A 115,343-nucleotide genomic window follows, 5' to 3' on the forward strand; every position below is an offset into this window, starting at 1 on the left:
AGAGTCCGATAGAATATCGAACTCTTTATTATCAAAAGATTATTTAATTTTGTCTAAACTTTTGGGTGCACTCTAAAGCTGGGATTTTTTTTATTTTGATTTTTGTTGCGGAAAGTTGTGAGAATTTAAGCTGGTAAATAAGATTATTTTCTTTAAACTTGTTCCGAAGTTAGGAGACTTCGGAGAGCTAGGGGATTGCTTTCGAGTTAGCTGGTTTTTGACCGTTTAATATTTGGACAAGGGTTGGTTAGCTCCGTATTTATATCCATCAAATCCATGTAAATTAATACCACCATTGTAGCTCAATAAATTGGCAATACTTATAAAAAACAAGTTAGTAGACTTTGGAGAGTAGATGAATTAAATCCATATCTAAATCTAAATAACGAATTTTCCAGATAATTTTGCTTCACAATCTGGATCATTCATAATAAATTCATCAAATGTTTTTCTTAGAATTCCATTATTATATTTTAAATAATCTTTGAAGGTCTCAAGTATATCTTCTTTGAAAGTATCAAATGTTTCCCCTCGTTTTTTACATTTCCTGTGGTATTCATTAACAATTCTTTGTTTCCAATCGTAGTTATCTCCAGAAATTTTAGTTTTGTATCTATACTCAATGTCATAAATTTCCATCCAACGTTCCTTTCTAGTCGAGTTTATGGTAGGTGTACAATCAATTTGTAAATTCCACTTATTCAAATCATCTAAGTTTGTATCTGGAGATATAATGCTTAAAATTATTTCATGATTATCTATGTTTGAATATGGATAAAATACTTCTTCTCTAATGATTGGATTGACTTTGATATTGTATGGTATGTCTTTTTGTCCTTTATTTGGGGCTTTATTACAATTTCCACAAGTTGGAACTAAATTGTAAAAATTTATACTGCAAAACGGATATTTCCCTTTAGAGATGTAATGGTCATAATCGTTTTTAGCTTTATCATTAATTGGAAGCAAACTTTCCATGCCACAAAATGGACAGACAGATGTTTTATTTAGATTTCGGAATGTATTAAAATGAGTTATCAAATCACCACACTTATCCTTTAACAATTTATATGCAGTTTTAGAAGTTAGCATATTATATAAGACACCTTCAGAATCATACAGTTCTTTGACTTCTTTTCTTATGCTTTCATGAAGATCTTCATATTTGTATGGCATTATCACATTATTACATATACCTTCCACATTATTATTATTTGTATATGCATCTTTTACTTTATTTTTATCTTGTGGAGTGGGTAATGCTATATAAGCATTGAACAGAGCTTCTAATTTAACATCTATTTGAGTTTTATAATTATCTATAATATCTTGAAAATCTGGATGAATTAAATAACCATGGGAATAAACTGTTTGAGTATCATCAAACATTCTTGTGAAGAAAAAATCTAAATAATTATGTAGATTTTCTATAGGGTGTGGCGATATGGATTTATAGAAATAAAGCATTACTTTTCTCTTTTTTCAAGTTGTTCTTTTATATTTCTAAGTTTACTGAATAAATCGAATTTTTCCACTGAATCACCAAAGTCTCTGTTTAATCGCTCAACTACATTTTTTAAATCCTTCATCGTCTGGATGTTCTCTACCATATCAATTAATTCTTTTTTAGCCATTTCTGAAATTCCTTCTGATTTCTCGAAAATTTCATCTAAAATGATTGAAACAGAAGTACCATATACTTGAAATTTTGGATTTGTAAATTGAATCAAACCGTTAACTTTTTCAAATTTATATACATCTTCACTAAATGAATCTGAAATGACAAAAGGGGAATGGGTTGTGAGTATCAATTCTTGATTTCTAACGGTTGCTATGTTACCTTTACTATCATAAGACTTGGCTGCTGCAAGATTTAATGTTTTTATAAATTTAGCTCTCCACTGTGGATTGAAATGGGTGTCTGGTTCATCCATTAAAAACAAACATCCTTCATCTTGCATCATCATGACAGTTCCAACTACCTCGTTGAACTGATGTTCTCCATCTGATAATGATTTATAATAAATATCCTTTTCAGATTTTCCTTCCTCAAAAATTTTACTTATTACTATTTTTTCAATTCTAAAAACTAACCTTGAGGGGTCAGGTTTAGACATTTCATCTGAAATGTTTAATGTTTTATTTGCATTTAGAATTTGTCTTCTTGTAATTGAGTTAACTAAATATAAATTGAAAATTTCTAGCTCATAAAATACCTTGAACAGGGAAAAAGCATTTTTAAAATAAAACTTAAAAGTATCTTTTATAGCTTCATCAATTGAAAAATCTAATAATAAGAGATTATATTTTCCCACTTTTTTTTCTTTCCAAAGCGTAGCACAACATTTTAATTTTTCTAAATTTTCAGCAATGTTTTCACTTACTGGTAAAACTTTTTTAAATAAATCATCTGTGTTTAGTGTAATTCGAAATGAAACTAGGTTTTCAATTTGAAGTACTTTTTTTAGAATGCTAACTTTAGTGTCCTCTCCCAACAACATGTTTGCAATGAAGATTGAAAAGTTTGCATTATAATCTAAAAAGAATAATCTATGGTTTTCTGCTAACTCATCTCCTTTTTCTATTTTACCTTTGTTTTCAAAGGCTTTAAAATAATGGTATTTTAATTTATAATAAGGATTGCTTATCAACTCATTTTGGCCTGAAGTGTACGCTATAATTTTTTTCGGGAGTAGTAAATGAGTATTTTCATCAACTCTTTCAAATGTTATAGCTCCATCAATACTAACAGAAAATTCTGGTTTGTAATCTATAGGTTTAATGATTCTTATGTGTTTATCGTAACTAACAGAACCTTCAATTTCACCTATTATAACTGATGAGCTCTTGTAGGGTAGAAAATATTCTATTTCAAACCCAAAATTTTTACTGTTTTTTTCTTCTTCGCTAACTGTATCTAAATGATATATTTCTAAGAAGTAGAAAATTTCTGAAAACAACTCTAAAAAGTTCGATTTACCACTTCCATTTAATCCTGCAAAAACTTTTGTGGATAGCCTATCCTCTCTAAATGAAACATTGAATTCATAGAGTTTGTTCGCTGCAAGACTTCTGAAATTATCACCTAAAATTTTTACACTTTTTATCTTCATTCGACTACTTTAAAATAAACACCTGAGCGTAATTGATCGCCTTTGTCTTTTATAACTTCATAATCTTCGTTACGAAGATTCAATTGAATATTTTCATTTACTGCGTCATAAAAAAACTGCTCTAATTTTATGAATTGATTTTTACCTTTTAAAGCAGAGAAAACAAATGATTTTATATCATCTGCTTCATTTAATTTTGGATTTGTTTTTAATTCTTCAGATGAATGATAATTAGAAAAAATAACTCGTTCACTTTCTAAAAAATTCATTAATATTTCACTGTTAAAATAATATTCTGAATATTCTTCTTTTATCCAATTGGCTACCATTTCAAAATTAACTTCTTCCCATGTAAGTTTTGTTTTAAACTTTTCTTTGGCTTCTTGATTGAGTTGACTTGTTATTGACTTAATCCCGTCAAAAGATTTCATTGCCTGTAATAAAGATTCTGGAATTTGATACGGTTTTAAATTTTGAAATGGACTAGCTATTTTATTGATAGATTCAATTTGCTCAAATAAAGCTTTTGGTATCATATTATTCGCTAAAGCAATGCTTTTTTGAATATCAGCGGTTTGTTTGATAAACTGTTGCATTGATTTGGATAACTTGGTTTCTAAACTAATGTCTAAAATACTTTCTGCTTCAATTTTCTTTTCAATTTCTTTTATCTGAGCACTTACATCTAGTTTACTTAAGTCTAACTCACCTTTAAACGCTTTTTGACTAAGTGAACCAAATAAGTTTTCTAACTCTTTTAAACTCTCTTTATGATGCTCTTTTACTTTTTCTGCTTTTTCTACTATTGTCGCAAATTTGTTTTGGAGTTTGATTGGAGGAACAATTATTGGAATCGAATTACAAATACTTTTGTTCATATATGCAACTGTTGTTTTAGAAGCATTTGCATACATAAATCGCTCTTCAAAACCTAGAGCAAACATTAAAAAAATATTATTTAATTCTCGGTAACATTGAAATGAATGCAACTGTTGGTTTATTATACATTCAACTTTATTGATAGATATAATATTTAGTTGACCTACACAGGTCATTATTACACTATTTGAGGGTATAATTTTACCTCTAACATTAGTTATTTCTTCAAGAGTTAAACCAATATTTTCTTTTGATTTGTTAAAAAAGGATTTGTTGTTTAAATCTTCTGTTCTAATCCATGGAATATTTCCAGTAAATGATTTTGGTTTATTTCTTCCAGGAACAATGCAATCAGTATAATTGTCAACACTTGTCTTTATCCATTTTTTTTCGTTTTTAAAAGGATCACCAAACATATCTAAAAAAGTACTTTTTAAAAAGTCATCTAAAAAAATGATACTTTCTTTACGTTGATTTATTAAGGCTTCTGTTTTGTTTAGTACTTCTGCTATGCGTATCTGCTCAACTAAGTTTTCTGGTAAAGGAATTTTAATTGAAGCTAAATCCTTTTGATTAATGGCTGTAAAAGTTGAACCAACTCCCATTTTAGAAATTCTCTTTTCATTGACTTTTAAATATTGATAAACATAGTCTCTTGAGATGTTTTTTTTAACTCTAATTGCACTCAAGCCTCTACCAATACATGCATCAATATTGTTTATGTTTACAGAACCTACAGGTGCCCTAACTGATATTAAAATATCATCAGGAACAGTTAATTTTGTTGTTTTTGTAGTCCAATTTCTAACAATAGGATTTGTTAAACCAAAATCTGCTTTACCTTGAAAAAAAGGCACGCCTTCCCCCTTTTTGTTATATTCTGAAGAAGGTGGAGATTGTCCTGCAATAATTTGAGCAATATTTCCTAAACTTTCTAATTTCATTATAATACACCTTTTAATTCCGCAATAGAATCATTAATTTTTTCTTCTAATTTTGACAACTTTTCCAAAATTATTTTAGGTTTATCATATTTGATTTCTTCATAAACTTCCTCTTTGTATTTACTTAAACTTAAATCATACCCATTATCAATGATTTCTTGTTTAGGCACAAAAAAATGTTGCTGAGTAATGTCAGTTTCCTTTTTAGAGTTTCTTTTTTTGTACTTATCAATAATAACATGTAGATCTTCAAAATCTCTTTCACCATTAGGTAAAAATTTTTCAGCCCTTTTGTCATCTAAACTTAAGCCATCACCTTGCATTTCGTAAAACCAAACATCTTTTGTTTCACCACCTTTTGTAAATAATAAGATAGCTGTAGTTACACCTGCATAGGGCTTGAAAACACCACTTGGCATTGTAATAACTGCTTTTAGCTCACATTTATCTATTAACAACTTTCTTGCTGTAACAAACGCATTTCCTGCTCCAAATAGAACACCTTGTGGTACAACTACTCCAGCTGTACCACCCATGCGAAGCATTTTGTATATTCGTTCTAAGAATAACAATTCACTTTTGGTAGATGAAACGGTAAAGCTTGGGTTTAAATCTCCTTTGTCCATACTACCAGCAAATGGTGGATTTGCCATTACTACATCGTAAAAATTATCTTCATTGTAATTTTTACTTAAAGTATCTTTGTAATCAATTTTAGGTTGCGTTATCCCATGCATCATTAAGTTCATTAACCCTATTCGAATCATGGTTGGGTCAATATCAAAGCCATAAAATGTTTCTTCGTTTAGAATTTTTTTAGCTTGTTCATCAACCAACTTATCAGCAAGCGTTCCTCTTTCAAAGCCATTATCGTCTTTTTGTTTGTATTCTTTACTTGTAAATTCAGTAATAATATACTTATAAGCGGCCAAAAGAAAACCTGCTGTACCACTTGCCGGATCTGCAATTTTATATCCTAATTTTGGTTCAACTAATTCTGTAATTAATTCAATAATATGCGTAGGTGTTCTAAATTGTCCGTTTTTACCAGAACTACGCAATGAATCTAAAAGATATTCATAGAAATCTCCTTGTGCATCAATAAAGCGATTTTCTTTTTCTAGTTCTTTATAAATATCATCGATGGTTTTAACCGCTTCCGTTAACATTCTTCCGCTAGGAATCAAAAAAGCAGCATTTGCCATGTGTTTTGTGAAAAACGAATTAGCATCATCTAATTGTTTTATAAAAGGAAATACTCTGCTTTGTATGTGTAACAACATGTCATCACTAGGCATAGTTTTAAAAAAACTCCAACGCAATGTTTCCTTTTCTATTGCATTTTTTTCGTCTTTTTCGTCTACACCGGGGGGAAAATATTTTCCTGAAAAAATGGATTTAAAATTTTCGCCCTTGTAATCAGCATCACTCATTTTCCTTTTATCCATTTCGTCTAGTTGCTTGATAAAAAGTAGATATGTGATTTGTTCTATAGCATTAAGTGGGTTTGATATACCACCAGCCCAAAACTTATCCCATAATATAGCTACTTTACTCTTCAATTTTTGTGTCAACATGATATTCTAATTATTTAAAGCATTCAACTAATGGTAAAAAGCACATAAGTTGTTTTTTTATTTTTTATATAATAATCTGGATCTTTTATTATCCGGTATTTTCTTGATAATCGATTTTAATATCCTCATGAGATTTGGTCTGAACTTTATCTATCCTAAATTTTTTATTTCTGACATTTTAATTCCTAATTCATGCAAAATTTTAATGAGTAAGAATAAATATTAATTTTCAATTAATCTGCTAAGATAGCTATTACATAAAAATAATAAAATAAGTAGAATTGAATTTTAAATTCTTGATGTGATTTTTAACAAGGGTAATAACTAAAATAGCCCAGATAACAAAAACAAAAAAGGAACTAAACTAAACAGAATAAGTACTCTAGCAATGTTAGAATAGTTTTTACAGGGCAATCAGTAAATAAAAGAAAGAAATTGTCTTAAAAGGTAAAATAACATTCTAAGAATCTCCTAAATGTAAAAAGTTTTCAAACAGAAGCCATAGAGAGGGGACTTTTGAGAGAACCTCTTCACTTTTTTATATTTTGGAATAATTCTTCTAAGGTAACTTCTTTTTTACGACAAATTTTAGCTATGGTCTTTACAGACATATTGTAATCGGTTTTCGATGTGCCTAATGCTATATTTTTGATTCTTCTTACAGTGCTTTCTTCTATATCACATTTAGACGCAAATTCTCTCTGTGATTTTGCCTTTGAAATCCAGTTGGAGTATACATACTTGCAAATAGCAACAATTACGTCTTTTTCCTCTTCCATTAGGGCAAATTAAAAGAAAGAGAGAAAAAAAAATGCGGTTTTCTGTGCGCAATAACAAATTATTATTATATTTGTAGAATAGGTTACAATAAATGTAGCTTTGCGATACTTCAAAGAATAATAGAAGCTATTGCTTAGAATCTTGTACTAGAAAACTGGTAATTTTTAAACACACAAGACGATAAGCGGGAAGCTCACGACCTAGGCGTGGGCTCTCTTATCTGTGTGTTGGGTATACCAGTACCTCTAGTTCAGATATTGTAGAGTCCCATGCCGTTTTTATTTCATGCTGTTCTGCTTTTCTACAATCATCTTTTTCTAAGCTGCTTCACTACATAAAGTATCATGATAGGATACAATGGAGTGTACAATCCATTGCGGCTTCAGGGCTTTCACGGGAACACAGATTTATTTCTATTCATCATTTATCATACAGCTCAGCGTACATCAGTAGGCTGGTAGTCTCATGCATTCTAAAAATACAAACAATGAAAAAGATAAAAACAGATTTTAATACCCGGTTTCGGGCAGGCAAGAAGTGCTCCGGGTTGCAGCTGATGGAAACTTTCTTTCAGTTCAATGAGCTGGATGTTTCCAAAGAATTGCTCAGCAATTTGATGAATTATGCGGTAAAGAGGAATAGTTGGATCAATGAAGATCCGGCGGTGACCTTTGAGTTTTACCATTCGATGAGGTCGTTGATCCGGGCAGGCTATCTCATCATGCTTAAGGAAAGGCAATGGACTGTCGATACCCGGCCGGAAAAGATTTCCCCGTGGGTTCTTGGCCTCCTTTCGGAGAAAGAATACCGGAACCCTCTGCTGGTTTTCAAAAAAGCATTCAGGGAATACACCCTCAAAGAATTTGATTATTTTATGTCCGGAATCGTCTATTTCTCCATGGGTGTCTATGAAAATCTACCCGAAAGGAATATCGTGATGCCCTACATCCATACGGTTAAAATGCTGGATGCCGCACACCTTATACTTCAAAGAAGGAGAGAAAAGAAGATGGCTGACACCCATTCAGAATAAAGAAGGTTGAAAAGGTTGAGCGTTTTTGCTATAGATGATTAATATAATGATGATGTGTTTTTTCTGACGCAAAGTTTTCATTTTTGAAACTGTTGTTTGTAAGGGAGCAAAGGACAGAATCAACTTCGTTGATTCGTCGAAGCGGATATATAAGCATACCGCTTTATCAGCGACAAAGTCGCATCCCTTTGCCTACTTACAATAAAGCGGAATCATTAATGAGCTTTGCGTTTATTTTTTTAATCAAAAAATAATTTCAAACATAATCTATTGATTATTATATGTTTTATAATCAATCTGGTTGATTGAGATATGAAGTAGCATTAACATTTTTATAAAAAACCTGTTTACACTTTTACAGGTTTGCAATTCTTCAAACACAATGAAATTCATACAATCTTTTATTTGGAACACTCTAGATCACTTAAGAAAGTTTAAAATAATACAGCATAAAAGTCCACTGAAGAAGAAAATCAAAGATTATGTGAACTTCTCACCGGTTTATTTGTAACTCAATTCTCCTAAAGTGTTCATAAAACTTTTGTGACTTTTGACTACGTCGAAATAACATTCATCGACTAACAGGAGATAATCTTCGATTTGTGGTTATAGCTTATTCAGCGACAAAGTCGCCCATCTTTGCTCCCTTATAATAAAACATTCGAATCACTACTCCTTTGCGTTTAAAAATCCATCCAATTCTAATTGAATACATAATTTTTTTTAACGCAAAGTTTTATTCTTATTACGTTTTGTTTTAAGTGAGCTAAGAGTGAATCGATTTCCAATCGATTTTGACGAAGCTTACATTTCAAAAGAAAATCAAAGATTTTCATAAAACTTAGGGGTACTTGATATACGGAAAGCTTGAAACTTAAAAATAGCTAAAGTGTTAAAAATATTTTATAAAGTGTAATTGGACACATCCAGGTATATAATGCCATAATTTTTTCTATATTTAGAAGTGTATTAGTATCCATGTTTACGAATGTTAAAAAAAATGGCTTGTGTTTGTATTTTGCACTCTAAAGCATGCCTGAAAATATAATAAAAAAAGACAATGCCAATAAACCCACTACCTCCGGACGGAGGCATGTTATATAAAGAAACAGATATGGCCCAGTTTTTCCCTGAGCCATTCAATGCAATAACTGCTGTATTTTTTTTAGCCATAGCCATTTTTTGGACCCTTAAAATGAAGGGTAATTTTAAAGAATATCCTTTTTTAACGTACTGCCTGGTTTTATTATACATTGGTGCCATAGGAGGAACTGTTTATCATTCATTCAGACAGTGGCCGGTATTTATTATGATGGATTGGCTGCCTATTATGTTATTGTGTCTGTCGGCTGGATTTTATTTTGTAACTCGGAGCACCAGGTGGTACTATGCTGTTGCAATGGTTCTGGGATATCTGATATTGATGTTTGGTTTAAGAAATTGGATTTTGCTAGATAACCCTTCTCTCTTTATCAATGTAAACTATGCAATCATGGCCTCTTTGGTAGTTTTCTCGGTAATAAGATATTTGATCTATACCCACTGGAAAGCCGGCAAATGGGTAGGCTTTGCGGTATTGTCGTTTGTTTTTGCATTGACCTTCCGTATCATTGATAAACAGGACTGGTTGAGTTTCGGAACCCACTTTCTATGGCATACGTTTGGGGCGATAGCCACATTTTGCATGTTTAATTATATCTATCTTACGCGGAATACAATTAGAAAAACATAAGAACCTGTATACATTTTATTTGAAAAAAATGTATATAGGATTATCGAACCGTTTGTTCCTTTTAAATTCGTCGATCTTTGGGTTTTTGATTAAAAGAATTTTCCACAAACTTCATGGATGTTTGTGAATGTTTTTTCTCTCGCTGATTTTGTAGATGATGCTGATTTTATAAAGAGACTAAACCTTATAGGTTTTAAAACTTATGCCTATTAAAAACCTATAAGGTTTGATCCGATAATTTCCAAAAAATCCCTGCTATGCAAATTCTCCCAACTTTGGGCTGGTAAATAAGATCATTTTCTTTACACTTACTCCAAAACAGGAGCCATTGGAAAACAGGGAGAATAAAAGCTTCTATACAATCTGGATATTTAATTTTCTAAAATCATTGAGATTAGAATCATTAGAATCCAAATCTGTAATTAAAGTATCCACTTCACCCATACCACATACTTTAAAAGATTCTGTTTGGGATAATTTATTTCGGCTCGCGAGTGCAATTATTTTTTTAGAAGACTGTACCATCATTTTTTTTGTTTCTCCGTCATTCGTAGAAATTGCGGATACTCCATAAACAGGATCTACAGCACAAGTTCCCATAATAAAAAGATCTGCGATATACTTGGAGACTTCATAGCAAGTAGTCAACCCGGATGTAACAGCAAGGTTCCTCTCATAATTCCCTCCCAAAAGTATCAGTTCAACATTTTTAAATTTTTCAATGATGGAAGTAATAGAGTAATTATTCGTAATAATTTTGATGTTAATATCCAAAGGCATAGAATTCACTACAGCCAAAATAGTGGTACCTCCATCCATAAAAACGGTCATTCCGTTCTTAATGAACTGCTGTGTTTTTAAAGCAATAATATCTTTTTCTTGAGTAAGGAAAGATTGTCTGTCCTGAAAAGTTAATGGATCTTTTTCTCTGAGAATGGCTCCGCCTCTGGCTTTTGATAATAAGCCATTGCGGTGCAGGGCATCAATATCTCTTCGTATCGTATCTTCAGAAACATGCAGCTGAACTGCCAAATCCTCGAATTTGACTTTTTTCTTGTTTTTTAATTCATTAAGAATGACTTCAAAACGTTCTTCTTTTAGCATAAATTATTTTCTGAATTTATAGATGATGGCTACAATAACAAACAACAAAGCTATGCTTTCAAAAGCAACAGTCAAAGAAAAATGATGGGCAATAAATCCTAAAAGTGCAGGTCCTGCCAATTGACCGGCATATCCCATGGTCGAAATAACCGGAATGGTAACCGTTGGAGATAATCCCGCAATTCGTCCGCCTTCACTGAAAAAAACAGGAACAATATTAGCAGCACCAATACCCAATAAGATAAATCCAAGCAGTGACAATGAGATCCAAGGGCTAAATAGTAAAACTAAAATTCCGAAAGAAGCGATTATACTTCCTCCAATAACAACAATTTTACCGTTTAATTTGCTGACTAAAGAATCTCCTGTCAATCTCATTACAGCCATAGCCACTGAAAATGCGGCATAACCAATTCCTGAAAATTCTGATTCGACTCCTTTATGATCTCTTAAAAGTATAGCGCTCCAATCCAGCATTGCTCCTTCGGAAAGAAAAACAATAAAGCACATAAAACCTAAAACGAGTACTGTTCCGTTAAGCCATTGGAAACGTTGAGTTACTGTTTTAGTTTCATCAACGTGAGAGAACTTCTGAATAATTTCCTTTTCTGAGCTGTCATTCAATAAGTTATTATATTGAAAAGCCAATAATAGAAGCAATAGAGCAGATATGGTAATCGCTGCATATATGGGATTAAGTCCAATTTTCATTAAGAAGCCTAAACCAATAGAACCCAATAATCCTCCAACACTAAATAACCCGTGTAAAGAGGACATAATGGATTTACCATAAGCATTTTGAACCTGAACTCCCTGAGAGTTCATCGCCACATCGATGGTACCAATACCACAGCCAAATGCAAATATCGCAGCCCCCATTAAGTATATATCATGAATAATAAGTAAGAAAGGGAGTATTGATGCTACCATAAGAACAGCCGTAAGAATTATTTTTCTGCTTCCAAACTTACTGATAAAGAATCCGGATAATGGCATCATAAACAATGCACCACCGCCTAATAAAAGAAGTAAAAGTCCTAATTCAGCTTCATTTAGTGAAAGTCTGTCTTTTGCTAAAGGGACCATTGGAGCCCAGCTGGAAATAGCAAGACCACAAACGAGGAATATAAATTGTGTTGCCAGTTTTGCTTTTAATATTTTGTTTTCTAGCATATGTAAATATTATTTTGCAATATTAAGCAAATTTGCATAAATTTGCAAATGTGTATTTAAAAGATGAGATAAATTAATTATAGACTTAAGAAAAAATTTACATTATGAAAATTGAACATTTAGCGATTTGGGTAGATGATTTGGAAAAGATGCGGGCGTTCTATCTGAAGTATTTTAATACCACAAGTAATGAAAAGTACATGAATGAAAAGAAAGGCTTTTCTTCCTATTTTCTTTCATTCGGTGAAGGTAAAGCCCGCCTGGAAATTATGAATAGAATTGATATCAATGAAGAATGTGGGAAAAGGGGCTTCAGTAAAGGGATTGCTCATTTTGCAATTTCGGTAGGGGGAAAAGAAGCTGTCAATGAATTGACTGAAAGGTTAAGAAATGATCATTACACAATTGAAAGCGAACCACGAACAACGGGTGATGGCTATTACGAAAGTGTAGTTTTAGATCCGGAAGGAAATTACGTTGAAATATCAGCTTAATCTTACCATATTCTTCATCAATGATCCCAACGTTAAAATAATGTGAAATTTACGATCAATAAGACTCTGGTAGATTATTGTTTGTATTTTTATTAAATAAAGGTTATCGTAATAGTAGTATGAATGCAGTAAAAAATCCCAATATAAAAGCGGTCTTTTTTGATATTGACGGCACATTAATGAGTTTAAAAACCAAAACCATTCCGGAATCAACTCAGAAAGCAATCAAAAATCTCAGGGAACAAGGAATTAAGGTGATTGTAGCCACAGGCCGATCAATCAATGATCTGGGCCATATTAAACATATCGAATTTGATGGCTTTCTTACATTTAATGGCGGTTACTGTATGACGATTGATGGCCAGGTTATGTTTAGACAAGCTATTCATCCTGAAGATATCAAAAATTTGATTCATTATTCGGAAAACTCAACGGTGAGTTTTTCATTAATGTATGAGGATAAAGTAAGAATCAGTCACCAAAGCTCGCAGGTCATTGAATTATATACTCACGTGAATCTTCCGGTGCCGCCTTTGTATGATAAAGAAACTCTTGATATAGAAAATGTTCTGCAGGTCAATGTTTTTATTGATCCTGAGGATGAAAGATCTTTTATGCAGGAAGTGATGCCCAACTCACTTTCATCGAGATGGACACCATTGTTTGCAGACGTCAATCCCGGTGGAATAAGCAAGCAGAAAGGGGTGGAGTTTTTCTGTGACCATTTTAATATTGATATATCTGAAACGATGGCCTTCGGAGATGGAGGAAATGACATTTCTATGCTAAAGTTTGTGAAAATTGGGGTGGCAATGGGTAATGCGGGAGACAACGTTAAAGAAGTTGCTGATTTTGTCACTGAGGAAGTTGATCATCATGGGGTAGAGGCGGCTTTAATACATTTTGGGCTATTGCGTTAAATTGGATTGCACTAAAATGGTTTTGGAATTATATTGAGCAGAAAAAATGATAGAGATCCGTAAAGGAAGAAACTCTATCAATAAAAAATGGCGCCTACTGTATTGAGTGGGCGCCGTTTAGCTTTTTGTGATGTCGGTGAAAGTATCTTCAACACTTTTGTATGTGATTGGGTTCGGTTGAGGCCCATTAAACAAGAAGTATAAAGCTTAATTTTTATCAGGTGATTTTATTGTAGATGAAGCTTCTTACTACGTAATAGTAAGCAGTAAAAACAATTGAAGTTGAGGTTGTTGATCTTTAGTTTGCTTTGATTGTCTTTTATCTTCACACAAATATTTTCCGAAGAATATAACAGAATATTTGGAGTAGCGCATTGCTTTTTCTTTTTAAGGTTGAAAGAAAGATGATTTACTTATATTTGCTCTGCAAAGTAAAATTAAATGTTCAAAAAAGTAAGCACTGTATTTATCCTTGGATTTTATACGGTTTTTTGTTCGGCCCAGCAGGTCCGTCCTTCAAAATCATCTGAAATTTACCGTGAACTCAAAACACTTAAACAGCTGCCTAAAGTTTTATACCTTGCGGCTCATCCTGATGATGAAAATACAGGATTACTTTCCTGGCTCATCAATGACCAAAATGTGGAAACGGGTTATTTGTCTTTAACCAGAGGAGATGGTGGTCAGAATTTATTAGGAACAGAGCAGGGTGCTGCATTGGGTTTAATCAGAACGCATGAGCTTTTAGAGGCAAGAAAGTTAGACGGCGCCCAGCAGTTTTTTACCCGGGCAATTGATTTCGGGTTCTCTAAAAATACGACTGATACCTTTAAGCAATGGGATGCAGACAGCATTACAGCGGATGTAGTCTGGGTTATCCGTCAATTCCGTCCGGATGTTATCATTTGTCGTTTTCCTCCTACTGCGGCAGCAGGGCACGGACAACATGCGGCTTCGGCGGTGGTGGCGGAAAAAGCTTTTAAGCTGGCAGGTGATAAAACAGCTTTCCCGGATCAGCTGAAATATGTCAATGTATGGCAGCCAAAACGCGTATTATGGAATACCTTCCGCTTTGGCGGGGTCAATACAACCGCTGAAAATCAACTGAAAGTTACCGTTGGACAATATGATGCGCAACTGGGAATGGGCTATGGAGAATTGGCAGGATTAAGCAGAAGTTTACATAAAAGCCAGGGTGCGGGAACACAGTCTGTGGCTGGCATCAGAACTGAATATTTTGCCCACGTTGCTGGTGAACCTGCAAAAACAACACTTTTTGATGGAGTCGTTACAACCTGGACCGCAAAAGGAAACACTGATATTGACCAATCATTAGATAAAATTATTTCCAATTTCAATTTCAATAATCCTGATCTCAGTTTACCTGCCTTGCTTGCTTTGCGAAAAAAGGTTGTGGCGCTAAAGGATGGAGACCTAAAAAAGGATAAAATTAAATCTCTTGACAATATCATTTTAAGCTGTGCCGGATTTATGGGCGAGGTAGTGACCAATCAGGCTGAAGCTGTTGCCGGGGATCATTACAATTTCAGATTAAATCTGATTTCAAGAGCTGCAAATCCTGTGGTTTTAGAAAATGTACAATGGTTAAGCCAGTCAGAAAGCTTCAATAGAAAACTATCAAAAGATTCTTTAATTACCATTCAGCATGACATTCAGATTCCTGCAGATGCTACACTTACAGAACCTTACTGGTTGGTAAAATCTCCCACAAATTCGGCAACGTTCTCTGTTCCGAATGATACTTTAATCGGTTTGCCTGAGGCAGAATCACCACTGAATGTCTTACTTGGTTTAAAAATAGGTTCGGAAAATTTTAAGGTTAAACTTCCTGTATCTTTCAAGAAATTAGATCCGGTACGTGGTGATGTGGTCGAAGCCCTGCGCATTGTTCCTGCATTGGAACTGAAATTTACGCAACCCCTTTATTGGGTCAAAGAAAATGAAGATTTACATTTGAGTTTAAATGTTAAGGCTAATTCTAACAAAAAGTACAATAACGGTGTTCTAAACCTAATGTATAACGGAGAACGATTAGGCAGTACCAATATAAGTTCGCTCAATGGAAAAGATACGACCATCGATTACGTTATTCCAAAAGCTAAGCTTGCTGCAATACATTCATCCCGCTTGCAACTGGATGCCAATTTTGTGGCAGATGGAGTCACTTATCATAAAAAACAAGTATTAATTCAGTACCCACATTTATCCTCCTTACAATATTTCTCGCCTGCAACGGTACCCGTAATGAAAGGTGATATTCAGGCGAAGGTTAAAAAAGTGGGGTATATAGAAGGAGCGGGCGATTTCATTCCTGAGTTCCTACGCATGGCAGGTATTCAGGTAGATGTTTTGAAAGACGAAGATTTTTATGGCAAATTAGATGAAACTGCCGGAAATGCCAGTCAAAACAAGCTATCGCAGTATGATGCCATCGTACTGGGTGTTCGTGCTAATAATACAGAGAAAAAGCTGGGCCGCTGGATGCCTTTTTTATGGTCTTATGTAAAATCCGGAGGTAATCTGGTGATGCAGTATAACACCAATCAGGATACCACCGTAGACCAATTGGGGATGTACAATTTCAGCATTGCCAATAAGCGGGTTACCGAAGAAAATGCTGCGGTGAAATTTTTAAATCCCAATCATAAATTACTGAACTTTCCGAACAAAATTACGGCGAATGATTTTAAGGGCTGGGTACAGGAGCGTGGCGCCTATTTCCCTGTTCAATGGGATGCCGCATATGAACCGCTTTTTGAAATGCACGATACAGGTGAAGAGCCTCTGCAGGGATCAACTTTATACGCCCAATACGGGAAGGGTAATTTTATTTATACACCGCTGGCATTTTTCAGACAGCTGCCTGCAGGAAATGTGGGGGCAGCGCGTTTATTTTTTAACTTTTTATCTGCACAGAAAAACTGATGAACAATAAACTTAAAAATTGGAATACCTGGTACATACTATTAGCAGCCGCATTAGTATTGCAGATCGCATTTTATTATTGGTTTACTAAATTCTGGGCATGAGTAATATAGATTGGACAGTTCTCATTTTTACACTTGTTGCAGTGGTGGTTTACGGCGTATTGATCGGCCGTGGGCAAAAAAGCAACGAATCCTACCTGAAAGCGGATAATAAAATGCCCTGGTACATTGTGCTGATAGGTATTATGGCCACACAGGCAAGTGCTATTACATTTTTGTCAGCACCGGGTCAGGCTTATACAGACGGCATGCGTTTCGTTCAGTATTACTTTGGTCTGCCTTTGGCGATGATTGTGATCTGTATCACTTTCATCCCGATTTTTCAGCGCTTAAATGTGTACACCGCCTATGAATATCTTGAAAACCGTTTTGATAAGAAAACAAGGGTACTCACTTCACTGCTTTTTCTTTTTTCCAGAGGTTTATCAACAGGAATCAGCATTTACGCTCCAAGCATCATCTTGTCAAGTGTTTTAAACTGGAATATTTATCTAACCAATGTTTTAACAGGCGGTATTCTGTTGATTTACACCTATGTTGGTGGAGCAAAAGCGATCGCTCATACCCAAAAATTACAGTTTCTCATTATTCTGGGAACCATGGCTTTTGCAGGTTATTTGCTTATTCAGAATATGCCGAATGGAATTGGTTTTAACGATGCATTGTACCTGGCAGGGAAATCCGGAAAGCTCAATGTAATCACTACAGAATTCGATTGGAAAGATAAATACAATATTTGGAGTGGATTAATTGGTGGTTTTTTTCTGGCACTTTCTTACTTCGGTACGGACCAGAGTCAGGTCGGGAGATATATTACTGCGAAGGACAATACCAATGCAAAAATGGGCTTGCTGCTAAACGGATTGGTGAAAATTCCGATGCAATTTGCTATCCTCCTGATTGGTGCTTTGCTTTTCGCTTTCTTTTCTCTAAAACCGGCTCCGATTTACTTTAACGAACGCTCTTATCAACATTTAAAGGAAACACAACCTGAACAGGCCGCGGTTTTTGAAAAAGAACACCAGAATTTACAAATAAAATTTAATGCAGAATCGAAAGAAATTCTAAAACTGAAAGAAACTCATTCTCCCCGGCTTAACAAAACAATTCAGGATTTTAAAAACACACAAACCCAGGTAAAAGCACTTCACGGCAGGGTAGAGGAAGCGATCAATAGTTCAAACTATAATGCTGAGAAAACGGATACCAATTATATTTTCCTGTATTTCGTAAAAAATACCCTGCCTGTAGGAATGATCGGGTTACTGTTTGCCGTCATTTTTCTGGCCAGCTGGGGTTCCATTTCTGCAGCGCTGAATTCCCTTGCCGCCTGCTCATTAAAAGATGTTCATTTGATATTTAAAAAAGAAATTCCTGATGATGCCACCGAATTGAAGTACAGCCGCCTGCACACTTTAGCCTGGGGAATCTTCTCAATCGGCGTTGCCATGTTTGCCACTCAAATGGGCTCCCTTATTGAAGCGGTTAACGTATTGGGTTCTCTTTTCTACGGCCCGATATTGGGGATTTTTCTTGTTGCATTTTACTATAAAAAAATCGACGGCGCGAATGTATTTATTGCTGCAATTTTATCAGAAATTACGGTTATTGCCGTTTATAAGTTTGATATTATTTCTTTCCTTTGGCTTAACGTAATCGGGGCAGCGGCAGTCATTATATTTTCGACAATCGGGTTATTGTTTTATAAGGAGAAAGCAGTAAATTCGTAAACGAATAAAGTAAACATACAAATAAAAATATTATGAAAACGATCATTAAATCTGCTGCCGTCCTTGTTGCGACAATGACAATCTCCATGAATGCTTTTGCACAGGATACTAAAAAACCTGCCAGCCCTCCGGCTACTGCAACGGGAAAAATTAAAGATGCCACCATTACCATTGCCTATAGCAGTCCTTCTGTAAAAGGGCGTACCATCTGGGGTGGTTTAGAAGCTTATAATAAAGTTTGGCGTGCGGGTGCCAATGAAGCAACTACTTTTGAAACGGATAAAAATATTACCGTTCAGGGTAAACCGCTGCCTGCAGGTAAATACAGCTTTTTCTTAATCCCTAAAGAAAGCGGAACCTGGACTGCGATTTTTAACAAAGAGCCAAAACAATGGGGTGCTTATAAATACGAAGAGTCTAAAGATGCTTTACGTGTTGATGTAAAAACAAAAGCTTTGCCAGCAACACAGGAAACTTTAGTGTATAAAATAAACAATAATGGATTCACAATGGATTGGGATAAAATCTCAGTTCCTGTAGAGATCAAATAAATTTGAATATCAGAAATTAAAATCCCGGTTAATCCGGGATTTTTTTGTTTAAAATTTTACTTCCCTATTTCTTTTTCAATTTTATCGATCATTTTTTCAGCATTACCCTTGGTTCCGCCAAGATTGATAGCTTTTTTATAACTCTCTAATGCTAAATCATATTGCTTATTTGTAAAATAGGCTTCTCCTAAACTATCGAAAAGATTAGCATCTTTAGGAAACTCTTTTGTCGCCAATTTAAATATTTCTATTGACCCATTATTTTTGCCAGTTCTTAATAATTCATACCCTAACTTATTAAGTTCTGCCGGGTTCTCAAAACTATATTCATTTTTAGATTTTTCTTTGAGTAAATAATAAGTCTCTATGCCTTTATTTACATCGTTGAGAGATTCTTTTCTTATCGCTTGCTCAATAGATTTTTTAGGAATTTCATACGCTTTCCCTAGCATCAGGTTGTGAATAATATATCCCAAATCCCAAACTCTATTGAGATTATTGGACACCAGAATTATTGTAATTTTATTTTTAAAATCGTTTAAAAAGATGGATTCAAATTTATACGAAACTCCGTTATGTCTTTGTAGGTCTTCTTTTTCAAAGTATCTGCCAAGTGATCCACCTTCCTCTTTTGCATATGGGTTATTCAATAAAGTTTGAAAGGATTTTTTGGATATTAAACGATTAGAATTCATTGCTTCAATCCATTTATAGAGATCATTGATATCTACCCAAAGCCAGCCGCTAATAAATTTCAATTCCGGGCATCGGACATTGTCCATATCATAACAAGAGGTTCTGTTTGTAGAGCCAAATGTTGGATCAAATACGGAATTGGTCATTTTCAAAGGTTTAACAATGTTTTTAATGACAAATTGCTGAAAAGACATTCCGGTTACTTTTTCAATAATTCTTCTTTGCAAAAAGACATTGCCATTATCATACCTGTAACTGGTTCCTGGTTCAAAGAGTAGACTCTCATTGCTTCTCAGAATATTCCAAGCGCCTTCATCATTGATAATCGTTAACCCTGATTCTATTCGAGGAATACCACTGGCATAATTAATCAGATGACGTATGGTTACTTTCTTCGACCATTTCGGTAATCCCAAATCAAATTTGGAAATCGGGTCATCAAGATTAAGAAGACCACGTTCAACTAAAATCATGATGGCAACAGCATTAAATTCCTTTGCAATAGAGCCAATGTTGAATATTGACTTGTTGTTTAAAGGAGTTTGTCTCGTTTCATCGGTAAAACCCAATGATTTTTGATAGATAATTTTATCATTTTTAGCAATAATGACATTTCCATTGAACAAACCTCTTTCGTAAGATTTTGTCATTAAGGAATCAATTTGATTGATTTCTGATTTTTGTTCCGTCGAATTTTGATGGATCTTCTTTGTTTCTTTGGGATTATTTAACCCCTGGGCAGAAAACGTATTGGTAAATAAAATAGTTAGTGTTAGTAAGAAAAATCGGTTCTTCATTTTAATTAATTTTTCGGAAATAGAATTTGATTGATTTTTGAAAGCATTTCTTTGGCATTATCATTATTAGGATTCAGTTCCAACGTTTTCTGATAATTTTTTTTAGAAGCATTATAATCTTTTTTAATAAAATAAATCTCTCCACGTGTATCATAAATATTGGATGAGTTTGGAAATTCTGAAACTGCATAATCAATAATTTTTAAAGCATCATCAGGTTTTCCTTCACCCAAAAACTTGTATGTTAATCTATTCAATTCATTTTCAAAACCATTAAAATTATAAGAATCGAATTTGTTTTTCTTCAGTTCTTTCAAATAAACAATTCCTTTTTCTATTGATTCTGCTTTCATTTTTTTATAAACTTCGAAGATAATTAATGGTTTAGGCAAATCAACTTTGATATTGTATAGAACTCCAAAGACATCATCGATAACTGCTTCCAATTGTCCGCCTCTTTTACCTGCTCTCGTGTTATCAAGCAGGATTACATATATTTTGTCCTCAGGAATTCTGGCAATATTACAGGAAAAGCCATTGATGCCGCCACTATGTGCCATTGTTGTAATATCTTTTCCCGAACCTAAAAAATTCTGATGTTTCTGAACAACCAAACCGTAAGCGTAATCACCTAAATTGGGCGTGAAATATATTTTTTTGTTCTCATCATTCAGTAAAGTGTTCGTGTATAAAGCATCATCCCATTTTCGCATATCATTGGCTGTGCTGTACATTCCGCCAGCAGAAAACACCGCAGTTTTGATAGTAATGTAATCTGTTTTTTGATAACCGTCGTAATCAAAATCATAGCCTTGAGCATAATTTGAAATGATTTCTTTTGGATCTTCAATTCCTGTATTTTTCATTGCAATGATATCAAATATCTTTTCCTTGAGAACCTTTTCATAAGATTTCTTAGTAATTTTCTCAATAATTAATCCTAATAGATAATAGCCCGTATTACAGTAATTCTGCTTTGTTCCTGGTTCAAATCCTAAATTATCCTTGAAATATTTGACAGCAAAATCTTTCCCAGACAAATTTTCGAAAACCATTTTAGTTTTAAAATCAGGGAAATCAGTGTAATTTGGCAAGCCAGAAGTATGCGTTAACAATTGATGAATGGTAATTTTACTTCCTGCCGTTTTGCTAAACCAAGGAAGATAATCACTTATTTTGTCATCCAGCTTGATTTTTCCTTCTTGTTTTAACTGCATAATCAGCATGGCAGTAAACTGTTTTGTTACGGAACCAATTCTGAATTTGGTATCAGAAGTTGCTTCTATATTCAAGCCCATATCGGCTTTTCCATAATTTTTTTGCAAGATAATTTCGCCATTTTGAACAACCAAAGCACTTCCGTTAAAAAGATTGTAGTGGTGATATTTACCAATAATCAAATCGATTTTTTTTGCTTTTTCTTTATTGGAATTGGATATGGTTTTTTGTGCAAAAGTATTCGGAGATAAAAGCACTAGAAATACAAACAGGAAATTTTTCATAATCGATTCTGATTTCATAATTTGATGCAAAGATGCTTTAAAATGCCTCAGCACGCGACCGACTAAAAAAAGTCGAACGCATTTCTTAGAAAAGAATGGATTAATTTGGATTTTTTCTAAAATCTGTTGGTGTTGTGCCTGTGTGTTTTTTAAAAGAAGTACTAAACGACGATTTGGAATTGAAACCAACCTGATAAAGAATTTCTAAAATAGTCAGTTCTTTTTGCAAAGGATTTTTCAATATTTCTTTAGCTTTTTCGATTCGATATTCATTAATGAAATCAAAAAAATGCTTATTCATATACAGATTGATCAAAGCCGATAAATCTTTGACGGGCATATTTAATTGTTCTGCCAAATCCTGAATCGTTAATGAAGAATCCAAATAAGGTTCATTTTTAATCATAAATTCTTTCAAAGCTAGGATTTGTTTATTTTTTTCATCATCAATGATAGGCGAAGATTTTTGTTTCGGAATTAGATCTACGATAGGTTTCAATTGAGAATTAACTCCTCTGAAAAATTCAGGATTATTTAATGCGACAAATAAATACCAACACGTACAAAAGAAAAAGGCAAATCCGTCAAGGGTTACAATCCATTGTCTGAATTCTCCCCAACCAAAGATAAAACTAACCAACCATCTTATAAGAACTAAAAAATGTAAAACATAATATAGAATTGTTATTTTGTAAAGTGCATTTAAGATAGAAATATTTGGATTTGTATAATTCTCAAGATAGACGGTTTTAGACTTTCTAATCACCAAAAATGAAGCAATAAAATAAACTTGAAATAGAAACTCGAAAAGAAAATAAAAAAAATTCATGATAGGCGTTTGATTCATCGTATTTATGAAACTCACTTTCGCAGCCCTATCTTCAAAATATATCCCAGACATCATATACAAATTGAAAGCAACAAACGGAATGGTATGCCATAAATGTTTCGGTTTTAATCGAAATTTGGAAAAACAAACGGACAATACATAGAGATAAAATGATGCGGGAACCAAATAGTTAATACTCCAACGAAAAGCCTCAAGGTTAATGAAATTAACAGGAAAATCACGCATCAAAAATTTAAAAGCATCTACAGCGTTTGTAAAAAGAAAAAAAGCAAGAAGCCAATTTGCAAGTCTGTGCTTGGTTTTTACAGTCAATAAAAACAACGCAAGAAAAAATACAAGAAAAATTCCAATAAAAGCGCTTATTTCTAAAAAGCTGTATTTGTCCATAGTTTTTTTAACATAGGTGCAATTTAATCTTTAAATAGGAAAATTTAAAGAGGTATATAGGGTTTTATCCTTTTACTTTACCAAATGTTAAAAATATTACGCTCAAATTATAAAAATAGTATTGTTGTAAATGTCAGTATTTCATTCTTTTAGATGATTTTGAAATAGTTGAAGAGGTAGAAAGGAAAGACAGAATATACAAAAAGAAACGCTGAAAAATTTCCCCAAATTTTGTACTTGATCCTTTTCGGGAAAATCCCTTTCAAAAAAATAAAACAGGTTTTACTCGCCCATGCATTTCATAGGATTAGTTAAATACTTCCTTCTGTAAAATAAGGTTCAAGCTTTTCAAATAGAGCTTTGGCCTTCTCGCAATTAGTAAGGAAGATAAATCCGGTCTTTTTCTCTCTGTTCATGATAAAATAAGCCGTAAAATCACCGTTGTCTCCACTATGCATATACCGCATTCCATATTTTGTTTTCTTCATACTTATACCAAGTCCCCAATAATCGGTGCTTTTCCAGTCGGGTACTTTTGTCTGTTCTTTAAACATTTCTTTAATCATATTCTTAGAAAGTCCTTTTTCATCCATTATACCAATCATAAAATTGGCATAGTCAAGTGCATTCGTCCTGAGCGATCCGGCTGCTCCAAAATCTTCCATTTTGTTTATTTCCTGTTTTTTATTGATCCCTTTCTCTTCTTTATACCCTGCGGCTCTGTGTTCTTTTATATAATCATTCCAATAATAATAAGCATGCCTCATTTTAAGTGGCTTGCATACTTCATTGTAAAATTCCTGATCAAGTTCTTTCGGGGTTTTATTCAGTAAATGACCAACAACAGCTACTAAATACTGGTAAGCTTCTCCTGAATAAGAAAATTTGGTTCCCGGAATAAATTTCAGATCCAAATTGCCTTGTCTCCAGTTAGGCATACCTGTAGTGTGTGAAAGCACCATTCTGGCTGTAATAAGCTTATATCTTTCATCGTACTCCAGATCTTTATTTCTCAGATAGGTGTATAGGGGAGTATCCAGATTTAGAATACCTTTATCCACTAATTTAAGTATAAAATAAGCGAAAACTGTCTTGCTGAGAGAAGCAGCTTCAAAAATGGTATTGGGTTTTACTTTTATTTTGTTCTCAATATCTGCATATCCATATTCGTTGCTGTACACAATTTTACCATTATCAATAAAGGCTATGGAAAGTCCAGGAATATTTAGACTATCAACCTGTCTTTGCAGGAATCTGTTCATAGATTCTTTATTAATTATTTTTCCGCTTATTGACCGTATTTGTCCATAACTATTGGATATGGATAAGATAACAATGAAAAGGAAACAATTTATTTTACGTTTCATAATGCATTATAGGTTTTGTGAATTGAAACAAAAGGCAGTAACAAGGACAGTGTTGAGCTAAATCTTCTAAATATCACTGGTTTTCAGTGGATTAAAATTAACAAATAATTTGATATTAAAAGATAGTTGATTCAAAATCAAAAAATCTCTCATATTTGATACCACGGAACATGGAAGTCCATTGATTGCCATTGCAACAATTCTATGGTACTACGATATGCATATGTAGACTCGATAAATCTACTTTCATAGGTAATTGAAGGGTGATCTGGGAATGGGAGGATGGTGGTAGAAACCTTCGACTTTCTAAATTCCAGGTTGTCATAAGTTCTTTTAAAGTAAAGATAGGGTCTTATAGTAAATGCGCTTTGGCTTTAACTATTTAAAAGTAGCACTTATCAAAAGATATATCCTTGTATAAGAAACAGAAACGGAATACTTTAGCCCGTAAAAGCTGGAGTGGAATTCAGGCTGATCTATCCTGAATGAGAAATATCGCGCATACTTAAAAATAAAGAACAGCATATTTGAATGCCATTGTAAGGCTTACATTAAAAGTTACAGGCCTTTCAAGAATTTAATTATATTTATATATATTTTTTATTATCAGATACTTGAGTTATATTTAAGACCTAAAAAATATAAAAACTTTTACCAATGATCGGTATCATTATCATCTTGTCCTTATCCTGGCTTTTGTTATGGTTAATTGAAAAAAGGCATCTTACTGTCCTGGGACTGGCAATAACAAAGAATAGGGGGAAAGATTTCTTCATAGGCCTCCTGATGGCTGGTTTTGTTTGCGCAGCTTATCATGTTATGAACGTTTATCTGGCCGATAATTTTTGGATTTACAATAAACACATGTCCGTTCATATGCTCTTTAATAGTATATGGTGGATCTTAAAATCAGTCCTATTTGAGGAATTTATTTTTCGAGGGGCGCTGCTTTATATTGCAATAAAAAGACTCGGTGCTAAGTGGGCCTGTATATTATCAGCTGTTGCATTTGGTGTCTATCATTGGTTTTCATACGGTTCTTTTGGAAATCCGTTTCAAATGCTTATCATTTTACTTATGACCGGTACCTTTGGATGGGTTCTTGCTTTTGCTTTTAAGAAGACAAAATCAATTTATTTACCAATAGCGATTCATCTGGGCTGGAATCTTGTAAATATCTTAGTATTTTCAAATGGACCTCTTGGCACACAATTAATGATGAAAGCTAATGCTAATCATCTGGAGGGGTTGATGTCTTTATTTACATTCCTATTCCAAATTTTTGCACTACCCCTACTGGCATACTGGTATATAAAAAGGTTTGCTAAAGAATAAATAACGATTATATCAATAAAAAAAGAGACAACTATTTGTTAGTTGTCTCTTTAAGCCAAGACCGGATTATCTTCAAACACTTATATCGATGATTGGGTTTGTTTAAGTCAAATAAAAGAAAGAATTGCAAGTTAGAAAACCAGTTCATTCGTAAGCTAATACATTTACCTGATCCCATCCCATACAGAACGTTCATCAGCCCTATCATTAACAGTAATTTGAGATTCAACATCAAAACGCATAGATACACGATGATCAGCACTATATCTATTCCAGCCTGGATTACCGTTGGTGGCAAAGTTTACCCATGCTTTGTGCACAGTATCAGCCAATTGCTGCGGGGGGTGATTACCCAACATTTCAGCAAAACCGGCGTTAGTGAGATTATCAAACACAAAGGCAAGCTCAAGACCGTGACAGGCCCCAAGTAAATCATTACATGCAGGAGAGTGCCATGAGAATTCATACACATGTACGTTGCCATGGTTCTCTGCTATTCGCAACGCAGGGATGCGGTAAAACCAATCTGTTATTATAGCACTTAGAACATCACCAGGCGAACTGTCTGAACGGTTTGCGCGGTAGGTTTGGATAGCCTCAGTAGATAGTCCATAGGCAGAAGCCAAAATGTCCAGAGCGGAGTCAGTAATTTTTGATATGATACCATCGGGAACAAGAAATAATCTGAATTCCTCGCTATTCGTACCAATTAGAATATCTACATCTTTACCCGCACCGCTGGTAATGCATTCTATGGGGGTCGCGGTTAATAAATGACCATCAATTACCGGTTCAAAGGGCATTAAGTTGCGCGCAGCTTCACCCCACAATTCTACTGAAGGATTTGCCATAATTTCGGATCCTAACTGCTCCTGTGCAGCAAAAACTTTTTCGGCACTAACCTGTCCGATTGCTTCACGTGTTGGTGCAACACCCAGTATTTCAGCAAGCCTTGTACCAATGAGCTTTGCGGATGAAGGGCTGATTACTGAGTGTCCAGCTCCTGATTCCGCAATCGCCCGTCGGAATAACCCCTCTGCTTCCTTCATTGCCAGCAGGGTACAAACGCTCATTCCGCCAGCAGACTCACCAAAAATTGTAACATTTTCAGGATCACCGCCAAAGTTGGCAATATTGTTCCGAACCCATTTGAGTGCAGCAATCTGGTCGAGTATACCAAGATTGGGTACCCCGTCACCAAACCATAAAAATCCGTCGATACCAATCCGATAGTTTATGGTAACCAAAACAACACCATCCCGTGCAAAATTACTGCCATCATATCCCGAAACAGCACCTGATCCAAGACTAAAAGCGCCACCATAAATAAAAACCATAACAGGCTTTTTTTCGGTGATACCTGCAGTCCAAATATTAAGATTCAAATAATCATCTCCTGGAATTACCATATTGGGCAACAATCCTGCAAATGGTCCGGATGTAGGGGTTTCTTGCGGCGGAGTAGCTCCATATTCCGTTGTATTCTTTACATCTGTCCATGGTACCGGAGGTACGGGTGGTTGAAAGCGGTTTGTGCCAACTGGTGGGGCGGCATATGGGATCCCTTTGAATACTAAAATATCTTGCTCTGTTTTAAGGCCGCTAACAGCTCCGTATTGGGTGTTAACCGTATGTACTGTTTCCATCATAATTATAAAAAGTTATTTAATATATTTTCCTGTTTAGGTTTCTTTTTTTCAGATATCAAATAGTCTTGAATTGGAATTTACTCTATAAGCCATTTCTGAAAATTAAGTAATTTTAATATAATAACTAGCATATTTTCAATCATTTATTGGTACATATTTATTTAGACTGACAAATTATCTATCAAAGAGTTACAATAATTTCTTTGTTTTTAAAGTTGGTAAATAGTGCTTGTCTCAAATTACTTAATACGTTGTTTCATTCTTAAGATTTCTCAACAAAGTTCCAAAGAAAGAATCGTTTAGGCAATGAACCTATGTTAAGTAATCTGTTTGCGTATGCGACTCAAACCCTGTGGTGTAATTCCTATATAGGAAGCAATATTTTAATGGAATGATTTTAAAATATCGGGCTACCTGTTTCTACAAAAGAAGGGTAGCTTTCTATTCCGCCTTGTTGTGTAATAATTTCGTTTTTGGCAAAAACTCTCCTGTCAAAATATGTTGCTATAAATTCCCATTCAGTTTCTTGTAATTTTAATATTCTTTCATAATATTCTCTTTATAATCCATTTGACTAAATTTAATTTAAGATGGAGATTATCATTATACAAATTCAATCTTTTAAAGTGGTTGATAATCAATGTCATAAATTTATGGTTCTAGTGGGTCAAGAAAGGTAGCTTTTCTGATTCTTAATTCTAAATAAGTTTAGCAATAATTGCCCAGATTACCATTGAATAGGGCTTGAACAGATTGTCCTTGGCATAAAGACAAAAATAGAAAATACCTTCTGATCAATGGAAAGCTTTGTAAACTTTTACCAGCAGGGTGATTTAAAAACAAAGAGAACGTTGGTGTGTTTGATATTTTCCCCAAAAGTTGAATGTGACGGAAAAAGTTTTTAAACACCTAAAATGAATATTGTTGTCCAATATATCTATCAATATAAAAGTGGAATAAGAAATAAAAAAACCGACAAAGAAGTGAAAAAACTTCAAATGTCGGTTTTGTGGCCAAGACAAGCGTATCTTCAAACACTTTTATCGATAATTTGGTTCGTCTGGTCTAAATTAAACTAGAACAGATCATTTACTTGTTGGCTAAACTTTTACAATATGATTTTACGTATTTGTGAAACCATCGGAGTTGGCATATTGGGGTATATTTTAAACTGAAACTTTAAGCTGTTCTAAAAAATAGGAAGGAGTGAAACCTGTTTCTTTCTTAAAGGCCGTTACAAAAACCTGTGGAGTGGTGTAGCCGCATTCTTCAGCAAGATAATTGATCTTATACTCCCGGTAGATAGGGTTTTCATACAGTTTTTTAGTGATATATCCGATCCGAAGCCCGTTAATATAGGTGGTGAAGTTTTTATCCCTATAGGTTTTTATAATTTCCGAAAGATACTTGGTATTGGTGTTAAAGTGATTCGCCATCCAAGTCAGGCTGATATCTTTTCTGAGGTATTTTTCAGAGAGTTCAAATTTTTCAAGTCTGGCAAGCAGTGCTTTGGCTGTTTCATCGGTAATGCTGACGGAGGTTTTGGCTTCTGTATGGTCCTCGGCTTTTAAAGATTTTGCCTGAAGTTCTTTCTGTTCATTGCTTATTTTAGCGATCAGTTCCTCATATTTTTTATGGGCGAGTTTATTTTTTCTTCTCCAATAAAAAACCACGGATACTAAAATTAGTAGAGAAATGGTTGAAATGATAATTATTTTTCTCGAAGAAATTTTTTCCTGAGTTTTTTTTGAATCTGATAATAAGATATTAGCGGAATAGCCTACATTATTTTTTTCTGTGATTCTTATACTATCCTTAAGAATAGTATATTTGTTCATGTAAAGCTTCGAGTTTTTTGTATTTCCCATTTCATTGTATGCACTGGCCAGAAACTCAAAAGATTCAACTCTGTTAGTAGGATCGGGAAATTTCTTTTCCAGATTCAGGGCCTGTCTTGCATATTCTATTGTCTTGGAATACTCTTTTTTTTCTAAATATAGCCAACTGAGCTGATTCAATAGCAATACTTTATTAGCATCAATCAAATTATATTTATTGACAATATCTAAACTACTGATAAGGTATTTTTCCGCTAACTGAATATTTCCGGGCTGATTAGCTTCCGCCAGATAGGTGATTCCTATCCGTACGTTGCTATAGGCAATGGAGCTATATTTATCTTCAATACTTATTTCCTCGTGGTTTTTAATATGGCTGGCAGCCTCAATACTTTTTTTTTCGTAGTAAATAACGGAGTCTTTGTAAGTTTTATTTTCTATTTTTTTATTGATAAAATAGAGATTCTGATTACTGTAAATGAGTGACAGTGTATAATTTTTTATATCCTGGTCCTTAATCTTTTTCGCAAATGCAGCGGCTGTTCTGAAATCTTTTAATCCTTCTTCGTTCAATCCCAAATATCCTAACGCTAAAGCATTTGAACGATAAAGGTTTGCCATGGTTCTGGATGCTGCTTCACCTGCATCAATTTTCTTGAGCTCTGTGGCAAGCTTAATAATTTCCTTGTTTTTTTGGTGGTTCTCATAGATCTCAATAATCCGACGTCCACTTATCAAAACCCCCAATTTATAGTCTATTTTTTCAGATTCAGATTTCAGCCTGAACAAGGCTTTTTCTTTTTCTGCCTCAGATATCTTAGTATCAAACCTTAATTCCTCCAATTTATTCAGAATATATTTTTGATTGATATTTGTATTGGTCTGTGCACTGAGATTAAAACTTATCAATAAGCAATACAGGAAAGAAAATAGAAATGTTTTCATGGAAATATAATTCTGAATTTATTGTTTTTACAAATTTAGAAAAGAAAATCCTTTAATAATTACACATACCAACATGGGAAGTTAAAATTTTTCTATAAAAACAAATTGTGACCTATGTATTGTATTGATTTTCAGTATTAATTCTTTGTAAAACTGCCTTCAATAGAGCCTCTGCTTTCCGAATTTCTTCTTAGCTTGATATTGTGCAACACCCTCCATCGGTTTAATATTGCCGGAAAACCTACTGATAAGAAATGTTTCGAATAGATTCTGAAAATACAATGATGTATGAGATCTTCTCTCTTAGGTAGGGAGAAGGTCTCTCTTCTAAAGAAATGATGAACAGATAACACAATTAAAAAATTCAATAGTATGAAAACACACAATGTAAATGGAAAAGTAGTATTAATTGCCGGAGGCGCTAAAAACCTTGGTGGTTTACTAAGCCGTAACCTGGCCGTAAAAGGAGCAAAACTGGTTATTCACTACAACAGTGAAAGTACAAAGTCTTATGCTGAAAGAACGATGGCAGATGTACAAGCTTTAGGAGCAGAAGCAATTCTGGTGCAGGCAGATCTTACAAAAGTAGGAAAGATCACAGAACTTTTTGATGCCGGTATTGAAAAGTTCGGAGGAATCGATATTGCGATTAATACCGTAGGGAAAGTCCTGAAAAAACCTTTTGTGGAGACTACCGAAGCAGAATATGACAGCATGAGTGAAATTAACTCCAAAGTAGCATATTTCTTTATTCAGGAAGCTGGTAAAAAGCTAAATAACAATGGCAAAATATGTACTATTGTTACCTCACTGCTGGCAGCCTATACAGGTTTATATTCCACATATGAAGGAATGAAAGCCCCCGTGGAGCATTTCACCAGAGCTGCCTCTAAAGAATTTGGTGAACGCGGTATTTCTGTGACAGCAGTTGCTCCGGGACCTATGGATACCCCTTTCTTCTATGGGCAGGAAAGTGATGATGCCGTTGCTTATCATAAATCTGCATCTGCACTTGGCGGCCTGACGGACATTAAAGATATTGCTCCACTAATAGAATTCCTGGTTTCGGACGGCTGGTGGATTACCGGACAAACCATCTTTGCCAATGGAGGATATACCACAAGATAGTTGTGATCTTTCAGAAAGAGATAAATTTCCTTTCCAAATGTACCGCCTTTCCGGAGTAATAATTTTATGACTGTTTCGAATATAAAATACATGAAACAGATCAGACTGTTGGAGTACAGCTGAAAAGCTGTACTCTGATTTTTAATAGTAAACTATTTTCGGAATTATTTATTACACACTTTGCTTTTGGTTTTAATAGGTCTGTTTTCAATGAGTTTTTAGATTCAAATGATGATGTTAGACATTCAATTTTGCAGGTTCGTGATATCAATTCTCCTGATCTGGATTTCGAATTACATCAAAAGGCTTTTATAGATGTGTTGGTTTTAATGGGCTGATTTACAATGGTGTTTGTTTGTAAAATAAAGAATGGTATACAAAAAATTCCGAATTCTTAGGGTCATAACCTTGTAGAGGTTTTCATGTAATGATAATATTGCATCAAATGCTGATGACTTAATCATCACAAAATTTTTAATGGAAAAGTTCCTGTCACCTCAAAAACAAATCAAAAACATAATGAAAAAAACACTACAAATTCTAATTGTGTTTGTTGCCTGTAATAGTAACGCGCAGGTAGCAATAGGAAAAACAAATGTTACCAATGCTTCAGTATCTGTTGAATTTTCCAATACGGAAAACAGAGGGTTTATTCTTCCTTATAATGAAAACAAAACCGGATTATCTGCTGAAGGAATTTTAATTTACGACACTGCAGATCATAAAGTAAAGTACCTGAAGGATGGTGGGCAATGGGTTAATCTAAGCGAAGATGATGGCACATCTGCAACAATCGGAACAGCAGATATTAGCATACAGGGAACAGGCAAAACAGAAAAGATCACTGCTAAAACAAGCATTGGAACTCCAACTTCTACAGAAGGAATCCTTGTTCTGGAAGCGGCAGATAAGGCGATGATCCTGCCAAAAGTAGCCAGTCCGCATCTTGCCATTACCAATCCGGCGCCAGGAATGATGGTCTATGATACTGTTAAAAAACATCTTGCAGTATACAACGGTAAAGCCTGGAGCTTCTGGAAACCATAATCAATACTCAACCTAAAAAAACTTCTAACCTCCTCATACGATGGAACCCTCATATTTCTATTTTCTGTTCTTTCTCAATACAATCGGAATGTAAAGCAGGCATCCATGCAGGTCTATTCCGATTTTTCAAAATTCTGATAAAGAGACACAAACACATAGTGTTGAAAACCTATTAAAAATTTATTAACAATGAAAAAAAAGACTATCTTTTTAGTCCTATTGCTCTTTCTGGGTAATATGATACTTTACGCACAATGCAGCGTAAATGCAGGAGGAAATGCCACGATATGTGGCACATCCTACACCTTGCAGGGAAGTTCATCGGGCAACACAGGCGGAACGCCGGTGTGGACTATTGTGTCCAAGCCTTCCGGCGCGCCAGACCCGGTAATTAGTAATGCAAACTCCCTGACACCTAACATTACCGGAATGACGTTCCCCGGAAATTACGTATTCCAGATCGCACAAAGCTGTAGTCCTTCCGGAACGGCAGCTTCTCAGGTAACCATTACTGCACCGGGAGACGCGTCTGCTTTTACGGCAGGACCGGATATTACCAATGTGAATGCAACCACGGGTTCCGTTACTCTGAATGGGGTTGTACCTAGTGGATATACCGCATCGTGGAGTGCCTATAATATTTACAGATGGGAACGCAGCAGTATAAAAACGAACCAAAATTCTCAGTTTAGCTCTACAACATCAGCAGCAACAACTTTTAGTCTTATCAATAAAGCCAATCATGATATTGACCCGGCTTATGTGGTAACACTCAGAATTACCTCTACCAATAATCCAAACTGTTGGTATGAGGATACGGCTATTGTACGATTTATTCCGAATCCGCAAATTCTGCCTACCGTGTCAACTTCCAGATGTATTTCCAGTGGTGCAAGTCATTACGTTGCACTTCAGAGTACATCCCCTAAGTTTTCTCATGCATATGCTCCCACGCCAGGGTCTTCAGGAAATTTTGGCACAACAATTACCATGAATGTTACCAGCCAGCCGGCAGGAGGAAATATTACCTATTCGGATATTCATGATGATAATATATATTTTACCGGTGTTAATGTAGTGGGGACCTATAAATTTACTTTAACTGTTACGAATACCAGTGGAACTTTTACAACACCGGAATTAACTTATACCTTTACCGGATTACAGTCTAATACGGTAAACTTCCTGATCTCTTCCAGACCGGAACAAATGATGATTTATAATAGTGGGAATTCCGGAGGAGAAGTTCAGTGTGGTTATGCGGGACAGCCTACACCCATTACATTTTACTATACCATTGATCCGGCCGATAATCCCGCTACAATCAATACAAGTGTCGCTTTATCAGGTATTATTCCACCGGGAGGAGCACCTGGTGTGGTAAACGGAGGAGCAGGTACAGCAACGAGGTCGGCTACTGTAACACCACCTGCAGGAGGCTGGCGTGTAGGAACATATAGATTTACAATAACAAGAAGTAATGCAGGTGCCTGTTCATCTACACAAACCTATTATATCCATATTTCGGACGGTGCCCGTTCTCATGTAACAGTACCTACTACTACAGTATGTTACCCGGGTTCAGGTATTGTAACAGCAACCATTCCATTACCTGCAGTGTATAAAGGTATTGTAAACACCAGTTATTTTCAGGATTTTGATGGACGTTACAGATTAACATTAGTTTCAAAACCTGCAGGTGCAGCTGATCCTGTATTCGAACCTTATGCTAATACATTATTTACCAATACATCCACTACGATTTCCAATCTTACTATGCAGGGTGAATATGTATTTAAAATAAAAGCAGATACCTATAATCCAAGTGTGGGTATGTTTTTAGATAAAGAATATGCCTGCTCAGGAACATCTTTAGAAGGAACATTCTCTGTATTTGTATCCGCTCAGGTGAGTGCCAATGCAGGATCTGCTCAGACTTTGATAGGAACTACCCAAACTACTTTCAATGCCAATAATCCGGGAGTCGCTGCGGGTGCATGGACGTTATTATCAAAGCCAGCCGGTGCTGCCGATCCGGTGATTGCAACACCGTCAGCATATAATACCAATGTTACAGGTTTTAATACTCCAGGTACTTATACATTCAGATGGGCTGTGACTACAGGTACCTGTATCAGTACAAGTGACTTAACAGTACAAGTGATAAATGCCGTGGCAGGGGGGGTAGATGGAGCTCAGTTCTGGGTAAAATCAGATGATGCGGGTACTATTGCCACAGCCTGGAAAGATCATTCCATAAATGCAAATGATATTCCTGCAGTCGGAACATGGACAATTTCTGCAGCAGATAGAAGTCATAATTTTAATCCGTACACCACAGGATATTCTGCTTCAAAATTCTTCTATAATTCTACTTCGGTGATGAATTCTACCAATGGAGAACTTCCCAACACCAATACATCTATTTTCTCTGCAGTAAGACCTACAGCTAACGGAACAGGACGTATTACAGGGATTGATGATGATGCAGCATATGCTTCAGAACCGGGAGTCTCTATTGCAAACGGAGATCCAAGACAGTATGAATATTTTAATACCACTACCTCAACGGATTTTTCAACCACATTCAATATTGGTATTTCAAATATTTTCTCTGCAATAGCTAATAACTCTGTTGCAAACGGGGGTACTTCAGCTTCCTCCGGCGGAGAAAAAATATTGGGTTTAAATGGTTTTTATGAAACAACCCCGTTTACTGGCATCAATAAATTCCAGATTTATGGGCGTAACTTAAGAATAGGCCATGCAGGATGGGATGCTCCGGGTGCATTCCCTGGCGATATTATGGAGGTTGTTTGGTATAAACGTACATTAACGGCGAATGAACAGTCAAGAGTAAACTCATATCTTGCGGTGAAGAACGGTGTTACTTTAAATGAAAATTACCTTTCTACCAATAGCAATGTAGTATGGGACAGAGCGGTTAATATAGGATATAACAATAATATCTTTGGTATTGCAAGAGATAATATTACTGTACTGCACCAGAAACAATCAGGAAGTGTCAATGACGGGCAAAAGCTTGTTATTTCTACCACAGGGTTTGCCGATAACAATATTGCGAATACTACAGGCCTAGCCAATGACCTTCAATATCTGATGACAGGAGATAACGGTCTTTTCCAAGGGTTACAAACACCGTTGTCTTATACAGCAGGTACCAATGGCGTGACCAATTATCGTTTTGAATCTATCTGGAAAGTACAGAATTCAGGAAACGTAGGAACCGTAACAGTTGCATGGCCTAAAGGAGTGAAGAACCTGTACCTGGTACAATCTTCGGATGCTGTTTTTGACGGAACAGATACTTTTACACCAATGACTACAGAAGTAAGCATAAATGGGGTAGTATATAACACAGCAAATGTTATGCTGGGTAATGGGCAATTCTTCACCTTTGCAGGTTTCGGAAATGCTCCTGGAGGAGTTGTTAATGGATTATCTTACTGGTACAGAGCTGATAAAAATGCAGTAAATGCCGGTGCAGCAACAGACGTAACCGGATGGACAGATGTATGGAATGGGACAACAGTAGCGCAACTGGGAACAAATACTTTACCGAAGTATGTATTGGGAGCACCTAATTACTTTAACTTCAATCCAGGAATTAATTTCACTGTAGGAACACAAACATTAGGAAATAATACGGTGCGTACCCTTACAAGTCTGGATTATGATGTATTTACCCTGACAAAAGAAGGGTTAGCTTCAGGCGGAGGAAATCCGAGATTATTCAGTGTCGGTATGGATAATACTACTTTAGGAGCTGCCAACTGGGACGGTTTTGGGATCTGGCCGGCTAGCACCAATCTCGAAAGAAGACCTTATGGTGCCGGAACACAGTATCCGGGAGTAAATCCTGCGTTTAATGCTGCTATTCCAAGTATTATGTATTTTAAAAATACGAATACCACGAGTGCAAAAGGATTAAATGGAGCAGCGATGAATACAGCCGTTAATTATGCTGCTATAAATGCACAATACGGAGGGCATATTTTCGGGAATACTGTTTTTTCAAGTAATGGTAGTGATAATGCCGGATTCATAGGGCATATCGGAGAAACTATCGTGTATGGAGCTGGAACCCTGACAACAGCGGAACGCAGAAAAGTAGATTCTTACCTTGCTATAAAGTATGGGATTACCTTAGGACAGGTAGATACAGACCATTATCTTGATACTGACGGAAATATGGTATGGAACGGAGGAACGAATGCAGCATACAATAATAATATTTTTGGAGTAACCAGAGATGATATTGAGATGTTGGAACAGAAAGTCTCAAAAAGTGTAAATGCAGGAACGATTCTTACCGTGGCAACGACCAATGATTTCATCAACCCAAACAATACTACAGCACGAACCAGCTTTGTTAATGATAAAACGTATTTCCTATTCGGAGATAATAATGTTACGACAACTGCGTTAAGCAGCATTACGATAAATGGCTATACAGGGGTGGCGCGTATCCCAAGAATCTGGCTGGCACAGCGTACCAATACCAGCGGAACCATGTACTTCGGGGCAGATCTTTCCTCTTACGGAGGAGGTTTTGGAAGTGGAGATCATGTAAAAATGATTATTGCGGATGATGCAGCGTTTACAACTAATGTAGTGTATGTTGACGGAACCTATGAAGTGGCCATCGGAAAATGGGTACACAGTTATAATTTTGACACAGAAAATGCAAAGAGGTACATTACCTATGCAGCAGTGAACGAGGTAGCTTGTACAACAGGCTGTAATGACAACACTTACCTTAATGCGGTAGATCCTAATACCATAGAGTATGATAACATCATAGCAGATGAAACGACTACAATCATAAAACAAAAAGACGGTTCATATTATATCTGGGGACCGAACACCTCACCAAATGTATCTACTGCAAACACTAACGTTGTATTAAACCTTCTTACACCAACGAAAATTGATCCGGGTACAACACTTCCGGCTGCGGGATCATCAGGAGCGGGGTTCAACTATACCGGGACACCGTTAAAAGCTGCATTAGCTAATGTGATGCTTTTATTGACAACCGATGGGCTTTATGTTTGGGGAAATAGTAGTATGGGTACCAGTGCCAGTACTTATAAAACTCCAAATAACTTTACATTTGGAAAACAGACGATTAATAATAAAGCAGATGGATTGCCTCCGGGAGTGAGTCCTACCAATGTAAAAATGATGATTGGCAATCAAGAAACAATAGCTATGGTAACCTGTAGTGGAGCAGCTTGGATTTACAACCCAGGTACAGTGGGTTCTGTTTATGGAGATAATATGGCAGTTAATACCGCTAATGGTTTAATATGGCATCGTGTCATGACTTCTGCAACCGAAACACTGGACAATGTTGTTGCAGTGCGCGGAATCAGGAGTACTAAGTTCGCTTTAACCTCTGATGGCAGACTTTATACCTGGGGTCTTAACACTTTTCATAATGATAATACTGCCGGGGTAACATCCAATTATGCAACAGAAATCAGTGTTCCCGCTGGAGTAACTCCAAAAATGATAGGGATGACCGAGGGAAATACTGAAGGACAGAGTTCTTACTATTTTTTGGCAACCAACGGCAAACTCTATGCTATGGGTAATAATACACAAAGGCAGTTGGGGGTTGGTGACAACGCCATAAGACTGAATTGGACAGAAGTGACCGCTACCTCAGGTAGTAATATCTTAGGAGGTAATATCGCCTGGATTTCACCGGCTGATAACGTGAATAATCTTCCCTCTATCAATGTATTGACCACCGATGGAAAACAATGGGGATGGGGACGCAGTTCACAAGGTCATTTAGGGGTTGTGGATCAGTTTGGTATTACTCCAACGTATATGCCTGGTAACGGTACTGGTGCAAACGAGCTTAATCCAAGTGATAAGGTGATCGCTATAAAAGATGGGGGCCAGCATGCTATCAACTTTAAAGAGAACTCTACGAAATTTGGTTTTATAGGTCTCAATTCGTATGGATCTAAGGGAGACGGTACGTCTGTTACGGGGACCCAGGATCTTAAATATACTTATATATCTACTCTTGATCTATGTGCAAAAGCAGGGGCATCTTTTTGCTATAAACCAGGTAGTATGACCGGTATTGCATTAGACACTAAGGTGGGAATAACTGCCATTGGCAGAGCCGGAGCCGGTTCTGATAACTGGCCGATGGTACGTAAAGGTGGCTGGATTGCATTGGAGGCGAAAACGAAAGGCTTCGTACCTAACAGGGTAGCATTTGATGCATCAGGAAATCCGGTAGGTATTCCGGCTGCTAATTTCGTGGAAGGAATGATGGTATATGATACCACAAACAAGTGTATGAAGATATATACTCTGAAAGAGGGAGATGCCTCTATGGCATGGCATTGTATATCCACACAGACCTGTCCGGACTAAATTGACAAAACAAAGAGGCTTTTCATAGAAGGCTTTATATATCACAACAGTCTTGTTGAGGCTTCTTAACAAGACTGTTTTTTAAATAATTTAAAAACATGATTACAAATTTCAGAAATATCCATATAGGGAGACTGATCCATTTTAGAGTTTCGGAAAATAAAATAGACCTGTCACGCATTTGTCGTTTTTTAAATTGTACAGAACAGGAAGTCAACGAAATGTATTTACAGGAGGATCTCCCCACCAATATTCTGATGCGGTGGAGTAAACTGCTAGAATATGATTTCTTCAGAATCTATTCTCAACATCTGATATTGTATGCACCTCCCTCTGCCGTAATCAGTGGAACAGAGGTGTCGAAATTGCCAAAATTCAGGAAGAATCTTTATACCCAGGAGATTATAACATTTATACTTGAACTGATCAAGGCGGGTGAGAAAACCAGACGGCAGGTCGTAGACGAATATGGAATACCCAATAGTACTTTAAACAAATGGGTTAATAAATACAATACATTCTAAGATCAGAAACTCCTGTATTGGGAACAACGAACTTAACTAACTTAACTGAAGATGAAAAAATACAGACAGCCAAACTATCATCGAATCTATTCTGACATCATTACGCGGAGCTTTCCCCATAAAAAGGAGGAATGTGAAAAATTATTAAGAAAAAAATACCTGTCTGTCATTGATATTTTAGAACTTAATAAAAGAATTTTCGGAACAAGAGGTAAAGAGGCCGAAAAACAGAATCCGAAACACCGTTCCTACAGCAAATCCGATATTGTTCAGATCCTGGATTATCAGAAGACGCATAAGATGAATAATTCACAGGTGGCCGAGCACTTTGGATTAAGCAAGAATTCAATAACCAAATGGAAGAAAATATTTTTGTAATGGGGTAAAATAGCCAATATCTTTCAGTGGTTGATACTGATAAGCACATTACTATTTAATGGGTACCAATAACAGAATTGAGTTGACAAAATAAAATTGTCAACTCAATTGCTTTATAATAAAGGATCAAATTCATCATTTTACACAGCTCTCACAGTACAGGAAAGTGATAGTCTGCAAGTAGGTATTACATGTTATTTAAGTTATACTTTAATGTCGTAAAATAAATGAAAAAACGATATAATTGAACATTTTCTCATCAATAAACGATGCTATAATTTACTGCGTAATTATACTCTTCTCCATTAATCTATACATATTCCTTTTAAAAGAATTATCAAAATTAAATGGATGTGTAATCTCTCCCATCCAATTTTATGATTTCTCCCCCTTTTTCTCTCAGTAATATATCTTGGTTAATGTCCATACATTGTAAATTAAATTTTAGATATTTTATTTTAATTTCCTGAAAATTTCCAGCATCGTTTCCGTGTCAAGGCTTTTCATATCAACCAATTTCAATGTTTTGACCATCTTTAAAGCTATCGTCTTGTAATGCTGAAAATGAGGTGTCTGCAAATGAGATTGATAAGCTTCTTTATCAGAATAAATTTCAATAATTCTTATCTGTGCTGCATTCTCTTTCTTATACATTGGGAAAATTGCAATGACACCCGGTTCAGTTTTCATTGATGCATACGTTTCTTCTTTCAAAATGGAATTGTATTCATTGAGATATTCCGGAAGGACATCTATTTCTGAGATCCGAACCACCATATCCTGTTTTATTACAGGAACTAATGTTTTTCCGATTATCTTTCTAACCGTATTGGCTTGCGTAATGCTTATATTGGCTTCAATTATTGTAGATAACTGCTCAAGCTGATCTTCTGTAATCCCTGTATTTTTTCCCATTGCAATATGAGATTGTAACTGACCTTCAACACCGGCAATTGATGCCAAAGCAGAGATGGTAACCAGTTCTCTTTGCTGATAATCCAATACATCATTGGCAAAAATATCTGCAAATAAATGTTCCTTTAAAAAGATATCTATACGCGGCGCAAACTCTCCAAAACCTGGCGCAGGTTTAGATTGTGTTGTTTTTGTCAACCCTTCCAATACTTTTCTGCCTTGCTCGTATTTGTCTTCAACATTATTTTCGAAGGTTATTTTATTGTCTTCTTTATCTGTAATACCTTTTGCTTTTCTTTCCTCTAGAACAGATTTAAAAATATTAATAGCATTTAGACTTCTCGGAAAACCGCAATATGCATATAATTGGACCAGTGCTTCTTTGATTTCGTTTACTGTGAGTCCGTTATCCAATCCTTTATTCAGTCCTGTTTTTAACTGTTCCAGATTTCCTGCTGCTGTTAAGGACGAAATTACTACTAGAGTTTGTTGCTGAAGAGACAAATTAATATCTGTCTTACTTTGTTGTGCATTCATTTTACTCGTACTTAATGTGAGAACAAAAAGTAATATCCATTGAAGAAACTTGCTTTTGCTCATCCTATTTGGCTATTTATTAGCATCGGTATATTGTTCGTCCGTTACCGGATCTAGCCAGACCGCATTGGTTTCACCTTCATAATTGGTAATGGCGATATGTACCATTTTGATGCCTGCCTTTGCACCATGCCAATGTTCCACATTTTCAGGAATATTGATGAGATCACCCTTTTTAATGGTTTGTGCAGGTTTATCTTTTTCCTGATAAAGACCTTCGCCTTCAGTTACGATTAAAACCTGGCCTTTCGGATGCGTATGCCAGTTGGTTCTTGCTCCAGGCTCAAAAGTCACACTGCCTAGAACAAAATCGTTATTTTTATCTTTTGCTAATAGTGTTTGCAGGTAAGCATCTCCTGTGAAATATCCGTTGGTCAATTTTTCACCTTTGGCAAAAAGCGATTCGTTATTTTCTGTTGTCATTTTTTGTTGATGTTTATTGTTATTACAAGCTGTCAATGAAAATATAACACCCATAGAAAGTAATATCTTTTTAAGATCATTAAAATTTCTCATCATGTTTTATTTTTCTATTTGTTTTTGTTCAGAAGCAGGATATCTGTCTCCAATAATCTGAATTTTAGCGATATTTGCTTCCAGTTCATTCCATTCGTTTTGAGAAAATGAAAAATCTGTTGTTCTCAGATTTTCTTCCAGATGGGATAATTTCGTAGTTCCTGGAATAGGAACAATCCAGGATGCTTTTTGCATCATCCAGGTTAATGCGGTCTGTGCTGCCGTCATTCCTCTGGTCCTTCCGAATTTATTAAGCTCCTCAACTATTTTAAGATTTTCTCTGATAGCTGCCGGCGTAAACCTTGGTAAAATATTACGGTTGTCATTCCCTGAATCAAAGGAAGTATATTCGTTGATGCTTCCTGTTAAAAATCCACGATTTAAAGGACTGTAGGGCACAAACCCAATTCCAAGCTCTTTACACACCGGAAATATCTCTTTCTCAGGTTCACGCCACATCATATGATATTCGCTCTGAATTGCAGTAACAGGCTGTACGGCATGTGCTTTACGAATCGTTGCTGCCCCAACTTCACAAAGCCCAAAACGTTTTACTTTTCCTTCCTGGATCAGATCTTTTACGGTCCCCGCAACATCTTCGATCGGGACATTCGGATCCAAACGATGCTGGTATAATAATTCTATCACATCAATTTTCAACCGTTTCAGAGAATTTTCGACCATTTCGCGGATTTTTTCAGGACGGCTATTAACACCTGTAACTTTATTTCCATCATAATTAAAACCAAATTTTGTGGTAATTGCGATCTTATCTTTAAATTGAGAAAATATCTCTCCGGCTAATTCTTCATTGGTAAACGGTCCATAAGTCTCCGCCGTGTCAAAAAGTGTGATCCCTCTTTCTACTGCCTGATGTCCCAATTTGATCATGGCTTTTTTATCAGGATGAATACCTCGATGGTAATTCATTCCCATTACGCCAAATCCAATTTCGGAGACCTGCATACTGTATTTTCCTGAACCTAAAGTTCTCAGACCATTAATGATAGGATTGTTTTCTGCTTCTTGTAGTGATCTGTTTTTTTCGGAATTTGACATTAATATTGAAGGCACGCATACAGCTGCTCCTAAAACTGCCGTACTTTTAATAAAATCCCTTCGATTATAAGGACTGACATTTTTAACATTTTGAGGTTCTGAATTCAGACTATTACTTTCCATATTTTTATTTTTTGGTGTGTTATTTTGATTTACTGAATACTGTAACCGCCGTCCACGACCAAAGTATGTCCTACAACAAGACTGGCCGCATCGCTGCACAGCCAAACGACCACATTGCCGATTTCTTCAGGTTTTCCCAAACGTTTTACCGGCACGGTTTCAAGCATAGCATCCAATGCTTCTTTTTGTCCGCCTTCGATCATTTTATCGGCCATCGGGGTGTGGATCAGTCCGGGACAAATTGTATTGATTCGAATGCCCTGTGAAGCATATTCCAAAGCCGCACTTTTTGTCAATCCGATAACGCCATGCTTTGCAGCATGGTAAGTACCTCTCTGTGCACCTCCTAAAATACCACCGATTGAAGAACAATTGACAATAGCACCGGTTCCCTGTTGACGCATCTGCTGGAGTTCATACTTCATACAACTCCAGACACCACGAAGATTGATCCCTGTCACCCTGTCAAAATCCTCTCTTGTCTGATCAGCTGTATCTGCTAAATCATTCTGAACTCCTGCATTATTAAATGCAGCATCCAGACGTCCAAAAGTAGCAACTGTCTTTTCTATCATTGTTTTTACCTGATCATCCTCAGAAACATCACAAACAATCGCAAGTGTTTGATACCCTTCATCTGCAAGTTGTTTTGCTGCTGTATTTACTAAGTTTTCATCCCAATCGGCCAAAACTACTGTTGCACCGGCTTCCGCGAAAATCCTGGCGGTTGCAAATCCTATGCCTTGAGCGGCTCCTGTAACCAGAGCTACCTTGCTCTTCATCAATTCCATTTTTTATTTTTAAATTATTGTATTACAAAGTTCGTCAGTCCATATCTTACCTACTTTATACATACTACTGTTTTATTTACCAGTTTTACGGATTTTGTATTTTATGTATCAATCAATGGATCAGGTTTATTAATTTTGTTTTAGAAATAATAAAATTATGGAACCGGCAGAACGTATTGATACCATAAAAGAATACAATAAATATCTTGGAGCTGATACTTTGCATCCATTGGTAAGTGTTGTCAGGTTTGATGATGTGGGTTCTATTATGCATTTCAGAAGACAGATCGGCGTTTACGCGGTTTTTCTTAAAGATATCAAATGTGGTGATATGATCTATGGTTGCCAGCCTTACGATTATGATGAAGGAACCCTTGTATTCGTTTCACCAGGACAGGTCTATGGAATAGACAGCAATGGAATTCCGATTAAGCCTTCCGGTTATGCATTGCTATTTCATCCGGATCTGATAAAAGGAACACAGTTGGGTAAAACAATTAAGGATTACACCTTTTTCTCCTATGAAGTCAATGAGGCCCTGCACCTGTCAAAAAAAGAACGAAAAACCATTGTGGACTGCGTAGAAAAAATAAAAGAAGAAATCGAACTCAATATCGACAATCACAGCAAGACTCTTATTGTTTCAAACATCGAACTGTTTCTGAATTACTGTATGCGTTATTATGACCGCCAGTTTATTACAAGAACAAATGCAAATAAAGATATTCTCAGCCGTTTTGAAAATCTATTAAATGAATATTTTCAATCTGAAAAAACACTGAATTTAGGTTTGCCAACCGTCGCCTACTGTGCAGAGGAATTGTTTCTTTCTCCCAATTATTTTGGAGACCTTATCAAAAAAGAAACAGGAAACACGGCTTTGGATTATATTCAGAACAGATTGATCGATGAGGCTAAGAATAGAATCTTTGATCAATCGAAAACAATCAATGATATTGCGGCCGAGTTGGGCTTTAAATATCAGCAGCATTTTACACGTTTATTCAAACAAAAAACGGGAATGGCTCCCAATGAATACAGGAATATTCATGTGTGAAATATTTAAAAATACCATTGTATTTGTATAATTAAATCCGTTGTTAAGTCGTAAACTTTAATTCATCCTGATCCTCGGCAATCCGATGTCACATTGCTGAGGATATGCCCCCCTGGAGGTTAGGCTTACATCTTCCCGAAAACTTCTTTCCATTTCCCGGGATTGATCCTGATCCATCGAATATCGGGGATCAGCAGCAAGCGGCATCTTCGTCATTTTCGTAATGGTTAACGTCGGGGAGCGATCATCTACCTCTTCAGTAACTCAAACAAATAAATGCCTGCTTTCTTTAAAAGCAGTTCCGTACATCAAATCCGGATATAAGATGGGTGTTTTTCCATTGGCAATGGTTAAGTTTTGGAATCTGTTGCTACTACTTTTTTATTCTTTTGTTTAATGATAATCCGACAAATCTTGGTGACATTATACTTTAATGAATTAAAAATCTGTAATTTAAGGAATGCTTGTTTATAATCGAAGTATTTTATTTAATCAGACTTTTAAATTCTAATTTGAGAGTGAACATTTTTTAATGCATATCGTTCCTAAAATGAATTTTATGCTAAACAACTAGTTATTATTAATATTATTCTGACGATGAATGGAGTTTAGGTCAATGAGAAGGAAACTTAAATAATATTAAAACGGCTACATTTAGTAGCAAAAACTTATAATAAGCCAGAAGAGAAAGAAACATCAGAACCTTAATGGGATTTCAAAACACGCTTTAATACCAATAAAATCTCTGATAGAGCACTTTTAGACTGTCTGTTTCAGACAGACCAAGAATTTTATATAAAAAAAATCAAACTATAAGACCAGGCTGTAAAAATTTGATATAGAGATTTTTATGTGTAAAAAAAGAGAGGCAACTATTAAATAGTTGTCTCTTTACAATACGAGCGTATCTTCAAACACTTTTATCGATGATTTGATTTGCTTAAAAGTTACTTTCAAAAAATTAGAATAACTAAAAGTGGTATAGTGCAAGTTCCTATGACTTTTATTGTCTTATTTATACTGTTTTTCTTATTTCCTATTTTGGTAGATAGTAAGTGTTTTTAAAATTTTTTTTAATTATAAATATGTTTTTTCAATACCGCTTTAGATTGGTACTAAAGTGTTTTTTTATTTACAAAACTTTTAGATTAAAAATATATTGAAGTTTATAAATATACTATTTATTGTTGATCTCACTTTCATGATTATATCTTTTTTAACCTTCTTTTTTGTTGTTTAAGTTGTTGTTTATTAGTGTTTTGTGTTTTTGTACTGTCTACTCTTTCTTTAGAGATAAATCTTTAAATCTCCATATTGTAATTCTTTAGTTTTAAAATAAAACAACATAAAGTATATTTATAAACTTTTATAAGTATATTTGTATACTAATATGTCGGTTATGAATTTTGATCTTATAAAAGCAGTTGTAGAACTTGTTCAGCAATTTATGGAGCAAAATGAAGGTAAGGCGCTATACAGTAACGATCTTCAGGGTTTCACGGAGTGGATCAATTCTTCCTGTAAAAATATTTCTGAATCAGCAGATCCATCTTGGATAGGTAAAGAATCGGGAAGAAGTTCTGATAGTATCATCAATACATTATTGATAAGAATGGGAAGGTATGCAAAAACTTACTCCAGATCAATTGGCAATTCAGTTTTTTCAAGCCAGGATGATTTTATTTATCTGATTGGTCTGAAAACGATGGGAGCAATGACAAAAATGGAATTGATAAGACATAATGTGCATGAAAAATCTTCAGGCATACTTATTATTAATCGATTAATTCGTCATGGTTGGGTTGAGCAGACAATCTCTGAAAAGGATAAACGTACGAAGCATATTCATATAACTGAGAAAGGGCTTGCTATATTGGAGGAAAATATGGATGAAATTCGTAAAGCCTCACATGTTGTAGTGGGGAATCTTGCTCACTCTGAACAAATGCTGCTCATTGCGATACTCTCTAAACTGGATGAATTTCATAATTCTTTTTACCATATGAATCTGGATACGAATGGTTTGCTGGATATTGCATATAAAAGGTTGAGCTGATGTTGTGTTAAACAGACTTGTTAAAACTATAAATAAGTAACAATGGATACTGGAAACTTAAGAAAGAGAATTGCTGTAATTGGTTCTGGATTTTCAGGGCTGTCTGCTGCTGCATATGCCGCCAAATCAGGAAATGAGGTGCATGTATTTGAAAAACATGATCAGCCGGGAGGGCGTGCAAGGCAATTTAAAACAGAGCAAGGGTATGTTTTTGATATGGGCCCCAGCTGGTACTGGATGCCTGATATTATCGAAGGCTTTTTCAGCGATTTTGACTGCAAAGTCTCTGATTTTTTTAAGCTTGTTTCTTTAGATCCTCAGTTTGAGATGGTCTTTTCAGAAGAAAAGATTTCAGTTCCTGAGAAAAATGATGAGATCCGTGAGTTATTTGAAAAAACAGAAAAGGGAGCGGGGAAGAAGTACGATACATTCATGCAGTCTGCCCAATTCAAGTATGAGGTAGGGATGAAAGACTTTGTAACAAAACCTTGTTATAACTGGTTGGAATTTGCTTCTTTAAAAATAGCAGGCAGTGCACTGAAGCTTGATCTTTTGAGCAATTTCAGGAAATATGTTTCAGGTTATTTTTCTGATCCTAAACTCAGGTCCCTGATGGAGTTCCCGGTTATATTCCTTGGTGCCTCACCCCAGAATATTCCCGCACTTTACAGTCTTATGAATTATGGGGGATATGTTTTGGGAACCCAATATCCGATGGGAGGTTTTTATCAGCTTGTTTTGGGCATGAAAGACGTTGCAGAAAAGCAGGGAGTAACGTTTCATTTCAATCATGAGGTACAGAAAATCAATACAGAAAATGGGAAAGTGATCTCAATAACAGCAAATGGTAAAGATTATGAATTTGATGCTGTGATTGCATCATCAGATTACCATCATACAGAAACATTAATTTCCAAATCACTTAGAAACTATAATGATGCCTATTGGAAAACGAGAACCTTTGCTCCTTCATGCCTGATTTATTACCTGGGAATCAAAGGAAAAATCTCTTATTTAAAACATCATACCCTATTTTTTGAAAACAATCTTGATGATCATATAGATTGCATTTATAAAAATAAAAAATGGCCTGCTAAACCGCTTTTTTATGCTTGCTGCCCTTCCAAAACTGATCCGGATATAGCTCCAGAAGGGTGTGAAAACCTTTTTTTACTGTTACCCCTCACACCGGGAATACACGATGAGGAGGCTATAAGAGAAAAATACCTGAAGGAAATGCTTGAAAGAATTGAAAAACATACAGGAGAAACCGATCTTATCTCCCGGATTGAATACAAGAGAAGCTATTGTGTAAGTGATTTTATTTCGGATTATAATGCTTATCAGGGGAATGCCTATGGACTATCCAACACTTTATCACAGACTGCTGTCCTGAAGCCTAAAATAAGGAATAAAAAGATTAGCAATCTTTTTTATACCGGCCAGTTAACTGTTCCGGGACCAGGAGTTCCTCCATCAGTTATTTCTGGAAAGATAGTAGCAGGAGAGGTTAATAAACTAAAAATAAAATAATATGAAAAAATTGTTTGATGAGTTGTCTTACCAGGTCAGCAAGTATACTACTCAAAAATACAGTACCAGTTTTTCATTAGGAATATTGGCTTTGAAGCCTTCTATAAGACCTGCTGTTTATGCTGTTTATGGGTATGTACGTCTTGCAGATGAAATTGTTGATAGCTTTCATGGGTATGATAAAGAGAAGCTTTTGAAAAGCCTAAAAAACGAAACTTATGAAGCGTTGAAGGACGGTATATCACTCAATCCCATTTTACATTCATTTCAGGAAACGGTGCGCCACTATGATATTCATATTCAATTGATCGATCAGTTTTTGCACAGCATGGAAATGGATCTGCACAAAATAGACTACAATTCCGATCTTTATAATCAGTATATCTATGGCTCTGCAGAAGTGGTAGGTCTTATGTGTCTGCAGATATTTACAGAAGGCGATAAACAGCAATTTGAAAAACTTACACCATTTGCCATGAAGCTGGGTTCTGCTTTTCAAAAAGTAAATTTTTTACGGGACCTGAAAGATGATTATCAGATTTTGGGTAGAACCTATTTTCCGTCTCTGAATATGTCTGTCTTCGATAATACTGTAAAAGCCCAGATTGAAAAAGAAATTGAAGAAGAATTTAAAGAAGCATTACAAGGAATTAAGAAGCTGCCAAGCTCTTCCATGTTCGGAGTATACTTGGCATACAGATACTATCTGCTGCTATTTGAAAAAATAAAGAAAACAAGTTCTCAGCATATTTTGCAGCAGAGAATCAGGATTGCCAATTCACAGAAGCTGTTGGTTGCATTCAAAAGCTATATAAGATACAAATCTGCTTATTTGTAATACCTGACTGTTTAAAAGGAATTTTTTAGAATTTTCATAGTAACAAAAAAATAAATGATGTACAGATTATATAGAGAACAACATTTGAAGTGCGATATTGAGACGGCATGGAAATTCTTTTCATCCCCTCATAATTTATCCGAAATAACCCCTGAAAAAATGAATTTTGTGGTTCTTTCAGAGATTAAGGATGAATCTATTTTTGAAGGAATGGAAATAGATTATACAGTTTCTCCTGTATTGGGAATTCCGATGAAGTGGAAAACCATTATCAGTCAGGTAGAAGACGGTAAAAGTTTTACGGACTTTCAGAAAAAAGGCCCTTATAAATATTGGAATCATTTTCATGAGTTTATTCCTGATGAGAATGGCATATTGATGAAAGATACTGTAGATTATGAACTCCCGTTTGGGGTTTTAGGAAGAATAGCCCATCGCTTGTTTGTTAAAGAAAAACTTAGAAATATTTTCGATTTCAGATACAGGGTGTTGAATGATCTTTTTAACCAAGAACATAATTAATATGAGTTTTCTGATTGTTTTGTGTGTTTTTATTTCCATGGAAGGCGCCACATGGCTTATCCACAAATATATTATGCATGGTTTTCTGTGGAGCCTGCACCGCGATCATCATGATCACAGCCATGACGGGAAGCTGGAGAGAAATGATCTGTTCTTTTTTATTTTTGCCAGCCCTGCTATTGCATTATTATATGCAGGGGTAAAGCAGGGATTCAGCGATCTGTTTTTTGTTGGCTTGGGAATAAGTCTTTATGGAATGGCTTATTTCTTTGTCCATGATATTTTTATTCATCAAAGAGCAAAGGTTTTTACAAAAACAAAGAACCCTTATTTGCTTGCCATCAGACGTGCCCATAAACAGCATCACAAACATTTAGGAAAAGAAGAAGGAGAGTGCTTTGGCTTTTTGTGGGTTCCTATGGTCTATTTTAAAATGTATTTCAATAAAAAATGATGCAATATACTTACATACTGATTAATTTTTTCACAGTCATTATTTGCTTTTTGGCTTCTTTTGACAGAAGAATACAGTTTAATAAACTTTTCGGAAAGTTCCTGTTGTCATCTACAATGGTAGCAATTCCTTTCATTGTGTGGGATATATGGTTCACCGGAAAAGGTGTATGGTGGTTTGATTACAGGTATACATTAGGGGTTAAAATTTCAGGGCTTCCTATAGAAGAGTGGCTGTTCTTTTACTGTATTCCATTCGCCTGTGTTTTTACTTACTATTGCCTTGAAAAATTTTTTAAGCTGGCATGGGCTGATCTCTTTAATAATCTCATTGTGTTTACATCTGTTATTGTTCTCTCTTTGGCAGGACTTCTTTACTATGAGAGAATTTATACTTTGCTGACAGTTATTGTAACGTTAATAACTCTTTGTTATCTGCATTTTATTGCTAAAAAAGAATGGATAGGAAAGGCAAGTTTTGTATATCTGATTTTGATGCCCGGATTTTTCGCAGTGAATGGAATACTGACGGGCTCTATAATTCCTTCACCAGTTGTTAACTACAATCCTGATGATTTTTTGGGTGTCAGAATGGGAACGATCCCCGTTGAAGATGCTGTTTATGGATACAGTCAGTTTTTACTCAATATTTATTTCTTTAAAAAAATAACTCAAAATGAAAAATAAAATAATTTTCATCTTATTCATGGGTTTCGGATTATTAAATATTCTGACCTCATGTTCTTCAATGCCTGAAAAAGCACAGCCAGTCGAGCAGTTTGATGTGAACAGGTATTTAGGGACATGGTATGAAATTGCAAGATTTGATTATCGTTTTGAAAAAGACCTTGATAATGCTATGGCTCAATACAGCCTTAATGTAGACGGAAGTGTAAAAGTAGTTAACAGCGGATATAATTTTAAAAAGAATAAATGGGTTTCTGTTAATGGTACTGCTAAATTTAGAGGGAGCAAGAATACAGCTGCATTGAAGGTCAGTTTTTTCGGACCCTTTTATGCTGGGTATAATGTTGTTGCACTGGAAGATTACCGATACGCCTTGGTTGCCGGGAAAAATTTAGATTACCTGTGGATTCTTTCCCGTGAAAAAAGCATACCTGAAAGTGTAAAACAGAACTTTATTATCAAAGCACGGGAAATAGGCTATGATACATCAAAGCTCATCTGGGTGAAACAGGATAAAGAAAGTCCGTTTGCCCAATAAATTATCAATAAATTTTAAATTAAACTTATGCTCAAAATACAAGCAAAATCAACAATCCCTACAGATTACGGATTATTTACGATGTATGCATTTTCAGAAAATGAAGAAAACTGGAGCCCTCATTTGGTTTTAGTAGCCGAGAATACTGATTGTAATAAGGTGGTCAATGTTCGTTTTCACTCGGAATGTATTACCGGAGAAGTCTTTCATTCAAAAAAATGTGAATGCGGACAGCAACTGGATGCTGCTATGGAATATATGTCTGAAAATGGGGGAGTTATTGTTTATCTCAGACAGGAAGGACGAAATATTGGAATCATCAATAAACTGAAGGCTTATGAACTTCAGGAAAAAGGTTTTGATACTGTTGAGGCTAATTTGAAACTGGGACTGCCAGCAGACGGAAGAAACTTTGATATAGCAGTTGAAATGCTGGATATTTTAAATATTAAGGAAATAAACCTGCTGACCAATAATCCGGAAAAAATCAAGTCTGTTGAGAGCAGCAACATCAATCTCAGCCGTAGAATTCCTTTAGAAATTGAACCCAATGGGATAAATGAAAGCTATCTTGTTAGAAAAAAGGACTATTTCGGTCATCTTTTAAAAAAGATATAATCTTTATCTGAAAGGTAATGTTTTTTTATCATGCGTTTAAATTGTGTCATCATGGAAAAAATACTGCTTACTGGTGCTACCGGATATATTGGTAAAAGAATGATTAATGTCATTGCGGCACAGGGATATAAAGTCGTATGCTGCTGTAGGGATATCGATCGTTTCACGGCAAATATGGATATTGATAATAAGCTTGTTGAGGTTATTGAAGTCGATTTTTTAAAACCGGAAACATTACAGAATATTCCTGAAGATATTGATGGAGCATATTATTTAATGCATTCCATGAGTACTGCCGAAAATTATGAAGATTCTGAAAAGAAATGTGCCCATAATTTTTCTGAATATATAGAAAAGACTCATTGCAAACACATAGTATATCTTTCTGGTCTGGTGAATGAAAAGCAACTTTCAAAACATTTAAGTTCGCGATATCAGGTTGAGAAAATTCTTATGGATTGTAAAGTTCCTGTTACTGTTCTCCGGGCAGGGATTATTATTGGCTCAGGAAGTGCTTCTTTTGAAATTATAAGAGACCTCGTTGAAAAATTGCCGGTGATGGTAGCTCCTAAGTGGCTTTATACGAAATGCCAGCCAATAGGAATTGCTAACGTTCTGGATTTTCTGATTTTCGTTTTGTTTAAAGAGAAGGCTTATCAGAAAGATTTTGATATCGGGTGTGATGATGTGCTTACTTACAAAGATATGCTCCTTAAGTTTGCTCATGCAAGAGGATTGAAAAGGACTATTTTTACCCTTCCGGTAATGACTCCCAAGCTTTCTTCTTATTGGTTATATTTTATCACTTCAACTTCTTATAATCTGGCAAAGGCTCTTGTAGGAAGTATGAAAGTAGAAGTTGTCTGCAGACCGGAGAATCTGGCTTTAATTAAATTAATTACACACATACAGCCGTTTTCTTATGAGACAGCACTTAAAAGGACGCTGGCAAAAATTCAGGCCAACGAAATTGTATCAAGCTGGAAAGATAGTTTTATTAGCAGCCGGAATGATTCAACTTTAAAAGAATATCAGGATGTACCTAAATACGGCTGTTTTACCGATCTCAGAAGTGAAGAGTATGATAACAGGGAGGCTTGTATCAGCAGAATTTTCGAGTTAGGGGGTAAAAACGGATGGTATGCGCAGGGTTTCTGGAAAATAAGGGGCTTTCTTGATAAACTTGCTGGCGGCCCCGGACTCAGAAGAGGAAGAAGGCACCCTTCGGATCTTAAAGATGGAGATGCTCTGGATTTCTGGAGAGTATTGTATGCAGACCGTAAAGAAGGAAGGCTTATCTTACTGGCTGAAATGAAGCTTCCGGGAGAAGCCTGGCTTATGTTTAAGATTTATAAAAATAAGATATGGCAGAAAGCTGTATTTCGTCCAAAAGGGTTGTGGGGTAGAATATATTGGTTTATGGTTCTTCCGTTTCATGGGATTATTTTTAAAGGAATGATTAAGAAGCTTAGCAGAAATAAATAATTTATTCTTTATAGGAAGATATGATTGAGACTGAGAGTCGGATAATAGAAGCCTTATGGTTTTGAATATGAGGTGGGTAGCCGAAATTGAGATGAGTTATTTCTTCAATGGTGCTTAAATTTTAATAAATTTTAACATTATAAATGATTTTTTAGGCATAGACATTGTTTATTTATATACCAATTACTTTAAATATATTATTATGAATAATTCAGATTATAACAAAGCAGAAAATGCAGTTAATGAAACCGAAAACTCTTTAAAAAACGCAGCTGATAACGCAAAATGGAAGATCAGTGAGTTAGCGGATAAAGCCAAAGATTATATCAATGAAAAAAGAGATAATGATCAGGAAGCTTCTCATGAAGATTGGTTGGAAAGGGTAAAGTCAAATGTTTCAGATGTCTGGGAGAATATTAAAGATAAAGCTGATGAAGCTTGGGAAAATACCAAAGATGCCGCCGAAGATGTGAAGGCTGAATGGAGAAAGAAAACCAATTAATGTTAGTTTAATACATACTGTCCGGAGCTTTTAAAGTTTCGGACAGTGTATATAATAAGTGGATGTAGTTTATTTGTATTCTTTTTTTTGGCAAATTATTTAAAGTAAATGCCTCTATAGAAAAAATATAGCTATTTTTATCTTTTTCTCGTTCTAGAAATATACTTATTTATAATTACTACAATTTGTATCTCGATTTTCTTCATCGGTATCATTTACTATTAGATGTAAAAAATCAAATTGTATACACCCGAGTAAAAAGTTGAGATTAAATTAAAAGCAGGTATATTTGTATAGTATTTTAATTGACATGAATTTTACCCTTATCAAAGACTTTATGACTCTTCTTGAGCAATTCGAATCAGAGAATAAAACCTCTCCGAATTCCTATCCATCCACTATTGAGGGCTTTAAATTGTGGGTTTCTGGTAAGGAGAATGCTGAGTCTGCACGTGCTGCTGATGAGCCATATTGGGAAGGAAAAGAGAATGGAAGAACAGCAGAAAGTGCAATTAGTACATTACTTGTTCATCTTAACCGATATGCTAAGACCTATTCAAAGTCGGCTATCACAGATTCTGAATTTTCTACTCAGGAAGACTTTATTTACTTGATCAATTTAAAAGCTTTTGGTGAGATGACTAAGATGGCTCTCATCAAAAAAAATATTCACGATAAGCCTGTTGGTATGCTTATCATTACAAGACTTCTGCGTCAGGGATTGATTGAACAGACAGATTCTGATTTGGATAAACGAAGTAAATTAATCCATATTTCAGAGAGAGGATTAGTGGTTCTGGAAAAGCAAATGGAAAAAATTCGTCAGGCTACCAATATTGTGGCCGGGAATCTTAATCATAATGAAAAAATGGATCTGATCCGTATTCTCAATAAATTAGATCGTTTTCATTATCCCATTTTCTCACGAAACATTCATTCTGATGAACTCATTAACACGATCTATGATGAATACGCTTTCAAAAAGTTATGATATTAATAATGTTCCCGTAGGTTTATAATATGGTGAAAGAGATATTTCATTTTTAATAATTATTTTTAAATCTACAAGGATTTTTTATAATTCTGTATTGCCCAAATCAGTAATGCATTTTTTTCTTTCGGAATACCCAATTTTTCTATAATTCTGGTACGGTGTCCTTCTACTGTTTTTTCGGACAGGAAAAGAAGTTCTGCAATTTGCTTACTGGTTTTTTGAGCCGCTATTAATTCTATTATTTTTCTTTCAGAAACTGTTAATAGGTTTAGTTTGCTGGGGTCTTCTGTTTGCTCTATCGTGTAATTTTGAAGTAAAGTTCCAGAATAATATTTCTTTCCCAAAGCAATTTCCTTCATACATTTTTCTAAATCAGGAGAAGCTTTTTCTTTTAAAATATAACCATCTACTTCAAATTCTTTTGCTTTTTTCAGAACTCCAATTTCATTATGCATGGTAAGGATGATAACTTTAGTACGCCATTTATTTTCCATTACTTTTTTTGCCACTTCCAATCCGTCCAAACCGGGCATATTTAAATCTAAAACAGCTACATCCGGCCAATAAACCTGAATGTAATTAAGGGCTGCAGTTCCATTAGAACAAGCACTAACTACGTTATACCCCAAACTGTTAAGGTAAGAAACAGTTCCATTCAGGGTTAAAGGATGATCGTCTGCAACTAAAATTTTCATTGTATTATTTTTTTATTTGTACCACTATTTTTGTGCCTTTATAAGTTGAGGTGATATGGGCCTGTCCACCAATTGCTTTGCTTCTTTCTATCATATTGTGTAAACCAAAAGCATCCTTTTTTTCCAGAGTTTCTTCAACATTAAAACCTTTTCCATTATCCATAATTTCCAAAATAACGGTGTCTTTATTTTCAGCTAAAATTACTTTTGCTGCGATAGCATCTGCGTATTTTATAATATTTGAAACAGCTTCCTGCACAATTCTATAGATTTGTAATTCTTTTTCAGTCGAGAGACTATCTTGATAATTGATTTCAGATGAGATCATAAAACGATGTGTATTTTGGATACGTTCTATGAATTGTTCTAAACTGGCTTCGAGTCCTATTTTTTCAAAAAGAACGGGATGTAAATTTCTGCTGATTGCTCTGATGTTATTAATAATGCTATCCACTTTTTCGTTTAATTGAAGTTGGCTTACCTCGAACGAATGCTTAAGCGACAATAGTTCATGGCTCACACTGTCATGGAGATCAGATGCAATTCTTTTGCGTTCTTCCTCGGTTTTATCCAGAAGGTTTTTAGTAAACTGCAGTGATTGTTCTTTTTCTAAAGACAATTTCTTTTGTTTTTGTTTTAAATAATAAATAACAATTGCTAATAACAATGCAATAAAAACAAATATTAAAGCCAAAATAACAGCATTTTTATTGATAATGGCTTCTTGTTGGATTTTAATTTCCTGCTCTTTTTTTTGAGTTTCATATTTTGCTGCGAGTTCTAAATTGATCAGCTTACTTTTTGCGCTCGATAAGCTGTCCTTGGTACGATAAAATTCATTATTATAAAAAACAACCTTGTCCAGATCTCTGCTTTGAATTGCTTTTTCTAATAAAACATCGTAAAATAAGTTGGCTCTTTCGTAGTTTTTATGTTCAAGCAAATTGGGTAGTGAATTTTCTATATATTTTGTGTTGCACGTTTTTACATCTCTTGTGATTTCATATAAAGCTAATGTCGCCTGATAATCCTTTTGCCAATTTTGAGAGGTGTTTTTTTCTGCAACAGGCTTTATTCTGTCTAAAACTATTTTGGCATCGTTTAATTTATTTTCTTCAATTAAAGCTTCTATTTCGTAATCAGAGATACAAAGAAGAAGTACATCATTATCATATTTGCTGGCTAAATATTCTTTGTAAGTTTCGTGGATATATTTATTTTTCAACTGATGCTTATTAAAGAAACCATAAACAGAGCATTTGTTATATTTGCCCATAAAATAATCATAGGTATTCCCAATTTCTTTAGATACCTTTATCGCTTCATCCGCACTTGCGACGGCTTTTTGAAAAGAACCATTTGCTTTGTAAATATTGACATAATTCGACTCTACAGAAGCTATGCTTTCCTGATCTCTGATTCTTATAGAGTAGTTTCTTGATTTTTCATTTGCTTCTATACTATTTTTTAAATCCCCTAGAACGAAATAAGTATATGATAAATCATAATAAGCACGGGCAATTTTGTAACAACTTTTGTAATCATCTGGCTCTAAAGATGTAATTTTTAAAAAGTAATCTTTAGCTTTGTTCAGATGATCTCTGTCAAATTCTAAATTGCCATAATAACTGTCAATGTAAATTGTTTTTATGGGTGGTAATTCACTTCTGTAGCTTTCATCAAATTCTTTTACAACTTCGGTAAGACGAGGGTCAAAATCATAAAAATAAACAAATTTTGTAGTCACTAAATCCAGAATTTTGGAAGCATTTGAATAATCACTTTTAGCAATTTTACTTTGATAATAGTTCAAAAAAACTTTCAGATAATGTTCTTTATCTGCATGATAATTTTCATTTTTTCTTAACCAAACTTTTGTAGGCTCTTCTTTTGTCGGAGTTATTTTTTCAAAATAAAAATTTTCCTTTTTTTCTCTACATGATAATGTGAAAAAAGTAATGAATAAGAATATGATTTTCTTAATCGTAGGCATACATGTATTTTTTTACAAATGTATCAATTTCTAATATTGAAAATTATGCAATCTTCAATTCAGGGGTTTACCCTTGTATGAATCTCCGGAAGAATAATAGAATTTTGTGACTTAATTAATAAAACTATTATTATGAAAAGTAAAATACTTTTAATGCCATTCAACCTAAATTTTCAAAAAATTTGGGCTGCCTGTTTTGTTTTAGTTTTCCAACTTGGATTTTCCCAGCAGGGAGCTGCGCTAGATTTTGATGGCGTAAATGATTATGTAAGCTGTGGAAGCATTTTGCCTGTATCTTACACCAAAGAAGCGTGGGTTTATGTGAAAAGTTTAAACAGCCAAAATAATATTATCTCTGGTGGTGATTCAGATGGGCTGCATGCTTTCTGGATACCAAGCAGTTCTGGTAAGCTTTCTGCGGGGCATAACGGTGATTGGTATGCTTTGGAAGACAGTGTTCCATTGTCTATTAATACCTGGCATCACGTTGCAGTAACTTATGATGCTGCTTCTACCACAATGAAATTATACAGAGATGGACAATTGAGATCTACCAAGACCGATGTTGATCCGGTTGATGAGGGAAATACGGTTAGAATAGGCGCTTTTAATGATGCTGCCAATAGTTTTACAGGAACTATGGATGAGGTAAGAATCTGGAACAGAGCTTTGTCTTCCAGTGAAATAGCAAACACGATGAACTGTGAGCTGTCAGGTCCGGAAACAGGATTAATAGCGTATTATAAATTTAATCAGGGGATCGCTAATGCGAATAATGCTTCTATAACAACTTTGCAAGACAGCAGCGGAAATAATTACCATGGAACTCTTAATGGTTTTGCTTTAAACGGAAACTCTTCTAACTGGGTTGGGAATAGTGTTATAAATTCCGGAACTACCTGTACTACTTATTTAAATGTATCCTCGGTATCAGTAGAAAAAACGAATTTTAAATTCTTTCCTAACCCTGTTACCAACAAGTTGTTTCTGACATCCAAACAACCTATTTTACATGTTGAAGTGATTAACTTTTTAGGACAAACTGTTAAAACACAAAAAATAAACAGCGTTGAGGCGGAAATTAATTTGTCATCTCTTACTCCAGCCTCTTATTGGATTAGAATAAAAACTGAAGAAGGTCTGGAGACCATAAAAGTTATTAAAAAATAAAGATAGAAATGTCACTTCAATTATTCCATTTCACGGGAGCGGTAGTACGGATTTTCCATCCTGAAAAATGGAGTTGGTAATTTTATTAGGGCACAATTTTTTACTCTTTAGCTAAAAAGTATAGAATTCAAAACTAGACTATGCTAGTCAGGTATTTTGAGTTAAGAGTAAGAAAATCTATATTTTGGTATTTCAGGAACTGGAAATTTATTAAAAGGATCTTAAAACAAAAGGCGCCAACTACTTTAGTGGGTGCCTTTTTGCTGTTGGTGAACAAGACGAGCGTATCTTCAAACACTTTTATTGATGATTAGGTTAGTTTGAGCCAAATTAAGCAAGAATTGTAATGCTCATTTTTTATCAAATAACAGCCTTTAGTTTATGATATTATAAACCTTTATTACACCTCAAATTTCAATTATATTAATTTGTTTAGATACTTATCTAAAAAGAATACTTCTTTCTTTTTAATTTCTTCATCGTAAAGTAATAAAATACGACAAGTTTTGTCGTTTCTGTATTCTATTAACGTTAAATAAATTTGAATTTACAGTTTATATGACATTGCTAATTATAATAAATATATTTAATTATTTATTTTTCAAAAAAATGTTAAATTAGCTGCGTTTTTATAAAAACTAATTAATAACTCAAAAAGCGACAATAAGAGAATGAAGAAACTGTCTCTCAGTGCATTTACTCTATGTGCCGTCCTAAGCATGTCTGCCCAGGACGTGATATGGCAGAAAGATATCAAATCCTCTACCCAGGATTTCTTGAGCCAGGTTACCACAACCATCGATCAGCAATACCTTATTACAGGAAGCAGCATTCAGGCCAAAATCCAATCACCAGCAGCCGTCAGCCAAAAGCAAAATAATGGTTATGATTTCCACCTGGTAAAACTGAATCAGCAGGGACAGGAAGTCTGGGAGAAATATTTCTCAGGATCCAACCATGATTATTTATCAGCCACAGTCACAACACAGGATGGTGGATTTCTATTAGCCGGAACATCATATTCCGGAAAGGGGCTGGATAAAAAAGAAGATTCCAAAGGAGGATCCGATATTTGGCTGATCAGAATCAATGAATTTGGGGATGAATTATGGCAGAAAACCTTAGGAAGTTCTTCCGATGAAGAAGCCAGAGCTGTCATTCAAACCACAGACTTAGGGCTCTTTGTAGCCGGGAATATACAGAACACTGCAAAAGGCTACGGCTCCAAAGATGTCTGGATCACAAAATTGGATAAAAACGGAAAAGAATTATCCCAATTAATCTTAGGTGGAAAAGGCTTAGATGAAGTGGAAACGATGATTCCAACGAAAGATGGCGGAGCATTACTCGGAATTTATTCCAGAAGTTCCGAGGTTCGTGTTTCGGGATTCGAAGCTAAAATCGGTGAAATCACCCTTAATCCGGTATCCCGTATGGCAAAATCCACGGATAATTTTGGTGAGGGCGACTACTGGATTGTTAAGCTTGATAAGAATGGAAAAGTAGAATGGGAGAAGAACTATGGAGGAAAAGGAGACGATCATATCAGAACCTTAGCATTAACTTCAAATGGTTTCATCATTGGTGGTGAATCCAGATCAGAAAGATCGGGAAATAAAATTGTAGGTCTTGAAGAGGGATCTGACCTTTGGTTGATTTCTTTAAATGAAAAAGGTGATGAGCAATGGCAGAAATCTTACAACTTTAAAAACAGAGACATCTTGATGGGGATGAGTGTGCTTCATTCGGCAGACGATAAATCTTCCAAAGGAATCCTGTTGGGAGGCTATACCCAGGCTGAAGGAAGAATACAGACAGATGATGAAACCTTCTGGATGATATACCTGGATCAGAATGGTAATGAACAGTGGAGAAAGCATGTGAGTGGAGAATCCAGAAAGAAAGAAGAAAGGCTTTCAGATTTGAAACTAAACAAAGACGGTTCTATTGTCTTGGCAGGCACCAGTGCAGAAGAACTTGGAAAAGAGAATTGGAAGATTGTAAAAGTGGGAGACAAACAGGTTGATCAATTGATTGAGAAATACGATATCAAAATCTACCCAAACCCCGTATCAGATTACGCATATGTAGAAATCGGCTTTGATTTTAAGGATGCAGATATTCTGTTGTATGATATGAGCGGAAGACAGCTTCAGAGTATAAAAACAAAGAATAAAGTAACAAAGATAAATACCCAGGCTTTGGTTCAGGGAGCTTATTTGATTACGATAAAAACGGATACGAATAAAACGGCGAATGCTAAATTGATTAAGAAATAAGCAGATGAAAAAAACTACGACAGCAATACTTCTAATAGCTTCTCTAAACAATATATTTGGACAAGGTAACCAGGGACAATATGATGCCGGTTTAAAAAATGTACCAACCTCTCCTGAAATTGCTTTACTTGGGAGATTTGGAGATATTCCTGTAGGCTATTATACTGGAACAGCGGAGGTATCGGTACCTTTATATAATTTAAAGGTCGATAATATAGAAATTCCCTTGGCCTTAAGTTACCATACTTCAGGAATTAAAGTGGCAGATGAGGCGACATGGGTTGGCTTGGGATGGAATTTTATGCCAGAAGGTACTATTACTCAAGAGATCAGAGGTAAAGAGGATTATTGGTTAAATGGAGGAGATGGATTTGCTAATAATTCAGGATATAATATTTTCAAAAGTCATTTCCCAACCCTTTATGCACAAAGTCAAATTTCCAGATTTCAAGTTGGAAATCAGGGGTATAATACTGGTGGTATGATTAGTGTCAATCCATCAGTTGATGATTCTGAATATATCATTAATGATTTAAATCAAGGAAAAGGGCAACCAGATATTTTTACCTATAACTTTTATGGATATTCAGGTAAGTTCTTTTTTAATTTAGAGAATGGTAATGAAATTCTTTTTATGGAAAGTAATGATGATGTAAAATTTTCTAAAGATTCCCAAGGCTGGATTGCAACAACAAATAAAGGTGACAAATTATATTTTTATGCTATAGAAAGATCAAGATCTGGAGGTATTGGCCTGTCGGTTGATATTGGTTATACATTTAAGGTATCAAGAATCGAGTTGGTAAGTGGTAAAACCATTATATTTACTTACCAAGATGAAAAGATAAATCAGGTATCTCCAGTACGTGTTGCTCATATCACAAACTTCTCAAATTCAAATGTAATAACAAACAATAATATTGTTAATAGTGAAAAAAAGACTTTGATAGGAATTGAAACAGATGATACGAAGATAGATTTTAATTTAAATAACAGAGAAGATATTCGCCCACAAACTTCTACACCAATAAAAAAATTAGAATCTATTGACATAAAATCAAAATTTTCAAATAAGAAAATCAAAAGTTATGTGTTGGGAACATCTTATTTTAATCCTTTAGGAAATGATATAGAGGAAGGCTATAAGAATAAAAGATTAAAGTTGGATAATATTCAGGAAATTACATATAATGAGAATGATAATTCTATTCAAAATACTCCGCCTTATAAATTTGAATATGACATGACTAATATAATGCCTTCTAAAATTTCAAGCTCAGATTTTTATGGATATAATAATGGTGCAGGTAGTACAGCTGAACTTCTTCCTGATTTAACTTTTTTTGACTACCTTAATAAATCCCCATACAAGAATTACGGTTTAAATGTTAATTATCCATATTATGGTACTATGAGATATGCGGTTTCCAATTATGCTCCAACAAATATTCTAAAAAAAATAACCTATCCTACAGGTGCCCGTACTGAGTTTGAATATGAATCCAATACATTCTCTAATCAGTTTATTCCTACACCTTATCAGGCATCGTTAGCAAATAAAGATGGTAATTTGTCACATAGAGGAACAGAACCTGATTATTCTAAGTTTGTAGTAAGTGCACCTTTTAAACTTACAAAACCGCAAAATATAAAATTTTATAATACTATTTATGATGGTTACATGGGGCCGCAATATCCTGAAGTACATTACGAACCTTATGGGATGTGGGATTGTAAAATAAAATTTATTAAGAGAAAGATAATCAATGGTCAGCCGGTTGAAAGTATTTTCAAACAATGGGCAATAGACGTTGGTGGACCTACTTTTGAGCAGACTCATTCACGTATTTGGAATGAAGAAATATTTGTTCCATATGATGATGATCCAACAACAGAGTATTATGTGCGTGTAGAAAACCCTCTTCAATATCGTAATACTGATGGAATGCATCGGGCAATTGTATCAACTAATTTTAAATATTATGATGATACAAATATTGATAAATCTATTTCATACGGAAATGGTGTAAGAGTAAAGTCTATTAAAAACTACGAAAATGATATCTTATTAGCTCATAAAGAATACAGTTATACCGGAGGAAAATTAATTTACAAATTTGAACCTCTGAATCTTATAACAGGAGCTACATATAAAAGTCAACCCATGTATACTTCTGGAGGTTGTTTTATTGAAAATGTATCTGTTTTTAATGATCTTTCTGTTAATTCAAGTGATTTTGGAATAGGTGGTAATAAACCTTTTGGCTATAGTGAGGTCATAGAGAAAGATATCAATATCACCGATGGTTCATCCAAAGGTTTTACAAAATATTATTTTAAAAATACACCTTCTGAAACTTCTTTTATTAAAGGAACTCCAAAGATTGATATCCCTGATAATGGAGAAAATACTATGATAGAGAAATATGATCAAAATCAAAATAAACTTTCATCTATTGTAATGATTTATGATAATTTACCCAACACTTATGGAGTATTTCCTTCTTTTAGTATAATAAATACTTCAACAGGTGTATATGATCCTAACAGCAATTCTTATCCGTATTCTATTAATGGCTGTAGTACAAATGGAACAGTTTATACAGGTAATTCATATGTAAATCCCATAGCAACAACAAAATATCGATTTATTTTCAACCCATTAGTTACAGGTAAAAGAAGATTAAAAACAACTATTAATACTTCTTATTTTGGCAGTAAATCATTAGTTGATAAAACTGAAATGACATACACCGCTTCTGGGAATTTAAAAAATAAGACTATAACGGCAAGTGATGGTAAAGTTATTACAACAAGTTACGATTATGCTGGAGATGTTATTAATAACCGATTGATAAATGAAGGAATGACAGGTATCCCTTTAAAGGTTTCAGTCAATTTAGATGGAACCTTTATCAGTAAAGTAGAAACGAAATATGATAATCCAGTGAACTTACTTCCAAGCTCTATTGTGTCTACTGATTTACAAAATGTTGTTTCTACAGAAGTTACCTATGATAAATATGACAGTAAAGGCAATCTTCAGCAGTATACCACAAAGGATGGTATTTCCACAGTTATCATTTGGGGATATAATCTGACATGGCCCATTGCAAAAATAGAAGGAGCAGTATTATCAGATCTTCAGCAGTCATTAATTGATTCCATTGTTAATGCTTCCAATACAGATGCTTCTGCTGTGGCTAATAATGATGAATCTGCATTTTTATCAGTGTTGAATACCTTTAAAAACTCTCTGCCAAACTATCAGATCACTACTTATACTTATGATCCTTTAATTGGGGTAAGAAGCATCACTCCACCATCAGGCATCAGAGAACGTTATATTTACGATGCTACAGGTCGACTTGAAAAGGTCATTGATATGGATGGGAAAGTGTTAAAAGAAATGAAATACAACTATAAAAACTAATACCGTTGAAGAAACTCATAATTCCAATCGGTGCTTTGATGATATCAGGTTTTGTACAAGCCCAGTTAAGCACAACAGAAAACTATACATACAGCAAAACATATCTTGATTATGATGCCAATAACCAACCTACCAAAACTGCAGAAACCGTTCAGTATTTTGATGGATTGGGCAGACCTAAACAAGTTGTTAATATAAAAGCATCTCCTACAGGAAAAGATCTGGTAACAACAATTCCTTATGATGGATTCGGAAGGCAAGTGGATACCTGGCTTCCCGCACCGATGAATACATTAAACGGAGGTGTTCAATCAGGAACAGAGGGAGCAGCCCAAACTTATTATGGTGATAATACTCCTTTTACGCACAAAAACTTAGAAAATTCACCTTTGGATAGGACTTTCGAACAAAAACAAGTGGGAACAGCATGGAGCACAAAGCCTGTGAAGTTTGAATATAATACAAATGTAGATGGTGAGGTGAAGAAGTATAATGCTGTTTTCAACTATAATACTTTTGAAACACTCATTACGGTTTCTACACCTTATGCAGCTAATCAATTGTATAAGAGTACAGTAACGGATGAAGATGGAAATAAAACTATAGAATTTAAAAATGGTAAAGATCAAGTTGTGCTGGTAAGAAAAATACTGAGTGCAACTGAAAGTACAGACACTTACTATGTTTATAATAATTATGATCAATTAGCATATGTTTTATCTCCTAAGGCAGCAGATCTTATTAAAAATCTGACTCCCGGAGTATCAGTTCCGGATACAGTGCTGAACAATCTTTGCTATCAGTATAAATATGATGGGAGAGGAAGACTGGTAGAAAAAAAGCTTCCTGGCAAAGGCAAGGAATTTATGATATATGACAAGCAAGACAGAATTGTAGGAACTCAGGATGCCGAACTAAATAAAAAAGGACAATGGCTATATACTCAGTATGATAAGTTTGGAAGAGTTGTTATTACTGGGATAGCTACTGGAGGAGATCGGAATGCAGAGCAAATATTAGCTGATGGTTCTGGAAATATGCTAAGGAATAGTTCAGTTGTTTTTAACAGGCAGGGAATGGATGTTTTTTATGATCCGGATATTACCTATCCTCATGCGTCTAAATGGGTTACTTTATTATCTGTAAATTATTATGATTCATATCCTCAATATAGCTTCAATCCATCTGTTTTATCTGTTTTGGGAGAACCAGTACTTACCGAAACTCTTACTGCAGACGGAAGAAGCACCAAAGGGTTTCCTGTTATGAGCTTTGTAAAGAATATTGAAGATGATAACTGGACTAAGAATTACACGTATTATGATACTAAAGGACGAGTAATTGGAAAACATTCTGTCAACCACCTGGGAGGTTACACCAGAACAGAATCTAAACTGGATTTTGCAGGACTCCCCAAACAAACTATTACCAGACATAAGAGATTAGAAACAGATACTGAAAGAATTATCACAGAAAACTTTGAGTATGATAATCAGAACAGACTTATGGTACACAAACACCAGGTTGACAGTAACCCTGTAGAATATCTGGCTCAAAACACCTATAACGAAATTTCCCAGTTAGAATCAAAAAAAGTGGGAGGAATTGCTGCGGGGACTCCGCTTCAGCAAATTGATTATAAGTATAACATCAGAGGTTGGTTGACAAAGATCAATGATCCTGCGAATCTGAACGGAAAACTGTTTGGTTATGAAATAAAATATCAAAATCCGGTAAACCCTCAAAGCATAGGAAAATTCAATGGTAATATTGCTGAAATTGACTGGAACAACGGATCGGAAAATCTTCTAAAGCGTTATAATTATGAATATGACGCTCTGAACAGATTAACCAATGCATTTTATAAAGAACCGTCTACAGGTAACACAGGTTATTTTGATGAATATCTCAGCTATGATGTAAATGGTAATATCAACACCTTAAAAAGAAATGCAGCTCCTATATCGCAAGGGACTACTTTTGTACAAGTGGATGATCTTAGCTATCAATATACAGGAAACCGTTTAGATAAAGTAATAGAATCAGCAATGAATGACACAGGATATGAAGGAGGCAATAATATGATTGACTATGATCTGAACGGAAATATGAATACTATGTTGGATAAGGGGATTCATGGTATAGCTTATAATTATCTTAACTTACCGGATAACTTTTCAATTACTCAGACCAATGCTGTGGGTGAAATTAATAATTTTGGATTAAATTATCTTTATAAAGCAGATGGTACAAAAATCCGTAAGACTTATACAAGCGGAGGAGGAAGAGGAACGACAACAATTACAACGAATATAACGGATTATTTAGATGGTTTTCAATATGGCTTTTCAGAGACTACCATCTGTCTTTGGTGCAGAACAAGTGTCGCTTATGAGCAGGCTGCTTTTAAAAATGAAAATGAGGTGAATGGCATAAAGCCGATTAAACCTTTGTGGATACTTGATTTTGTATCTACAGCAGAAGGTTTTTATAGTTTTACAGAAAACCGTTATATTTATCAGTATAAGGATCACCTTGGAAACAGCAGGGTAAGTTTTGCTAAAAGTAACACAACAGGGGCTCTTGAAATAACTGATACCAATAATTATTATGCATTTGGGATGAACCATATTGGAACTAATAAAGGATTATTGGGAGATTATAAAAATTACAAATACAACGGCAAGGAACTGCAGGAAACGGGGATGTACGATTATGGAGCAAGGTTCTATATGGCAGATCTTGGTAGGTGGGGGGTTGTTGATCCTTTGTCGGAAAAACATAGAAGACATAGCCCATATAACTATGCTGTCAATAACCCAATATTGTTTATCGATCCTGATGGTAGAGATATTAGATTTGGTAATAATATTTATTCCTATCAAAAAGATAGAGATTATGCTAAAATTGAAAATGAGTTTGATCGAAATGTCTACAAGGCGTTAGATTACTTATATTCTCAGGAAGCTCTTAATATTACTATTGGAGAAGGAAAAGATGCTACAACAGTTAATGTTATGGATTTTATGATCAATGATAAGAAAAATACTTTTACAATTTCAGCACAGACAGAGAATGGTAATAGAAATGAATATGATCCCAATACTAAATCTGTGAAATTTAATCCATCAGAAGGTATCAAATTTAGGAAAGATGGTACCAAATCAACTTTAGAAGAAGGAAATCTAGGCTATAATAGTCCGTCTTCAAGATTGGGGCATGAAATACTGCATGGGTTTAATCATTTTTTGAATGCTCAAAAATATGGTGATAGGAGAAAAAATGACTATACAAAAAATACTGATAAAGCAATATTAACTCCAGATAAAAATAATATTGGATTTAAAAATGAAGAAGAAGAACTTACAACGACAAATTATGGGAATCAAATGAATCAAAGGTTAAACGAAGATAAAAGGACAAACTATGGTATAATACCTTATCCAGTAGAAAGTGTTACTTCAACTAAAATTAAACCACCTAAAACACCACAATAATAATGAGAAATATATTTTTTTTATCAGTACTTTTTATTATTACATCTTGCAGTAATCAGAAAATTACGTTATTTTACTATTACGGTCCTGATTTAAATAAAAATAATACACTGGGATCTTCCCTTCGCATTTTCTTTGAAAAAGAGAAGGGAATGAATACTGTTCAGATAAACAATAGTAAGCTAAAAAATGACTTGCTAATCATTAAAGAAAAGATTATTTCCACCAATAAAATTATAGTTCCTGATGACGGTAATTATACCTTTGCATTTATTACTAAAAAAGATACGTTATTTGCAGACGATAGACTAGAATTTTGGAGATTTGGAGAAAAAGGTGTTTATTTTAAACTCGATAATTCTGAAAAGGATAAAATATTGAAGTATTATAAAACTTATCCTAGCCAATGGTAAAATTTATGCATTATCAAAAATATTTGATAGTAAAACCTGCAGAAATGCTAAGTTATTACACACAAATACACGGAAAGTGGAGATTTCATAAAAAGGAATAGGATCTGAAGTTTAGTAGTTATGTACTATTGTCAAATAAAATAAAGAAATAAGTATGAGAAGATTAGTTTCATTTTGCCTATTGTTTTTTTATTATCATGTCATATTAAAAATACTGACTCAGATTTTTCAAAACCCGTAAAAATAGTAAGATTTATGGGAGTTGATAGTTATTCTTCTAATATTAATCCCCAAATATTTTGGAGCCAAAATAATGAACATATGTTTTTATTTATGAATAAGGCTGCTTTTCTCTCTGAGATAGAAACTTATAAAGAATTACCGAAAAGTACACTGCAAGAGTATATCTATGCATTTATTACATCAAAAAAAGATACATTATATTCTGACTACAATTTAAAATCATGGATATTAATTAGAAATAAAAGAGAAAAATATTACTATGACGAACAAGGTAAAACTGCTGAATTTTTAAAAAGAACCTATCCATTTTTTAGAGAATGCTCATATATACCTAATAAATAATTATTCCTTACATTTATATGATCTTCAGGCTTATCGTTTCTACAACGATAGATATAAGAATAAGTCATTTAACAATATTTTTATTTCTATTCGTTTTTATCGGTTGTTCAACTGTTAAAACCTCCGAGAAATATGGGGTAGAGATGAATGTTGTTGGTAATGTGCGCTAAAGGGTGCAATTGAAAAATTTAATGCATATGATAAAAATAAATCATTTTTAATTTTTACATTCGAATTTAAGAATGTAATAACAGTTAAAAACGGAGACAGTTTAGTTATTAATAAAAAGGCTGAAGCCGCATCAATGTTAGGGTTTACGACTGCTTGTATAATTTTTAATAATAAAGATGTTATAATTATTATTGATAATAAGAAGGAGATCAAATTAAATGAAGTATAATTACCAAAATATAAGTTTATTTATGTGGGAAAGGATAAAAGTCATTATACAATTGAATATACAAACAATGCCAAATCCTTTCTATAAAGCTAATTCATAATTAAGTTCTCTGTTTTATCGTGTTATCTTTTTTATGCAGTTAAGCGGTGAGGTAGGAATAATAAACTAATTTCTTATCAAAGTAAAATAAAAAAATGGCGCCACTTGTCTTAAAGTGGCGCCATTTGGCTTTTGGTGACCTCGACAGGATTCAAACCTGTAACCTTCTGAGCCGTAATCAGATGCGCTATTCAGTTGCGCCACGAGGCCTTGTGTTACCTTGTTGTTTAAAGGTTTGCAAATATAGCACTTTTTTCCGTTCTTTGAAAGATGAAACAGAAAATTTTACTTTTATTTACGGTATTTTCGCTAATAGCCTGTAAAAGAGAATCAAAAATTTCGTCCTCAGATTGGACAAATATCTCAGGTCGTACTCAATTTAAGGAACATGATGGAGTTCTGGAACTAAAATCCGGGAATTTCACGTATAATTTTAAGCAAAATCAAACTCCTTTTAAGAAAATAATTCTGCTGAATGCAAGTATGGCGGGGTATATTTCAGAGTTGGGAGCAGAAAGTTTAATTATTGGAGTTTCAAGTCCGGAATATATTTATTCGGAAAAAATACAGAACCTGCTTAAAGAAGGGAAAATCCAGAATGTAGGCAGTGAGCAGAAATATGATGTGGAAAAGATCATCTCCATGAAACCGGATGCTATTTTTACCAATCATATTGCCAGTTTTGACAATACTTATGAACTGTTGAAAAATAACGGAATTCAGGTTGTGTTTCTGGATGAATATATGGAACAGCAGCCATTAGAAAAAACGGCTTATATCAAGCTTTTCGGGGAGTTTCTAGGGAAAGAAAAAGAGGCTGAAGCTAAATATCAGGAAGTTGAGAAAAATTATAGTGAGCTGAAAAAACTGGCTTCAACAGCAAAAGAAAAACCAGTTGTCCTGGCTAACGAAATGTATGGAGATGTGTGGTATCTTCCTGGAGGAAATACTTCTGTTGCTCATTATATTTCAGATGCCAATGCCTCTTATATTATGAAAGATAATAAAGATGAAAAAGCATTGACAATGAGCTTTGAGGAGGTCTATGCAAAAGCAGGGGGCGTTCAGTATTGGGTAAATGCAGGAAGCCATACTTCGAAAAAAGAAATGTTGGGTATGAATCCATTCTATGAAAAGCTGGATGTATTCAATAAAGGAAAGATCTATACGATTGCAGGAAAAGAAAAACTGAAAGCGAATGATTTCTTTGAAAGCGGCGTGGTAAGAGCAGATTTGATCCTTAAAGATTATATAAAGATCTTTCATCCTGAACTTTTACCCGATTATCAGCTTACTTACATGAAAGAATTGCAGTAACTCATACTATTTGCTTATTTTTGCCTTTCCTTTTTATCAAGTTATGTGGAAAAAAATTAAACAGCTTATCTTCATCATTCTTGTTTTGAATGTAGTTTTTATCATCTGGGGTAGATTTTTTAATCCTCCTATAACGATTACCCAGATAGGAGGGCTTTTTGAATACGGGAAACTGCACAGAGATTATATTTCCTATGACGAGATGGGAAGTAATGTGAAAAAGGCTGTGATAGCCTCTGAAGATCAGAAATTCTTTGATCATGACGGTTTCGATTATACAGCCATCGAAAAAGCCATGAAATATAATGAGAAAGGCAAAAAAGTAAGAGGCGGAAGCACGATTTCCCAGCAGACTGCTAAAAATGTTTTTCTTTGGCAGGGTAGAAGCTGGGTGAGAAAAGGACTGGAAGCGGTCTATACTTTTATCATCGAAAAAGTGTGGAGCAAAGATATTATCCTTGAAAGATACCTGAATTCCATTGAAATGGGACAGGGAGTATTTGGGGTAGAAGCGGCTGCCCAATATTATTTTGGAAAACCATCCAAAGATCTAAGTGCTTCAGATGCAGCCTGGATTGCTGCTGTATTGCCTAATCCAAAGAAATATGATCCTAAAAATCCATCTCCCTATCTGAGAAAGAAACATAATTGGATTATGAGACAGATGAGGAATGTGAGTTTGAAATAGTATCTTTGTACTAATGAAATTCTTTAATTCCAGCACAAACTTTGAGTCAGTTCTTAAAAAATATTTTTCTTTTAAGAATGAAACCCTTTCTTTAGAACCCTTTGCAGAGTTTTTAGAGACGATTAAAGAAGCAGACTTTACAGATGTGCTCAATTTTTTCAGAAGCAATCCTAATTTTGCCGAGAACTTTAAACATTACATTCACAATATTTTTAAGGGAAGACCATTCAATCTTTCGCTGACGGAAGCTAATATTCTTTCAGAAAATGCCTTCTTTCCGGAACTTAAAAAAAGAATTCTGAACAAGGTTTTGCCGCCCGTTGAAAATGAAAAAACAGTGTGGTATATGATTGATAATGTCAGTCTTAGACCGAATAAAGATTTGAAATATCTTCACAATCTTCCTGAAAATGAGATTGATGAGTTTTTAAACATGCTAGGGGCTTCGGATTTTATTATCCGGCCCAACGTGAAAAAAGAACTCATATTCTCTATGAATATCCTTTCATGGAGGGTTACAGGGATGGCTATGGAAGTGGAAGTGGTGAGAATGGCTCCACAATATAGGAATTTACACAATCCGTTTCTTGCCCTTCAGAATGAGCTGGAAACATTAGCCGAAGACCTGGTAAAAGATCCTGAAATGCAGCTGCATTCTAAGGACAGCAGATATAAGCAGATAAAAATCTATGCAGAACAATGCCAGGAGTTCGTTAATATTGCTTTTAAAAACTCAGCCAAATATGGTATTTCTGGAAAGATCAATCAGTCCCTGTTAAAAATTCGCCAGCAGACTGAAAGAATATATGAGATTGTTCAGCTCTTGGTTATTGATACTGATGAGGATGTCCTGATCAAGTCTAAGCAGTTGATCTTTAATATTCTAAATTATAAATCTCATAAAAATAATATTTCAGATCTCATCAACGACAGTACGAGACTGATTTCCCATCTTATCACCAATCATACCGCAGAAGCCGGAACCCACTATATTACTTCTACAAGGAAAGAATATATGACCATGTTCTACAAAGCGAGTGGTGGTGGAATCATTGTAGGAGCGCTTTGTGTTCTGAAAATGCTCTATGGATACATCCCCGGAAGTGATTTTTCACATGCCTTTCTGTATTCTATGAACTACGCGATGGGATTCGTGATGATCTATCTGATGGGGTTTACTCTTGCCACAAAACAACCGGCTATGACGGCTGCTACGATGACAAAAGTATTATCTGAAGAAGGAAAGGCCCAAAGAAATAATACGGAGTTTGCCCATTTGGTTTCTAAATTATTCAGAAGTCAGTTCATTGCCTTTGTAGGAAATGTATTGCTTGCCTTTCCGATAGCACTCGCCATCATTTACGGGCTGGATGTATTTTTCTCACAAAACCTTGCTGTAGAACGTTCTGATAAATTATTAAAAGACCTTGACCCTTTTAAATCAAAAGCAATTCTGCATGCAAGTATTGCAGGGTTTTATCTTTTTATTTCCGGAATTATCTCGGGGAATATCGGAAACAATTCTGTATTTTATCAGATTCCTGAAAGAATTGCTAAAAACCTTTCGATAAGAAGTTTCTTTGGGAAAAAATTTGCAAAAGGGCTTTCAAAATATTATGCTAAAAACTGGCCGGGAATCATTTCCAATTTCTGGTTTGGGGTGTTCCTTGGGGCAACAGCTCCGGTAGGAATGTTTTTTGGGCTGGATCTGGATATCAGACACATTACCTTTGCTGCAGGTAACTTTGCATTGGGGCTGTATGGAAAAGATTTTTCAGTAGATTCCTATACATTCTGGATGTCTTTTATAACTGTATTTCTGATCGGTTTCTTTAACTTCCTGGTAAGTTTCAGTTTATCAATGTTTCTGGCATTCAGATCCAGAAAGATGAATTTCGGACAGGTAAGTGAGATCTATAAAGAAATTTTCAGATACTTTGCGAAGCATCCTCTGAAATTCTTCCTGCCATTAAGCTCAGGACTGGATAAAAAAGCAGATGATTTGATGAGCAGTACCATTTCTAATAAATCAGAAGAACATTAATAATATTTAAAATAAAAAATGCTACCCTCGGGTAGCATTTTTCTATAGGTATTTGTTTTTTAAACACAATAAGGAAGTTCCGGACATTCTGCAGGAAGTTGTTCCCAAAAACCACATTCATTTAGGTTCTGACAGCTTAATGCACAACATGTCATTCGATCACCTGAACCTTGTACTGCTTTTAAACTTTTTCGGGATAATTTCTTTGATGTAAGTATCTTTTTCATGGTAAAAAATAGTTTATTTAATGAATATTAAAGATACATATTAAATACAATAAATCAAAATAATTTCAATGATGGTGAATTATTATAGAGTAGTTTTTCCCTGCAATACTTACAATATCTGAAGATCTTTAAATTTTTCCGCTCCGAATTTATCCTGAAACTTTTTGAGATAAAAGCTTTTACGCATTTTAAAATCATGTTTCAGTAATGGAGAATCAATTTTGATAATAATACATTCTTTTTCAATATTGACACTTCTTATTTCCTTGAAAAGGCTTTCATCAAGATACTCTTCAAGAAAATCTTTAATGTCAAAAGCAACAAGTTTATGTTCAAAACCGTAGATTCTGGCAAAAGATTTTACCAGTTCAGAGGATTGATATTCACGTTTTTTCTTCTTCATAGTCAGGTTCCGGGTTTCGAGGTGCGTGATTCGGATTGGAGTTTCGAGTTTCGGGATGCGTTTTGGATGATAAGTTAAGATAAAAAATACTACAGTATAGAGAAATAGGTTTAAATATTTTGTTTTTTTAATTAAAACCAAGTATCCCTAAGTTACTAAATACTAAATTTCAAAAATTATACTTTCCTCATTAATTTTCTTTACTACGCTTTCCGTACGTTCTCTGTGAGTATCCGTAATGAAAATCTGTCCGAAGTTTTCTTTATTAACGAGCTCAATCAATTGTGAAACTCTGGTGTCGTCAAGTTTATCAAAAATATCATCAAGCAATAGGATAGGGGTCTTTTTTGTTAATTCCTTTACAAGGCTCATTTGGGCAAGTTTAAGCGAAATAAGAAAGGATTTCTGCTGTCCCTGAGACCCGATCTTCTTGATCAGGACATGATCCATCTCAAAAAGCAGATCATCCTTATGAATTCCCTTTGAGGTATAAGTCAGCATACGGTCTCTTTCGATGCTCTCTTTTAATAGGTTTTCAAAAGAATTTTCCAGCAAATGAGATTCATAAATAACAGATACGGTTTCTTTTCCGCCGGAAATAATCTCATAGAAATTCTGAACAATAGGATTGAGCTGTTCTACAAACTCTTTTCTTTTCTTAAAAATTTTGGTCCCGAATCGGGTGATAGGGTCATCATAGATTTCCAGTGAATCTCTATCCCAAGTCCTGTTTTTGGCAAAATATTTCAGCAAAGCATTTCGCTGCTGAATGGTTTTCTGATATTGAATCAGATCAAAAAGATATTCAGAATCCGTTTGAGAAATCATAGAATCCAGAAACTTTCGTCTGCTTTCCCCAGAATCTGAAATAAGATTGGAATCATAGGGAGAAATCATTACACTCGGAAGATAACCGATATGGTCCGCAAGCCTGTCATAGCTTTTATCATTCTTTTTGATCACCTTTTTAGCTTCCTTGGGCTGGGTAATTCTAATGATATCTTCACTGTCTTCATTTTGAATTTCAGCATCAATGGTGAAGAAATCCTCCTCTGCTTTAATATTGTTAAGATCAGTATTTCCCAGGAAGCTTTTTCCTACGGATAAATAATGCAGAGCGTCCAGAAGATTCGTCTTTCCCACGCCGTTGTTTCCCACAAAACAATTGATCTGTGGCGAAAATTCAAATTTTTTCTCTGAGTGGTTTTTGAAATTGTAGAGGGAAAGCTTCTTGATAATCATTCGTCAAAAATACTCCATTATTAGTAAAAATAAAAAAGGAAGTGCCGAACAAGTTTCCACCCCGAATGAATAATAAGCGTCATCTCTTTTGTTATCAGAGAAATAGATGAAAATATAAGTTATAATGCCTGCCATAAAAAAAGCCAAAGCATAGTGTAGTTCAAGATAGAAAACAGCAATGATACAGCTGATAAAAACAAGGGCATACGCAATGTATTTGGTATTTTGTACCCCTATCAGCATAGGAAAGGTTTTTACCGTGTCACTATTCATATCCCGGATATCAAAAGGAAGGACAAGTGCTGTGATAAAGAAAAAACTGATCAGAAAAATCGGAATACTGAATTCCGGAAGAGTGAGCCAGCAATTGACCAGAGCCCAAACCAATCCTACATAAAAGACTTTTAGTAAAGGAATTTTACGGATATAAACATCAAGGAAAAAGCTGTTGTAAAGCAATCCTAATATTATAATAATAAACCATTTCAACAGTCTTATTTCATTATGATTATGAATGATTAAAAAAGCACAGGCAATTCCTGCGAGTGCATTGATAACCACTATTTTGAAAAAATGCTTGGTATATTGATATTTAGTATACAGATAGCCACTGAAATAAGTGATGAAAATAAGAGCAAAAGTAGGGAAACGGAATGTGTTTTGCTCTTTCATGAAAAATACTGCAAAAAGAGTTCCCATAAGGGAGACATAAATCTGGCTGTCTATGACAGTTTTTTTCAGTATTTTTAAGATGTTCATTTATCAAAATTAATATATATGAAAAGATTTTCCAAGATTTTTTTGCTTTTGCTTGTAATGCTGAGCTTTACAACGGTATCCGCACAGAAATACTACGATACCCAATGGAAAAAAATTGCTGAAAACAGTACGAAAGGAGCTTATAAATCTAATCTTCCCATTATTTTAGACATACAAAAACAAGCCATGAAAGAAAATAATGCCTTCGAGCTGATCCGATCTCTGAAAGCGGAGTTCAGTATTGTAAACCAAACTGTGGATGATGACCAGAACGATTCTGCTTCCCAATTTTTCAAAAAACTTAAGGATTCGGAAGGGAAAGTGAATGGAGAAGGCAAACTGGTATATAAAGTCTTACTGAATGGCTTTTTCATGGATTATTACAACCAGAACTCATGGAAAATAAACGGAAGAACGAATATCAACTCTCAGGATGTTTCACAGATTGAAACGTGGAGTAAGCTTGATTTTAAAAACTATTTGACTACAAACTTCCAGGAACTTGATCAGGAGAAGTCTGCAATGAAAAAAATTTCCTTGGAAAAGTATAAGAATATATTTTCTGGAACGGGTGATATAGCCTATTTTCCAACACTGGCAGATTGGTATGCAATAAAGAAGGTAGCATTCTTATCTGAAAACAATATTTTCACCAAAAATGAACTGACAGCAAACCATACGACGATCAATGCCATCTATGATGAACTGATCGAACAGAACAGCGGAAATTCAAAGCTGTATTTCATGAAGGAAAAGCTGACGGAGAACTGTAATTTTAGTCATTGCAAAGATAAACTTCAGCAGCTTCAAAATCTGTTGAAATCTAATGTAGAAGGGGATTATAAAGTGATGATCATGGGAGACATTATGGATGAATTTGTTGCCCGGAAGAAACCTAAAGAAGCCATTGCACTGGCTGCTCAGGCTAAAAGTGAATATCCGAAATCTCTTTTCCTTGAGAATATCAAAAGCAAAGAAGCGCAGATTGTAAATCCTTATCTGACCTTAAAATACGAATCCCAGACTCAGAATAATCTACCCATTCATTTTGTGGCAGAATATCAGAATGTATCAGAATTTACGCTGAATATTTATGAAGTGAAGGACGATTTTACTTCGTTGCTTCAATATGTTCAGGACTCTTATTCCAATACGTTTGGAAAACTGAAAAAGAATCTGGTAAGGAAAGAAACCTTCCAGCTTCCGGATCCTAAGGATTATCAGAATCATAAAACTTCATTAGAAGTGAAACCACTTCCTTCAGGAGCTTATGTAGCAGAATTTACTGTTGCCGGAGCTGATATGAAAGATACCGACTCCAGACAGAATTTGTATTTTCTGGTTTCCGGAAACAGAATTATCTATCAGTCTAAAACAGATAGAAAGCCTCTTGCAGACGAGTTGAAATTAGTTAATAGTGAAAATGGCAAACCTTTAGCCAATGAAGGACTTAGATTTTATGAATTTGTTTCCAATAAAACATTGAAAAAAATTGAAGGTAAAACCAATGAAAATGGAGTATTTAAGTTCCCTTCTTCTGAAAACAAAGATTATTACAGAACTTTCCTGATCCAGCAGCCTAAAACGAATGATTTCCAGATCATGCAGGTCTATGGAAACAGAGGATATGCTGACGACTATAATCCTAATAAACAGACCCGCTCAACCGCTCAGATTTTCATAGACAGAGGGATTTACCGTCCCGGACAGACTGTTTATTTCAAGGTGATCAATACAAGAATCGATAAGGAAGTTGAAGGAGTTCTTTCTGGATTAAAACAAAAAATAACTTTATTAAATACCAATAGTGAAGAGGTTTCTTCACAGGAATTCACTACCAACGAATTTGGTTCTTATCATGGAAGTTTCATCCTTCCAAAAGGAAAACTGAATGGTAATTTTTATCTGAGGATAGACGGAGAAAGCCAGGGATATAAAAATTTCAAAGTAGAAGAATATAAAAGACCTAAGTTTGAAGTCACCTTTGATCCTGTAAAAGAGGAATACAAATATGGACAGACTATAGAACTGAAAGGAAAAGCGGTCATGTTCTCCGGTGTTCCACTGAACAATAGCACAGTGAACTATGAAATCAAGAAACAGAATATCAGATGGAGATACTTCAGCTGGTACCCACAGAGTAATGATAATGAAAACTCAATTCTTGGAGAAGCAAAGACCAATGAAAAAGGAGAGTTTGTTATCCGTCTGGAGCTTAAAAAAGATGAAAAACTGGAAGGAATACAGATTGACAACTATGCTATCAATGCATCCGTGACAGACATCAATGGTGAAACACAGACAGCGGATACCCAATTGAAAGTAGCGTCGGTTTCTCATTATATTCAGGCAGAAAATATCAGCAATATTTTTACAGACGAAAATGTAAAATTAAAGGTAGAAACTAAAAACTATAACGAACAGAATCTTAAAAAGCCATATCAGGTTAAGCTATCAAAACTGATTGCTCCGGATAGGATTTTCAGAGATAATTTCAAATCTGATGTTCAGAATCTTCCAAAGTATTCAAAAGAAGAATTTATCAGCAAATTCCCACACGATCTTTTTGATAAAAATGATGAGATCAAAAACTGGAAAACGGAAAAAGTACTGTTTGAAAGACAGCAGCAGCCATCTGCTGACAATACTCAGCTTTCAACTAATCTTGATTTAGGAAAACTGGAAACAGGAGATTACCAGCTGGAACTTTTCAATAGGGAAGGAAAAGATACCATCAAAACTTCTCAGTATTTCAGTGTTTGGGATAAAACAGCTTTACAACCTACTCAAAAAACATTCCTTACAGTGATTGCTCCAAAAGAAGAATTGTCAAGAGGAGAAAAGGCGAAAGTGTATGTTTTCTCCGCAGTTCCTGATGCGCTGGTCAATGTTTTTGTACAGGATGGATCTGGAAAAACGATTTCAGAAGTTCATCAGATGAAAAAAGGAATATTAGAATATACCGCTGAAATTCCTAAAGATAAAAGTGTATCCGATCTGAACCTTCAGTTTCAGCTGGTAGCATTCAATGATGTGAATACAGAATCTGTTTCTTTAAAAATAAAAGACACAGAAAAACCTTTAAAAATTGAAACGGTAACCTTCAGAGATAAGCTTGAGCCCAATGCTAAGGAAAAATGGACGGTAAAAGTAACCGGAAATGATAAAGAAAAGATCAATGCTGAGGTATTGGCCAATATGTATGATATGTCTCTGGATCAGTTTGCCGCAAATAATTACAGCTGGAGAAAACTGTATACCCCATTTGTGATTGTAACTTCTTATGGGATCAAAAATTATCTGCAGCAGCAAAACTATCAGAAGAGATTGAGATATTTTGAAGACAGGTATATAGCAGTTCCTGAGTTTAACTGGTTTGATGGTGATTTTTCGTATTTTTCGATTTCAAAAGAAACAATTGTAGGGGTTAGCAATCAGGAAGGAGTGAAAGCTCCGGCTTATGCACCGCCGCCATCACCCATTGCAGGAGCAAAATTTAAAACTGCCAGAGCTGCAGTTGCAGAAGATAGATTTGAAGTTGTTCAAAATGTAGTTCCTGAAGCTGTAAAAGCTCCGAAGGTAGAAACTCCTCCTCCTCCAGGATCTTCTGAAGAAAACCTGGAAAAAGTAGCTGTTCGTAAAAATCTGAACGAAACGGCATTCTTCTATCCGGATCTGAAAACCGATGCCGAAGGAAATGTAAGTTTTGAATTCACTTCTCCGGAAGCATTGACCAAATGGAAACTGATGTTCCTGGCTCATACTAAAGATGCAAGAACTGCTACTTTAGAAAAAGAAGTGGTAACCCAGAAAGAATTCTCAGTGACTCCCAACTACCCGAGATTCCTGAGAGAAGGGGATGAACTGAATCTGCAGTCGAAACTATCAAACCTTACTGATAAAAAACTGAGTGGTTCTGCCGAATTACAGATTCTGGACGCTTTTACCAATGAAAATATTTCTTCAAAATTCGGAATCACTTCAGGAGTACAAAACTTCAGTTTGAATGAAAACGGAAGCAATGCACTGACATGGAAATTGAAAGTTCCGGACAATGTTTCCTCTATTATTTTCAAAGTGGTTGCCAAAGCTGGAGCCTATTCTGATGGGGAGCAGCAGGCTGTAGCCGTATTGCCCAACAGAATGCTGGTGACGGATGCTGTTCCTGTTTTTGTGAAAGAAGGGGAAACCAAGACATTTGTACTGGATAATCTTAAAAATAATACGTCTACGACAGCTTCTAATGTTTCCAATACACTGGAGCTGACTACCAATCCGATCTGGGAGATCATGTTTGCCCTTCCAAGTCTGAAAAATGATCAGAATAATTCTGCGGATGTAATCTTTAACAAATGGTTTGCAGATGTGCTGGCTTCGGAAATATTCAAAGCCAATCCGAAAATGAAAACAGTTTTTGAAGAATATCAGAATAAAGGATTATTAAATTCAAATCTTGAGAAAAATCAGGAATTGAAACAGTTATTGCTTGAAGAAACTCCTTGGGTATTGGAAAGCAAAAATGAAGGCGAGCAGATGCAGAAGCTGGCATTATTGTTTGATGTCAATACGATGAAAAATTCTATCAATCAGGATTGGGATGATTTCAAAAAACTGCAAAACCCTGACGGTGGATTCTCATGGTACCCTGGTTATCCAAGTTCTTACGGAACATCATTGTATATCCTTAAAAACTTAGGGAAAATCAACTCTTGGCTGCAAGATAATGTAAAAGACTATCAGAGCTCAGAACAGAAAGTTTTAGTATCGAAATTGATTCAATATGTAGACAATGAGGTTAGCAAATATTTTGATGTAAAAAAAGGCAACGTTTGGAACAACTGGGCGATGGATTACCTTGATACCAGAAACTATTGGGAAAAGCAATATCCTTTAAAAGGAAAAGGAGCTTCTCTGAAAACGTTGGTAAAACAGAAAGCAAAAACAGCTAAAATCACAGATTTCACATTCTTCGGACTTCACCGTTCAGCATTATTGATGAATGATTATGGCTTAAAAGAGGTTTCTGATAAGTTGATGACTTACCTTAAAGAAACCTCCACAGATACAAAAACACAAGGAATTTACTGGAAACAAAACCTGAATGACTGGGGATGGTTTGGTTCTAAAGTCGTCAACCATGCAGGAGCATTGGAAGCTTTCAACAAGTTAAAATCCAATGACCAAAACTTTATCGAAGACATGAAAATCTGGCTGGTAACCCAGAAAGAAGTCAACTCATGGGGAAGCTCAAGAGGTACGGCAGAAGTGATCTTCACTATTTTGAATTCAGGAAAATCATGGACAGGAGCAGAAACCAAAGGTTCGGTGAATGAAATGAGCCCAAGTGATAAAGCTACCATCATTTGGGGCGGAAAAGAATTAGCACCTCAGACACAGGCGACAGGATATGTGAAATCAACAGTGAAAACAGAAACAGTAGATAAAAACTTAGCAACTGTAACCGTTACAAAACCTGGTCCCGGAATTGTTCAGGGAGGATTATTCTGGCAGTATTATGAAGATCTCGATAAAATCAAATCTTCAGAAAACTATATTTCCGTGACGAAAGAACTTTATAAGAAAGTGAAAACCGTAAACGGAGAAGAACTTCAGAAAATCTCAACCGAAACCCCGTTGAAAGTAGGAGACAAAATAACGGTAAGAATGATTCTGAACACAGACAGAGCTATGGAGTTTATTCATATAAAAGATATGCGTGCTGCTGGATTTGAGCCTACAGATGTGCTTTCAGGTTACCAATGGAAAAATAACCTTGGGTATTATCAGTCGACCAAAGATGCCTCTACCAATTTCTATATTCAGTACATGCCGAAAGGAAAATATGTTTTTGAATATGATGTGGTGGCCAATGCATCCGGTAAATTCTCCAACGGAATTACGACCATGCAGAATTACTATGCTCCACAGATGAATTCCCACACAAAAGGAACAAGCGTTCAGATTTTGGAATGATTTTTGGCTATAGGGAAGTAATTAAATGTTAAAACCAAATAAAATGAAATTTTCTAAAACTTTAATTACAGGATTGATATTAATGGCTGGAGTAAATGCTTTCGCACAAAAGAAGGCAGAAAAGTTTGAAAAACTACAGATTGAAATGTTCCCAAAAGCTAAAGAAGGATATAAGCAAGTATATATTCAGCTTCCCGTAGCGAAAAACGAAAACGATTTAAAAGTTGAGCTTTTTGTAGGAGCTGAAAAAATGGTAGACTGTAATAACTATTTCCTGATGGGAGAAATGAAAACTCAGGATCTTCAGGGATGGGGATACAACTATTATGAAGTAGAGTCTAAAGGAGAAACAGCCGGAACATTAATGGGATGCCCTGGTCAGAAACAGACTAAAAAGTTTGTTACCTTAAAGCCTGAAACCGTAAGATACAACAGCAAACTTCCATTGGTATTCTATGTACCAAAAGATATTGAAGTACGTTACAGAATTTTACGTCCTGATACTGCTATGAAAAAAGCAGTTCAAAAGTAAATCAGCTTATTATAATTATACTGAAAACTCCCTACATCAATGTGGGGAGTTTTCGTTTTTTATCTACAGTATTAAATAGAACTCAATGTTGCGGTTGTCATTCCGAAGGAATCCAGATTTCAAAATTCAGTATCGGAATATAAAGACTATGCCCATTATCTATCCAATGACTAATGACTTTAAGTTTTGGCTAAAGCCGAAGGATTTTAAATCTTTTTATTAAACGGGCTAAAGCCCGTTCCTATTGAATGTTTTTCTCACAGATTTTGCTGATTGAGCAGATCATTCTTCCAAAAGCCTGGCCACCCAGTTTGTCATTCCGTAGGAATCCAGCTTCCAGAATTTAGGATTGGATTAAAAAAATAAAGCCAATTTTATTATGTTATCCAATGATTAATTACCTTAATATTCCAACCTTCAGGAACTCTTGTTATAACATAAGTTTCACCTCTGGAAATTCCATTATGGATTAAAATGTAAGTGTCTTTTTTATCATCACATTTGAAAAGTTTGCTGTAAACAGGAACATATAAATTGCTAAAACTTTGTTGGACGTATTTTGAAAACTCTTTTGAAGTGAGAAAAATTATCCTTTTACCCAAAGTATCAGCTCTTCTTAAGTTTTCGTCATCAGTTACAGTAACATCATATTGCAGCATATCAAGGAAACTCTTTTTATCGTTATTTGAATAAGAATTATACCTTTCCCTTTGTGAAGCAAAGTCTTCTTTAAATGTTTTTAAATTCACGATAAACTCAATGGTTAATGGATCAGGATTATTAATGAGATCATACTCTCCATATATGGCGGCTAGTAATGCTTTTGTAAAATCATTGTCTATCGTTTTATATTTGGGGTTATTATCCTCGGAATCAGAAACTCCATCGTTGTCGGTATCTTTTGAATGAGGATCGGTAAAAAGTTCCATTTTTTCTTCAAGATCATTAAGCCCGTCACCGTCAGAATCTTTTATGATCTCATCGATATTAATAACAACCAGTGCATTGTTTTTTAATGTCTCATATTCAGGTCCACCATGGGGAAATGTCAATGGTCTGGTCATTCTCACAATATCTGCTTCAATTTGTAGGTGGTGGCTGTCTTTCCAAAATGGGAATTGAGAATTGTTTTTAAAAAAATAGTTATTATTCTTTTCCATTCCGGTATAATAACTCTTCCATGTTTCTCCATTGTCCATTGAGATTCTCAGATAATATTTCACCTTAAAAAAAGAATCAGTCTGATAAAGGATAGCAATCGTGTTATTAAACCTGCCTGTCTTAACAATTAATGGCCAAGGAATATCTCCATATTGTTTTGCAAATTCTGTTTTTTTTATGGAATCTCTTACCTTATAACCATCCAATAGACTGTCGGATGCCACTTTGCTTAGTGCGGAAGCCATTTTTGCTTCTAAAGAATCTATTATGTTTTCAGATCTTGCAAACCTTTTTAAATATTTGATAGATATGAACTTAAAAGGAGGAGTAAGCGCTTGTTTTTGGGTTATTTTATAATGGTAAGAATCCGTTTTTCTCGAACTGTCTCTGGCTTTTTTTAAAGCTTCACACTTGCAGACTTCCTGATCTTGTGCTGTGGAAAAGATGTATAGTAAAGAGAAGAATAGGGTGAGTATTTGTTTCAAAATGTATTTTTTTTATTAAATAGGTTGTTGTGAATTTAAGATGAAATGCTGTTTTTGTTATTTTCCAAAAGCCTGGCTACCCAGTTTGTCATTCCCTAGGAATCCAGCTTCTAAAATTCAAAATAGAAAAAAAATAATCAGTTATTTTTTTTGGAAGAATATTCTTTTATTCCCTTATTTACTCATAAAATCACAATGAAAAGAGAATGGAAAAAGTAGAGTTAAATATTTTTTCAAAGTTTTTTAGTTTTTAATTAACATTTAAACGATCTGGCCAAAACTTTATTTTGTAGGGATTTAAACTTAAACATATTTTAAACTTACTTTAAATTCACCATATTGTAGAATTATCTTTAAGGATTTTATCTTTTTTTGCATTATATTTGTTATAAACATAAACCATGAAAAACAATTTATTGATTTTTACGTTTAGTTTTTTTGCTTTCCCTGCTTTTGGCTGGGCTCAGTCTGCGCCGGATTTTAAAGAACTTCTGGATAGTGCCATGGTTCAGGATTCGAACCTCAAAATGCAGATTACCCAAAATAAACTTACCGATCTTGACGAACACAAACTAAAGGATATCTTTCTTCCTACTTTGGAATTAAGTGGTAAAGCCGGCTATCTCAACGGAACAGCAAGACTGACGTCACCGGAATTCAATCTCGCTCCCTTTATCAATATTCCGGAAGGAGCTTTTAACAATAATTTCAATGTATCAGGTTTTTCAGGGATTGCCAAGGCAGATGCGAAAATGCTTCTGTATTCAGGAGGAAAGGTCAAGTATCTGAAAAAAGCCGTTGAAGAAAAGAAAAAGTCTGAAGATATTCTGCTGGAAAAAACAAAAGATGAGGTTATTGCCACTATTTCTAAAGCATATGATCAATTAGCCCTGATTCATCAGTCTAAAAAAGTATTGGATGAAAGTAAAAAAAGACTGGACATTAACAGAAAGACAGCAGATAAAGCGCTTGGTTATGGATTGATTACACCTTACGATCATAAGAAAATCGAATTGGCTCAGGCTACTTTAGATGCCAAAATGGTAGAATATGAAGGAAAGAAGGAACTGCTTCTTACCCAGCTTTATATTTTAACCGGAATCAGCAGAGACAGACTCAGAATGATTGATCCGGTATTGTCTCCGGTAGAATTGCTTGCTGCAGAAAAAGGAATAGAACAGAGAGCCGAAATCCGCGCTCTGGAACACGGCATCAGTGCGGCAGACTATAAGATAAAAGCTGAAAGAACATGGATGATTCCTAAAGTACAGTTGATGGCTTCCGCCTATTATATCGGATTGTACGGAAACAGGATCAAATCTTCAGAAAATGTAATTCCGGCAGTCCCAATACTTGGATATGAAGGAAAAAAACTGGACTGGAGACCCAATAATATCAACGTATTTCCATTGATCACTGCTGGAGTAGGCTTTAAATGGGAAATTTTCGACGGTAAAGAGGGTAAACATGCAGAAGAAACCGCCAAAGTAGGGAAAGAAGTACTCCAAAACCAGAAAGAAGATGCCCTGAAAAAACTGACCTTAAATCTGGCCAATAATCAAACCAATTATGATATTGCTTCTGCACAGATCCCGTTAAAAGCCAAAGAGAAAGAATTGGCAAAAAATGCACTCATACAGGCAGAAAAAGAATTCAGATACGGGATGAGTAAATCTTCTCAGCTGATCGATGCAGAAAACGACCTTGAAGTTGTCGAACTGGAATATCAGAATGCCATTTTCAACCAGAGAAGAGCGGGAATAGAACTGATGAGATCTACCCAGGAACTGGATATCACCAAATTTTATTTAATCCCTTAAAAATTTAAATGATGCATAAAAATATATCTATACTCTTCGCTGCTCTGTTTATGCTGGGGAGCTGTGACAAAAAAAATGAAAAGATCAAAGATCCCGAAGGTAAAACCAAAAAAGATGTGATTTCTTTTGCCCCTAAGGTAACCGGAAGGATTTTAAAAGTATACGTTTCTGAAGGGCAGACGGTGAAAAAAGGAGATACCCTGGCACAACTTGATGTACCAGAGGTTTCAGCAAAAATAGCCCAGGCTCAGGGTGCTGTAAGTGCTGCCACAGCCCAGGAGCAGATGGCGAAAAACGGAGCCACAGCCGATCAGATGAGACAGCTTCAGGCAAAATATAAAGGGTTGAAAGAACAATATGAATTTGCCCAGAAATCTTATAAAAGAGCAAATAATATGTTCCGTGACAGCTTAATGTCTCCGCAGGCTCATGACGAAATCTATGCAAAATTGCAGGGAGCAAAAGCACAATATGATGCTGTTGTAGCAGAACTGGATGATGTACAAAGAGGAACTCGTTTCGAAAAAGTGGAAATGGCAGCAGGTCAGGCATCGCAGGCCAAAGGAGCCTTGCAGGAAGCTAATGTGGCTTACTCTGAAAGATACATCATTGCGACCAACGATATGGAAATAGAAACGATCAGCCTGAACACTGGTGAGCTGGCAACCGCTGGTTTTGCCCTGTTCAACGGATATATTCCGGAAAGCACCTACTTCAGATTTACCATTCCGGAAAGTGCAATTTCAAAATATAAAAAAGGGCAGGAGGTCAATATGCAGGTGGTTTATAATAAAGAAAACCTGACAGGAAACATTGTATATATTAAGCAGCTGACAAAGTATGCGGATATCACCACTGCTTATCCTGACTATCAACTGCAGGATGCAATCTACGAGATCAAAGTAAAACCCAAAGATATGAATAAGGCTAAAAGCATTTTGGTCAATGCCAATGTTATCCTTAAATAAATTGAAACGGAACAGATGGGCTTTAAGTAAGATTCATTTCGTTCTTCACAATATAAAAATATACAGATGAAAGAATTTTTCCGTCTTTTAAAACGAGAGTTCAAACTTTTTATCGGCAATTCTACCTTAAGGACGGTGTTCTTTTTGGCACCCGTTTTCTATGCCACTTTGCTGGGGTTTGTCTACAAAAGCGGAAAAGTTGAAAATACTCCCGTATTGGTCATTGACAGAGACAATACTCCTTTGTCTAATCAATTGACGGAAATGCTGGATGATAATAAAAGCATCAAAATTATCAGATACCTGCAGGAACCTCTGAGCATCAAAGATGAGGTGATCAGACATGAAGCAGCGGCAGTAGTGATTATTCCTTCAAGGTTTGAAGGAGATATGCTTCAGAAAAAATACCCTGAACTCAATGTTTATATCAATACAGGAAATGTTTTAACCGCAAATTTTGCTTCCAAAGCCCTTCAGCTGACCATAGGAACATTTTCTGCCGGAGCTTCCATCAAAGCCCTTCAGAAAGCAGGAATGCCTGCTGTGAAAGCGGCTACACAATATGAACCGTTCAAAGCCAATTATATTACCCTCTTCAATACGACGGGGAACTACCTTATCTTCATGTGGCCGGCAATGCTGGCTGTGGTATTGCAGCAGGTAATCCTCCTGGCGATGGCCGTAAGTTTCGCTGCCGAATTTGAAAGAGGCTCTTTTGTGAAAGAATATCTGAAAATGAAAAAATGGGCCTTCCCAACTATGCTTATTAAGGTGATCCCGATTTGGGTATTTTCTATTCTGATTGTTGGTATTTATTACTTTATGCATATGATTTTCCACGTTCCGATGCCCCAGGGAATACTCAATTTTATTCTTCTGACAGCCGTTTTTGTGGGATCAGCTTCATTTTTAGGTGTATTTATCAGTATTCTGATTCCTGACGCATTGAAGGCAACACAGATTCTTATGGTAATTGCCTCACCGGCTTTCATCATCAGTGGTTTTACATGGCCTTTGAATGCAATGCCTGGTTTCGTTCAGTTTATTGCTAATATTATTCCGTTAACTCCTTTTTTGCAGGCCTTTAAAATTCTATTAATTCAAAAAGGTTCGGTAGAACTTACATTCCCTTATCTGAAACATTTAAGCATTCTTTTAGTGGTATATGCAGTTATAGGCTGGATTGCTTTAAAAATCAAACTTTGGTTTATTTTCAAAAAAGCAGCTCCACAGGAAATTGCTGTTGAGAATACTCCTCAGGAGGATGTTGAATAGTTTTTTGTTGCTGGTTAATTTGTAGTAAGCAACTCTCAATTTTTTCAACCGACGATAAAATCAAACGAAAAAACTAATATATTTGTCCATAGTAAAATAGAAATTATATGGAAAATGTATTTGATGCAAAAGATGCTCAAAACTATATTGATAGAATAAACAAATTGGTGGAAGATACCCATGGTTTGTGGGGGAAAATGACCGTAGATCAGATGTTGGCACACTGCAGTATAACCTATGAGATGATCTATGAACCCGAAAAACATAAGAAACCGGGAGCTATTGCAAAATTTATATTAAAAACATTTGTAAAACCTAAAGTAGTAGGGGAGAAAGCATACCCAAGAGATTCTCCTACCGCTCCGCAGTTTTTGATAACGACCAGAAAAAATTTTCACGAAGAAAAAACAAGATTGATTGGTTTTATCCAAAAGACCCAGCAATTGGGAGCAGATGCTTTTGATGGTAAAGAATCTTTCTCTTTCGGGAAATTAAAAGCCCAGGAGTGGAATAATATGTTTGCCAAACATCTGAACCACCACCTGTCACAATTTGGCGTTTAAAAATCACTGCATGAAAAAACTTTTATTACTCCTCATTCTGACCGCCAATTTTGTGTTGGGGCAGATGCCTGATATTTCAAATACCTGGCTGAACAATAGTAAACCTTATATAGGAACTATTGGAAACAAAGGTCAGGAACTGAAACTTAAAATCAATATTTCTGAACAGAATAAAAAGAATGATCAGGAATATTTTGTTTCAGGATACACTCTTGTAGATACCAGCTATACAAAATTTGAAGGTAAGATTACCATTTCGAAATATAAAGATTCCAAAAAGCAGGGAACTGTATTTGGGGAATATGAGCTGGCAGAAGAGAACAAAGGAAAACATTCAGGGCTTCTTAAAGGAAAATTGGTCTACAACTTCAAATGGAATAAGAAAACAGAAAAAATTGAAGGACAAAATATTGAGCTTGCAGGCGATTGGAAAAGCTATGATGGAACTCTGGAGTTGGCAACCCATTTAAAAAACCAATAATCATGCTGAGAAGAATATTGGCAGTATTGGCTGGGCTTATTGTGGGATCTCTATGCATTACGCTGGTAGAAAATATAGGCCATTATCTGTATCCTCCTCCTGCAAAAGCGGGTACCGGGGATATGGAAGCGCTGAAAGCGTATGTGGGTGAAGCTCCTTTTATGGCGTTATTTTTTATTATTCTTGCCTATGCATTAGCTGCCTTTCTTTCCGGATTTACCGCTACAAAAATTTCAAATAACGGGAAAAATACAGCGGCAATACTCTGTGGAATTATTTTTTTACTGATGACCATTTATATGATGGTAATATTACCTACTCCGATCTGGTTCTGGATCGCAGGAATTCTCGTTTGGGGATTGATTTTCGCAGGACATCAACTCGCTTTAAAAACAAAAAAAATATGAAATTAGGAGCATTTTCAATCAGCTTAAGTGTAAAAGACCTTCAGAAATCTAAGGACTTTTATGAGAAACTAGGCTTTACAACCATGGCAGGAGCTGCAGAACAGAATTACCTGATCCTGAAAAATGGTTCTACATTGATCGGACTTTTCCAGGCAATGTTTGATGGAAATATGCTTACTTTCAATCCGGGATGGGATGAAAATGCACAGAATCTCGAATCTTTTGAAGATGTGCGTGAAATTCAGAAGAGATTAAAAGAAAGCGGAGTTGAAATCGGGAAAGAAGCGGATGAAACCACTTCAGGACCAGAACATATTTATCTGAAAGATCCGGATGGAAACATGATTCTTATAGATCAACACAGATAAGTGTTTGAAAATCAATAAAGACTACTTAAAACAAACTTAACTAATAAAAAACAACTATGGCATCAGTAAACGTTTATTTAACATTTAATGGAAATTGCAGAGAAGCATTCGATTTCTATAAGTCGGTTTTCGGCGGAGAATATCCTTACATCGGAACATTCGGAGAAATGCCTCCAATGGAAGGGAAAGAAGCTTCTGCAGAAGATAAAGACAGAATCATGCACGTTTCTCTTCCGATTTCTAAGGAGACAATATTAATGGGAAGTGATACAGGTGGAGAATGGGCTTCTAACTTTAAAGAAGGAAACAATTTCTCTATTTCTGTGAACGCAGAATCTAAAGAAGAAGCAGACAAATTATTCGGTGGCCTTTCTGCTGGCGGACAGATAACTATGCCAATGGCAGATACTTTCTGGGGAGCTTACTTTGGAATGTTTACCGATAAGTTCGGGATCAACTGGATGGTAAATTATGATGATCCTGCTAAAATGCAGCAACATCCGTAAATTTATTTTTGTATTCAACATATTGAAAAACCGACAGATACCTGTCGGTTTTTTTAATATGTTTTGTAAACTGTTTGTAAGAAATAGCTTTTTACTTCTTTTTAATGACTTTATAGCTTGCTGATTCGGTTGTGATGAGATAAATTCCGTCGGGCAGCTCGGTAATGTCAAACTTATTTTCACCTTTTACCGCTTCTGTAGCTTTCATCAGTTTTCCAGACTGATCATATAAAGAGACTTTATCATTCTTCTTCAGATCCATATGGAAGACTCCCGAAGTTGGATTAGGATAAATATTCCCTTTTTCTTTGATCGTGTTTTCCGAGGTTCCCAGCATTGAAGCTTTTGCCCATGTAAATGCATCGAGGCACATATAGAGATATCCTCCGGTGGATTGCAGCTGGATTTCATCAATGGTTATATTGCTGTTATTCTGGTTATTCAGGGTTGCAAGATCAATCAGAGTAAATCCATTGTTGATACCTGTTGTTCCCGCTGTTGCGTTGAATGTTGTATTAAAGCCGGATGTTTTTGTGGTGGTGAACTTTGTAATTCCGGCTAATTTTCCTGTAACGATCAGCGTTCCTGATGAGGTGGTCTGGTTTAAAGCTGTATTGCTTAAGAATACCCAAAACTTGGATACAGTGAATGAAGAACTGCTTTTAACACTGAATGAAGGAGAATTAATATTGGTTGTTCCTGTATTGTCAATGTAGATATTGTCATTGGCTGTTCCGTTCCATCCGGTGCCCGGATAATTGCTTTGAATTCTAAAAGTTCCGGCTTGTGAAATAATATTGAATGTATATCCATTGCTGGTAAAACTTGTACTGCCGCCAGGTGAAGTTTCAAAAGTTACAGTGGTTATCTGTGCATTGATCGCTGCAATATTGCTTAGGATAACAAAAATTGCAAAAAAGATAATTTTTTTCATGATACAGATTTTTTAGGGTTTACAGAAGACAATACGCTTCCGGTACTATTTGTATTCTCACGAGGTTTTCCTAGAAAGGATACCACAAAGAAACAGTGAAATACAAAGCGATAACAGCGTATTAAATGCCAAATTGAAAAATGCGTAGAAATACGCGATTTTATTATTGGGTATTATTATAATTTTGAAAAATGGATATTATGTTAATTAAAATGAATTTATTTCACAGTATGGTTAGTTTTTTTTCATAACTTGTAATGTGCAGTTACAATAATTTTATTCTAAACCTATTATATAATTTAAAACAAGAAAAACTATGGAACTACCTAAACATGCAGTATCATTACATGATGCTAAAACATGGATTGCAAATTGGCAAAATACAAAAGGGATTGATGGAATGTCTATACGGGCTCATCTTATCCCCGCAAAAGATGTTCATGATATTTTCGTTAAAGACAAAGGATTTGAAAAATATCGGGGGTATAATGCAATTACCAATGAAGGAGAATTTAAGTTTCTGATGGTAGGCGTAGGTGCAGATGATAATGATATTGTAGATTATGATAAAGGATATTATGTATATGATATGACGACTCCCTGTCCAAGTGTATGTTCCATTGTGAAATGGTGGAATCTGTAATCTGAAAAACTAAAGATCATTGGATCATTGGATTGAAATATTGTCATTAATTGGAAAAGGCATTCTGCTGATTAATCTGGCAGTATATTGTATAGGCTTTTCTGGTTCTGGAAAAGCCTATACATTTTTCATCGGCTATTTGGCCTGGATATTACTATGTGAAATTGTTTTCTATGTAATGAATTATCAGAAAATTAATAATCTGTTTTTCTCTCATTATTATCTGATAGGTCAGTTTTTGTTACTGGGGTTGTTCTTTCATGAAATTTTAACGGAAAAATATCAGAAGAAAACGGCATGTACTCTTTTAATTATCATTCCTATCGTTCTCGTTATACAGTATATGGTATATCCGGAAAAATATTATGTTTTTAATCTATTTGAAATTTTTGTCACTTCTTATTCTATTATAATTCTGGCATTATTTCATTTATATAATATACTGGATACCCAAAAGAAATACAATTATATAAGCCTGGGACTTTTACTGTATCTGATAAGCAGTACCGTGATATTTTTGTCCGGAAATCTGTATACGGTGATGAATAGGAAACTGCATAAAGAAATATGGGTATTCAATGTTGTTATGTTTATTGTGTACCAGATTTTTATTCTGGCAGAATATCTTTCTTCCCGTAGAAAAAATGTGTAATTACTGTTATGATTTTACAAGATGAATGAGAATACAATTATTTCCACTATTGTTTATACCTTTCTGGCATTTACCTTACTGGCTGTTACCCTGATCATATTTTATTATTTTTCAAATAAGAAAATAACAAGAAATCTTATTCAGAAAAAAGAACTGGAGGTCAGATACGAGAAAGATCTTACTCATGCTATTATAAGTGCTCAGGAAAAAGAAAAGCTGCGGATCGCTCAGGATCTGCATGATGACATCAGCTCAAAACTAAGCGTGGTTTCTTTACATATCCATCTCTTGGATTTTGATAATCTGGCCAGAGAAGAATACAACGATCAGAAAAATAAAATCATACATCTGGTCAACAAAACTGCAGAAAGTGCCAGACAAATCTCTCATGATCTGCTTCCTCCCATTTTAGAAAAGTTTGGACTGCATGCTGCAATAGATGCATTGTGCTCAGAAATTAACCTATCCAAAACCCTACAGGTTACTTATTCTAACAGTCTATATTTTGCAAAAGCAGAAGATGAAAAAAATTTACATATCTTTAGAATACTTCAGGAGCTCATCAACAATTCTATAAAACACGGTGAAAGCACTCATATTGACATAGAATTTTTGGGGAAAGACGGAAAGAATACCTGTATTTATAAAGATGACGGTAAAGGATTTAATATTGATGAAAATACTTTGAAAGGAGGATTAGGGTTGCGAAATATCAGAAGCAGGGTAGAACTGATCAATGGAACACTGAGCATTGAAAGTGAAAACACTAAAGGAATTACTGTTGAATTTACATTTTAAATATTTATAAGATGGAAAAGGATATGATTCGTGTAATAGCTGTAGATGATGAAGCTCTGTTTCGTCAGGGAATTTCATTGTTGATACAGCGAGAGAAAGATATTGAACTGGTAAGCGATTTCAGTAATGGGAAAGAGCTGCTTGATGCACTTATAACGCTGGAAAAACTGCCGGATATCATCCTGATGGATCTCAATATGCCGGAAATTAACGGCGTAGAAGCTACCAAACAAATCCATATCAAATATCCGCAGATCAAGATTATAGCATTAACGAGCTATAATACAAAAGCGTTTATTGTCAACATGATACAGTCAGGAGCTTGTTCTTTTCTTAAAAAAAACTCAAGTCCTGCAGAATTACTCACTGCAATCCGGGAAGTATATAGTAAAGGTTTTTTCTATAATAATGACGTAATGGAAGCATTACATCAAAACCTTACGGAACCTAAAAAGAAAGTTTCCAGTATCTTTGATGCCAATCATATTTCTAAAAGAGAAAAAGAGGTATTGGAATTAATATGTAAACAATACAGCACTTCTGAAATCGCAGATCAACTTTTTTTAAGCTCCAGAACCGTTGAAGGGCATCGCAATAGTCTTCTGCTGAAAACCGGGGCCAAAAATACGGCAGGTTTAGTGGTATATGCCATAGAGAGTAAAATTGCAGATATGAATTACTTAAAAGACAGGTTCGAATAAATATTCTTAGCGCTGTTTTCATTAACAAATTAAATAAAATTTATATTTTCTGATGACATGAGTTTTTGTTTTATAAACAGATGCAGATGATTTGTTTATGAAAAAAATAATAATTTTATACCCTTAAAAAGTAACACTCAGAAAATACAAAAGAATGAAATTTACAATTGAAAACATTAAAGCAGAACACCAAAAAGTAAAAAGCGGTGCCGATTTCCCTCAATATATCCAAGCTATAAAGGCGTTGGGTGTTTCTCACTACAAAGCATATGTCTCGGAGGGTAATACCGAATACTTTAATACCGAAAACCAATCTGTACACACCGGAAGCAAGTATGATTTTCTCACCATTTCCGATACTTTAAACCTTGAAAATTTTAAAGTAAGGCTGAAGCTTCATCAACAAGGAGGAACAGATTACATGACTTTTTGTAAAGATTGTGCAGAAAATGGAATCAAAGGCTGGACAATGGATCTCCATGCCATGACCTGTACTTATTTTGACCAGAATGAAAATGATATTCAGGCAGAACAGGTTCCGGGATAATACTTTATAGATAATACTTGTCAACGACTTCACCTTGATCTCTTTAAATCACACGATAAAATATTGTTTGCTATTATTGATTTAAATTATTAATTTTGTTAAAAACGATAGATAATAATAATTATTAAGCATGAGAAAGGTTTTTACGAAGTTGGCATTCACGGTATTAAGTTTAGGATCAATATTGACATATGCTCAAAAAAATGATATGGGAGCATGGTATATGTATTTTGGAAATAACAAGATCAGCAAGAAGCTGAATTGGCACAATGAGATTCAGTACCGTAATTTCGATGCAGTAGGAGACCTGGAACAATTGCTGATTCGTACAGGGATTGGATATGATCTGACAGAAAATAATAATAATGTTTTACTAGGATATGGTTTCATTCTGAGCCAGCCCTATGTAAACGGGGAGAAAAAAGAGAATATTGAACACAGAATTTTCCAGCAGTTTATAACCAAGCAGAAATTCGGACGTTTTAATCTTCAGCACCGTTACCGTTTGGAAGAACGTTTTCTGGAAGATGATTTCAGGATGAGATTCCGCTATATGATTGGAGTGAATATTCCGATTACCCAAAAGGAAATGCTGCCAAAAACCTTATATGCTTCGGTATATAATGAGATCTTTCTTCATTTTAATAGTCCGGTTTTCGATAGAAACAGAGTCTATGGAGCGTTAGGATATGTCATCAATAAAAATATGAGGATTGAAGCAGGTTATATGAATCAGATTCAGGAAAACAGGAACCGGGGGCAGATTCAGATTGGTTTTTATAACAATATTCCGTTTACTAAAAACTAATATTGATCGGTATCGCTGAATGCTCTGATGAAATCATTATTTAAAAAATAATATAATAAACACAAATAAATAGACACTTATGCATTCAGGAAAAAGGTTTGGAGCCCGTGAGTTCATTAGTTGGACCAGAAGAAGTATCTACGCGCTGATTATACTATCAGCTATTCCTACAGTCCTGTATTTCTTAGGCTGGACATTTCTCTCTGTTCCGTGGCAGCCGATTGCGATCATGGGAACTGCGGTAGCGTTCATTGTAGGATTTAAAAACAATGCCAGTTACAGCAGGCTCTGGGAAGCAAGACAGATTTATGGAGCTATCATTAACGACAGCCGCAGTTTTGGTTATATTCTCAGAGATGCGCTGATTTCAAAAGATTCCGCCACAGTAAAAGAGATGTTTCTACGTCATTATGCATGGCTTACAGCGCTGAGATTTCAGCTTCGCGAGCCAAGAGCATGGGAAAATATGGGGACAGCCCAGTTTGACGAATATTCCAAAAAATATGACATTCCGGAGAGACTTTCCAAACTGAATGAAGAATTGAAAAATTATCTTTCAGAACCTGAACTTCAGTATATTTTAAGCAAAAAGAACAGAGCAACACAATTGATGGCCAGCCAAAGTAAAGCATTGTCTGAAGCCTATGAAAAGGGAGAGCTGAACGATTTCCAATGGACACAGATTAACCAGCAACTGGTAAAATTTACCGATAGTCAGGGAAAAGCAGAAAGAATTAAAAACTTTCCTTATCCCAGAAATTTTTCTTCCATTACCACTTATCTTTTGCTGTTATTTATTGTCTTTGTGCCTTTCGGATTGCTGAAAGAATTTGATAAATTAGGAGAAGGAACTATCGTTGAAGGATGGGCAATATGGTTTAATATTCCGTTTTCTTTACTGGTAACATGGTGTTTTCATACCCTGGACAGTGTAGGAGAAGCGTCTGTCAATCCATTTGAAGGAAGTCCCAATGATGTTCCCATCACTCAGATCAGCCGTACCATTGAAATTGATATGAGAGATATGCTGGATGAATCTGACCTTCCGCCGGCAATTACTCCTAAGAATAATATTGTACTTTAACCCTTTCAGTTTTATATTCTTATAAAACAAAAAGAAATGGACTTAGAGCATAAAGGAAACCTTATAGGTTTCTAAAACCTATAAGGTTTTGGATAATACATTAAGTTATATCCGGAAATAAAAATAACACTTAAAAAAACTGACTTAAAATGATTCACAGCTATGTTATAATATCTATTGCAGTACTGCTGTCTGTGATGATATTGGTAATGATCGGGCAAAAACTAAAAGTCGCTTACCCAATTTTCCTTGTGATTGCAGGATTATTGATAAGCTTTATACCGGGAATGCCTCGTATTGAAATAGAACCTGACCTTGTTTTTCTTATTTTCCTGCCGCCTATTTTGTTTGAAGCGGCCTGGTTCACCTCATGGCAGGACTTTCATAAATGGAGAAAGCAGATTTTTTCCATGGCTTTTGGATTGGTGTTTTTAACCTCGATAGTCGTGGCCTATCTTTCGTCCTCTATCATTCCTGGCCTTACAATAGCCATGGGATTCCTGTTGGGAGGGGTCAATTCCCCGCCGGATGCGGTAGCAGCTACTTCGGTACTGAAGCATATGAAAATCCCTAAAAAGATCACCAGTATTCTGGAAGGGGAGAGTCTTATTAATGATGCATCCAGTTTGATTGTATTCAAATTTGCTCTGGCAGCAGTTATCTCAGGACAGTTTATCTGGAGAGATGCCGTTCAGGATTTCTTTACGATGGCAATTGGAGGAATCGCGGTAGGGGTTGCTGTCGGTTTTCTGTTTGGAGCATTATTGAGGGTCATTCCAACCAACTCCAATATAGATACAATCATCACGCTTATTGTACCTTATATTATGTATGTGGGGGCAGAACATTTTCATTTTTCCGGAGTGCTTTCAGTAGTTACCGGAGGATTGCTGATGTCATATAATTCACATTGTTATCTAAGCCATACCTCAAGGATTCAGTCCGGAAATGTATGGAGTGTCCTGATATTTTTGATGAATACAATCATCTTTATCCTCATTGGTCTTGAACTTCCTATCGTAGTCGAAGGAATGAAAGAATACACCATTTCAGAAGGTATTTTCTACAGTGTGGTTATCGGAGGAGCTATCATCGGGACAAGAATTCTGTACAGTTATGCATTGATGTATTTTCCAAGAGTATGCTCCAAAGAATTAAGATTAAAAGTTCCCAAGCCGGATTGGCGGGAGCCGTTTATCATCAGTTTTGCCGCGATGAGAGGGGTCGTTTCATTGGCTGCAGCATTGTCAATACCAGCTTTTTTACCAAATGGAGAAGCATTTCCCCACCGGAATATTATTTTATTTGTAACTTTCGTTATCATATTGATTACTTTGGTAGGACAAGGATTATTGCTGAGTCCGATCCTGAAATTATTAAATATCCAGGATTCAGGAAGTGAACTGCCGGAAGAAAAACAGGAAGTAATTCTTATGCGTAAGCTGAAAGAAACAGCATTGCACAAACTAGATAATGACTTTTCTGAGCTGGCCATAACAAACAGTCTGGTACGTCATCAAAAACATAAATTGGAAAACGAAATGATGCTGATGGCAGACAAAGCCCAATGTATGGCTTCCACAGGAGATTATGTAACGGCGATTAATGAAAATAAAGATGTCTTGCGTCAGGTTATTCAGGCACAGAGAAACGAATTGCACAGAATGAAAAGAGAAAAGATATTTGATGATCATGTGATGAGAGCCATTGAAATGCAGCTGGATTTTGATGAAGCGAAGATCACCGGCTTTTCACATGGGTAATTAAAAAGAAAACCGTAAAAGTCACAAAAGAATTTAGGCTAAAATGAACCGGCACTTATAGAAAGTTTACAAAATGAAAATCTTAGGATTTTCAGAACTTAAGTGTACTTCTTATTAGTACGAATTTTAACTTAATAAAGCTTAAGTGTTTAAAAACCTTTGTGACTTTTGGGGTTAAATATTTCATATAAAATATTGTAAAATTAAACATATTAAATCCATAATATGAACACACCAATCACTGTTCAGTACAAAATAAATGCTCCGGCTGAAAAAGCCTGGAAAGCATTAACTGATAAAAATGAAATGAAATCCTGGTATTTTGATATCCAGGATTTTGACTTAGAAATAGGGAAGCAATTCAATTTCTATGAACCCGGCGGAGAAAATAAATACCATCATCAGGGTGAAATTTTAGAAATAATACCCAATCAGAAGTTAAAACATACATGGTCATATCCCGATTCTTCACCTTTGAAAACAATGGTCACCTGGGAATTACAATCTGAAGATGGACAGACTGTGATAACGCTGACCCATGAAGGAATTGAAAACTTCAAAGATTTAGGCGACGGATTTTCAAGAGACAACTTTACACAAGGCTGGAAAACGATCGTAGGACAAAGTTTAAAAACATATCTGGAAAACTAAATCATGATTACATTACTGCCTTTTACAATTGAAGATGCACCGTTGCTTATTTCAAAGATAATCGATGAAAGAATGCTTCTTCAATTTGCCGGACCAGCCTACCATTTTCCGCTTACAGAACAACAGTTGGAAAACGATTTGTCTGATAAGAACAGAACCTTATTTAAAATCACAGATCAGACCGGAAATACAATGGGCCATGCTCAGATTTTTTTGAAAGAAAAGACATTTCTTTTGGGAAGAATTCTAATCTGGGATGAAAACAACAGAGGAAAAGGGTACGGAAAAAAAGTAATGCAGGAGCTTCTGAAATACGGTTTCAGTCATTTTGATAAAGAAACTGCAGAACTGAACGTTTACGACTGGAATACCGGAGCTATTGAATGTTACAGAAAAGTAGGTTTTGCTTTTGACCCTGATGTTAAAAGCGAAGCAAAGATTAATCAAGAAACATGGATTTCCCTGAATATGAAAATCCATAGAAACACTTTTGAATTACAGGAATTATGACACAATTTACTGCACTTCGTCCTATTCTCTGGACAGAAAATCTGGATGAAACCATAGCATTTTATATGAATATCCTTGGTTTTACCCTTATGGACCGAAATGACGACTGGCAATGGGCTTCTCTTCGTAAAGATGAGGTACTTATTATGCTTTCTCAGCTTAACCAGCATGAAAACCCTGTTTCAATTGGTTTTTCAGGTTCATTTTATTTTAATGTAAATGAGGTGGATGACCTTTGGGAAGACCTTAAAACAAAAGCCAAAGTCTGTTATGAGATTGAGACTTTTGGATGGGGAATGAGAGAATTTGCAGTCTATGACAACAACGGATATATATTACAATTTGGCCAAGCTGTAGATAATCTTGGCAAGACGGAATAAAATTTGCTATTTTTGGGGAAATATTTAGAAAATCAATGAAAAAAAATATAATAGCAGGTTTCGCAGCGATTTTATTATTGGCATCTTGTAATAAGGATAAAGAGATTCTTAATACATTAAATACCTATAATCTTTCTATGGAGGCGAAAGGGTACCATTTCGGAGATAAGTTTGAGCTTCCGAAAGAGGTGACAGAAAATGCAGAAAGCGTAACGATCAGTTTCGGGGATAAAGAAACAACGGATTTGACTATTGATCCGAAATTTTTTACACTGGGTGATAATGCCGTTACATTCAATATCAAAACAAAAGGGGGTGAAGTTCTGAATCAGGATGCTACCATCAATGTATTTGCAAAAAATCCTGAAAAAAATATTGCGTATCAGATTGTAGCAGAATATCCTCATGATCCTAAAAACTTTGTACAGGGATTCCAGATCGAAGGAAATACAATTTATGAAAGTGACGGGCAAAACGGATCTTCTCAGATTTTAAAGTATACGTTGGGAACAACTACTCCGCTTGCTTCTACCAAACAGGCTCAGGAAGATTTCTCTGAAGGAAGTACCATTGTAGGAGATAAAGTATACCAATTGACATGGCAGAGTAAAAAAGGATATATCTATGATAAAAGTTCTTTAAAGCTGTTGTCAGAATTTGCTTATCCTAATGTATTGGGAGAAGGTTGGGGATTGACGTATGACGGAAAAAGCCTTATCGCTTCTGACGGGAGTAAATTATTGTATTTCCTCGATGTAAATAACCCTTCAAAATTGATCAAATATATTGCTGTTGCGGGAAGTTCTCAGGCATATGACCAATTGAATGAACTAGAATTCCACAACGGATTTATCTATGCTAACGTATGGCAGAAGCCTATTGTTTTAAAGATCAATCCTGCCAATGGGGAAGTCGTGGGAACATTTGACTTTACAGAAATTGCAAAACAGAATACCAAAGGAAGTGATGACGTGCTGAACGGAATTACCTTCAAAGGAGATAATATGCTGGTAACAGGGAAAAACTGGCCAAAGATCTATGAAGTTCAGATCAAATAAGATCTTCATTGATTAATAAAAAATATTGTAGCGCTCTTTGGAGCGCTACTTTCCTTTTTAAGGAGTAAAATTTTAGTATTTTTGATAAATGATTAACAATTTTATTAAGCGAAATATCACTGTTGGTTTTGCAGTTGTTCTTTTGCTGGCCTCATGCAGTAACAACGAAAAAATGCTTGATTCTCTGGCGGATTATAATAATTCAAAAGAGAAAAAAGGCTATCATTTCGGAGATAAAATTGAACTGCCGAAAGAAATTACAGAAAATACAGAAAGCATAGCGGTCAGCTTCAGAGATAAAGAAACAACGGACTTAACGATTGATCCGAAGTTTTTCACTTTGGGAGATAACAATGTCATCTTTATCATCAAAACAAAAGGAGGTGAAGTCCTGAATCAGGATGCTACCATCAATGTGTTTTCAAAAATCCCCGAACAGAATATTCCCTACAAAATAGTAGCTGACTATCCTCATGATCCGAAGAATTTTATTGAAGGCTTTGTGGTAGAAGGAAATACAGTGTATGAAAGCGATGGGATGAACAATGCCTCGCAGCTTATAAAATATACTTTAGGATCATCCGCTCCTGCGATTGTCGCAAAGCAGCCTGCCAAAATTTTTTCTGAAGGTTGTGCCATTGTTGGAGATAAAATATATCAGCTCACTTACCAGAATAAAATGGGGTTTATTTACGATAAAAATACGTTGAAGAAGATATCCGAATTTCCTTTACCCAACATCATCGGAGAAGGATGGGGGCTTACATATGACGGGAAAAATCTGATTGCTACTGATGGTTCCAAAAATCTTTATTTTCTGGATGTAAACAATCCGTCAAAAGTAGTAAAGACGGTTTGTGTCGCCGGAAATACCACAATTTATGATCAGCTCAATGAGCTGGAATATCACAATGATTTTATCTATTCCAATGTTTGGCATAAACCAGTTATTTTGAAGATTAATCCAGCAACCGGAGAAGTTGTAGGAAAGTTTGATTTTACCCAATTGACAAAGGAGAATAGTGGAGGAAACAGTGAACATGTTTTAAATGGAATTGCATTTAAAGGTGACAACATGCTGGTGACAGGTAAAAACTGGTCAAAAATTTATGAAATTGCTTTTAAGTAACCTTCATATATCATAAGGTTTACATGGAGTAGCACGTTCTTTTTTCATCGACAATATGGTCTCGATTTTGCTTAATAGTGAAGAAGATTCTATTAGGTTTTACCCTCTTTTGGATGAAATTATTTTTCAGTATATTCAACACATTAAAAAAACAGAGTGAAGTTTTTAAACATACTATTTTTTTTCCTTTTCTGTACGGTTTCAGCGCAGAGTGTTATTCCTTTGGATACTTTAAAATTGAAAGAAGCCAAAGATATGCTTGCCGATGACTACGGAAGTCTGTATATCTATAAAAGCAAAGATTTTAGCTTTACCAAATATGATTCTTTAGGAAAGCAGATTGGCAAAATGATGTTTACTGTTCCCTACAAAGTGCAGTCGGTACAAAATCCTCTGAATGTGCCTTTGTTTTCTGAAAATGCACAGGATATGAAATTCGTAGATCAGAATATGAATGAAATTCAAAAGCTTGATTTTAAGCAGAAATTTGGTTTTATAAGAATGGCTTATGCAGAAGATCAGCAACAATTGTGGCTTCTGGATGACAGTACAAAACGACTGATACAGTATAATTTCCGAAACGATACAACGATCAATTCATATCCTTTTGACATTAGTTTTGAGGATCTGACGGATATGTTGGTCTATGAAAATAAAGTCTATATTTTAACGAGAAAACACATCAGGATTTATAGCCTGAAATTTGAAAAGCTTTTCGAAGCTCCCTTAGATAACGGGAAAAGATTCAGAAGGGAGAATGATGCCATTCTGGTCATTGCGAATAATTTCATTTCACAATATGTTCCTGAAAAAGGAATGGTAACCGTTTTTGAAGATCAGGATGCGCAAATTGTGGATAAAAACATCCTTTCTTATTTTGAAATCAAAGGGAACAAACTCTATCTTTACAGCCTTGAAAAAGTAAAGAAAGCCAAACAGCAAAAACAGCTGGACGCTCAGCCGGAAACTCTACAGCCTTCTACAGAAAAACCCGTAGAAAAAACTGAAGAAAAACCCAATGAGAATACAGAGAAACCTTCAGACAATACCCTACAAAAATTGATTGAAGATGTTTCCGAAGTTCAGTCTGTAGAAGTAGAAAAGCTTATTAATCAGTAAATACAAGGAAAAAGAATATGCATATTGCAGTTACCGGAAACATCGGAGCAGGAAAAACAACTTTGACGACGATGCTTTCTAAGCATTACGGATGGGATGCACAATTTGAAGACGTAGATCACAATCCTTATCTGGAAGACTTTTATTCAGATATGAGCAAGTGGAGTTTTGCACTTCAGGTATATTTCCTGGGAAGCAGATTCCGTCAGGTGAAGGAGATCAGAGAAAGTGGTAAGAATATTATTCAAGACCGTACCATTTATGAAGATGCCCATATTTTTGCAGAAAACTTAAATGATATGAATCTTCTTTCGGACAGAGATTTCAACAATTACTCGTCCGTTTTTGATTTGATGAAGTCTTTTGTGTCGGCTCCGGATCTCCTCATTTATTTGAAATCAGATGTTCCCAACCTGGTAAAGAAAATCTACAAAAGAGGCCGTGAGTACGAAGCATCTATCAGTATTGAATACCTTTCAAAGCTGAACCAGAAATATGAAAAATGGATCTCCAATTATACAGAAGGAAAGCTTCTGATCGTTGAAGTGGATGATCTTGATTTTGTTGAAAAGCCGGAAGATTTCGGGCTGATTCTGGAGAAAATTGAAACAGAACTTCACGGGCTGTTTTAACATATTTTTATCAGAACATTAAGACATACTCAATTTAATTCTTATTAAATTTGTTTACAACAAGTTTAACTTTTTGAATAATTATATCATGGTAGTTAAAGTTTTACATAACGGGAACTGTTCAAAGTCAAATGCCGTACTGGAGTATCTTGACGAAAACGGAGTGCCTTTTGAGATCATTAATATTGTTGAGGATCCGTTAAGTATTCTTGAGATAAGAACTGTACTGAAAAAACTGAATCAGAGTGTTTTTCATATCATTCGTAAGACGGATAAGATGTATCTTGAAAATTACGCAGATAAAAATTATTCTGAAGAAGAATGGATCAGGATTCTTTCTGAAAATCCATCCTTGATCCAAAGGCCAATTCTGGTAAAAGGCTCAGTGGCGATGCTGGGAAGGCCTATTGAAAATGTGAAATTCTTTATTGAGAAATAAAATAGCAAAAAAAATCCGTTCTATAGAAGAGCGGATTTTTTTATTTTATGGAGCCTTCTTTTCATTTTGGGTTCCCATGATAGCATTATATAAAGCTTCCAGCTCTTTTGGAGGGTAGCCGGAGTCGAAACTTGCAGAAGTATAATCCGTTCCATTGGAAGTGATAATAATGGAAGTTGCTAATGCACGGTCAGAATGTCTTCCTGTGGTTGGTGATGGGAGATCTGCTATTTTGGATAAGGCAATACTTTCCGCCAGTTTGGAGATGTTTTTCCATTCTGAAGGAGTGGTTTTAGAGTTATCTATCAATTCGTTTGTAGTCACCGTTTTTGAAGCTGAGGTAAGAACAATGCTTTTGCTGAACCCTCTTGTTCTTTCCGTTAACTGGATCTTTTCAATTCTTTGTTTCTGGACTTCAGAGGTGATATTCGCTTCGTTATTTCCCTCGTTTTTTTGATGCATACAGCTGGTGGAAGATATTCCCAAAATAACATTAAATAGGATTAATTGGATGTTCATTCTGTTCTTGTTTATTTTTTATATCATAAAAAACCGTTTCATTACTATGAAACGGTCTGTGTTTTTATAATAGAATAACGCCTTCTATTTTTGCCACTTCCTGATAAATTGTTACAACCTGATTCGCATCCAAAACAAATGCATTGATGTTACAGGCCGTGTATTTTCCATTTTTACTTTCACGGTTTCCTAATGTGAATCTGATACCATCAAAAACCTTATATATTTCAGTAAGTTTTGACTGGTCTGTAGGAATAATAAATTTAAATAAATAATCTTCCGGAAAATCATGATGATCCTCCAGTTTTTCCTTCAAAGACTTATAAAAATCTTCAGGATTTGCGTGTTGATTTCCTTGTAATATGTCCATCTCCAATTGTTAATATAATATAAATATAACGAAATTTCTCTTATTTTCCAAATGGTCCTAGCAGAGATTTGGAGTTCTGGTGCTCATAATCTTCAATAATATTGAATAATCCATTGACTAGTTGTTCAGAAGCAAGCTGGCTCAATCCACCTGAGTTCACTGTATTTTTATTTCCTCCTAAAAGACCGCTCAGAAAATTACTTCCCGATAATGCTGAATTGATTGTTTTTACAATTCCATATTCATTCAGTTTCTCATCTACTTTGGGAGCAATAGCAGAAATAAGCTGTTGGGAGGTCTTTTCCTTCAGGATCTGCGTAGCAGTAGTTCCCTGCATGATTCTTGTTACATCCTGAGCGTTCAGGCTGTTTACAGCATCTTGTAAAATGGGCTTTGAGGTGTTTACTGTATAAGCTGCTGCCTGCGCAATATAATCTCTCTCTTTGGCTACCAGCGACGGCGCTACTTTTTCCAGCATAGAGTTGATGTCTCTCAGTTCTTTTGGAAGCGCTTTGTCTACCATATTATTCTGAAGAAAGGCCTCTTTGTTTCCGTAGATTCCCATTCCTTTATCAATACCATTCAGCAGGATTCTTTTAATAATAGAAAGCCCCATATCTGATGTGGCCAGTGATGTACAAGATTGTACAGTGGTGGTAATGACAGCACCAGTCCCGATTAAAAGAGCGGCTGCAATGATATATTTTTTCATTGATCTTTTTATTGTTTATTTCCTAAATGCTTTTCTCAAAAACTGCACCAAAGGTAATTACTATTCTCTATTTAACAAAATATTAAATTCAAGGGCTTGTTTGGTGAATTTTTGTGTTAAAAATGTTAATTTGACATTAATAATATGATATTTATTTTATAATTATTTTGAATATAAAATTATAAAACTAAATGAGTTTTCATTTTTTATCTAATAAAAGGTGATAATTTTTAAATGTTTAAGATAAATTAACATTGTAGGATATTTTTTATATTTTTGGCTAATGTCTTTTTTTGAGATTTTAAATAACTCCACTATTTAAGACAGGTACAAATTTGAATTTATTTGAATAAAATTGAAACTATATGAAACAAAGTAATTTAAAGTACTCATGTCTCATTGCCGTTCTGTACTTTGGTATGAACGTCAATGCGCAGACTACTCCAAAAGATACAACTGCCAAAGAGCAGAAGATCGAGGAAGTAGTTTTGATCGGATATGGGTCTCAGAAAAAAGAAAACGTGACGGGAAGTATCGGAATGATTTCAGCAAAGGATCTTGCCGATAAACCGAACGCTAACCCAATAAGTTCAATACAAGGTAAATTATCCGGGGTACAGATTCTAAATTCCGGTACACCAGGAAGTTCACCCAGAGTAGATATCAGGGGAGTAGGTTCCCTTACTGGTAAAACAGTATTCATTGTTGATGGAATGATCACGGATGATATCTCTTTCCTTGGTTCTCAGGATATTGAATCCATGAGTGTTTTGAAAGACCCTTCCAGTTTAGCAATCTTTGGTGCAAGAGCTGCTAACGGAGCTGTAATTATTAAGACAAAAACAGGAAGAGGGAAACCAATATTCAATTTCAATTCTTATTTAGGAATTAAGAAGGTTACCAATGTTCCTAAGATGGTTAATTCCGACCAATACATTCAGCTTTATAATGAGAAGCTGATGAATGATAATGGAAATCTTAACGGAGCACTTTCCAGAGCGAATTTCCCGGCAGACACAGATTGGTTCAACGAGATTTTCAGAACAAGTATCATTAATTCTAATGATTTTTCTGCTTCCGGAAGCTTAGGAAAGCTTAATTATTATGCAAGTATAGGGAATCTACAGGATGAAGGTAATATTGCTGCAGGACAAGGGATTAATTCAGGATCAGGATTTAATAGACTTAATACAAAATTAAACCTTAGTTATAAGATTACTGATAACTTAACCATCGGGAATAACTTCACGTTTTCCAAAATGCGTACTGATCAGGCAAAAAATCCTTTACTGAATGCTTATAACGCTCCTCCTATTTTCTCTGTGATGAATCCGAATGATGGCGGATATCAGTTCTTTAATGGATATTCTATCCCTAACCCAAGAGCTATACTAGATCTATACCGTTCTCAGAACAGACAGGAAAGATTATTGAACAATGTATGGGCTGAATATAAATTCTTGAAAGACTTTACTTTAAGAATAAGCTATACAACAGATAATTATAATACAAACCTTTACGAGTATACCCCTACATTTAATTATGTTCCTGTTTCTGATCAGAAGCCTAATAAACTGATTACAAGAGATTCAAGAAATAGAAATTATATTTGGGATAATACCTTAAGCTGGAAAAAATCATTAGGAGATCATAACCTTGAAATTCTTGCTGGTTTCTCCAGAACAAGAAACTCCTATTCTCAAACTTATTTAGAGGCTCTTAACGTTAATTATGACGGAACGAATGCTTCTATGAATATTTTCAACGGGACTAATATCATTATGATTGACAAGGATGTAGAAGGATATGATGTAGTTCCTTATCAGGATAGAATTGAGTCTATGTTTGCCAGAGTGAACTATGATTATAAAGGGAAATATCTGGTAAACGGATCTGTTCGTAGAGATGGTACTTCGAAATATTCCTCAGGAGACAGACACAGAGTATTCCCTGCAGTAAGTGCCGGATGGGTAATCTCCAAAGAGAACTTTATGAGCAATCAGAATGTATTCAGTCTTTTGAAACTAAGAGCAAGCTGGGGGAAACTGGGTAATCCGGATGTAACAAGGGCGTATACTTTAAGAACTACAATTCTTAAAGAAGGTGCATATTATGGAAATTCAGGAGCTCCTGCACAGACCATTGACAGAGTGATTGATCCAAACATTGGCTGGGAAACGACAACAGGTAGAGATATTGGTTTGGAAATGGGATTATTCAATAACAAATTGAAAATTGATGCCACCTATTTTGATAAAGATACTAAGGATGTAGTATATGGTGTTACACAAGGAACCGTTTCGGGAGCAAGTAACTGGAAAAACTTTGTTACTAATGCCTATTCATTTAATAACAGAGGTTTTGAAGTTGCCGTAAATTATGATACGAAAATTTCTGATAAAGTAAAATTAGGAGTCTATGGTAACCTTACTACTCTTAAAAATAAAATTACATCCGTATACCAAGGTTCATATCTTGAAACGGGAGCAAGTTTATTTGGAAACTCTATTGTAAGACTACAAAACGGACAGCCTGTAGGAGCATATTATGGATATGAGGTATCTGGGGTATTCCAAACTGATGCTGAAGCTGCCGCTTCTGGTCAAACCGGAGCAAAAGCAGGTTGGCTTAAGTTTGCGGATATAGATGGAAACGGAGTTATTGATACCAGAGATAAAACATTCTTAGGAAGCCCGATTCCGAAAGGAACTTACGGATTTGGAGTTAATTTAAATGTTTATGACTTTGATATTGCCGTTGACTTCCAGGGAGTATTTGGTAACAAGATTTATAACTATAACCGCGAACAGCGTTATGGAAATGAAAACTGGGATCTTGATTTCTACAACAACAGATGGAATGGTGCAGGGACGTCCAATGCATATCCAATGACGACCAATAACCAGTCTGTTATTCTGCCAAGCAGTTTCTTTGTAGAAGATGGAAGCTATTTCAGAATCAGAAATATTACAGTAGGGTATAATTTACCGAAAGACTTTGCAAAATCTTTATTACTTACCAAATTCAGACTGTATCTAAGTGCTCAGAACCCTTGGACAAGTTTTAAATACCATGGATTCTCTCCGGAGATCATGAATACAGACAGAGTGCAAATGGGGGTTGATAATAATATTTATCCAATTTCAGCCATTTATACAATCGGTATGAACTTAACATTTTAATTAGAAGAACATGAAAAAAATATTTTTATCAATCGCTTTATTTTCATTAGTGATAAGTTGTAAAGACGATTATCTGGATATAAAACAGGAAGGAGTAACAGAAGCAGATTCCTTTTTCAAAACTCAGGAAGATGCAATGCAGGCAACAAATGCTATTTATGTGTTTTTAAGAAGCTGGGAAAATTCGGCTTTTCCTTATCAATTCATATTTGGAGTACCGGCAGATGATGTGGTGAAAGGATCTAATCCTGGGGATGCTTCCTTTATCAATGCTTACGACCAATTTACTTACACCGTAAGTGATGATGGAGTTAGAGGATACTGGATCGGACAATGGCAGGCGATAAACAGATGTAATCAGGTGATTACCAATGTTCCGAAAATTGAAATGGATGCCACGTTAAAAACAAGATTGATTGCTGAAGCAAAAATGCTGAGAGCTTATTTTTATTTTAACCTACTGAGAATCTACGGTGGTGTTCCTATCTTTGACGGAATTCCTTCTACTTATACAGTTCCTAGAAACTCTGCAGAAGAAGTGTATAACTTTATTATTTCAGATCTTACCAGTGCAGCGGCTATTCTTCCTCAAACTTATGCAGCAGCTGATCTTGGAAGAGTAACCAAAGGAGCGGCTTTAGGATTGCTTTCAAAGGTGTATCTGTACAAAAAAGATTGGCAGAAAGCATACGAAACCTCTAATCAGGTAATGACTATGGGATATGATCTGGATCCTGACTTCAACCATGTATTCAGAATTGCAGGAGAATTTGGAAAAGAATCTGTATTTGAAGTGAACTGCGAATGTTCCACTCAATTCGGAGGAAGCCAGTATGCTGAAGTACAGGGAGTAAGAAACCAGTTTGGATGGGGATTCTTCACACCATCTCAGGCATTGGAAAATGCATTTGAGCCAGGAGATATCAGAAAAGAACTTACTATTCTTAGAAATGGAGAGACTACTCCGGAAGGAGATCTTATTGCGATGGGAGATCCAAACTCTGTAACGACATTTAACCAAAAAGTATATGTTCCGAAAGCGTTGAATAATAGTGCTTGTGCTTATGGTTCAAGACAAAATATCAGAATCCTGAGATTTGCTGAGATTCTATTAATCAATGCAGAAGCAGCAAACGAATTGGGTAATACCTCTACAGCAACTGCTAACCTTAATAGGGTGAGAAGCAGAGCTCAACTAACAGGAACCACAGCTACAACGCAAGGAGCATTAAGAACAGCTATCTGGCATGAGCGTAGAGTAGAGCTTGCTATGGAAGGAGACCGTTTCGTAGACCTTGTAAGAACGGGACAGGCAGCTACGGTACTTGCTTCTTATGGATTCAAAGCAGGGAAGAACGAATTATTCCCGATTCCATTGGATGCAATGAATGCAAGTTTAGGATTGTTTACACAAAACCCTGGCTATTAAAAATAAATCATAAACATTAGAGGAGAATGAAAGTTCTCCTCTTCTTTTAGAACCCAATAAAAGAGATCTCATGAAAAGGAACCTATTATCAATTGCCGTTACCTCTTTATTCTTTGTGTATTCCTGTAAAAATACTTCTGTAGCAAAACAGGAAATTGGAAAAACTGAAGCCGTAAAAAGTAATATTACTGATGAACAGCTGATGGACAGAGTACAGAAAGATGCCTTTAAGTATTTTTGGGACTATGCTGAACCAAAGTCGATGTTAGGAAGAGAACGTTATCATGAAGACAATATTTATCCGGATAACGATAAACATGTTATCACTACAGGAGGTTCAGGATTCGGATTGGCAACGATTCTGGTAGGGGTAGAAAGAGGATTTGTTCCGAGAAAAGATGCTGTAAAAAGACTTACTCACATCATGGATTTTCTGGCAAAGGCAGATCGTCACAAAGGAGCCTGGTCACACTGGATCAATGGAGAAACCGGAAAAACCGTTCCTTTTGGTAAAAAAGATAATGGAGGTGACCTTGTGGAAACCGCATTCCTTACTTCAGGAATACTGATGGTTCGTGAGTATTTTAAAAATGGAACCCCGGAAGAAAAAGCATTAGCCGCAAAATGCGATGAGCTATGGAAAGGAATTCAATGGAACTGGTATACCAAAGGAGGTGAAAAAGTATTGTATTGGCATTGGTCACCGGAATACCAATGGGAAATGAATTTTCCTCTCGAAGGATACAATGAATGTCTCATTACCTATATTCTAGCAGCCTCTTCACCAACTTATTCTATCGATGCCGAGACGTATTATAAAGGCTGGACCAGAAATGGAACCTACCTTTCAGATAAAGAAAAATACGGACTTCCCATGTATGTAAAACACAATGGAGCTGAAGAATATGGAGGACCACTATTCTGGACGCAATATTCATATATTGGCTTAGATCCGACAAATTTATCTGATAAATTAATTAAAAATTATTTTGATTTAAATAAAAATCAAGTCCTTATCGACTATAAATATTGTGTTGAGAATCCAAAACAATGGAAAGGTTATGGACCAAATTATTGGGGCTTAACAGCAGGCTATTCAAGAAATAAAGATGGAAGCGTTGGCTATGATGCCCACTTTCCACAAAATGACCACGGGGTAATCACTCCTACGGCTGCATTGAGCAGTTTTCCGTATTCACCCAAAGAATCAATGGCTTTCCTGAGATTCATTTATACCCAAAAGCCAGAATTTATTGGTTCTGCAGGTCCTTACGATGCCACTTCGATCAATTATGACAATTGGACGACACCCAGATATTTAGCGATCGATCAGGGAACAATTGCTCCGATGATTGAAAACTACAGAACAGGGTTTTTATGGAAATTATTCATGAATGCTCCGGAAATCCAGCAGGGATTGAAAAAATTAAGTTTCCAGTCAGCCAAATATGGAATAAAATAATTCAATAGAAATGGGCTTTAGCCCGTTTACATAAAAAAGATCAAATCCATTGGCTTTAGCCAAAACCTAAATAACAATATGAAACTAAAATTGAAACATCTTCCTCTTTTACTACTGCCGTTTTCAATGCAAATGAATGCGCAGGAAATAAAAGGAGAATTACATAAAGAAATTAAAAGGACAGAAAAAATATCCTATATTCTGGATTATCCTCAGAATACAAAAGGAAATGTACCCTTGATTGTCTTTCTTCATGGTTCCGGTGAACGTGGAAATAATCTTGAGCTGGTAAAAGCACACAGCCCGTTTACGTATAAAAACCTGATCAAAGAACCGGTGGCTATTTTGGCTCCGCAATGTCCCGAAGGGGCATGGTGGGATACCGTTACGGTCTACAATCTGATCAAGGAAATTCAGAAAAAATATAAAATTGATGCATCCCGTATCTACCTTACAGGACTTTCTATGGGAGGTTGGGGAACTTTGAAACTGGCAATGGAACATCCGGAAATGTTTGCCGCAGTGGCCTCAGTTTGTGCCCCTACAGATCAGGTAATGACGGCTAATATCCATCAATTTAAAGACTTGAATATGAAAATATTTCATGGCGGAATGGACGATATCGTGTTACCTGTCAATGCTTTTAATTTTTATCAAAAGCTGCATCCGGTAAATCCAACGGCAGAATTGGTGATTTTCCCGAATGACAATCATAATTCATGGGACTCGGCCTATTCAAACCCGAAGCTTTATGAATGGATGCTGTCCAAAAAGAAAGAAAAGTAATCATACACACAATAATTGAAGAAAAAGAATCCGTTGAATTAAAAAATATAAAACAATAATTTAAGAAGATAGATTTATGAAAAAGTTAATTGTAATCGCCACTTTAGCATTGGCACCTGTCTTTTCGGCACAGGAAATGGTAACAAAGCCCGTTCAGTCTTATCAGACGGCTCAATATCAGGCTAAAAAGAAAGCTTTTGTAGACAACCTTTTGTCAAAAATGACATTAGACGAAAAGATCGGACAGCTTAACTTACCAAGTTCAGGCGATTTTACTACTGGTTTGGCTAAAAGTTCCGATATCGGTAAAAAAGTTGAACAAGGTTTAGTCGGTGGACTATTCAATATAAAAGGAGCTGAAAAAATCAGAGCCGTTCAGAAAGTAGCGGTAGAGAACAGCCGTCTTAAAATTCCTTTGATCTTCGGAATGGATGTTATTCACGGTTATGAAACGACATTCCCGATTCCATTAGGTTTAGCCGCTTCATGGGATATGAATTTAGTTCAGCAGTCAGCAAGAGTAGCCGCAAAAGAAGCTTCTTCTGATGGGATCAACTGGACATTTTCTCCCATGGTGGATATTTCCCGTGAGCCAAGATGGGGTAGAGTTTCAGAAGGTTCCGGTGAAGATCCGTATTTAGGAAGTGAAATTGCTAAAAATATGGTCTATGGTTACCAGGGCAAAGATCTTGCAAATGGTACCAATATACTGGCTTGTGTAAAGCACTTTGCATTATATGGAGCCGGTGAATCCGGTAGAGATTACAACACGGTTGATATGAGTCATGTGAGAATGTTTAACGAATATTTCCCTCCTTACAAAGCCGCTGTAGATGCGGGGGTAGCTTCTGTAATGGCTTCTTTTAATGAAGTAGACGGAGTTCCTGCAACAGGAAGCAGATGGCTTCAAACAGAAGTTTTAAGAAACAAATGGAACTTTAAAGGTTTTGTGGTAACCGATTATACCGGTATCAACGAAATGGTTGACCATGGAATGGGAGATCTTCAGCAGGTTTCTGCATTGGCGTTGAAAGCAGGTGTTGATATGGATATGGTAGGAGAAGGCTTTTTAACAACATTAAAAAAATCTTTATCTGAAGGAAAAGTAACACAGGCCGAAATCGATTTGGCAGCAAAAAGAGTTCTTGAATCAAAATATGACTTAGGACTGTTTACAGATCCATACAAATATGGTGATGCAAAACTGGCTGCAAAAGAAGTTTATAGCATGGAAAACAGAAATGTTGCAAGAAATGTTGCGGCTCAGTCAATGGTTTTGATGAAAAATGAAAATCAGGTTCTTCCTTTGAAAAAAACCGGAACTGTTGCGGTAATCGGACCCTTGGTGAACAACTCACTCAACATGGCCGGAACATGGAGTGTGGCTGCAAAACATGATAAAGCTGTCAACTTAATGCAGGGTCTTCAGGCCAACTACGGAAAAGAAGTGAAGTTCCTTTCTGCTAAAGGTGCCAATATCGATTATGATGCTAAATTAGAAGATATCTATGCAGCGCATGGAAAGAAAACAGACCGGGATAACCGTTCTAAAGAAGAACTTTTAAAAGAAGCAGTAGAGGTAGCCAATAAAGCAGACGTTATCGTTCTTGCTATTGGAGAATCTGCAGAAATGAGTGGAGAATCTTCTTCAAGAACTGAAATTACAATTCCCCAATCCCAGGTTGATTTATTAAATGAATTAAAGAAAACCGGAAAACCAATTGCTATGGTTCTTTTCACCGGGCGTCCATTAGCGTTAACCAATGTGAAAGATACTCCGGATTCTATTTTGAATGCATGGTTTGCAGGATCTGAAGCAGGAAATGCAATTGCTGATGTCTTATTTGGAAAAGTAAACCCGTCAGGAAAACTTCCGATGACTTTCCCAAGAAGCCTTGGACAGGTTCCTATTTATTATAATGCTAAAAATACGGGTCGTCCATTGAGTCAGGAACTTACTGATAAATGTGAATATCAAAGATTCCGTTCCAACTATATGGATGAATGTAACACTCCATTGTATCCGTTTGGATTTGGTTTAAGCTATACAAAATTCGGATATTC

Annotated in this window: 94 protein-coding genes and 1 tRNA gene (1 of these 95 running past the window's edge); 65 read left to right on the forward strand and 30 right to left on the reverse strand. The window is 35.3% G+C overall.

Annotated features, from left to right (window positions below; translation table 11 throughout):
* Positions 1–378 precede the first annotated feature (378 nt).
* The 5 genes from AC07UM_RS13395 to AC07UM_RS13415 form a co-directional block, all read right to left on the reverse strand.
* Positions 379–1,467: a hypothetical protein gene (locus AC07UM_RS13395; RefSeq protein ID WP_494683630.1), complete on the reverse strand. Its 1,089-nt coding sequence runs from the start codon at positions 1,465–1,467 to the stop codon at positions 379–381.
* Positions 1,467–3,113: a restriction system-associated AAA family ATPase gene (locus AC07UM_RS13400; RefSeq protein WP_494683631.1), complete on the reverse strand. Its 1,647-nt coding sequence runs from the start codon at positions 3,111–3,113 to the stop codon at positions 1,467–1,469. Before AC07UM_RS13400 ends, AC07UM_RS13395 begins: the two co-directional genes overlap by 1 nt.
* Positions 3,110–4,936, reverse strand: a complete 1,827-nt coding sequence (locus AC07UM_RS13405; RefSeq protein WP_494683632.1) for a restriction endonuclease subunit S — start codon at positions 4,934–4,936, stop codon at positions 3,110–3,112. Before AC07UM_RS13405 ends, AC07UM_RS13400 begins: the two co-directional genes overlap by 4 nt.
* Positions 4,936–6,513 carry a class I SAM-dependent DNA methyltransferase gene (locus tag AC07UM_RS13410; protein WP_494683633.1) on the reverse strand — a complete coding sequence of 526 codons (1,578 nt, stop codon included), beginning with the start codon at positions 6,511–6,513 and terminating at the stop codon, positions 4,936–4,938. Before AC07UM_RS13410 ends, AC07UM_RS13405 begins: the two co-directional genes overlap by 1 nt.
* Positions 6,514–7,043: 530 nt before the next feature.
* Positions 7,044–7,292 carry a transcriptional regulator gene (locus tag AC07UM_RS13415; RefSeq protein WP_494683634.1) on the reverse strand — a complete coding sequence of 83 codons (249 nt, stop codon included), beginning with the start codon at positions 7,290–7,292 and terminating at the stop codon, positions 7,044–7,046.
* A gap of 488 nt (positions 7,293–7,780) precedes the next feature.
* Here AC07UM_RS13415 and AC07UM_RS13420 point away from each other — a divergent pair, with 488 nt between their 5' ends.
* Together AC07UM_RS13420 and AC07UM_RS13425 are read left to right on the forward strand one after the other, a co-directional pair.
* Complete coding sequence (locus AC07UM_RS13420; RefSeq protein ID WP_494683635.1) at positions 7,781–8,326, forward strand: hypothetical protein; 546 nt, start codon at positions 7,781–7,783, stop codon at positions 8,324–8,326.
* 1,060 nt (positions 8,327–9,386) lie between these two features.
* Positions 9,387–10,058 carry a hypothetical protein gene (locus AC07UM_RS13425; protein WP_494683636.1) on the forward strand — a complete coding sequence of 224 codons (672 nt, stop codon included), beginning with the start codon at positions 9,387–9,389 and terminating at the stop codon, positions 10,056–10,058.
* A gap of 354 nt (positions 10,059–10,412) precedes the next feature.
* Here the strand turns inward: AC07UM_RS13425 and AC07UM_RS13430 are convergent, their stop codons facing one another.
* Both AC07UM_RS13430 and AC07UM_RS13435 read right to left on the reverse strand, forming a co-directional pair.
* Positions 10,413–11,162: a DeoR/GlpR family DNA-binding transcription regulator gene (locus AC07UM_RS13430; protein ID WP_494683637.1), complete on the reverse strand. Its 750-nt coding sequence runs from the start codon at positions 11,160–11,162 to the stop codon at positions 10,413–10,415.
* Positions 11,163–11,165: 3 nt separating this feature from the next.
* Positions 11,166–12,335, reverse strand: a complete 1,170-nt coding sequence (locus tag AC07UM_RS13435; protein WP_494683638.1) for an MFS transporter — start codon at positions 12,333–12,335, stop codon at positions 11,166–11,168.
* 104 nt (positions 12,336–12,439) lie between these two features.
* Here AC07UM_RS13435 and AC07UM_RS13440 point away from each other — a divergent pair, with 104 nt between their 5' ends.
* From AC07UM_RS13440 to AC07UM_RS13460, 5 genes are all read left to right on the forward strand, one after another.
* Positions 12,440–12,829, forward strand: coding sequence for a VOC family protein (locus AC07UM_RS13440; protein WP_209805086.1), 390 nt, complete (start codon positions 12,440–12,442; stop codon positions 12,827–12,829).
* A gap of 119 nt (positions 12,830–12,948) precedes the next feature.
* Positions 12,949–13,749 carry a Cof-type HAD-IIB family hydrolase gene (locus AC07UM_RS13445; RefSeq protein ID WP_494683639.1) on the forward strand — a complete coding sequence of 267 codons (801 nt, stop codon included), beginning with the start codon at positions 12,949–12,951 and terminating at the stop codon, positions 13,747–13,749.
* A 441-nt stretch (positions 13,750–14,190) separates the two neighbouring features.
* Positions 14,191–16,695, forward strand: a complete 2,505-nt coding sequence (locus AC07UM_RS13450) for a PIG-L family deacetylase (RefSeq protein WP_494683640.1) — start codon at positions 14,191–14,193, stop codon at positions 16,693–16,695.
* 100 nt (positions 16,696–16,795) lie between these two features.
* Complete coding sequence (locus AC07UM_RS13455; RefSeq protein ID WP_494683641.1) at positions 16,796–18,487, forward strand: sodium:solute symporter family protein; 1,692 nt, start codon at positions 16,796–16,798, stop codon at positions 18,485–18,487.
* A 32-nt stretch (positions 18,488–18,519) separates the two neighbouring features.
* The gene (locus tag AC07UM_RS13460; RefSeq protein WP_494683642.1) at positions 18,520–19,038 is read left to right on the forward strand and encodes a DUF2911 domain-containing protein; all 519 of its coding nucleotides are present in this window, start codon (positions 18,520–18,522) and stop codon (positions 19,036–19,038) included.
* Between the two features lie 56 nt (positions 19,039–19,094).
* Here AC07UM_RS13460 and AC07UM_RS13465 read toward each other — a convergent pair whose 3' ends face one another.
* The 4 genes from AC07UM_RS13465 to AC07UM_RS13480 form a co-directional block, all read right to left on the reverse strand.
* Positions 19,095–20,531 carry a serine hydrolase gene (locus AC07UM_RS13465; protein ID WP_494693851.1) on the reverse strand — a complete coding sequence of 479 codons (1,437 nt, stop codon included), beginning with the start codon at positions 20,529–20,531 and terminating at the stop codon, positions 19,095–19,097.
* A gap of 5 nt (positions 20,532–20,536) precedes the next feature.
* Positions 20,537–22,033, reverse strand: coding sequence for a serine hydrolase domain-containing protein (locus AC07UM_RS13470; protein ID WP_494683644.1), 1,497 nt, complete (start codon positions 22,031–22,033; stop codon positions 20,537–20,539).
* Between the two features lie 100 nt (positions 22,034–22,133).
* Positions 22,134–23,270 (reverse strand): helix-turn-helix domain-containing protein, encoded by a 1,137-nt coding sequence (locus AC07UM_RS13475; protein WP_494683645.1) that lies wholly within the window; start codon positions 23,268–23,270, stop codon positions 22,134–22,136.
* A 311-nt stretch (positions 23,271–23,581) separates the two neighbouring features.
* Positions 23,582–24,532: a serine hydrolase domain-containing protein gene (locus AC07UM_RS13480; protein ID WP_494683646.1), complete on the reverse strand. Its 951-nt coding sequence runs from the start codon at positions 24,530–24,532 to the stop codon at positions 23,582–23,584.
* Between the two features lie 762 nt (positions 24,533–25,294).
* On the opposite strand from AC07UM_RS13480, the gene AC07UM_RS13485 reads away from it, so the two are divergent.
* Positions 25,295–25,972 (forward strand): CPBP family intramembrane glutamic endopeptidase, encoded by a 678-nt coding sequence (locus AC07UM_RS13485; RefSeq protein WP_494683647.1) that lies wholly within the window; start codon positions 25,295–25,297, stop codon positions 25,970–25,972.
* 164 nt (positions 25,973–26,136) lie between these two features.
* Here the strand turns inward: AC07UM_RS13485 and AC07UM_RS13490 are convergent, their stop codons facing one another.
* Together AC07UM_RS13490 and AC07UM_RS13495 are read right to left on the reverse strand one after the other, a co-directional pair.
* A complete protein-coding gene (locus tag AC07UM_RS13490) occupies positions 26,137–27,621 on the reverse strand; it encodes a carboxylesterase/lipase family protein (RefSeq protein WP_494683648.1) in 1,485 nt (494 codons plus the stop codon).
* 1,166 nt (positions 27,622–28,787) lie between these two features.
* On the reverse strand, positions 28,788–30,404 hold the full coding sequence (locus tag AC07UM_RS13495) for a helix-turn-helix domain-containing protein (RefSeq protein WP_494683649.1): 1,617 nt from the start codon (positions 30,402–30,404) through the stop codon (positions 28,788–28,790).
* Positions 30,405–30,776: 372 nt separating this feature from the next.
* Between AC07UM_RS13495 and AC07UM_RS13500 the strand changes: the two genes are divergently transcribed.
* The 5 genes from AC07UM_RS13500 to AC07UM_RS13520 all read left to right on the forward strand — a co-directional run bounded on the left by AC07UM_RS13500 (position 30,777) and on the right by AC07UM_RS13520 (position 39,904).
* Positions 30,777–31,532: an SDR family oxidoreductase gene (locus AC07UM_RS13500; protein ID WP_494683650.1), complete on the forward strand. Its 756-nt coding sequence runs from the start codon at positions 30,777–30,779 to the stop codon at positions 31,530–31,532.
* A gap of 519 nt (positions 31,533–32,051) precedes the next feature.
* Positions 32,052–32,579 carry a phage tail-like protein gene (locus tag AC07UM_RS13505; RefSeq protein ID WP_494683651.1) on the forward strand — a complete coding sequence of 176 codons (528 nt, stop codon included), beginning with the start codon at positions 32,052–32,054 and terminating at the stop codon, positions 32,577–32,579.
* A gap of 189 nt (positions 32,580–32,768) precedes the next feature.
* Positions 32,769–39,002: a DUF8202 domain-containing protein gene (locus tag AC07UM_RS13510; RefSeq protein ID WP_494683652.1), complete on the forward strand. Its 6,234-nt coding sequence runs from the start codon at positions 32,769–32,771 to the stop codon at positions 39,000–39,002.
* Between the two features lie 98 nt (positions 39,003–39,100).
* Complete coding sequence (locus AC07UM_RS13515) at positions 39,101–39,526, forward strand: transposase (protein WP_494683653.1); 426 nt, start codon at positions 39,101–39,103, stop codon at positions 39,524–39,526.
* Positions 39,527–39,577: 51 nt separating this feature from the next.
* Positions 39,578–39,904 (forward strand): helix-turn-helix domain-containing protein, encoded by a 327-nt coding sequence (locus AC07UM_RS13520; RefSeq protein WP_494683654.1) that lies wholly within the window; start codon positions 39,578–39,580, stop codon positions 39,902–39,904.
* 453 nt (positions 39,905–40,357) lie between these two features.
* Here AC07UM_RS13520 and AC07UM_RS13525 read toward each other — a convergent pair whose 3' ends face one another.
* The 4 genes from AC07UM_RS13525 to AC07UM_RS13540 all read right to left on the reverse strand — a co-directional run bounded on the left by AC07UM_RS13525 (position 40,358) and on the right by AC07UM_RS13540 (position 43,896).
* Complete coding sequence (locus AC07UM_RS13525; RefSeq protein ID WP_494683655.1) at positions 40,358–41,356, reverse strand: carboxymuconolactone decarboxylase family protein; 999 nt, start codon at positions 41,354–41,356, stop codon at positions 40,358–40,360.
* A gap of 72 nt (positions 41,357–41,428) precedes the next feature.
* Complete coding sequence (locus AC07UM_RS13530) at positions 41,429–41,935, reverse strand: (R)-mandelonitrile lyase (RefSeq protein ID WP_494683656.1); 507 nt, start codon at positions 41,933–41,935, stop codon at positions 41,429–41,431.
* A 3-nt stretch (positions 41,936–41,938) separates the two neighbouring features.
* Complete coding sequence (locus AC07UM_RS13535; protein WP_494724341.1) at positions 41,939–42,991, reverse strand: aldo/keto reductase; 1,053 nt, start codon at positions 42,989–42,991, stop codon at positions 41,939–41,941.
* 152 nt (positions 42,992–43,143) lie between these two features.
* Positions 43,144–43,896 (reverse strand): SDR family NAD(P)-dependent oxidoreductase, encoded by a 753-nt coding sequence (locus tag AC07UM_RS13540; protein WP_494683658.1) that lies wholly within the window; start codon positions 43,894–43,896, stop codon positions 43,144–43,146.
* A 166-nt stretch (positions 43,897–44,062) separates the two neighbouring features.
* On the opposite strand from AC07UM_RS13540, the gene AC07UM_RS13545 reads away from it, so the two are divergent.
* Positions 44,063–44,962 (forward strand): helix-turn-helix domain-containing protein, encoded by a 900-nt coding sequence (locus AC07UM_RS13545; protein ID WP_494683659.1) that lies wholly within the window; start codon positions 44,063–44,065, stop codon positions 44,960–44,962.
* Between the two features lie 57 nt (positions 44,963–45,019).
* Here the strand turns inward: AC07UM_RS13545 and AC07UM_RS13550 are convergent, their stop codons facing one another.
* On the reverse strand, positions 45,020–45,178 hold the full coding sequence (locus AC07UM_RS13550; protein ID WP_494683660.1) for a hypothetical protein: 159 nt from the start codon (positions 45,176–45,178) through the stop codon (positions 45,020–45,022).
* A gap of 1,183 nt (positions 45,179–46,361) precedes the next feature.
* Between AC07UM_RS13550 and AC07UM_RS13555 the strand changes: the two genes are divergently transcribed.
* From AC07UM_RS13555 to AC07UM_RS13605, 11 genes are all read left to right on the forward strand, one after another.
* Positions 46,362–47,018, forward strand: a complete 657-nt coding sequence (locus tag AC07UM_RS13555; RefSeq protein WP_494683661.1) for a MarR family winged helix-turn-helix transcriptional regulator — start codon at positions 46,362–46,364, stop codon at positions 47,016–47,018.
* 42 nt (positions 47,019–47,060) lie between these two features.
* Positions 47,061–48,551: a bifunctional phytoene desaturase/3,4-desaturase gene (crtID, locus tag AC07UM_RS13560; RefSeq protein WP_494683662.1), complete on the forward strand. Its 1,491-nt coding sequence runs from the start codon at positions 47,061–47,063 to the stop codon at positions 48,549–48,551.
* 1 nt (position 48,552) lies between these two features.
* Positions 48,553–49,389 (forward strand): phytoene/squalene synthase family protein, encoded by an 837-nt coding sequence (locus AC07UM_RS13565; RefSeq protein WP_494683663.1) that lies wholly within the window; start codon positions 48,553–48,555, stop codon positions 49,387–49,389.
* Positions 49,390–49,443: 54 nt separating this feature from the next.
* Positions 49,444–49,911, forward strand: coding sequence for an SRPBCC family protein (locus AC07UM_RS13570; protein ID WP_494683664.1), 468 nt, complete (start codon positions 49,444–49,446; stop codon positions 49,909–49,911).
* A 1-nt stretch (position 49,912) separates the two neighbouring features.
* Positions 49,913–50,365, forward strand: coding sequence for a sterol desaturase family protein (locus AC07UM_RS13575; protein WP_494683665.1), 453 nt, complete (start codon positions 49,913–49,915; stop codon positions 50,363–50,365).
* Positions 50,362–51,051 carry a lycopene cyclase domain-containing protein gene (locus AC07UM_RS13580; protein WP_494683666.1) on the forward strand — a complete coding sequence of 230 codons (690 nt, stop codon included), beginning with the start codon at positions 50,362–50,364 and terminating at the stop codon, positions 51,049–51,051. Before AC07UM_RS13575 ends, AC07UM_RS13580 begins: the two co-directional genes overlap by 4 nt.
* Entirely contained in the window at positions 51,041–51,589 is a 549-nt protein-coding gene (locus AC07UM_RS13585) for a lipocalin family protein (RefSeq protein ID WP_494683667.1), read from the forward strand. The genes AC07UM_RS13580 and AC07UM_RS13585 overlap by 11 nt, the downstream gene beginning before the upstream one ends.
* Positions 51,590–51,616: 27 nt before the next feature.
* Positions 51,617–52,207: a GTP cyclohydrolase II gene (ribA, locus tag AC07UM_RS13590; RefSeq protein ID WP_494683668.1), complete on the forward strand. Its 591-nt coding sequence runs from the start codon at positions 51,617–51,619 to the stop codon at positions 52,205–52,207.
* A gap of 51 nt (positions 52,208–52,258) precedes the next feature.
* Complete coding sequence (locus AC07UM_RS13595; RefSeq protein ID WP_494683669.1) at positions 52,259–53,692, forward strand: SDR family oxidoreductase; 1,434 nt, start codon at positions 52,259–52,261, stop codon at positions 53,690–53,692.
* Between the two features lie 202 nt (positions 53,693–53,894).
* Positions 53,895–54,194 (forward strand): DUF883 domain-containing protein, encoded by a 300-nt coding sequence (locus AC07UM_RS13600; protein WP_494683670.1) that lies wholly within the window; start codon positions 53,895–53,897, stop codon positions 54,192–54,194.
* Positions 54,195–54,504: 310 nt separating this feature from the next.
* Positions 54,505–55,185: a MarR family winged helix-turn-helix transcriptional regulator gene (locus AC07UM_RS13605; protein ID WP_494683671.1), complete on the forward strand. Its 681-nt coding sequence runs from the start codon at positions 54,505–54,507 to the stop codon at positions 55,183–55,185.
* 71 nt (positions 55,186–55,256) lie between these two features.
* Here AC07UM_RS13605 and AC07UM_RS13610 read toward each other — a convergent pair whose 3' ends face one another.
* Positions 55,257–55,883: a response regulator transcription factor gene (locus AC07UM_RS13610; protein WP_494683672.1), complete on the reverse strand. Its 627-nt coding sequence runs from the start codon at positions 55,881–55,883 to the stop codon at positions 55,257–55,259.
* A gap of 4 nt (positions 55,884–55,887) precedes the next feature.
* Complete coding sequence (locus tag AC07UM_RS13615) at positions 55,888–57,876, reverse strand: tetratricopeptide repeat-containing sensor histidine kinase (protein ID WP_494683673.1); 1,989 nt, start codon at positions 57,874–57,876, stop codon at positions 55,888–55,890.
* A gap of 132 nt (positions 57,877–58,008) precedes the next feature.
* Between AC07UM_RS13615 and AC07UM_RS13620 the strand changes: the two genes are divergently transcribed.
* The 6 genes from AC07UM_RS13620 (at position 58,009) to AC07UM_RS13645 (ending at position 69,253) form a co-directional block, all read left to right on the forward strand.
* Entirely contained in the window at positions 58,009–59,046 is a 1,038-nt protein-coding gene (locus AC07UM_RS13620; protein ID WP_494683674.1) for a LamG-like jellyroll fold domain-containing protein, read from the forward strand.
* 671 nt (positions 59,047–59,717) lie between these two features.
* The gene (locus tag AC07UM_RS13625; protein WP_494683675.1) at positions 59,718–61,325 is read left to right on the forward strand and encodes a T9SS type A sorting domain-containing protein; all 1,608 of its coding nucleotides are present in this window, start codon (positions 59,718–59,720) and stop codon (positions 61,323–61,325) included.
* 4 nt (positions 61,326–61,329) lie between these two features.
* Positions 61,330–64,758, forward strand: coding sequence for an RHS repeat domain-containing protein (locus tag AC07UM_RS13630; RefSeq protein ID WP_494683676.1), 3,429 nt, complete (start codon positions 61,330–61,332; stop codon positions 64,756–64,758).
* A gap of 5 nt (positions 64,759–64,763) precedes the next feature.
* Positions 64,764–68,255, forward strand: coding sequence for a DUF6443 domain-containing protein (locus AC07UM_RS13635; RefSeq protein WP_494683677.1), 3,492 nt, complete (start codon positions 64,764–64,766; stop codon positions 68,253–68,255).
* Between the two features lie 2 nt (positions 68,256–68,257).
* Positions 68,258–68,668, forward strand: coding sequence for a hypothetical protein (locus AC07UM_RS13640; protein ID WP_494683678.1), 411 nt, complete (start codon positions 68,258–68,260; stop codon positions 68,666–68,668).
* Between the two features lie 255 nt (positions 68,669–68,923).
* The gene (locus AC07UM_RS13645) at positions 68,924–69,253 is read left to right on the forward strand and encodes a hypothetical protein (RefSeq protein WP_494683679.1); all 330 of its coding nucleotides are present in this window, start codon (positions 68,924–68,926) and stop codon (positions 69,251–69,253) included.
* 632 nt (positions 69,254–69,885) lie between these two features.
* Here the strand turns inward: AC07UM_RS13645 and AC07UM_RS13650 are convergent.
* Positions 69,886–69,962 (reverse strand) — tRNA-Arg (locus AC07UM_RS13650).
* A 60-nt stretch (positions 69,963–70,022) separates the two neighbouring features.
* Here AC07UM_RS13650 and AC07UM_RS13655 point away from each other — a divergent pair.
* From AC07UM_RS13655 to AC07UM_RS13665, 3 genes are read left to right on the forward strand one after another with little or no spacing between them, the layout of a single operon-like run.
* Positions 70,023–71,069, forward strand: a complete 1,047-nt coding sequence (locus tag AC07UM_RS13655; protein ID WP_494683680.1) for an ABC transporter substrate-binding protein — start codon at positions 70,023–70,025, stop codon at positions 71,067–71,069.
* Between the two features lie 43 nt (positions 71,070–71,112).
* Complete coding sequence (gene mtgA, locus AC07UM_RS13660) at positions 71,113–71,757, forward strand: monofunctional biosynthetic peptidoglycan transglycosylase (protein ID WP_494683681.1); 645 nt, start codon at positions 71,113–71,115, stop codon at positions 71,755–71,757.
* A gap of 13 nt (positions 71,758–71,770) precedes the next feature.
* Positions 71,771–73,801 (forward strand): transporter-like protein, encoded by a 2,031-nt coding sequence (locus AC07UM_RS13665; protein WP_494683682.1) that lies wholly within the window; start codon positions 71,771–71,773, stop codon positions 73,799–73,801.
* A 59-nt stretch (positions 73,802–73,860) separates the two neighbouring features.
* Here AC07UM_RS13665 and AC07UM_RS13670 read toward each other — a convergent pair whose 3' ends face one another.
* The 4 genes from AC07UM_RS13670 to AC07UM_RS13685 all read right to left on the reverse strand — a co-directional run bounded on the left by AC07UM_RS13670 (position 73,861) and on the right by AC07UM_RS13685 (position 76,432).
* On the reverse strand, positions 73,861–74,028 hold the full coding sequence (locus AC07UM_RS13670) for a hypothetical protein (RefSeq protein WP_185147213.1): 168 nt from the start codon (positions 74,026–74,028) through the stop codon (positions 73,861–73,863).
* A gap of 109 nt (positions 74,029–74,137) precedes the next feature.
* Positions 74,138–74,431 (reverse strand): hypothetical protein, encoded by a 294-nt coding sequence (locus tag AC07UM_RS13675; protein ID WP_103233801.1) that lies wholly within the window; start codon positions 74,429–74,431, stop codon positions 74,138–74,140.
* Positions 74,432–74,593: 162 nt separating this feature from the next.
* Positions 74,594–75,673, reverse strand: coding sequence for a DNA replication/repair protein RecF (recF, locus tag AC07UM_RS13680; protein ID WP_494683683.1), 1,080 nt, complete (start codon positions 75,671–75,673; stop codon positions 74,594–74,596).
* A 3-nt stretch (positions 75,674–75,676) separates the two neighbouring features.
* Complete coding sequence (locus AC07UM_RS13685) at positions 75,677–76,432, reverse strand: UbiA prenyltransferase family protein (RefSeq protein WP_494683684.1); 756 nt, start codon at positions 76,430–76,432, stop codon at positions 75,677–75,679.
* Positions 76,433–76,450: 18 nt separating this feature from the next.
* On the opposite strand from AC07UM_RS13685, the gene AC07UM_RS13690 reads away from it, so the two are divergent.
* Positions 76,451–82,405, forward strand: coding sequence for an alpha-2-macroglobulin family protein (locus AC07UM_RS13690; protein ID WP_494683685.1), 5,955 nt, complete (start codon positions 76,451–76,453; stop codon positions 82,403–82,405).
* Between the two features lie 43 nt (positions 82,406–82,448).
* Positions 82,449–82,937: a serine protease inhibitor ecotin gene (gene eco, locus AC07UM_RS13695; protein ID WP_494683686.1), complete on the forward strand. Its 489-nt coding sequence runs from the start codon at positions 82,449–82,451 to the stop codon at positions 82,935–82,937.
* A gap of 377 nt (positions 82,938–83,314) precedes the next feature.
* On the opposite strand, the gene AC07UM_RS13700 is transcribed toward eco, so the two are convergent.
* A complete protein-coding gene (locus AC07UM_RS13700) occupies positions 83,315–84,583 on the reverse strand; it encodes a hypothetical protein (protein ID WP_494683687.1) in 1,269 nt (422 codons plus the stop codon).
* Between the two features lie 401 nt (positions 84,584–84,984).
* Between AC07UM_RS13700 and AC07UM_RS13705 the strand changes: the two genes are divergently transcribed.
* From AC07UM_RS13705 to AC07UM_RS13740, 8 genes are all read left to right on the forward strand, one after another.
* A complete protein-coding gene (locus AC07UM_RS13705; protein WP_109739228.1) occupies positions 84,985–86,403 on the forward strand; it encodes a TolC family protein in 1,419 nt (472 codons plus the stop codon).
* An 11-nt stretch (positions 86,404–86,414) separates the two neighbouring features.
* Entirely contained in the window at positions 86,415–87,371 is a 957-nt protein-coding gene (locus tag AC07UM_RS13710; RefSeq protein WP_494683688.1) for an HlyD family secretion protein, read from the forward strand.
* A 66-nt stretch (positions 87,372–87,437) separates the two neighbouring features.
* The gene (locus AC07UM_RS13715; protein WP_494683689.1) at positions 87,438–88,646 is read left to right on the forward strand and encodes an ABC transporter permease; all 1,209 of its coding nucleotides are present in this window, start codon (positions 87,438–87,440) and stop codon (positions 88,644–88,646) included.
* Positions 88,647–88,753: 107 nt separating this feature from the next.
* Positions 88,754–89,209: a DUF1569 domain-containing protein gene (locus AC07UM_RS13720; RefSeq protein WP_494683690.1), complete on the forward strand. Its 456-nt coding sequence runs from the start codon at positions 88,754–88,756 to the stop codon at positions 89,207–89,209.
* A 10-nt stretch (positions 89,210–89,219) separates the two neighbouring features.
* A complete protein-coding gene (locus AC07UM_RS13725) occupies positions 89,220–89,690 on the forward strand; it encodes a hypothetical protein (RefSeq protein WP_494683691.1) in 471 nt (156 codons plus the stop codon).
* Between the two features lie 2 nt (positions 89,691–89,692).
* Positions 89,693–90,097, forward strand: a complete 405-nt coding sequence (locus AC07UM_RS13730) for a hypothetical protein (RefSeq protein WP_494683692.1) — start codon at positions 89,693–89,695, stop codon at positions 90,095–90,097.
* Positions 90,094–90,465 carry a VOC family protein gene (locus AC07UM_RS13735; protein ID WP_494683693.1) on the forward strand — a complete coding sequence of 124 codons (372 nt, stop codon included), beginning with the start codon at positions 90,094–90,096 and terminating at the stop codon, positions 90,463–90,465. The genes AC07UM_RS13730 and AC07UM_RS13735 overlap by 4 nt, the downstream gene beginning before the upstream one ends.
* 56 nt (positions 90,466–90,521) lie before the next feature.
* Positions 90,522–90,971: a VOC family protein gene (locus AC07UM_RS13740; RefSeq protein WP_494683694.1), complete on the forward strand. Its 450-nt coding sequence runs from the start codon at positions 90,522–90,524 to the stop codon at positions 90,969–90,971.
* A 91-nt stretch (positions 90,972–91,062) separates the two neighbouring features.
* Here the strand turns inward: AC07UM_RS13740 and AC07UM_RS13745 are convergent, their stop codons facing one another.
* Positions 91,063–91,905 (reverse strand): T9SS type A sorting domain-containing protein, encoded by an 843-nt coding sequence (locus AC07UM_RS13745; RefSeq protein ID WP_494683695.1) that lies wholly within the window; start codon positions 91,903–91,905, stop codon positions 91,063–91,065.
* A gap of 316 nt (positions 91,906–92,221) precedes the next feature.
* Between AC07UM_RS13745 and AC07UM_RS13750 the strand changes: the two genes are divergently transcribed.
* The 16 genes from AC07UM_RS13750 (at position 92,222) to AC07UM_RS13825 (ending at position 104,819) form a co-directional block, all read left to right on the forward strand.
* Positions 92,222–92,548 carry a hypothetical protein gene (locus tag AC07UM_RS13750; protein WP_494683696.1) on the forward strand — a complete coding sequence of 109 codons (327 nt, stop codon included), beginning with the start codon at positions 92,222–92,224 and terminating at the stop codon, positions 92,546–92,548.
* A gap of 19 nt (positions 92,549–92,567) precedes the next feature.
* Positions 92,568–93,200 carry a hypothetical protein gene (locus AC07UM_RS13755; protein WP_494683697.1) on the forward strand — a complete coding sequence of 211 codons (633 nt, stop codon included), beginning with the start codon at positions 92,568–92,570 and terminating at the stop codon, positions 93,198–93,200.
* 21 nt (positions 93,201–93,221) lie between these two features.
* Positions 93,222–93,998, forward strand: a complete 777-nt coding sequence (locus AC07UM_RS13760; protein ID WP_494683698.1) for a sensor histidine kinase — start codon at positions 93,222–93,224, stop codon at positions 93,996–93,998.
* Between the two features lie 11 nt (positions 93,999–94,009).
* Entirely contained in the window at positions 94,010–94,699 is a 690-nt protein-coding gene (locus AC07UM_RS13765; RefSeq protein WP_494683699.1) for a response regulator transcription factor, read from the forward strand.
* A 154-nt stretch (positions 94,700–94,853) separates the two neighbouring features.
* Positions 94,854–95,246 (forward strand): DUF1398 domain-containing protein, encoded by a 393-nt coding sequence (locus AC07UM_RS13770; RefSeq protein WP_494683700.1) that lies wholly within the window; start codon positions 94,854–94,856, stop codon positions 95,244–95,246.
* A gap of 130 nt (positions 95,247–95,376) precedes the next feature.
* Positions 95,377–96,054 (forward strand): DUF2490 domain-containing protein, encoded by a 678-nt coding sequence (locus tag AC07UM_RS13775; RefSeq protein ID WP_124535285.1) that lies wholly within the window; start codon positions 95,377–95,379, stop codon positions 96,052–96,054.
* A 79-nt stretch (positions 96,055–96,133) separates the two neighbouring features.
* A complete protein-coding gene (locus AC07UM_RS13780) occupies positions 96,134–97,138 on the forward strand; it encodes a bestrophin family protein (RefSeq protein ID WP_494683701.1) in 1,005 nt (334 codons plus the stop codon).
* Between the two features lie 149 nt (positions 97,139–97,287).
* Positions 97,288–98,901: a Na+/H+ antiporter gene (locus AC07UM_RS13785; protein WP_494683702.1), complete on the forward strand. Its 1,614-nt coding sequence runs from the start codon at positions 97,288–97,290 to the stop codon at positions 98,899–98,901.
* Positions 98,902–99,126: 225 nt separating this feature from the next.
* On the forward strand, positions 99,127–99,552 hold the full coding sequence (locus AC07UM_RS13790; protein WP_494683703.1) for an SRPBCC family protein: 426 nt from the start codon (positions 99,127–99,129) through the stop codon (positions 99,550–99,552).
* Between the two features lie 3 nt (positions 99,553–99,555).
* Positions 99,556–100,062: a GNAT family N-acetyltransferase gene (locus tag AC07UM_RS13795; protein WP_494683704.1), complete on the forward strand. Its 507-nt coding sequence runs from the start codon at positions 99,556–99,558 to the stop codon at positions 100,060–100,062.
* A complete protein-coding gene (locus AC07UM_RS13800) occupies positions 100,059–100,442 on the forward strand; it encodes a VOC family protein (RefSeq protein WP_494683705.1) in 384 nt (127 codons plus the stop codon). The genes AC07UM_RS13795 and AC07UM_RS13800 overlap by 4 nt, the downstream gene beginning before the upstream one ends.
* Positions 100,443–100,477: 35 nt before the next feature.
* A complete protein-coding gene (locus tag AC07UM_RS13805; RefSeq protein ID WP_124535273.1) occupies positions 100,478–101,500 on the forward strand; it encodes a glutaminyl-peptide cyclotransferase in 1,023 nt (340 codons plus the stop codon).
* Positions 101,501–101,603: 103 nt separating this feature from the next.
* Positions 101,604–102,629 carry a glutaminyl-peptide cyclotransferase gene (locus AC07UM_RS13810; RefSeq protein WP_494684257.1) on the forward strand — a complete coding sequence of 342 codons (1,026 nt, stop codon included), beginning with the start codon at positions 101,604–101,606 and terminating at the stop codon, positions 102,627–102,629.
* A 156-nt stretch (positions 102,630–102,785) separates the two neighbouring features.
* Positions 102,786–103,748 (forward strand): hypothetical protein, encoded by a 963-nt coding sequence (locus tag AC07UM_RS13815; protein ID WP_494683706.1) that lies wholly within the window; start codon positions 102,786–102,788, stop codon positions 103,746–103,748.
* Between the two features lie 17 nt (positions 103,749–103,765).
* Positions 103,766–104,380 carry a deoxynucleoside kinase gene (locus AC07UM_RS13820; RefSeq protein WP_103235575.1) on the forward strand — a complete coding sequence of 205 codons (615 nt, stop codon included), beginning with the start codon at positions 103,766–103,768 and terminating at the stop codon, positions 104,378–104,380.
* An 88-nt stretch (positions 104,381–104,468) separates the two neighbouring features.
* Positions 104,469–104,819 (forward strand): ArsC/Spx/MgsR family protein, encoded by a 351-nt coding sequence (locus AC07UM_RS13825; protein ID WP_109739233.1) that lies wholly within the window; start codon positions 104,469–104,471, stop codon positions 104,817–104,819.
* Between the two features lie 45 nt (positions 104,820–104,864).
* Here the strand turns inward: AC07UM_RS13825 and AC07UM_RS13830 are convergent, their stop codons facing one another.
* The 3 genes from AC07UM_RS13830 to AC07UM_RS13840 all read right to left on the reverse strand — a co-directional run bounded on the left by AC07UM_RS13830 (position 104,865) and on the right by AC07UM_RS13840 (position 106,420).
* Positions 104,865–105,338: a hypothetical protein gene (locus tag AC07UM_RS13830; RefSeq protein WP_494683707.1), complete on the reverse strand. Its 474-nt coding sequence runs from the start codon at positions 105,336–105,338 to the stop codon at positions 104,865–104,867.
* 64 nt (positions 105,339–105,402) lie between these two features.
* Positions 105,403–105,708: a DUF493 family protein gene (locus tag AC07UM_RS13835; RefSeq protein WP_103233488.1), complete on the reverse strand. Its 306-nt coding sequence runs from the start codon at positions 105,706–105,708 to the stop codon at positions 105,403–105,405.
* A 40-nt stretch (positions 105,709–105,748) separates the two neighbouring features.
* On the reverse strand, positions 105,749–106,420 hold the full coding sequence (locus AC07UM_RS13840; RefSeq protein WP_103233489.1) for a DUF4197 family protein: 672 nt from the start codon (positions 106,418–106,420) through the stop codon (positions 105,749–105,751).
* 365 nt (positions 106,421–106,785) lie between these two features.
* Between AC07UM_RS13840 and AC07UM_RS13845 the strand changes: the two genes are divergently transcribed.
* The 5 genes from AC07UM_RS13845 to bglX all read left to right on the forward strand — a co-directional run.
* Positions 106,786–109,602, forward strand: a complete 2,817-nt coding sequence (locus tag AC07UM_RS13845; protein ID WP_494683708.1) for a SusC/RagA family TonB-linked outer membrane protein — start codon at positions 106,786–106,788, stop codon at positions 109,600–109,602.
* 10 nt (positions 109,603–109,612) lie between these two features.
* Positions 109,613–111,031, forward strand: coding sequence for a RagB/SusD family nutrient uptake outer membrane protein (locus AC07UM_RS13850; protein ID WP_494683709.1), 1,419 nt, complete (start codon positions 109,613–109,615; stop codon positions 111,029–111,031).
* A 70-nt stretch (positions 111,032–111,101) separates the two neighbouring features.
* Positions 111,102–112,493, forward strand: a complete 1,392-nt coding sequence (locus tag AC07UM_RS13855) for a glucoamylase family protein (protein ID WP_494683710.1) — start codon at positions 111,102–111,104, stop codon at positions 112,491–112,493.
* A 78-nt stretch (positions 112,494–112,571) separates the two neighbouring features.
* Positions 112,572–113,279, forward strand: a complete 708-nt coding sequence (locus AC07UM_RS13860; RefSeq protein ID WP_494683711.1) for a carboxylesterase family protein — start codon at positions 112,572–112,574, stop codon at positions 113,277–113,279.
* A 76-nt stretch (positions 113,280–113,355) separates the two neighbouring features.
* A protein-coding gene (bglX, locus tag AC07UM_RS13865) for a beta-glucosidase BglX (protein WP_494683712.1) crosses the window boundary here: on the forward strand, positions 113,356–115,343 show its 5' portion. 340 nt of this gene lie beyond the right edge of the window; only the first 1,988 of its 2,328 coding nucleotides appear in the window; it begins with the start codon at positions 113,356–113,358; its stop codon lies off the right edge, out of view.

Source organism: Chryseobacterium sp. GW821-FHT04C04, from assembly GCF_059420365.1.

What these genes read in the sequence shown, in the direction of transcription:
- AC07UM_RS13395 (WP_494683630.1), bottom strand. Translation starts at nt 1,467, where the DNA reads ATGCTTTATTTCTATAAATCCATATCGCCACACCCTATAGAAAATCTA.
- AC07UM_RS13400 (WP_494683631.1), bottom strand. Translation starts at nt 3,113, where the DNA reads ATGAAGATAAAAAGTGTAAAAATTTTAGGTGATAATTTCAGAAGTCTT.
- AC07UM_RS13405 (WP_494683632.1), bottom strand. Translation starts at nt 4,936, where the DNA reads ATGAAATTAGAAAGTTTAGGAAATATTGCTCAAATTATTGCAGGACAA.
- AC07UM_RS13410 (WP_494683633.1), bottom strand. Translation starts at nt 6,513, where the DNA reads ATGTTGACACAAAAATTGAAGAGTAAAGTAGCTATATTATGGGATAAG.
- AC07UM_RS13415 (WP_494683634.1), bottom strand. Translation starts at nt 7,292, where the DNA reads ATGGAAGAGGAAAAAGACGTAATTGTTGCTATTTGCAAGTATGTATAC.
- AC07UM_RS13420 (WP_494683635.1), top strand. Translation starts at nt 7,781, where the DNA reads ATGAAAAAGATAAAAACAGATTTTAATACCCGGTTTCGGGCAGGCAAG.
- AC07UM_RS13425 (WP_494683636.1), top strand. Translation starts at nt 9,387, where the DNA reads ATGCCAATAAACCCACTACCTCCGGACGGAGGCATGTTATATAAAGAA.
- AC07UM_RS13430 (WP_494683637.1), bottom strand. Translation starts at nt 11,162, where the DNA reads ATGCTAAAAGAAGAACGTTTTGAAGTCATTCTTAATGAATTAAAAAAC.
- AC07UM_RS13435 (WP_494683638.1), bottom strand. Translation starts at nt 12,335, where the DNA reads ATGCTAGAAAACAAAATATTAAAAGCAAAACTGGCAACACAATTTATA.
- AC07UM_RS13440 (WP_209805086.1), top strand. Translation starts at nt 12,440, where the DNA reads ATGAAAATTGAACATTTAGCGATTTGGGTAGATGATTTGGAAAAGATG.
- AC07UM_RS13445 (WP_494683639.1), top strand. Translation starts at nt 12,949, where the DNA reads ATGAATGCAGTAAAAAATCCCAATATAAAAGCGGTCTTTTTTGATATT.
- AC07UM_RS13450 (WP_494683640.1), top strand. Translation starts at nt 14,191, where the DNA reads ATGTTCAAAAAAGTAAGCACTGTATTTATCCTTGGATTTTATACGGTT.
- AC07UM_RS13455 (WP_494683641.1), top strand. Translation starts at nt 16,796, where the DNA reads ATGAGTAATATAGATTGGACAGTTCTCATTTTTACACTTGTTGCAGTG.
- AC07UM_RS13460 (WP_494683642.1), top strand. Translation starts at nt 18,520, where the DNA reads ATGAAAACGATCATTAAATCTGCTGCCGTCCTTGTTGCGACAATGACA.
- AC07UM_RS13465 (WP_494693851.1), bottom strand. Translation starts at nt 20,531, where the DNA reads ATGAAGAACCGATTTTTCTTACTAACACTAACTATTTTATTTACCAAT.
- AC07UM_RS13470 (WP_494683644.1), bottom strand. Translation starts at nt 22,033, where the DNA reads ATGAAAAATTTCCTGTTTGTATTTCTAGTGCTTTTATCTCCGAATACT.
- AC07UM_RS13475 (WP_494683645.1), bottom strand. Translation starts at nt 23,270, where the DNA reads ATGGACAAATACAGCTTTTTAGAAATAAGCGCTTTTATTGGAATTTTT.
- AC07UM_RS13480 (WP_494683646.1), bottom strand. Translation starts at nt 24,532, where the DNA reads ATGAACAGATTCCTGCAAAGACAGGTTGATAGTCTAAATATTCCTGGA.
- AC07UM_RS13485 (WP_494683647.1), top strand. Translation starts at nt 25,295, where the DNA reads ATGATCGGTATCATTATCATCTTGTCCTTATCCTGGCTTTTGTTATGG.
- AC07UM_RS13490 (WP_494683648.1), bottom strand. Translation starts at nt 27,621, where the DNA reads ATGATGGAAACAGTACATACGGTTAACACCCAATACGGAGCTGTTAGC.
- AC07UM_RS13495 (WP_494683649.1), bottom strand. Translation starts at nt 30,404, where the DNA reads ATGAAAACATTTCTATTTTCTTTCCTGTATTGCTTATTGATAAGTTTT.
- AC07UM_RS13500 (WP_494683650.1), top strand. Translation starts at nt 30,777, where the DNA reads ATGAAAACACACAATGTAAATGGAAAAGTAGTATTAATTGCCGGAGGC.
- AC07UM_RS13505 (WP_494683651.1), top strand. Translation starts at nt 32,052, where the DNA reads ATGAAAAAAACACTACAAATTCTAATTGTGTTTGTTGCCTGTAATAGT.
- AC07UM_RS13510 (WP_494683652.1), top strand. Translation starts at nt 32,769, where the DNA reads ATGAAAAAAAAGACTATCTTTTTAGTCCTATTGCTCTTTCTGGGTAAT.
- AC07UM_RS13515 (WP_494683653.1), top strand. Translation starts at nt 39,101, where the DNA reads ATGATTACAAATTTCAGAAATATCCATATAGGGAGACTGATCCATTTT.
- AC07UM_RS13520 (WP_494683654.1), top strand. Translation starts at nt 39,578, where the DNA reads ATGAAAAAATACAGACAGCCAAACTATCATCGAATCTATTCTGACATC.
- AC07UM_RS13525 (WP_494683655.1), bottom strand. Translation starts at nt 41,356, where the DNA reads ATGAATGCACAACAAAGTAAGACAGATATTAATTTGTCTCTTCAGCAA.
- AC07UM_RS13530 (WP_494683656.1), bottom strand. Translation starts at nt 41,935, where the DNA reads ATGATGAGAAATTTTAATGATCTTAAAAAGATATTACTTTCTATGGGT.
- AC07UM_RS13535 (WP_494724341.1), bottom strand. Translation starts at nt 42,991, where the DNA reads ATGTCAAATTCCGAAAAAAACAGATCACTACAAGAAGCAGAAAACAAT.
- AC07UM_RS13540 (WP_494683658.1), bottom strand. Translation starts at nt 43,896, where the DNA reads ATGAAGAGCAAGGTAGCTCTGGTTACAGGAGCCGCTCAAGGCATAGGA.
- AC07UM_RS13545 (WP_494683659.1), top strand. Translation starts at nt 44,063, where the DNA reads ATGGAACCGGCAGAACGTATTGATACCATAAAAGAATACAATAAATAT.
- AC07UM_RS13550 (WP_494683660.1), bottom strand. Translation starts at nt 45,178, where the DNA reads ATGACGAAGATGCCGCTTGCTGCTGATCCCCGATATTCGATGGATCAG.
- AC07UM_RS13555 (WP_494683661.1), top strand. Translation starts at nt 46,362, where the DNA reads ATGAATTTTGATCTTATAAAAGCAGTTGTAGAACTTGTTCAGCAATTT.
- crtID (WP_494683662.1), top strand. Translation starts at nt 47,061, where the DNA reads ATGGATACTGGAAACTTAAGAAAGAGAATTGCTGTAATTGGTTCTGGA.
- AC07UM_RS13565 (WP_494683663.1), top strand. Translation starts at nt 48,553, where the DNA reads ATGAAAAAATTGTTTGATGAGTTGTCTTACCAGGTCAGCAAGTATACT.
- AC07UM_RS13570 (WP_494683664.1), top strand. Translation starts at nt 49,444, where the DNA reads ATGATGTACAGATTATATAGAGAACAACATTTGAAGTGCGATATTGAG.
- AC07UM_RS13575 (WP_494683665.1), top strand. Translation starts at nt 49,913, where the DNA reads ATGAGTTTTCTGATTGTTTTGTGTGTTTTTATTTCCATGGAAGGCGCC.
- AC07UM_RS13580 (WP_494683666.1), top strand. Translation starts at nt 50,362, where the DNA reads ATGATGCAATATACTTACATACTGATTAATTTTTTCACAGTCATTATT.
- AC07UM_RS13585 (WP_494683667.1), top strand. Translation starts at nt 51,041, where the DNA reads ATGAAAAATAAAATAATTTTCATCTTATTCATGGGTTTCGGATTATTA.
- ribA (WP_494683668.1), top strand. Translation starts at nt 51,617, where the DNA reads ATGCTCAAAATACAAGCAAAATCAACAATCCCTACAGATTACGGATTA.
- AC07UM_RS13595 (WP_494683669.1), top strand. Translation starts at nt 52,259, where the DNA reads ATGGAAAAAATACTGCTTACTGGTGCTACCGGATATATTGGTAAAAGA.
- AC07UM_RS13600 (WP_494683670.1), top strand. Translation starts at nt 53,895, where the DNA reads ATGAATAATTCAGATTATAACAAAGCAGAAAATGCAGTTAATGAAACC.
- AC07UM_RS13605 (WP_494683671.1), top strand. Translation starts at nt 54,505, where the DNA reads ATGAATTTTACCCTTATCAAAGACTTTATGACTCTTCTTGAGCAATTC.
- AC07UM_RS13610 (WP_494683672.1), bottom strand. Translation starts at nt 55,883, where the DNA reads ATGAAAATTTTAGTTGCAGACGATCATCCTTTAACCCTGAATGGAACT.
- AC07UM_RS13615 (WP_494683673.1), bottom strand. Translation starts at nt 57,876, where the DNA reads ATGCCTACGATTAAGAAAATCATATTCTTATTCATTACTTTTTTCACA.
- AC07UM_RS13620 (WP_494683674.1), top strand. Translation starts at nt 58,009, where the DNA reads ATGAAAAGTAAAATACTTTTAATGCCATTCAACCTAAATTTTCAAAAA.
- AC07UM_RS13625 (WP_494683675.1), top strand. Translation starts at nt 59,718, where the DNA reads ATGAAGAAACTGTCTCTCAGTGCATTTACTCTATGTGCCGTCCTAAGC.
- AC07UM_RS13630 (WP_494683676.1), top strand. Translation starts at nt 61,330, where the DNA reads ATGAAAAAAACTACGACAGCAATACTTCTAATAGCTTCTCTAAACAAT.
- AC07UM_RS13640 (WP_494683678.1), top strand. Translation starts at nt 68,258, where the DNA reads ATGAGAAATATATTTTTTTTATCAGTACTTTTTATTATTACATCTTGC.
- AC07UM_RS13645 (WP_494683679.1), top strand. Translation starts at nt 68,924, where the DNA reads ATGGGAGTTGATAGTTATTCTTCTAATATTAATCCCCAAATATTTTGG.
- AC07UM_RS13655 (WP_494683680.1), top strand. Translation starts at nt 70,023, where the DNA reads ATGAAACAGAAAATTTTACTTTTATTTACGGTATTTTCGCTAATAGCC.
- mtgA (WP_494683681.1), top strand. Translation starts at nt 71,113, where the DNA reads ATGTGGAAAAAAATTAAACAGCTTATCTTCATCATTCTTGTTTTGAAT.
- AC07UM_RS13665 (WP_494683682.1), top strand. Translation starts at nt 71,771, where the DNA reads ATGAAATTCTTTAATTCCAGCACAAACTTTGAGTCAGTTCTTAAAAAA.
- AC07UM_RS13670 (WP_185147213.1), bottom strand. Translation starts at nt 74,028, where the DNA reads ATGAAAAAGATACTTACATCAAAGAAATTATCCCGAAAAAGTTTAAAA.
- AC07UM_RS13675 (WP_103233801.1), bottom strand. Translation starts at nt 74,431, where the DNA reads ATGAAGAAGAAAAAACGTGAATATCAATCCTCTGAACTGGTAAAATCT.
- recF (WP_494683683.1), bottom strand. Translation starts at nt 75,673, where the DNA reads ATGATTATCAAGAAGCTTTCCCTCTACAATTTCAAAAACCACTCAGAG.
- AC07UM_RS13685 (WP_494683684.1), bottom strand. Translation starts at nt 76,432, where the DNA reads ATGAACATCTTAAAAATACTGAAAAAAACTGTCATAGACAGCCAGATT.
- AC07UM_RS13690 (WP_494683685.1), top strand. Translation starts at nt 76,451, where the DNA reads ATGAAAAGATTTTCCAAGATTTTTTTGCTTTTGCTTGTAATGCTGAGC.
- eco (WP_494683686.1), top strand. Translation starts at nt 82,449, where the DNA reads ATGAAATTTTCTAAAACTTTAATTACAGGATTGATATTAATGGCTGGA.
- AC07UM_RS13705 (WP_109739228.1), top strand. Translation starts at nt 84,985, where the DNA reads ATGAAAAACAATTTATTGATTTTTACGTTTAGTTTTTTTGCTTTCCCT.
- AC07UM_RS13710 (WP_494683688.1), top strand. Translation starts at nt 86,415, where the DNA reads ATGCATAAAAATATATCTATACTCTTCGCTGCTCTGTTTATGCTGGGG.
- AC07UM_RS13715 (WP_494683689.1), top strand. Translation starts at nt 87,438, where the DNA reads ATGAAAGAATTTTTCCGTCTTTTAAAACGAGAGTTCAAACTTTTTATC.
- AC07UM_RS13720 (WP_494683690.1), top strand. Translation starts at nt 88,754, where the DNA reads ATGGAAAATGTATTTGATGCAAAAGATGCTCAAAACTATATTGATAGA.
- AC07UM_RS13725 (WP_494683691.1), top strand. Translation starts at nt 89,220, where the DNA reads ATGAAAAAACTTTTATTACTCCTCATTCTGACCGCCAATTTTGTGTTG.
- AC07UM_RS13730 (WP_494683692.1), top strand. Translation starts at nt 89,693, where the DNA reads ATGCTGAGAAGAATATTGGCAGTATTGGCTGGGCTTATTGTGGGATCT.
- AC07UM_RS13735 (WP_494683693.1), top strand. Translation starts at nt 90,094, where the DNA reads ATGAAATTAGGAGCATTTTCAATCAGCTTAAGTGTAAAAGACCTTCAG.
- AC07UM_RS13740 (WP_494683694.1), top strand. Translation starts at nt 90,522, where the DNA reads ATGGCATCAGTAAACGTTTATTTAACATTTAATGGAAATTGCAGAGAA.
- AC07UM_RS13745 (WP_494683695.1), bottom strand. Translation starts at nt 91,905, where the DNA reads ATGAAAAAAATTATCTTTTTTGCAATTTTTGTTATCCTAAGCAATATT.
- AC07UM_RS13750 (WP_494683696.1), top strand. Translation starts at nt 92,222, where the DNA reads ATGGAACTACCTAAACATGCAGTATCATTACATGATGCTAAAACATGG.
- AC07UM_RS13760 (WP_494683698.1), top strand. Translation starts at nt 93,222, where the DNA reads ATGAATGAGAATACAATTATTTCCACTATTGTTTATACCTTTCTGGCA.
- AC07UM_RS13765 (WP_494683699.1), top strand. Translation starts at nt 94,010, where the DNA reads ATGGAAAAGGATATGATTCGTGTAATAGCTGTAGATGATGAAGCTCTG.
- AC07UM_RS13770 (WP_494683700.1), top strand. Translation starts at nt 94,854, where the DNA reads ATGAAATTTACAATTGAAAACATTAAAGCAGAACACCAAAAAGTAAAA.
- AC07UM_RS13775 (WP_124535285.1), top strand. Translation starts at nt 95,377, where the DNA reads ATGAGAAAGGTTTTTACGAAGTTGGCATTCACGGTATTAAGTTTAGGA.
- AC07UM_RS13780 (WP_494683701.1), top strand. Translation starts at nt 96,134, where the DNA reads ATGCATTCAGGAAAAAGGTTTGGAGCCCGTGAGTTCATTAGTTGGACC.
- AC07UM_RS13785 (WP_494683702.1), top strand. Translation starts at nt 97,288, where the DNA reads ATGATTCACAGCTATGTTATAATATCTATTGCAGTACTGCTGTCTGTG.
- AC07UM_RS13790 (WP_494683703.1), top strand. Translation starts at nt 99,127, where the DNA reads ATGAACACACCAATCACTGTTCAGTACAAAATAAATGCTCCGGCTGAA.
- AC07UM_RS13795 (WP_494683704.1), top strand. Translation starts at nt 99,556, where the DNA reads ATGATTACATTACTGCCTTTTACAATTGAAGATGCACCGTTGCTTATT.
- AC07UM_RS13800 (WP_494683705.1), top strand. Translation starts at nt 100,059, where the DNA reads ATGACACAATTTACTGCACTTCGTCCTATTCTCTGGACAGAAAATCTG.
- AC07UM_RS13805 (WP_124535273.1), top strand. Translation starts at nt 100,478, where the DNA reads ATGAAAAAAAATATAATAGCAGGTTTCGCAGCGATTTTATTATTGGCA.
- AC07UM_RS13820 (WP_103235575.1), top strand. Translation starts at nt 103,766, where the DNA reads ATGCATATTGCAGTTACCGGAAACATCGGAGCAGGAAAAACAACTTTG.
- AC07UM_RS13825 (WP_109739233.1), top strand. Translation starts at nt 104,469, where the DNA reads ATGGTAGTTAAAGTTTTACATAACGGGAACTGTTCAAAGTCAAATGCC.
- AC07UM_RS13830 (WP_494683707.1), bottom strand. Translation starts at nt 105,338, where the DNA reads ATGAACATCCAATTAATCCTATTTAATGTTATTTTGGGAATATCTTCC.
- AC07UM_RS13835 (WP_103233488.1), bottom strand. Translation starts at nt 105,708, where the DNA reads ATGGACATATTACAAGGAAATCAACACGCAAATCCTGAAGATTTTTAT.
- AC07UM_RS13840 (WP_103233489.1), bottom strand. Translation starts at nt 106,420, where the DNA reads ATGAAAAAATATATCATTGCAGCCGCTCTTTTAATCGGGACTGGTGCT.
- AC07UM_RS13845 (WP_494683708.1), top strand. Translation starts at nt 106,786, where the DNA reads ATGAAACAAAGTAATTTAAAGTACTCATGTCTCATTGCCGTTCTGTAC.
- AC07UM_RS13850 (WP_494683709.1), top strand. Translation starts at nt 109,613, where the DNA reads ATGAAAAAAATATTTTTATCAATCGCTTTATTTTCATTAGTGATAAGT.
- AC07UM_RS13855 (WP_494683710.1), top strand. Translation starts at nt 111,102, where the DNA reads ATGAAAAGGAACCTATTATCAATTGCCGTTACCTCTTTATTCTTTGTG.
- AC07UM_RS13860 (WP_494683711.1), top strand. Translation starts at nt 112,572, where the DNA reads ATGAAACTAAAATTGAAACATCTTCCTCTTTTACTACTGCCGTTTTCA.